The sequence below is a fragment of the Pollutibacter soli genome (assembly GCA_029269725.1).
In the GTDB taxonomy this organism is placed as follows: Bacteria; Bacteroidota; Bacteroidia; order Chitinophagales; family Chitinophagaceae; genus Pollutibacter; species Pollutibacter soli.
This window is the reverse complement of the sequence record JARJHS010000001.1, coordinates 173015-288357: the sequence shown is the minus strand read 5'-3', so window position 1 is coordinate 288357 and position 115343 is coordinate 173015. Positions and strand designations below refer to the sequence as shown.

The following is a 115343-nucleotide window of genomic DNA, read 5'->3' as shown; positions in this document are numbered from 1 at the left end:
ACAAATACGAAAAGTGCGCCAGCTGCTTCATCCGGATCTCCTCCACCTTCTGAAAAAACTGTTTTGGCTTTACCTTGACAGATGCTTCAAAATGTGCAGCCTTCTTTTTATCCGGGATCTTCAACGAGAATTCAAATTCAAATTTCGGATTGTCGTTCACTCTGTCAAAAGGTACATCGTGCAAATAAAAATCAGCCCACGGTAAAATTTCATTTTTCAACCCGAAATCGGACCCGGAGATATACTTTAATGTATAGTTGAAGTTGAGATGATCGGATGTTTGATTTACAAGAAATATTTTGAAATAATCCACAACGTCATCATCAAAAATATCCTTATCAAAAACGGGGAGAAATATCAACCATACTCCATTGTCAACCTTATATTTCGCCGAAGGCTTTTCTCTTTTCAGCGACTCGATTTTGGGCGCAATTTTTTTAACTGGTTGTGCATTTTTCTTAGTGAACCGGCTGAAATAGGGAAAATCAATCTGGTCGGTATGAACAGGAAATTGTACACCATTGACTTCAACCGTCACCATTTTCTCATTGATGAAGTCAATAATTTCTCCCTCCTCTCCTGAGTGTAATAACAAAACCCTGTCACCCTGCTGATATTTCATTTCTTGCTCACTCCTGATATTTATTACAGGACAGCAAATTTACATAAAATCCCGCACCCGCTTAAGCGGATGGAAGCATAAAGCAGAATAGAGCTTAGTTATTTTTTCAGAACACCACCTTCTTTTTCTGTATGCGTTCCCATATAGTGGTCGACGGAAATCGGTCCACTCCCTTCGATCAGGAAGAATCCCAGCAACAACAAAACCAGGATTGCCATCCAGATTTCTGTGAAAGGTGTAAATATTCCTCCTTGTGCGTTAACGACGAACAGCGCCCCGAGAAGTATTGGTATCTGAATAATGCAGGCGAAACGGGTTAGTAGTCCAAAAGCGATTAATATGCCACCTATAATGTGTGCAAAAACAACATAGTGTGCAAGAACACCTGCTGACATTGCTGTCATAAAACTGCCGGAGCTGATTGTGTTTGTCAGCTGATCCATATTGTTTACAAATTCCAAACCTTTTAGGAACAGGAAAATGCCCAAAACAATCCGGATGAAATCAAGCCATTTCGGGTGATGAGTATCACCCCATTTTTCCAATCGTTGAATGAGGTTCATAAACTGCAGATTTAAGTGAAAGATCTATCCTAATTTAAGTTTTTCTGAAGAGAAGAACAAAAATCAATTTCCACAGCAGTTTTTTAGAAAAGTTGCGATTTTAGGTTGTTAGCCTGCTTCTTCTGAATCCATAAAGAAAATAAATAGCAAGCCCTAACGCCATCCATCCGAAAAATACCAGCCAGCTTTTTGCAGGTATCTCTATCATCAGATACATACAACAAAGTACTCCCAACACAGGTATGAGTGAGTAATTCCTTACAAAACTCAGTATCGCAAATACGCCGGCGATGATGATAAAAAGAATAAATAAAAGTTCCTGGTAGCCTTCGGAACCGATTTTGCTCAAATCATTCATGATCCTTTCCCGCATCAGAAACACAAATAAAATGTACAGAGCTGGCACAATCCATTTTCCATTGATATATAACAAACTGAATTTCCCTGGTTGTTTTGCAATTTTTGGAAGAAGTAATACTCCGCCACTTACCAGAACAAAAGCAAAAAGGGTACCGATGGAAGTAAGATCTGTCATTAAACCATCATCTGCGAAAAGCACAAGGATGGCTACCAGGGCGCCGGATAAAAGCGTTGCGAATGATGGAGTTTTAAACCGACTATGAATTTTTCCAAATTTCGGAGGAAGCAATCCATCGCGACTCATGGCCATCCAGATGCGTGGCTGCCCCAGCTGAAACACGAGTAATACACTGGTCGCAGCTACAACCGCGCTGATTGAAATAATAAACCCGATCTTCTTCATGTTGATTTTTTCAAACACGTAAGCGAGCGGATCAGCAACACCTTTAAATTCGGAATAGTTTACCATCCCAGTGATAACAAGAGCAGTAACGATATAAATCACCGTACAAATCAGCAAGGAATTTAACATACTCTTCGGAAGATCACGTTGGGGATTCTTACATTCCTCTGCTGTAGTAGAGATCGCATCAAAACCAATATAGGCGAAGAATACAGCAGACACGCCTTTCAACACACCCGACATTCCGTTCGGAAGAAATGGCGTCCAGTTTCCAGTTGTATCATTTGAAAATATATACCATAGCCCAATTGCTGCGATAAATACCAGTACAACGATCTTTAGCAGCACCATAAAATTAGCCGTGCGCTTACTTTCCTGTATACCGATGTATGCAAGTAAAGTAACTAATGCTACCACGATAAAAGCCGGCAGATTAATGATAAATCTAAACGGACCGATTTTTGGAGCGGTGTTCCAGATAAGATCAGCAACCGGTAAGTTTTCGGCGATAGCTTCTTCATAAGCGAGTTTTGCAGAGTGGTACCCGGTGGTGAGGTTTTCCGGAAGATGTAATCCGATTGCCTTTAATATATTGTTGAAATAAGCGCTCCAGCTGATAGCCACAACAATATTTCCGATAGCATATTCAAGTATCAGCGCCCATCCAATTATCCAGGCAATAACTTCCCCAAAAGTCACGTATGAATAAGTATATGCACTACCGGACAAGGGTATACGCGAAGCAAACTCTGCGTAACACAATGCGGTAAATCCGCAGGTAACAGCTGTGATAATGAACAACAAGATCGAACCGGGTCCGCCATCATATGCTGCAGATCCAATGGTTGAAAAAATCCCGGCGCCGATAACAGCAGCAACACCCATCAGGGTGAGATCCCTGACAGTAAGGACTTTCGACATCTTTCCGCCGTGCAGACCATCTGTTCCACCTGCCTCTGATTCAGTAAGTAATTTTTCAATTGATTTTTTCCGGAAAACCGAATTTGCCATGTAACGGATTTATCCGGTTAAGATAATGATAAATAGTTCATAGTTCAATGCTCTTGGTGCATAGTTTCGCTGGCAGTTGTCGGTTGGCAGCCTGCTTGCCGGCAGGCAGGTTGTAAAAAAATGGAAGTTGAAATGATCACGACTGTGTCCTCCGATAGCTATCGAAGCCCACTGGCCACTGCCTTCTGGCCAAATACCCTAGGCATTTATACATTGATAGCACATCCGGAACCCGCAACTACTTCTCTCTTTGCACCAGGTACGCAGCCAGCTCAGTCAGGGGCTTTTTACGGGAAGATATCACAGCAATTTCTTCCAGGTGATACATTGCTTTAGTTATGTAAGTTTCTTTCAGATCCTTGGCCCATGCATCAATGCCGCAGGATCTGAAAATGTTTAATACTTTTTCAACTTTGTCTGGGCCGTTAGTTGTCAGGAGATGTTCCAATTCTTTTTTTGATTCACCTTTTGATGTGGCAAGTGCATGAATCATTAAAAATGTTTTCTTGTTCGCCATGATATCACCGCCTACCTGTTTTCCGAATTTTTCGGGATCACCAAATGCATCCAGGTAGTCGTCCTGCACCTGGAACGCGATCCCCAGGTTTTTACCAAATTCATACAGATGATGCTGGTTGTTTTCTCCGGCGCCACCAAGAATAGCTCCCATTTGTAAACTGGCAGCGAGCAAAACGGAAGTTTTTAACTCAATCATTTTTATATACGCCGGCAAATCAACTGTCGCCGCTTTTTCAAAATCCATATCCAGTTGTTGCCCTTCGCAAACTTCCATCGCTGTCCGGTTAAATAAGTGCATTATTCTTTTCAGATAATGAACATCAATTTTATTCAGGTATTCATAAGCTACAACAAGCATCACATCGCCACCCAATAACGCAGTTGCCTCACCATAGGCAGCATGAACCGTTGGCTTTCCGCGCCTCAACGGGGCTTTGTCCATAATATCGTCATGCATCAATGTGAAATTGTGAAAAAGTTCTACCGCTGCGGCGAGATGAAAAGCGTCAGGTAATATTTCATCAAAAAGTTCATTGCCCATCAGGCTCATCACCGGTCTCACCCTTTTTCCTCCCAGACCCAGAAAATATTCTGCGGGGTCGTAAAGAGTCGAAGGTTGAAGAGGGAAATGCCTCTGATTAAAATAAGCTTCAAAACGGGGTAACAGTTCTTCAAACTTGTGCATTGCCATTGTAATCTGCAGAATTTATTATTTCCCTTTTTTCTTTTTCTTCGTTGTTAATATAGCATCCGACTGCAACACCCATTCGTAATCGAGCTGCCTTTTTGTTAGATTGGCAGCTATCACTCTGATTGTAACGTTATCGCCTATCCGAAACGTTCGACCGCTTCTTCTTCCTGCAAGGCAATATTCGGATTCGATAAGTCTGAAATCATCAAACTCCTGCAGACTGAAAACACTTACCAGTCCTTCGCATTTATGTTCAACAGTTTCTGCCCAAAAACCAAAACTGGAAACTCCGCTGATCACTGCCTTGAATTCCTCACCTATAAACTGACTCATAAATTCAACCTGCTTATACTTATTGGCAGCTCTTTCAGTTTCCATTGCAGCTCTTTCACGCTCACTGCAATGCTTGCACTTCTCTTCCAGCTTTTTATCTGCCTTTACCTTTTCCGTCAGCACCTGCGTCAGAATCCTATGCACCAAAATATCCGGGTACCGGCGGATCGGCGAAGTGAAATGACAATAGTGCTCGAATCCAAGACCGTAGTGCCCAATATTTTCAGACGTGTATACGGCTTTCGCCATCGTCCTTATACCCAGTTGCTCCAGCACATGCTGTTCGGGCAATCCTTTCGCAGCTGTCAGCATTCTGTTGAATGACGATGCAATTGCTTCCGGCGATTGTGTTTCGAAACGGTGACCAAACTTTTTCGCAAATTCAATAAATGGAATCAGTTTTTCTTCATCAGGCTGATCGTGCACCCTGTAAGGGAACGGTATCGGTTTCTTATTGATTTTTACGCCAGAAACTTTTTCCGCCACAACCCTGTTTGCAAGCAACATAAACTCTTCGATCAATTGATGCGCTTCCTTACTTTCCTTTATTACTATGCCGATGGGTTTGTTATTCTCATCCAGCTTAAACCTTACTTCCTGCGAAGAAAAGTTGATCGCGCCGTTTTTAAATCTTGCCTTTCTGAAACGCTGAGCTAGGTCATTTAGTACCAATACCTCGGTAGCATACATTCCCGCCCGGGTTTCGATTATATCCTGTACCTCCTCATATGTGAAGCGGTAATCGGAGTGAATAATCGTTCTGCCAATCCAATACTGTTTTATTTCAGCTTTTGAATTCATCTGAAATATGCACGAATATGTAAGCTTGTCTTCTTTTGGACGTAAAGAGCAGAGTTCGTTCGAAATCCGTTCAGGAAGCATCGGAACCACCCGATCAGGCAGGTAAACTGAAGTTGCACGTTCATAAGCTTCATTGTCGAGGGCTGTTCCTGTCTCAACGAAATGACTCACATCAGCAATATGAACTCCGATTTCATACTCCCCTTTCTTCAGGACGCGAAAACTGATGGCATCATCAAAATCCTTGGCATCAACGGGATCGATAGTGATCGTCAGGATTTTCCTCATATCCTTCCTGTTTTCAAGGTCGGTAGCACTTACCCCTTCGGATATCCGTTCGGATTCTTCGACGGTGTCTTCGGAAAATTCAAGAGGGAATCCATTCTGCACAATCAGTTCTTTCATTGCGATGTCATTCTGATTCTCTCCTTCGATCACAGTGAGCACTGTTCCCTTCGGATTCTTTTCATCGCGATTCCATTCTAAAAGTTTTACTACCACCCGATCTCCGTTAACTGCGCCATTGAGTTGTGAAAGCGGCACAAAAAAATCAGGCGTGGACTTCCCGCTATCCGGAATAAAAAAAGCAAAATCATCATTCACTTCAACATGACCAATAAATTCGGTTTGCTTTCTTTCAAGAATTTCAATCACCTGGCCTTGAAGTCGACCGGTTCGCAGGTTGCCCTGTTTAAGCTGAACTACAACTTTATCGCCATGAAAGGCTTTGCGATAGTCGCCAGGCCTTACAAGTATATCCTGTTTCAAACCATCTACGATAACGAAAGCCATACCGGATTTGGTAATATCCAATATACCGGTATAACTATGTGGATGTGGCTTGTTCTTTTTTGCTGAAGAATTTTTCCTGCCCATAATTTAATGCTGTTCTGTTAGTGTATCATCATTCCGGTTGAATATGATCGCCGGTCTTATAACTTTCAATGAAATTTACGACTAAATCATTAAAAGCCATAGCCCTGTTGAAGAGAAAGCTTACAGTAATTGGTAGGACGTATAGAGGCAACGCCTGTAATTCTTCTTTGAACTTTATCAAACGAACTGCATCTTTTTCGGTTGTGACAATAATTTTTTCTTCGTGCGAAATGCTATTAAATCGTTTTCGTATTTCTTTAAGATCATCAAAACTAAAAATGTGATGATCATCATAGTACATCGCATCATAGGACTTTGTTTCATCCTGCAGATATTTTTTCAAAGGTTCAGGATTTGCTATTCCACAAACCAGCAATACTTCCGTGTTCCTGTTGAGATGCCGGTTACTTCGATCAATGATATGATACGGTAATCCGTACCTGATCGATGTAAAAAACAAATGCTGATGAGGAAGTGGCTGAAGTATGTTCCTTACTTTTGACTGCTCTGACTCATGCATTCCAGCTTTACATTTTGTTACTATGATAATATCGGCTCTTTTTGCACTGTCTTTCTGATCTCTTAAATCACCAGTCGGGAGAAAAAAATCATTTGCATACAGATTACTGAACTCAGTGAGCAAAATATTCAGGCCGGCAATAATCGATCTGTGCTGATATGCATCATCGAGGATAATAGTTTTGATCTCCGGACGATCATACAATAGTTGAGGTACTGCTTCGATACGTTGCTCTCCTACTGCTACTGCAATTTCAGGATGCTTTATATGAAACTGCATTGGCTCATCGCCGATCTCAATGGCTGTGGTTTGTTCAGTTGCCAGTATATATCCCGTCGTTCTTCTTTTGTATCCCCTGCTTAAAGTTGCAATAGCATACCGATCTTTCAATAATCCGATCAGGTATTCAACCATAGGTGATTTACCTGTGCCACCAACCGACAGATTACCTACGCCGATGATTGGAATATTAAATCCGGTGGATTTTAAAAAACCTTTGTCAAATAAATAATTTCTAATGATGACTATCGCGCCATAGACCAGGCTGAAAGGAAACAACAGTATCCGAAATGATCTCAAAAAGATGTTATTAAAATTCATAGCTCCTTTCCGGTGTGATGCAGTAATCCAATCGTTGATCAAAGTTATTGGTATCGCTTATCTTTTCAACGGCATCGAAAAAAGAAAGACCTATGCGCATGGCATCGGGCCTGCATTCTGCCAGGAAACGGTCATAAAACCCCTTCCCATAGCCGACACGAAATCCGGACAGATCAAATGCGAGGAGCGGTACGAAAATGATATCGAAAACCGACGCATCCAATTCAAGTCCTTCGGCAGGTTCGGTCACGCCAAACTGATTTACCAGGTATTCGGTGTTATCATTGATTACCACATGTTTCATCAACCCACTATTGAAATCAGCTACCGGTGCCGCACACACCATTCCGGGATTTCTGAAATGTAACCAATCAATCAATGGTTGAGGGTCCGGCTCCCTCAAATTGGAAACAGGTATATACGTATGGACAGCTTCAAGGAATGGAATATCGAGCTTTTGAAACTGAATCAGTATCAGATCCTGGTTGACGGCCAGCTCTTTTGGTGTAAGCGCTGCTCTTTTGGCACGATATGTTTTTCTAAGTTCTTTTTTAAGCATCAATGCTGAATTTCAGGTAGCCAAACCGACTTTCACAAAATGAGTTAAAGCTGATTTTAAGCGCCTGGCCTGCGAGGAAACAAACGATGTATCCGGCGCTGCGTTAAAAGGTATTGATCCGAGAGAATCTATTCCCGACCATTTCACTATTTCATCTTCATAATTCATAAAATGATCATTAAAAATCCATCGTGCACTGATATTTCCGGTACTTTTTATTTTCTCTGCCGTGAGCAGTGAATGATTGATACTTCCCAGGTAATTCCGGCTAACAATGATCAGCTTTGCTTTTAAAGCAACAACCAGGTCAAGCACTTTTTCATTTTCGTTTAGTGGTACCAGTAAGCCACCAGCGCCTTCAATAATCAGTGGGTTTAAGCTCTTCTCCATCATTTCATGTGCACGCTGGCAAATCGTATCAATGTCAATTTGCAGATGATCTTTCCTGGCGGCAAGGTGTGGTGAAGCTGGCAGTGTCAGTAGATACAGTTCTTCATGCACTTGTGAAACCGGATTCGAAATCAACGTCTTTATCCGTTCTGTATCGGTACTTTCATCGAGGCCTGCCTGTACCGGTTTCCAGTAGTGTCCGCCCAAAGCCTCAGTAATAATTGCTGAAGCAATTGTTTTTCCAACTCCGGTTCCAATACCGGTTATAAATACCGGCGCGTCCATTAATTTTCCTTATTTAAAAAAATAGAAAATATGGTAGTTCCATATTTTCTTTCTGTTCTATAATGATCGAATTTTTTATAATCGTTCCTCGGCGTGTGTTCCAGGACAAACCAGCCGTTGGGTTTCAGCAATTTTTTCTCGAAAATCATTCGCGGCAACTCATCTATCTCTGCAAGTGCATACGGGGGCCCTGCAAAAATAAAATCGAAATCTTCCCCACAGGCTTTAATAAAACTGAATACTTCCTGTTTCACCAGTTTTATATTTTCTATACCCAGGTTTTGTATGGTATTACCGATGAACGAAAACATCTTAGGGTCTTTCTCTACAATGGTCAGATCCGGCACTCCACGTGAGGCGAGTTCATAGCTGATCGCACCGGTACCGCCGAAGAGATCAAGCGTTTTTAAAGAAGGATATTCCAGGTTGTTATCCAGGATATTAAACAGACCTTCTTTTGCAAGATCCGTTGTAGGTCTTGTATGTGGCATATTTGCCGGAGGCTGAATCCTTCTGCCGCCCCACTGGCCGCTGATTATACGCATAATCCCAAACTGAAAATGGGCGTGAAAAAATGTGCAGGATAAACATCAAAAGCTTCGTCGTAAGAAAAATAGCCCGGTCTCGGATCTGTTTCAACATGAATAAAATACTTCATGATCTCCGTATACAAAACCGATTCAGTATCGATCAATCCACATACTTTAACGGGTATATCGTCTGTTGACAATTCAAACTGGTCCGCAATATTCAACATATGGTACGAAGCATCTTCAGGAATATCATATGGGAATGTCTGTATTAATTGCAACTGATGATCTATAAAAACAGTGAGTATGATCTGGTTGGGATAAAAGATCGCATATATGAAAGATGGCGGAAAAGATTTGCGGCGATGTTCAAGAATTTTAAGAATCGTTGAATACACATGAAAATAATTTCCCCCAGGAAATAATCTGCTGATCTCATCCTGATAAAACTGAGGTATACGGTAAATATTCTTCATGTCTGCGACATCCGTACTTTCAGCAATCACAACACCAGTATTCAAATCCCCATGTATTGAAGAAAGGATCTGATCCTTATAATTTTCCCTGTACATTTTTTCAGGCAACAATACACTTTCCTTGGTATTATAAGAAATCAGAACGCGATTGAACTGATTCTTCAAAAAACTATGGGAATCCAGCAATTCACGAAGATCTTCCTGGCGTATACTGTTTTTCAATTGATAAAACTCGAGCCCCACAAACCGGCCGGAAGTTGATATCATCACAGCAAAAGCAAGGTGGCCCGCACCAAAATCAACATATAAGTTGGTGCCCCTGAAATTTATCTTGTCAAAACCTTCCTGCCTGATATTAAAAGAAGCGTGCAGCATGCTTTTTCGTTAGTATAAAACAATAATACCAATAGTTCGCGTAACATCAGTTTACACTGATCTTCTTACTAATAGCGGTAAAGATAATGATTAGGTATTGGTAAATTTTATCCAATGCAACCGCAATGCAAATAGCCTGCCTACTTTAGTGAACAGGTTAATGTTGTACGTTTGCTTCCTATTATGGCACAGGTGGCGGTAAGCGACAATCTCAAGCTGGATATCAACTACCGGCAGATTCTCAGTATATCTCTGCCGATCAGCTTTGCTATGCTGGTTCCACAGTTTAATTACCTGATAAACAGTTTTTTTCTTGCCAGACTTGGTCCCGGATTTCTGGGCGCTGCAGGTATTACCGGTGTCTATTACCTGATTTTTTCAGTAGTAGGATTTGGGTTGAATAATGGATTGCAGGCGCTGATCTCAAGACGGGCAGGCCAGGATCGGTTACAGGACATCGGAAGTCTTTTTGTACAAAGTATTTACCTGACGTTAGGCATTTCTGTTTTTGGAATTCTGCTTACATACCTTATAGCGCCAATGATTCTTCAAAAGGTCATTGATCCGGAATTGTATCAGCAGGCAGATTCATTTCTCAAGATCCGCATTTTCGGTTTGCCTTTCCTGTATCTCTACCAAATGAGGAATGCGTTGATGGTAGGTACGAACCAGAGCAAACTGTTAATATGGGGAACACTTGCTGAAACACTTTCCAATGTATTCCTGGATTATGCCCTGATTTTTGGCCATTTCGGCTTCCCCCGACTGGGTTTTAATGGTGCGGCATGGGCCAGCATCAGTGCCGAATTTATTGGTATGATGTCCATGTATTTTATTATCCACTGGAAGGGTCTGGGAAAAAGGTTCAGACTCTTTGCTGATATGAGTTTTAAGCCTGAGCAGATGAAACTGCTTTTCACTCAATCGTCCCCGTTAGTACTCCAATATGCCATCAGTATTATCAGCTGGGAATTTTTCTTTATTCTGATTTCGCATCATGGTCGCCTTGCATTGGACATCAGTCAGTTCATGCGCCTGATGATGGGATTTTTCGGTGTAATTATCTGGGCATTTGCTGCCACCTCCACTACTATGGTGAGTAATATTATCGGGCAGGGTCTGCAGGATCGTGTTGTTCAATTGATCAATAGGATAGCCGGGCTGAGCTTCGGAATAACCATTTCAATTTTACTGATACTTCAATTTTTTCCGGCCACACTGCTGGGTTTTATCCAGGATCAACCTGAGTTTGTACGGGAAGGGATACCTGTTTTCAGGATTGTATGTTTTGGTATTGCACTGATGTCGGTTTCCAGTGTTTGGTTGAATTCGGTTATAGGTACCGGTAATACGAAAGTGAACCTGCTTATCGAATTCATTACCATCATCGCGTATTCGATATATATCTATCTGGTGCTCTCCTACTGGAAGCTACCCATCACCTGGGGCTGGGCATCCGAAATATTGTATTGGCTGAGCATGCTCAGTATGTCATTCTGGTATATCAGGAGTGGACGGTGGAAAGGAACAATGGTGTAATGGTAAAGCCGTAGTTATGGACATGCAGCGCCGGCAAGAGCTTTTATAAAACCTAAATCCATGAGTAAAAATAAAAAGTTAGAGCCGCCAAATATGGCGGCTCTAACTTTTTACTAAGTGGGCTGTTCTGACTATGAACTATCAACTATAAACTTTGAACTTCTTTGGACTATGAACCGCTCTTCACATCTGCTTTTTTCTTGTGACTTTTAGGTGCGATTACCATCAGCATGCGCTTTCCTTCCAGTTTTGGCAGTCCTTCAACCTGTCCGAATTCAGCGAGGCGTTCAGCAAATTTGAGCAATACCAGCTCACCTCTCTCCTTGAACATGATCGCTCTACCCTTGAACTGTACGTATGCCTTCACTTTGTTTCCTTCCTGGAGGAACTTCTCCGCGTGACGGGCTTTGAAGTCGAAATCGTGATCATCAGTACCCGGAGTAAACCTGATCTCTTTCAGTTCAGCTGATTTACTCTTGGCCTTGATCTCTTTCTCCTTTTTCTTTTTATCGTAAAGAAACTTGTTGTAATCAACAATCTTGCAAACAGGCGGATCTGCCTGTGGTGAAATTTCAACCAGATCAAGTTCCTGCTGCTGTGCAATCCTGATTGCTTCTGAAGTTGGATAGATACCTATTTCTACATTGTCACCAACCAATCTTACCTGGGGTACCCTGATGTAATGGTTGATTCGGTGTTCTGGTTCTTTCCTGGCGTTAAATCTGCCTTTGAAACCTCCTGGTCCGCCGCTTCTACTGCCAAACGGAGTTTTTTGTAATGCCATAGTTTAATTTCTTCAATGATCAGCCGGCAAACTGTCTGTTGAAGGCTAACATTTGTTTTTGTTTATTTGTTATTGCCGGTCTTTAATTTCATCTCTTAATTTAAGGATAATTTCTGATAATGGCTGTGTTCCTGCGTCACCTTTTCCCTGTATACGCACAGCAACCGCATTATCATTTACTTCCTTCTCTCCGATGACAAACATGTAGGGAATTTTCATCAATTCAGTATCCCGTATCTTCTTCCCGATCTTCTCACTCCTGTCATCAATTTCAGCACGAATATCTGCTTTTTTCAGTTCCTCCAGTACTTTCCGGCTGTAATCAAGGAATTTATCGCTGATCGGCAAAATCTTCACCTGTACGGGAGATAACCACAGGGGTAATTTACCCGCGTAGTGCTCCAGCAGAAATCCAATAAATCTTTCATGTGTACCTAGCGGTGCACGGTGAATGATTAAAGGTGTTTCAGACTGATTATCAGCTGTTGTATAGTGAAGTTTGAAGCTCCGACCCTGCGAGAAATCTACCTGGTTAGTTGCCAGGGTAAACTCTCTTCCAATCACACTGTATATCTGTACATCAATCTTTGGACCATAAAATGCGGCTTCATCCTGAACTTCTACATAGGGTATCCCGGAAGAAATTAAAACATCACGAACCATTTTCTCGGTTTCTTCCCAGAGTTCAGGTTCGTTCACGTATTTAATTCCGAGTTTTTCTTTGGAATGAAGACTGAGCCGCATTACATATTTGTCGACACCGAAAATCTTAAAATATTTCAGATACATGTCATTTACTGCCCTGAACTCACTTTCGAACTGTTCCTTTGTGCAGTAAATATGGGCATCGTTCATGTGAAGACAACGCACACGCATTAATCCGAACAATTCACCGCTCTGTTCATAACGGTAAACCGTACCGTATTCTGCTATGCGGTAAGGAAGATCGCGGTAGCTTCTTGGTTCTGCATCAAAAATTTTATGGTGGTGCGGACAGTTCATGGATTTGAGATAGTACTTCTCTCCTTCCAGCTCCATCGGCGGATACATGCTGTCTGCATAGTAAGGCAAATGACCGCTGGTGAGATACATACTCTCTTTTGCGATATGCGGAGTAACCACGCGCTTGTAACCTGCTGCAGATTCTGTTTCTTTTGCCAGCTTTTCAAGCTCTTCGATGATCACTGTACCATTCGGCATCCACATAATCAGGCCCTGCCCAACATCATCATCCATAGTGTAAATACCCAGCTCTTTTCCAAGCTTGCGATGATCACGTTTCTTTGCTTCCTCGAGCAATTGCAGGTATTCATCGAGTTCTTTCTGACTTGGAAAACTCACGCCATATAACCTCGTGAGCTGCTTATTTTTTTCATCCCCTTTCCAGTATGCACCAGCAATATTGGTGAGTTTTACAGCCTTTATTAATCCTGTAGATGGAATATGTGGCCCTCTGCACAGATCAGTAAATCCGCCTTGCGTATAGAATGTGATCTCGCCGTCTTTAAGACCGTTCAGCAAATCAAGTTTGTACTCATCGCCTTTGTCTGCGAAATACTTAACAGCATCGTCTTTAGCGATTTCTTTTCTTAAGTAGGGATTGTTTTGTTTGGCTAACTCAGCCATTTTCACTTCCAGCTTACGCAGATCTTCTTCCGAGATGTGCTTGTCGCCCAGGTCCATATCGTAATAAAAACCTTTTTCCACAGGAGGACCTACCCAGAATTTTACACCGGGAAACATCGACTCCACTGCCTCAGCCATGAGGTGAGCTGTGGAATGCCAGAATGTGCTTTTGCCATTGTTGTCATCCCATGTCAGAAATTTGATCTGTGCATCAGCGTTGATCGGCCGGGATGAATCCCAGGGTTCGCCATTTACTTCTGCCACCAGCACTTTTCTTGCCAGCCCTTCTGCGATCGAACGGGCCACGTCCATAGGGGTTACGCCTGCTTCATACTCTCGAACTTTACCATCCGGAAAACTAATCTTAATCATTGTTCCTCTGCATTTACCGCTTATAAATCGGGAGTGCAAATTTAACGAAGTCTTGTGTACGGAACCGCTTATTTAAAGATAATTTGCCCGGAGATCAGGAAGTACCAGGAATTTAAAATATTGCTTATAAGAAATTTTTACTTTTAGCCAAATTCCAAAACAGTTGAACGGGTTCGGATAGCATCTCCCGGATGTAAGATCCAAATCGATAAATAAAGCCTTCCCGGATATTTCCTGTTCTGTGATGAATAATTATTCCGTCATATGTTGAATGTTAATATATTGGCACCTTCGCAGTTGACGCAACAACAGTTTTAATTTGTATAGCATAATGAGATATTTTCTTTTTCTTATTTCCTGTCTTGGTTTTTTTTCTTTTACCAACGGCCAGAATCTGAACGGCCAATGGACTGGCGGATTTGTAAGTGGCGGCGGCTTTCTGAGCGGCGAAACAGAATATGTGCTGGAACTGGAGGTGAGCGGATCTGAAGTTGGTGGATTTTCTTATACTTATTTTATCATCAATGGCAAAAGATGTTATGTGATTTGCAAACTCAGAGGAACTTATGAGGAAGGAAGTAAGTCGTTGTCAGTTACTGAAATTGCAAAAGTAAAATCCAATACACCGCCTGATTTTCGCGATTGTCTTCAAACACATATCCTTACTTTTTTCAAACAGGGTGATAAGGAAGTACTGAAAGGAAGCTGGAGATCAGCATCGGAAAACGATCGCTGCGGCACCGGTGCTACAGAACTTCAGCGCAAATTGTTGGTGAAGATCAGTCCTGCGCCAAACAAAAATCCGGCGACCAATGACAATGCAGCATCTGACACAAAACCTGCAGATAAAAAGCCGTCAGCTACTAATACAAAACCTTCAACCACTAAGTCCAATACAACAACAAAAAAGACAACTCCTCCACCGACAACGGCGAAAAAAACTACTCCGTCCTCTAAAACAAATCCGGCAACAAAATCGACCGCTTCAACGACAAAACCTGCAACTAAACCTGCCACCAAGCCTGCGACAAAACCACCCGCGACGTCAACTGTCAAAACAAAAGATACAGTAAACAAAGTAGCTACGCAGACCAGTCCGGAAAAGCCAAGGCCAACTGAGGAAGCGCCGGCAATCAGGGGAAAAATCCCATCTTACGGTGGTAATAAATTTGAAGCGAGGAATAAAAACATCATAAAAACAATCGAAGTTCCAGAGGCTGAGTTTACCGTTAATCTCTATGACAACGGGCAGATCGATGGGGATACGGTAACATTGTATTTCAACGGTAAATTGATTGTTTCAAAACAACGCCTGTCAACAACTCCCATCAGTATTAAAATAAAACTGGACGAAGAGAGAAATGACAATGACCTGGTAATGATTGCTGAAAATCTCGGTTCAATTCCACCTAACACTGCATTAATGGTGGTAACGGTTGGGGACAAACGCTATGAAGTTAATATTACTTCTACTGAGCAGATCAATGGTACAGTCAGGTTTAGACTGAGAGAATAAATTACAACTGCAGATACTGGTTCAACGTTAAACGTTGAACGTTAGCGTAAAACTGAACATTGAGCGGGATTTTTACATTTGATCCTCTTTTCCGCCTGCAGGTTCAGACGTTTGACGTTTGAACGTTTAACTTTAAACCTTTACATTTAGTAAAACCTAAAGTAAATGGATGCAGGATGGATAGTTAGTGTGGCGCTCGGGCTGGGATTAAGTGCCAGTGCAGGTTTCAGGGTTTTTGTTCCGTTACTGGTGGCTGCGCTGGCAGCGAAATTTAACCTTCTTCCATTAAATGAAAGTTTTTCCTGGCTGAGCAGCTGGCCGGCGATCATCTGTTTCGGTACCGCCTGTGTTGTTGAGCTGATTGCTTATTACGTTCCATTTATTGATAATCTTCTCGACGCAATTAATACTCCTCTTGCTATAACTGCGGGAACACTGCTCGCAACATCTGTAATGCCGGGCGACCAGGCTTGGGTGAAATGGGTCAGCGGACTCATTATTGGAGGAGGAGGTGCAGGTATTATTCACGCTGGAACTTCATTGCTGAGATTATTCTCCTCGAAAACAACCGCCGGAACTGCTAATCCGGTTTTAAGTACAGGTGAGCATCTGGCAGCTTTTTCAACTTCTATCGGTGCCGTTTTCATACCGTTGATTATTGGTGCAGTTGTTCTTGTACTACTCGTTTACATCATTTCAAAGTTGGCGTCTGTTTCAAAACGAAAATCGGGATAGAAAAAAAGAATTTTCGGTTAGGCTGCCGGGAAAGCTGTACAGATAGGTTTCCGAAAATTTTTTCGCCAGGTATCCGATACTTGCAAGTATCGGATACCTGGTGAATTTCGGCATTTCAACATTCTTGACTATGTTATTTTCCTCCAACAACAGATGTATTATTCTAGCCGTATAATGTAAAAACCCGGCAATGAAATCACCGGGTTTTCAATAAAATTTAGTTATCCATTAGAAGAATCCGGAACCTGTACCACGAGGTTCAGGTTTTGGTTTTCTTGGAATTTTTTCATCCATCATTGCCGTATTGTAAACAAATGCCGCAACAATTGTTGCGATCTGTTTTAAGTCATCACCAAGTAAATGATCATAAGAATCCATATTGGTGTGATGCGTTCTTGTGTTGTATTCGATAGGATCCTGGATGAACTGGAAACCGGGAAGACCTACACCATCAAAAGCCTGGTGATCAGTACCGCCTGTATTTGATACCGTTACCGTTGTTGCACCAAGATCAGCGAATGGCTTTAACCACTCTGTGAACAATGCTCTTACTGATTCATTTCCCTGGAGATAGATTCCACGCACTTTTCCTGTTCCGTTATCGATGTTATAGTACGCAGAAAATTTATCGTATTCGGGTTTTGTTTTCATATCTGCAGGATCAGCGAAATGATTTTTTACATAATTTCTTGAACCATGTAAGCCTTGTTCTTCGCCACTCCACAGCGCAATGCGGATCGTTCTTTTTGGTTTTACACCAAGTGTTTTCAGAATGCGTACTACTTCAAGCATTACTGCAGAACCAGCAGCATTATCTGTTGCACCAGTGGCGCTCTGCCAGCTATCGAGATGGCCGCCAAGCATCACGATCTCATCTTTTAATGACGGATCTGTCCCTTTAATTTCAGCTACAACATTGTACGATTTAGTGTCTTTCTTAAAGAACTCAGTCTGTACATCGATATCAATTTTGACAGGAACTCCTGCTTTTCCAAGACGAGAGAAAGTCTGGTAGTCTTCCATTGTCAACACCAGATCACTGATCCCTTCGGGAGTCTTTGGATCGTACGCATTTCTTGTTGATGGCCCCTGTACGAACAATGTACCATCATGACCACGCTGACTGCTAAAGATGGCGATTGCACCTTCTCTCTCCGCCATATCTTTCAAACGTGTTGCGAGTGAAGGAGCCATCATCCGGGCCATGTTCTCACGCTGACGTCGGGCTGCAGCTGTATCGGTCGGACGTTGCGCCTGTGGTGACAGTTTTGCTTCAGCCATTTTCGCAAGCTGTTCATCAGTATACCTGGTGGCGTCAGCAGTGAAAGTTGGTTTATAAGGATCATTCTTGTACAACATCACGATCTTGCCTTTCAGTTTACCCGCATAAGCAGCGAGTGTAGCCGAATCTTTCGCTTCAATCACCAACACTTCTGCCTGTTTCAATCCACCTGTACCTTTTGTCCATGTTTTCGGATAAGCAATAATTGGTTTGTAATAAGGGGCAGTTAACGCAACATAAGATTTCTTAAGCTCCCACCCCATTCCAAAATCGCCCCATGCTTCAAGAGCAGAATTTTCAAGACCCCATTTTTTCATTTCGTTTACAGCCCAGTTGGCTGCTTTCATATATCCGGGAGAGTTGGTGAGGCGAGGGCCGTTTACATCGGTAAGATTAAAAGCGATCTCCATTACTTTGGAATTTTCAAGACCTTCCTTGCGGATCTTACCAATCATTTCCTGGTCAATAGGTTTTACAACACCTCCATCAGGAATCGAAGTCTGTGCCCCTGCAATAGCAGACAGAAGCACGAATGATTGTGCAATAAAAAGTTTTCTCATGTTTTAAAAAATTGATTGCTAAAATTAACTAAAAGAAAGTCCAAAGGCTCAGCTCAGAGGAATTTAAAAGAAGGAAAAGTATGAACGGTCAATACAGATCAAAACTTAAAATTATAAGTTATTGATGGAATAATGGGAAACAGGGAAACCTGCTTCGCCTGTACCTGCAAAGAACCATCGTAAGGACTTCCCGACTGATCGAAATAAATAAAATAAGGATTCGCGCGGCTGTAAATATTATATATGCTGAATACCCAGCTACTCTTCCATCTTTTTTTGCTATTTGGTTTAGGAGTATACGTTGCTGCAAAATCCAACCGATGATACGAGTCCAGCCGATATTGGTTGATGTCGCTATACTCTTGTGTAAGTACACCCTCCATGATATAGAACCTTTCAGGCAATGTTGTCGCATTTCCTGTAGCAAATACAAAAACTCCTGAGAGTTTCCATTTGGGTGAAAGTTCATATATAGCTACAACTGAAAGATCATGACGACGATCATACTTTGCAGGATATTTATTACCCTGGTTCAGCTGCGGGAACTTACGCCAGGTCCAGGCCAGCGTATATCCGATCCACCCCGTCAGCTTTCCCCGTGATTTATTAATAAAGAATTCAGCACCATAACTCCATCCATCTCCAAACACAAATTCTTCCTCTGTATCCCTGATCGAAGGCGTATATCCCTCTTTGTATTCGATCTGGTTCTTCATCGATTTATAGTACACTTCAATGGATGTCTCAAATTTATTATCATCAAAATTCTTAAACATCCCTAAGGCATACTGCCAGCTGATCTGCGGATTAACCCGGTATGTACTCGGGACCCACACGTCCGTAGGCAGGGTTGTTCCTGCGTTGCTAACAAGATGTATGTATTGAAGATTTCTTGTAACTGCTGCTTTTACCGAGGTCTCTTCATCAAAAGCATACCTAATAGTAAGTCGCGGTTCGAGTCCTCCATAAGTTTTCACTACATCAGAGCTTCCATAGGAGACGCTGTCAAGTTTGTTTCCATCATCATCAGTCAGGTATTTTTTATAAGGACCTGTCTGTTGAAACCAACTATACCGTATACCTGCATTTACTTTTAATTTATCACTCAACTCCCAGTCGTCCTGTACATACAAAGCTGCTTCATTGGCAAATTTTACCTGGGAATTGTTAGGCTCAAACTCAGTTGTGTCCTGCTTTCCGGAGATTACTGATGGTGTAAACCTATGACGTGTATACAATCCACCAAACTTCATTTTATGTTTTGGAGAAGCATAATAATCAAAGTCTGATTTGAAATTCAGGTCCCTGATACCACTGCTGAGTTTTAGTTCGAAATTGCTTTGCTGGGCACCAAATTCGAAATTGTAATCATTGTATACCAACGTTGTATTGGCAAATAATTTCCTGTTGAAAACATGGTTCCATCTGGCAGTCATCGTAGCATTTCCCCAGGGGATTTGTATATCGAATGAACGCTTGGCATTTACAAAATCAAATACATCTCTTCCGAAATAACCGCTGAGATAAAGTCTGTCCTTATCAGAAAAACGGTAATTCACTTTTGCGTTCACATCATAGAAAAAATATCCGGAGCCATAAAAATTGCTGGACTTTTTAATGAATGGTTTCGCAAGAAGATCGATATAAGTTCTTCTTCCGGAAACAATGAAGGAGGCTTTGTCTTTTACGATCGGTCCCTGGATGGAAAGTCTTGAGGAAATCGTTCCTATACCTCCATCAATTTCATACTTCTGCATATTGCCATCCTTCATCGAGATATCCAATACAGAAGAAAGGCGGCCACCATATTGCGCCGGCATTCCGCCTTTTATCAAAGAAGTATTTTTGATGGCATCGCCATTGAAAATGGAAAAGAAACCGAAAAGATGGCCAGTATTATAAACAACTGCATCGTCCAGCATGATCAGGTTCTGATCCGGGCCGCCGCCGCGTACATATATGCCGCTATTACCTTCACCGGCGTTGGTAACGCCGGGCATCAATTGCAACGTTTTTAACGGATCGATTTCTCCGAATATCACTGGTACAGACCTGATTTTACTCATGGGTAAATCAATCTTGCCCATTTGCGCATCCTGCACATTGGCATCGCGCCTTTTTGAAGAAATTACTATTTCCTGGGAGAGACTGGCTTTAGGAAATGGGGAAAAGTTGATCGTCATATTTTCTTTCAGATCGATATCAACTTCCTGCGACAGATACCCTATGAAAGAACAAAGCAGTGTGTATTTTCCTGCGGGCAGCGTAATTGAATAAAACCCGTACAGGTTGCTTTTTACACCCCGCCCCTCACCTTTAACCGTAACCGAAGCACCAATTAAAGTTTCGCTGCTCAGCGAATCGCGGATATATCCACTGATGGTATATCGCTGCTGGGCCTGCAGGCACACGGAAGTTATAGCCAATAAAAAAAGAAAAAGATATTTTTTCATAGTCATTCTACACCAGGAATATCATGCAGAACACAAACTCATTTCACAACTCAGAGCTCATGATCAGCGATTGATTATGGAATCTGTAACCTCTCCGCAATGCAACATTCCGGCGGCGTATTTCGGATGTTTTTTGCCAAGGTATGGATTGACAACTTCCGGTGAGTTACTCAACCAGGTGGCTGCCTCAGTATCATTGAATGCCATCGGGCACGTCTGCTGGTAAATCTTATTTCCGCGATACTTCACCAGTGTCAACAGGTCGTGAAGATTTTCAGACACCATGCTGAAGCTTTTTCTTTTTTCATTGAGATCCGACTCACCCAAAAGACCTTTGGATTCCGCAGAAATATTTGTAAAAAGTGATCTGACCGGAGTGGCAGATAGCGTGTCATCATCCGGATAAAGACTATCGATATAGCTCACCAGATTTACCGCAGCTCTATTTACTGCAATAGTATCCGCTTCCACAAAACCATCTTTCAATACCAGGTATTCAGCAATGACAGGATTCAGGCTGCTGTCCATGGCAGATTGATTTTCAATCTTTTCGGCTGGAGCATTTTCAACCGAAGCACTTCCTTCCTTATTTTCCGCACCCTGGTTACAGGCGGAAAAACATATAAAACATAATATCAAAATGCTAATAATTCTCATATAAAAAAATTACAGGGGCAAAGGTAATTCAATGACCTGCTGTATTGTATTACATTTGCACTTTTATTTCATACCTGGAGGATTTATGTTAGCTGGTTTACAGAATGTTACTTTTGAATTTGGAGCCCGAGTGATTTTGGAAAATGCCACCTGGCATATACAACCGAATGAACGTATTGGTTTAATCGGGTACAACGGAACAGGAAAATCCACACTTTTAAAACTATTGACTGGCGGGTACCTTCCTTCTGCAGGAACGGTCGAGAAAAGTCGTAATACAACGATTGGTTACCTGCACCAGGATTTGCTTGGATTTGATACGGACGACAGTATCCTGCAGGTTGCGTTGGGAGCTTTTGAAAAGATTATCCAACTGGAAAAGGAAATTGAAGAACTCGGGAAATTGCTGGAAGCCGATTACGACGAGAAACAGCTGCTGGTGTATACTGATAAACTTCATGAACTTGAAACGCTTGGCGGATATACAATTCATCACCGGACTGAAGAAGTGCTGCAGGGTCTTGGATTTTCTCCGGAAGATTTGCAACGTCCCTATCGTCAGTTCAGCGGAGGATGGCGCATGCGCGTGTTATTGGCTAAGATGATCCTGCAGCAGCCCGATCTGCTCCTACTCGATGAGCCGACAAACCACCTTGACCTGCCATCTATCGAATGGTTGGAAAAATATCTTCAGCATTACCAGGGTGCAGTAGTTATTGTAAGTCACGATAAATATTTCCTGAACAGGATGGTTACTAAAATCGTGGAGCTTTACCAGCAGCAATTGCATTTTTATACCGGCAACTACGAATATTACCAGAAAGAAAAAGAGTTGCGCATGGAAATGCAGCAACGCGCATACGAAAATCAACAGGATTATATTAGGCAGCAGGAAAGGTTTGTAGAGCGGTTTAAAGCGAAAGCATCCAAAGCGGCCCAGGCGCAAAGTATCATGAAACGACTGGAAAAACTCGATCGCATTGAAGAAAGCAGTATCGAGCGCCCGGAGATCAGGATTAATTTCAGGGTAGATAAAACTCCCGGAAAAATCATTTGTACACTGAAGAATGTAAAAAAGAATTTCGGGCCATTGCAGATCCTGAAAAATGGTACGGCTGAAATTGAGAGAGGTGATAAGATCGCATTGATCGGTGCCAACGGGAAAGGGAAATCAACCCTGCTCCGCATCATTGCAGGTACAGAAAGTTTTGAGGGAGAGAGAATATGGGGGCATAATGTTGAAGAGAGTTTCTACGCACAGCATCAGCTCGAATCTCTTGGATTGTCGAATACACTGATTGAGGAAATGTTGCTTGCAGGAAGTCAGAAAACGGAATTGGAATTACGTACACTTCTCGGCTGTTTTCTGTTCAGCGGTGATGATGTTGATAAGAAAATTAAGGTGCTGAGCGGTGGTGAAAAAGCGCGTGTTGCACTTGCGAAAACAATTGTGAGCAAGGCAAACTTTCTTATACTCGATGAACCTACCAACCACCTGGATATGCATTCAGTAGATCTGTTGGTGGAGTCGCTGAATAAATACGAAGGCAGCCTGATACTTGTAAGTCACGATCGTTACTTTATTTCCAGAAGCGCCAATAAGATCTGGGAAATTGTTGATGGCGAGATAAAAGAATTTAAAGGTGGATATGAAGAATGGGTTGCCTGGAAAGAGCGGATGGAAAAACAGGCCAGTGCGAAAGCAAAGGCTGAACAGCCTGTGAAACCATCTTCACAGCCGGCGCCTAAAAAGGAAGTTCCCATTCCTGTGGCAGCGCCAAAAGCGATCGATAAGGAAAAGCAAAAACAACAACAAAAACTGCAGAAAAAATTCAGTGAGCTTGAGACGCTCATTGCCGGGCTTAATGAGAAAAAACAATTGGCTGAAGCTGAACTTGCTGATCCTTCCATTTACTCCAATCAGAATAAATTTTCAGAAACGGAAAAGAAGTATCAGTCGATTGCGGAGCAACTCGGCAAAGCCGAAAAAGAGTACGAAACTGTTTTTGAAGCGTTGATGAAAGAAGAATAGCTTTTAATATTCTAAAAAAAGCCGCTCATTGACGAGTGGCTTTTTTTAGAATCTGACTTCTATTGCACAATAATTCTTGAAATAAATACTTCAGTTCCTTCCCTGAGTTTTACCAGGTAAGTACCTTTTGAAATGCCCACCGGTAACGTGACAGTTGCTTGCCTGGCTGCCGTTGTCAACTGAGGAATTCTGTACACCAGCGATCCGTTTGTGTTGTATATAGTCAATTCCAGTCTGCCTCCTTTGTATCCTTCCGGCAACATCATTGTTATTGTGCTTGTAGTCACCGGGTTGGGGTAGATTATGAAACTACCCACGGCAGGTATTCGGAGCACCGATGTATCAACAGGAATTTTTCTCGCCAAAATAATCGGGTTGGTAATGATCTCAATAGCGGCCACCTGGGCATTATCAGTTATTGAAGCAAAACTGATATCGAGTGCGCTGTCGATTACATTGACATCTTTAAACTCCTGCACGAATAATTTCCCTGCACCACCTGCCTTCTTCACAATGTCAAAATTCGCAACCCTGATCTGTCTGGATTCAACATCGATATTGAATACCCTTTGTCCAACTGAAGTCCAGTACAGCTCTTTAAAGTACAATTTCAAGGTATAGCTGCCGCGCGGAACAGGAATACTATAGCTGAAATCACCAAAACGCTCTGTACCATCCACATTGTTTTCTCCTCTCCGGATACTTTCTGTATGGCTGTAAGAAGTGCCGCCTGAAAAATATTGATCAGCTTCCCATATATTTTCATCAAGTATTTCTGTTTCCCCTCCTGTATTGATACGGATATGCGTGTTGATGACAGTATCCGGCGGTGTAACCGTTACCACAAATTCATCTTCTGCAAAGAGGCCATCCACATCGGTAGCTGATATAGTAATTACAGATCTTCCTGTTCGGTTACGACCCAGCACAAGTGATAATTTTCCGTTTTTAATAACGGCGCTGGTTACTATCGCAGCGTTTGAATTTCTTTTCACACGTAGATTCAATTGGGCAAATCCGCGATTGTCTTTAAATGCCGAATCCAGTGATATCGCAGGGACCGTAGCATTTACTGCTGCCGTGATATCTTTCAATGGGATATGAACCACAGGAGGTTCCGGTGTGGGCTCGTTAATGGTAAGGGTAAACTCTTCTGTTGCCGAAAGGCCACCATCATCGGTTGCTTTCAACCTGATCCTTACCTTCCCTGATTTACTCTTAACAACATCCAGGTTTAAAGTCACTCCGGTTATTATTGCGGAAGAAATCATCGTACTGTCCGAGATGTAATCAACACTCAGTTTCAGCCGTGCAATTCCATCATCATCATAAAAAACTTTATAGATATTGATCAGCTTTTCTGCTTCTCCGAAGTTCATTTCCTGGTCTGGGATGGCCAATGAAACATAAGGAGGGTTATTGATCTTCATCAATTCAGGAGAGGAAATTTCGATGGCAGAAATCTTTGCATTATCGTATACCCCGGAAAAATCAATCTTTAAAGTATCATTTTTGACCTCGATGCTGTCGAAGCCTGCAATCACTGATTTTTGTGAACCGCCGGCTGATGCGATGATATCGAAGTTCTTCAGTGTATCCTTCATCCCGCCGATATTGACGTTAAAAACCCGCTCTCCTTTTTCTTTCCAGTAAATTTCTGCGAAATGAAGTTTTACATTGTAATTACCATTTGGCACCGGTATGGCATACATGAAATCTCCATAGCGTTCTGACTGATACAATTCAGGAAATTGCGTTCCGCCAATCGGTAAAGGCTCAGCATATTTTTCACCGCCGGTAAAATATTTGTCTGCCGACCATTGTATTCCATTTTTTACGATGCCAGGTCCACCACTATTGATTCGTACAGCAACGACAGGAACCGAATCGGGTAGATAAATCATCACATTGAAACTCTCTTCCGCAAATTGTCCGTCAGCATCAGTAGCACGAACCGTTATTTGTGCAAGCCCCGTGAGATCCGGAGTAATAATCAGGGAAAGACTGTCATTCTCTATTATAGTTGTGACCAGTATGCTGTCCGTATTTTTTACAACATCATAGTTCAATTCGTGCTGATCATCATCAAAAATATTATTCAGGTTGATGACCTTTCCTGGATAGTTGACTTTTTGTTTGATGTCAGTCAATGGGGTTTTTACCGTAGGTACTGTCTGTGTTTTTGAGATTATTTCTACATTCACGATATCATCCACATACAACGAATCTTTATCCATTGCCCGGATCGTAATATTTGTATTGCCGAGTTTATTAGCAGGCATGTTTATTCTCAACTCATTTCCAATAATAGCAGCTTTGGTTATTACAGAGCTGTCTGAGATATTATGAATAGAAAGTTCAAGACTATCAAAAGGCATATCGTCAATAAAAACGTCGCTGAGATCGATATCCAGAACACCAGAATTGACAGGAACTTTTCTATCGCTTAATGCTTCATCAACTTTTGGTGCCGTGGGAAGAGGTGGAACCACAGTAATAACGAATTCATCTTCTACAGAAAAACCATCAACATCTGTTGCCCTTATTTTTATAGACGAGTTACCAGTTTTTGATGGCTGCAACTTAATTCTCAATGTATCACCGGAAATAAAAGTAGAGGTAACAATTGCGGTATTCGATATACGTGTAACCGTGTAAGCAAGTCCGGTTATTGTGTTGTCATCTTTAAAATAACCGGTGAGATCCAGTATTTTTTCTGCGACATCGCTTATCACAGAAATATTTGGCAAGGGTCTGATAAGCGAAGGTGCAGAAGTCGCAGTCTCATCAACTATACTTAATGATTCCTGTGTTTGTAACTCATCAGCATATGTTTCTGTGATGTATCCCCAGCCACTCGCGATGTAAACGGTTCCTTTGTATAATAGGGCCTGGGTACCGTGCCGACCGGTCAGCATCGATGGCAGCTCAGTCCATGAGCCTATCACCGGATCAAATAATTCTACGTCAGGATGTGCGCCATTGGCATTGCTTTCGCCTCCGGCAACCAACAATTTGTTATCGATCACAACCCCGGCATTTCCTGCTCTTGGTGTCGGTATATCCGATGCTGGTGGTAAAGTACGCCAGGTGTTTGTTTCAAAATTGTATTCATCAACTGAAGATTCAGTATCGCCCAATAGTGATGTGAATCCTGTCTTTCTACCGGCGGCAGCATACAGTTTATTGTTCAGTACAGCAGCCTGGAAATGATCTCTTTCGTGCGGGGCATCAGCGAGTCGCAGCCATTCACCCGTAATCGGGTTGTAACTATCAGTCCAGTTTACCCATCCATCGGTATGTCCGTTCCTTATTCCACCGACGAGATAAATAAGATTGTTATGTACCACTGCACCAGCCGCACCGCGCCTGCGATCAACAGGGATTGCATTAACTTTCACTGACCAACGATTGATTAGCGGATCGTAGATATAAATATCACCAACGGGTTTCTCTTCAGGAAACCAATGAGTGAATGCACCGATGATATAAATTTTGTTCTGGAAGACTACCGCCTGGAAATGATGAAGCTCCTTATTTCCGGGAACAGGTGCGCCGGTAGTCCATGTTTTTGTTTCGGGATTGAAGATATTCAACGCTCTTTTGCCACGCCCGCCGATCAGGTAAAATTTTCCGCCAAATTCCACAAAGCCAGATTCATGTCTTGACTCCGGTAAAACATCTGAATTATTTACTACCTGGCTCCAGCTTTTTGCAATAGCAACTTGTTCCTGCCTGGGGCCGGATTGAGCCATGGAAACGACTGACATAAAAAGGAAAAATGCTGTCAGTGCAGTTCTTTCGAATACGAATCGGCCTTGCACTTTACAATGCGGCCAGGTTGAGCTTACCATAATAACCCAGAGTTGGGATTAAAAAATAGGGTTCCTACCGGAATTAATCCGGACCAGGTAATGATCGCAGGTTAGCTTTTGCAGAAGGTAAGCAGGACTGAACTTAAAAAACTACTGAAATTGCAAACAGAGGGTTACGAAGTTACTGGTCTTGGGAAGGATAGGTGGATAGATGATGTGGGTGTAAAAAGAATCCACATAAAATCATGCCAGTTGCTTCGTTAATTAAACAATTTCATCAGGCGCGAATTAAAAACCGGGCAACCTGGTACAGCAACTTTGTATTGGTTTAAGAAGGGTGAGGATTAAAAGAAAGCTGCTTGAACAGCTATTTGCAATTATCGTATTTTTTTCTGAAACATTGAGAATCCGGAGGTAATAAATAATCGATGATGGCAATAAGTAAGTTCTTAGTTCTTAGTTCTTAGTTCTTAGTTTATAGCCTCAACAGCCGGTTTTCAGTTTCCAGTTTTCGGAAGTTGTCATTTGTCAATTGATATAATAGAATGCATACAGGCTAAAGCCGTAAAATAAATGTTTCAAATACCATGTTGAAGCGCGGGGGAATTGAACTCTCTAATTATATTTTAGCGCTAAAAAGTTCTTTTGTCTTTTGCATACATAATACAACCATTCCCTTACTTCTGGGTTCCGGGTGTTACTATTGCCTTTTGCCTGCTTACTTTTGAATGGCTGTTCGGACTTATATCTTTACTTTCTTCCATTTTCCCTTCCTGAAAACATACCAGGCGGCCAAAGTAATGGCGGTTTCTGCTACAGGGATTGCAATAAATACTCCTGCCGGACCGAAGCCCAATGTTTTTGCAAGAAGATAGGCCAGTGGAATTTGTAAACACCAGAAGCCGAATATATTAATAACGGTAGGAGTGCGCGTGTCGCCCGAACCATTAAAGGCGTTTACAAATACCATCCCAATCCCATAAAAAACATATCCTGCGCTTATAATCCGCATTGCCTGTACCGCATACTTTGCGACAGCGGCCTCTTTCGTAAAGAATGCAACGATATATTCCGCAAGGACTAGAAAGATCAGTGACATCGCGGCCATAAAAACGGCGTTATACTTCGCCGTCTGGTTTACCGATTTCTCCGCACGATCGGGATTTCCTGCACCTAGATTCTGGCCTACAAGTGTTGCTGCTGCATTACTCATACCCCAGGCTGGAAGGATGAAAAACATAATGATCCTGATTGCAATCTGGTAACCTGCTGATGCTTCACTCTGACCCGTTTGTACAACCAATGCTGCCAATACAATCCAGCTTCCGGAACCAATGAGGAATTGCAGCGTTGCCGGCCATGCCACATTGATCAGCGATTTTATAAGATCCCAGGCAGGAACAAACATCCATCTCGCAAACCTGATGAGTGTTTTTCCATCAAACAGATGATAGAGCTGATAAAGTACGCCGATACCACGGCCTATCATTGTAGCAAATGCAGCACCTTTTAAACCCAGTGCCGGAACCGGACCAAGTCCATTGATCAAAATCGGGCAAAGAATGATGTTACAGATATTTGCGAGCCACAAACTTTTCATCGCCATCATCGCATTTCCCGCACCACGGAAAATTCCATTGATCAGGAACAGCAACATGATGACGGCACTGCTTGCAAATACAATTCTCGTATAGACGGTACCGGTAGCAATAGTTTCAGCTTCGGCTCCCATCAATCGTAATATATCAGCGGCAAAAATGATTCCCGCAATACTAATGACAACAGTGATTAATAATGAAACGATAATCGCCTGGACAGCAGAATGCGCTGCTTCAGAATAATTCTTCTCTCCTACCCGCCGTGCCACCATTGCTGTTGCTGCCATGCTTACGCCCATGGCAATGCCATATACAATCGTGATCACCGATTCTGTGAGCCCTACCGTTGACGTTGCATGCTTTCCAAGATGACTGACAAAGTAAATATCAACTACTGCGAATACGCTTTCCATGATCATTTCCAGCATCATGGGAATAGCCAGCAGGATCACCGCACGCTTTATACTTCCGGTAGTGTAATCATGTTCATCTCCGCGGAGAGATTCTTTTATGACTTGTATGAAGCCACCAACTTTATTATGCTCCCTGGTAATGGTCTGCATATAGAACTAAATTTAAAAAGTGAATCAGGTTATGTAAAAAAATACACCCGGATAGCAGGGAAAGGTAAAGGAGTTATTTCCGGGGAAATGGTACTCAACAAGACATTACCACAATGATAGCGATGTTCATAACCTGTTTTTGAATGGAAGGACAAATATAGGAAAGTTTATATTCATCAAAAACAGAAATCCCCTTATTTTTTTTGATTGAAGCATACCGCGATTAAAACCGGGGCTTAAAGAGATATTATTTCATAGCAGAATTATCCCGAAGCGATCAATTCCTCGCAAAGTCCAAAGCTCAATGTCATTCCTGCACCGCCAAGGCCATTAATAATTGTAACACCACTTTCCGGCTCCAATACACAGTGTGTTCTTCCGTCAGTGAGTTTCGTATATACACCATGCCATGATTCAGTTACGACCGGATTCGGAAACACTGTAAATGTTTTCAGGTAATCAAGGATCATTTCGTTGATAAAATGTCTGCCGAACGGATCCGGAGTTTGTCCATACTCATGTGAATCTCCGATTATGAGTTCACCGGCCTGCATCTGCGAAACCATTACGTGTATCCCCCAGCGTAAGTATTCAGGGTAATCGTCTTCAAATCTCTTTTTCAGGTCTGCTAGTGAAGGTGCCGCCTCAAAACTTTTGTAGTGTGCAAGTGACAGTGCTCCGCAAAGTGCAGGACCAATACGCCAATCACCAGGTTGCGCGATCATACGCATCATCTGGAGCTTACACCTCGTAACGGCCTGCATGCGAAACTGATTTCCATAAAAACCATCATAATCAGCACCGGTGCAAATAAAAATTTTATCAGCTTCCCATTCTTTTTCATTGCAGATGACTTTCGGATAATCGATCGCAGTAACAATTGTGCTGAAATGAAATTCTACTTTGTACTTTGACTTCAGAAATTCTGCAATTGCTGTGCTCGTCTTCCTCGGATCAACTATCATTTCATCAGCGCTATAAAGACTTCCCTTCAATCCTTTTTCCAGCACAGCTTCCGATCTGCAGATGGTGGCTTCTTTATTCAAGACCTTATATCCACGATGATGGAACACATCACCCAGTTCGCAAATGACTCTCCATTCAAGTTCGTCATAGGCCAGGTGAAGAGAGCCCACCGGATCATACCAGATGCGTGCCTCAGTACAAACCTGTTGCCATATCGACCTTGATCGTTTCGCTCGTTCGAACTCTGCACCTTCCCGTTGCCCAATGGGCCAGATCATTCCGAAATTCCGTACGCTGGCACCGTTGGCGAACGCATCTCTTTCAATTACGGTCACCCGATAATTCCGAACGGCCAGAGCTCTCGCTGTTGCAAGTCCGATGATCCCGGCACCAATAACTATGGCAGATTTTTTACTCATGATGCTATGTTTACCCCAAGCGCTCCCATCTCACCGGAAGTGACTATATTTTTTTGTTGAAATTTTTTTCTGAAATAAAAATAAGATACAACAGTAGCCGCCAGTGCGATCCCTGTTCCAACAACAACTACATTGGAATAAAATACAGTCCAGTTAATCTCTGCGGGAAAAAATGATTTTGCGATCATGATAGAAACACTTCCGAGATAACCAAAAGCATCGACAAGATAAATTACAAAACCGATATTGCCTTTGATCCGGAAACTGGCAATCATCCTTTCAAAAAAGATACAGTTGAAAAGAATGTATCCCAGGTAAAGTCCAATTCCGGTGACCTGCATCCATATAGCACCGCTGATAAGCTCGTTTATAAACAGTACCGATGCCAGCCCCGCTATTAAAAGCCCTGCAGCTATGATAGCGTGAGAGATCACTAAAGCTTTAAAATTTCTACGGATAAAAACAATCATACTCAGCAACAACAAAATAATAACAGCACTGATCGTTTCTGATTTTGCAAAAATTGAATAATCATTTCTGTATCCTAGTTCATCCCAGATATTCGACATATAATTGTCGCGTATATCCCGCATGACTGTCAGAATAAAATAAGTGATTGCAACAGCCACCAGACCGGTACCGAAATAGCGAAGAAAATTCCTCCTGTCGGCTTTATTCATCGGTTCTCGCACTGATTTTTCCAGGCGATCTTCTTCGTCAGGTTGAGGAAGTTTCTCCAGAAGAAAAACAAATAATGCCAGTGGCAAAACGAATATCAATCCGGTTGCAAAGGGCATCCAGAAATCGCTTACACCCCACCGTAAGCTCACCCACCTCGCCACTGTGCGTGTAAAACCCCCGGCAAATATGAAGCTGATGGCCATCACTGTACCGACAAAGTCTGTACCCCGTCGTCCTTCGATATAACTGAAGATGATACCCCACATGAACCCGAGCATAAATCCATTTACAAACAATAAAAGAATGCCCATCGGTGGCGGTACTAATGCAAAGAAGAACAGGCAAATCCAACTGATGCCAATTAACACTGCGCTGGTTTTCCATCGACCAATTCTTTTTAAACCGGATATGAATCGGATGCCGTAAAACTTACTGAGCATATAACCCAGCACCTGTGCAATGATCAGTAGCGTCTGGTACGGAACATTCCAGAATTTCAAACCTTCAAAATCCCCTACAGTAAATGGTTTGCGAAATGCATACACCGAAGAATAAACGAGAAATGCAACCAGGGAAGTATAAACGAGTCCTGCAAAACCGGAATAATTCTTCATGAAAATGTTTCGTGCATTTTTCAATGATTGATGATGGCCGGAAGTGCCAGCAGACTGTCAATAATAAAATCAGGATGATAGGGTTCGAGCTGGTGTCTTGTAAATGCACCGGTTGTTACCGCAACCACCAGCCCGCATCCCGCTGCGCGTCCCTCATTTACATCTACTTCGGTATCACCTGCTTTCAATACCTGTTTTGCATCTGTTAATGCGGCGCGTTTCATGAGCTCATGGATCATATACGGGAAAGGTCTGCCCTTTTCTACTTCATCACTTGCGATATAGTCATCAATGATTCCGTTTTCTCTCCAGCCAAACCTGTTTATAATGGTATCAGCAATCACTTTTGGGAAACCCGTATTCAGAGCGATCCTGATTCCCATCTTTCTGCAAATCATAAATACATCTTCGGCACCATCCATTGGCTGGACAGCATGATCATATGCGTAGTAGGATATCATTTCCCCGACAAAATCATTATGTACTGCTTCGATTATATATTCATCAGTTTCGCGACCATGATTCCGCAATACGGTTTCAATAGCGAGTGTTTTCTTGTAGCCCATCAAAGGCTTTATTTCCGGAACAGATATCTCCACTCCAAAATTTTCAAATGCAGAACGGAAAGCACGGGCAACTGCATCCTGGTCTGCTACTGTAGTACCCGCCATATCAAAAACCGCAAGTTTGAATCCCATATTTTTCTCTTTATTTTTTATTCTGATCTAACAAATGATCGATCATCATTTTCCTGTAACTGTTTAAAGAAGGCAAAGGTTTATCTGAAATTTTAGCCTGCTCATCCCAACGACGAAGATTCAGATGTTGCTGAAACAAAGGATCTGCCTCGAATGCAGACGCCTCTTCTGCAGACATCTTTCCACCCTGAAATCTCAACGTTTCTTTACTGGCATCGGATAGCTTTTCATAATATTCCGGATAGCGAAATGTCAGGTATCGCTTAGCCTGGACGTGATTCCTTACCAGGCTTGATATGGATTCTGAAAATCCATGGTCAAGAAGAAAATCAGCCCCTAGTTTTTCATGATCAACAACTCCAAATCCATCCATCTGTTCAACCGGTTGAAGGAACTCACAAAAATGGCCCAGGTCATGAAAGAATGCAGCGAGAATAATCTCTTCACTGCTACCGCTCTCTTCTGCCAGTTGTGCAGCCTGAACCATATGCTCAAGTTGAGAAACGGGTTCACCAATATAATCTCCATCTCCAAAACGATCATAAAGCGATAGGATAAAATCAGCCGTTTCTGCGGCTTTCTGTTCCGGGTTTACTGTCATCTTTATTTATTTTTTTCCGATGCTTAATGCGGGCAGAGGAGTATGTTTTGGTTTAAAAGATTTTCCAAGCCATTCTGCGATTGTGGCCGCTATTTGCCCTTGTTGATAGTGCGCCGACGTTTTATTTTCTCCACTTGGAGGCACTGATGGTCCGATTGCCGCGATCCAGATTTCACTGGCATTGTAAATCTTTTCTCCATGATGCTTCCAGTTGCTGCTGTCCGCAGAACCCCGACCATGATCTGTTGTAATGATCAAAGTCGTTTTGTTTGCGTACTCCTTTGTCGACTGAATATATTCCCAGATCTGCCTGATCCATGCATCTGATTTCTGAATGGCATCGAGGTAATAATCATATCTGCCTGCGTGCGCCCACTCATCGGTATCGCCCAACCCTATATACATCAACTTTGGCTTATTCACTTTCATATACTCAAATGCGATATTGAAAGTAGCAAGATCCAAACGCTCTCCGCCATGGAAAAGATCGGGCATCTCATGCTGGAGTCGGTTAAACAATTGTTGCCTTTCTGTCAATTTTCCACCGAGATCTCTGAAACCATCATTCACCAGCAGTCCACTCCTGGCTTCGTTGAAAATTGAAGAGTACACATCCCATGATCCGAATACAACAGTTTTATTTTTGAACTCAGGCATTTTGTTCAGGTATTCAAATACGTTTTCGTTGGGATTGGGAATTTTATCATTTGAGTTTACTCCTTTATCGGGATAGCCTGTAAATATTTCATTGTAGCCTGGATAAGAGAACCAGTAAGGATTTGCGTTGTTTACAAAATTCCCATACTGCCTGTTTCCCAACAGCATCCCCTTCGAGGCAATCTGCGACCAGAAAAAGGGCATCAGCTTTTTTCTGCGTTCAACTGCCGTTGGTGCCCAGAATTGCTTCTGAACATACTTATAACTATACTCGGCTGTCGTATCAAAACAAAGAACACTGTCTGCACCACCAAACAACTCCTGCCAGCGAAAGCCATCCATCGTGATAACGATTATGTTTTCAGATGTATTCGTTTGCGTATATGCGTTATCAAATAAAATTGTCGCAAGAATAATTGTAAAAAATTTTTTCATGAGATCGATTTTGTTGGCGTTTAATGACGGATTGATTTTGATTGATAAGGCCCGAATACTGATTTAACGGGCATTTCCGGAGTATTGTCTTCCAGAATAATTATGTAATAAGATTTGCCGCCTGGCAAGACCCGAACCACAATATGGCCTTGTTGACTTTTATAAGACCTGTCAATTAACGGTCCGATTACTATTCTGTTTGCCTCGAGCATATTTGTTGCAAAAAGATCGCGTTCACCAGGATAAATATTTTTATTTGTCATCCTGATCAAAACTTCATGACCCGGATGATCCGACGACCAGCTCTGCCCGATCCATATCTTGGGCTTCAGTGTTTTTACAAAATATTCGTTGATTGCGTCCCGGTTGCCATGATGATCCATCGTTGCAATATCAACTTCCCCAACAACCTTAGCAATTGCAGTCTCTACATCTTTTAATGGATTATCACCGGTAATTAAGTTGCCTGCATTATCTCCGCCCGTATAATATTTAAATGGCCCATAGTTGATACAAAATGCAAGACTCATACTATTCTCATCGGGCCATGTGGTGGATTTCGAAGCATCTGCATCCGGAAAATGATTTACCACTGAACTGTCTTTACCAGTCCAGATAAAACCATTTGATTTGATATTCTGAATATAAAAGTCGTTGCTGGCAAGCTTACCATTTTTTTGAACAAATTGAGTTTTACTGCCTGCGCGAAATGAATCCAACTTTAACCCTGATTTTGATTTTTCCTGTATAAATGCGAGATAGTTTTCAAAAGTCTTATCAAATGTGGGTTCAATATATTTCGCTTTTTCAGTTTTCCTGAAATCAAAGGGAAATGAAAAAGATGGTGATGCACGATCTGCAAGCGTTCTTATCGGAATAACTTCTCCAACACCTGTAATGCCGGACAATACAAATTTTCCCGACTTTGATAGTGGAGCATCAGGATACCAGCTTCCAAAATGGTCATCATGAAAATGTGTGGTCAGAGCGTAATCAATCTGTGTCTTCTCCGATTGAGGTGAATGCCTTTGAATATACCAGGATATCCATTCGTAAGGCTTCTTTTCATTATTCGGCTTGATGGATGAATTCCTTGGTGTCATCACTCTCGAATCTGTCGGTGGAATTTCACCTGCGTCCAGCAACATGTTTGTGCCATCCGGAAATATGATGAAGGCTGCACTTCCTCTGCCAGTATTGATATGATGAATATCCAGGAAACCGGGCTGCCATGCTGGTAAATGCTTACCCATAACGAAATCCTGTGCGACAGTAGAGAGTACAGAAATAAAATAGAAGATCGACGCGAAGATTGTTCTTACCATGGCACTAAGTAAAATAATAGGAAGCGGACGACCAATTCCGCTTCCTTAGATAACCAAAACAACTAACGATTATTGAAGCAGCCAGATCTTGGTGTTGATATCATCGGTACCACCCTGTCTTGCAACGGCAGCAGCGCGGTTATCAGTGTTCAACGACTGTTCAGACAAAGGATAGATATACCTGATCGGAACTTTATTGTTATTCAGATTCGCCGGGCCGGGAACAATTGCAGGCATGCCTGTTCTTCTCCAGTCAAACCACGCTTCGAGACCGTTGAAATAAAGCGCGACCCATTTCTGCATGGCGATTTTTGCAAGCTTTTCATCATCGGAACCAGTAAGCGCAATATTAGGGCGGGAAAGATAATCAGCAGGCATCTCTATATTCAGGTTGTAGCCCGATGGCACTACGATCTTCCAGTAGTTGAAATTGGACGAAATACCTTTGTTATAATATTCTTCCGCTGTACCTGTGGAAATGAGATTTTTCTGTCTTGCCTCGGCAAGAAGAAACTGCAATTCAGAATAGTTCATCAGTAGCGCTCTTGCAGCTGCGGGATCAGGAGCAGCTTGATTCACATCGTTACAAACAAGGCATGCAAATGTGTAACCCACGCGTGAAACACCCTGCACTCCGCCATTATAGGCAAGCGCATCAACATCGCTCAAACCGTTAGGAATGCCTTCGATTTTGGGTGAGCCGGCTGCAACTGATTTCTGTGTTGGTCTACCAAAAATATTCACCCTTGGATCACCGAGCGCATTCAACCTGTCAACTAAAGTTTTGCTGATGCGAAATTCATCAAAAGAACCGACACGGGAGCCGTATAAAGGCCATTGATTAGGAGCCGCCGCGAGATACTTCAATTCTGCATTGTCAGCATTGCTTTCAAACAATGGATATTTTACAGGGTCACTGATGATGGCTTGTAAATCTGCTCCTACATTTTTCTTTTTCGAAACCCGCATGAGCAATCTCACTCTTAAAGTGTTTGCGAGTTTTCTCCACTTGATCAGAGATGAGGCGCCACCGCCATAGATCAGGTCTCCATTCAGACTGATATTATTTGGCGTACTCAGCAGTTCGTTTGCTTTTGCAAGGTCAGCGAGCAATCCATTATAGATATCTTCCTGTTTATCGTAAACAGGCTGGTATACCTGTTCGGATTTTGCCTTGCCGGCTTCTGAATACGGAATATCACCATAGGCGTCCGTTGCCAAAGAGAACATCCATGATTTCAGAATCAGGCTCACACCGAAATAAGGATTGGTTTCCTCTTCTTTTACATCGTTCATAATATTCTGCACGTTACGGTAGGTATCAAAAACCGTATTCCAGATATCATTTTTTTCATTCCACAGATAACGGTCTTCATTCACGAACTGGATCTTGGCATGATGCTGAACTACTATATTACCAATTCCCCAAGCTTCGTTAACCTGGCGATCCATCAATGATTTGATTATACCACTCAGCAAAAGATCCGGCGTTACAATGGTGGGATTATTTCTGTTGGTATTGACCTCTTCAAAATCTTTTGTGCACGAAACTGCCGCTATTACGATCAGGATCAGCAGGAATTTTATTTTCATCTTTTTCATTACTATGATGATTTTAATGGCTTATAATTTGAAACTCAGATTTACACCATAGCTACGTGCGGAAGGCAGTGCCATGTATTCGATGCCCGGTAAGGCAGTACCACCAGAATATGACATATTCTCCGGATCAACATGCGGAACTTTATCCCACAATAGCAGGTTGCGTCCCACCAGTGTTACTGACATACCATGGAACGGGGTTTTGCCAAACCATTTATCAGGAAGATTGTAACCGATCTGCAGTTCACGCAGTTTGATAAATGACGCGTCGTACATAACACCCTCTGCAATACTACGTCCACCAGTATATGCGGTATGCCACTGACGAACATCCACTTTTGTAGTATTCGGACTGAAGCTACCATCTGCATTCTGAACAACACCGGCGCCTATCACACCGTTTCCGGGTTTACTGAGATCATATCCGTCGGCACGGCCTTCGAGTGTTTCTTCAATGATGCCACCTTCACGACCAACAGTCTGCGTATGTGAATAAAGTTCACCACCCTGACGTATGTCAAAGAGGAAACTTAATCTTACACCGCGGTAATTAAAACTATTTCCGATACCGACGAGAAAATCAGGGTTGTAATTGCCCAACTTAATCCTGTTGGTTGTTGCAATCGGCCGACCGTTTGCAGCGAATACCATCTGACCTGTATAAGTGCCTTTGGCATCATAATAAGGTTTATTGGGATCTGTACTTTGAACACGGGCAAAACCAATTCCATACAAATCTCCCATGCGCTCGCCAACACGGGCTTCAACAGAAACTGAACGGCTGGCCATAACATAGTTTGTTAGTCCATCACTAAGTTCAACAACTTCACTTCTGTTCGCAGAGAAATTCACATAAGCATCCCAGGTAAAATTCTCTTTGCGTACAGGCGATATCGTTAGGATCGTTTCAATACCCCAGTTTTTGATAAGACCTGCATTGATTTTTCTTGAAGAATAACCGCTGGTATTCGACAGAGGTATATTCAGGATCTGGTTTTTGGTACGACTCTGGTAATAAGTGAGATCAAGACCGACTCTGTTACTGAAGAAACGGATATCAGTTCCAAATTCGTAAGCTGAACTGATTTCGGGCTTGAGTTTAAGATTGGCCAGGCTGCTTGTTTCACTGTAGATCTGGTATGCACCAAAGGGGTCACTTCTATTGTAGGTCTGTGTAAAGGCAAATGGATCTGTATCGTTGCCCACCTGCGCAAAGCTGCCCCTGAGTTTCCAGAAGCTGATCACTTCAGGCAAATGGATCATATCGCTCATGATCACACTAAGGGCTACTGAAGAATAAAAATAGGAATTGTCAGTAGATCCAAATGCCTTCAGATTTTCAGGTAATGTAAGCGCACTGCTCCAGTCATTCCTGCCTGTTACATCAAGAAAAATTTTGTTTTTCCAGGATACGCCAGCAGTACCATAAAGGCTATTAATTCTTTTGCCAACATTACTTTGTTCTACAACCGGTGCGATCCTGGAGTTATTCATATTGTAGATGTCCGGGATATTCAACTGTCCGGCCACTTCTTCGTTGAAGCGTGATGTCTGGCGCATCTGGTTACCACCGAGTGTTGCGCTGAAAGCAAAGTCACTGTTGATATTTCTATTTGCAGACAGAAGGAAATCAGAATTTCTTTCCTGGTTCGTGATATTCACCTCTCTGTACTCTCCGTAAGGGAAGCGTTGTGTACTGAATGCGCGACGATATTCGCGTCTTTCTGCACTCCAGTCAGTGGCCGTACGTAATTGCAGACTCAGCCAGCTGGTGAAATCATATTTCAATACAATATTTCCAATAATGCGGTTATAGTACTGTCCATTTGTATTTTCATATACAGTGAGGTATGGATTATCATGGTAATTGTAGTTCCAACCGTATTGTTTGATATTATCCAGACCATTCTGCCATAGCCTCTGCATGTCGCTTACCTTTACAGATGCAGGTAACCAACAGTTGAACAGGTACATGATATTTTCAGTACCATAACTGATGGAAGGGCGGTTATCACTCACACCATTGATATAGCTTACATATGCACGTGCTGAAAGTTTGTTGGTGAAATTGTATCCACCGGAAAGAGAAACTGTGTTTCTTTCCAGGTCGGTATTAGGTACCATACCTTTCTGATTAAGATTGGTATAGTTCAAACGGAAATCGCCGTCTTTATTTCCACCAACAAGCGCCACATTGTTTGTATAAGTTGTTCCGGTTTCGAAAAAGTTTTTCAGATTGTCCTTATCAGCAACCCATGGAGTTGATGTGATCACGCTTCCTGCTGGCGCATTCAAATCGCCACCAGTGAAAGGAATGACTTCACCGTTTAACGTCCTGGGTGAGTTGTACTGCGGAAACAGCTGACCTTTAAAAGCTGGACCCCATCCTTCATCAGTACCGTCGGCAAGACCACCACCACCACCGTTTACAAATGCAAAATCTCCACCACTACCATTTCCCTGTCCGTAAACAGTTTGGTACTTAGGAAGTTTTAACGGTGTTTCGAATGTCGCATTACTGTTCACTTCAACACCAATGCCTTTTCCTTTTTTGCCTGATTTTGTTTTGATCAGGATCACGCCGTTTGCTGCACGTGAACCATACAATGCTGATGCAGCAGGGCCTTTCAATACACTCAGACTTTCGATATCATCAGGATTGATAAAGCTTGCACCATTTCCAAAATCCACCTCAAGATTTCCTCTGCCCGATCCTCCTGCAATAGCATTACTGATAGGTACGCCATCAACAACGTATAGTGGTTGATTCTTATTCAGGTCGACCGAACGTTCACCGCGGATAGAAACACGGGCAGAACCTCCAACACCTGACGGGCTGCTCACTACGGTTACTCCCGCTACCTTACCGGCAAGTTGATTAACCACGTTGCTTTCCCGGGCCACTGTGAGGTTTTCACCTTTGATATCCTGGATGGCATAACCCAGTTTCTTTTTCTCTTTTCGGATACCCAATGCTGTTACTACAACTTCTCCGAGTTCGGTGGCAGTTGAATTAAGAATAATGTTTGCTGCATCGTCGGTCCGGATTTCCTGACTGCCGAAGCCAACATTTGTAATTACAAGGAGGTCGTTGTCACCGGCTTCAATGGCGAATTCACCATTGTTATTGGTGAAGGTCTTGCGATCTGTACCTTTTACGGTAACAGTAGCGCCTTGCAGTGGTAATTTATTTTCAGACGAAAATACTTTCCCACGGATTGTTTTTTGTGCAAATGCTGCGGTGGACAGGAATACAAGAATCGCCACTAGGCAGAATTTCCTGTAGCCCGCGAAGATAGGATGACTCATAAGCGCCAGTTAATTTGGTTACCAGATTTGTTTGCCCGGCGAAACTCAAATTGAATTGTGAACGCAATTTTGTGTTATTATGAACGAATTGATATTAATGTATGAAGCAGATATGAAAAAACAATGGAATCGCGCAGTTATGCACGATTCCATTTATTGTTGGTGGAAAAAATATATCAGAGTTTAATAATCTTACCGGTACCACTCACCTGCGATTCTATTACAGGGTTACCTTTATAATATAATGTTCCACTTCCTGTAATTACGGTTTTGATATAGTCATTTGCAAATACACGAATGGTTGCGGAGCCGCTGATGCGTGAGGTAAGTGAATCGGTACTCAGATTTTCCCAATCTGCAAGTCCGCTACCCGTAATGTCGATATCGGCTTTCAAAGCAACACCGTTTTCAATAGAAATATTTCCTGATCCATTGATATCGGCCAATAGTCTGTTTGCCTCAAGAAACGGAATGGCGATATTTCCGTTGCCGCTGATTCCTACATACAAAACATCAGGCCGGTAAGGAGTCATCACGACGATATTACCATTTCCAGCTAATTGCAGATGAGAAAGATCAGGCGCCTGTACATGAATCTTTATATTCTCACGTGTACGGATATTCGCATTATTTTTTACGGAGAAGAAAATGGTATTGTTTACAACTTCTGTTTTTATCAGGTTGATAATATTCTGTTGTGCTTCCACTTCCACCTTGAATGTTGACGAAGGAGTGTAAAACAAAGTCGCCGGAACTTCCTGCACCAGCATTTCAAAATCTGCAGTGTTGATCGTTTGTCTTACCACTGGTCCTGTGCCTTCTACTTTTGTGCAGGAGTTCAAAACTGCCATAATTATAACAAGTACTGATAATGCATTCCGGTTTTTCATTTTCATTTTTCTGTTATTAAAAATTCAATTTTTTGCTATATCGATTTCATGACAAACATGAAAGGTTTTCCGTGACAATACCGGATTGATTTTATTCATTTGATTGCATCCTTAACATAGCTCTAACAGATTGATACTCACGATCGATTTTGCAACAATACAAATCCGGTTTCCTGTTATGTGTAAACCGGGTTTTAAAGCAGAGAAATCCGGCAGCCTGACTTTTATTTTCCTGAAAGAAATACTATATTGTTTGCAGACGGGCAGGTATCATTACCGTTCACAACCTTAAACCTTTAGCGGCACTTAGCCGGGGTACTACTTTTATGGAAAGAAAAGAGGAGTATGCAATCAGTGCTATCAGGCAGTATCAGGATCGACTGAATTTTATCAGGTCGAACAGTATCTTATCGCCGGTATATTTCAGGAAAAAAATTCTCTTTTGGTTTTTACGCAGTTTAAGTATCGCAGTTATATATTTTCTATTCTGGAAGTACCACTGGGTCAGGTGGACATTGGTACTGAGCATACCCGTTAGTGTACTAAATATAGTATCTGTATTTACCTGGAAATATCTTCTTCAGCAAAAATTAAAAAGAAACGAACAGGAATTGCATGAATTGCAGACGCAGTCTGGAAACAGCGCTGAGTAGGAAGCCGGTTGTCAGAACAGCCAGTTGTTCGTTGTTCGTTAAACAGCCAGTTTTCCACTTTCAGTTTACTGGATTTCTTCCTGTATCCTGTATCCTGTATTCTCAACAGTCGGCTGTTCCCTATTGCCCGCTGCCTGACTACTATTGCCTCTGTTCTCTCCCATCTACCGTCTGCTGTCTTTGCAAAAATTCAATATCTTCAACCGAAATAATCCACGATGCACCAACGCCGCCGTTTTTTGAAATTATCAGGAATTGCCAGTGCCTCTGCCCTTCTTCCACAAATAAGTTTTTCCAGGCCAATGCCGTCGAAATCTTCTTCATTTATTTATTGTCTGAACACCGCAACGATCCGAGGACATAAACTGGGATTTTTTAAGGAACTGGAACTTGCTGCTGCCGGCGGATTCACGGGCGTGGAAATCTGGCTGGAAACCTATCAGCAATACCTGTCTTCCGGTGGAACAGTAGCGAATGCTGCAAAAAAAATTAAAGACCTTGGCCTGACAATCGAAGATGCGATCGGTTTCGCATCGTGGATTGTTGATGATAACAGGAAGCGCGGGGAAGCACATGAACAACTGAAAAAAGAAATGGAAATCCTTTCTGGTATCGGATGTAAAAGAATTGCAGCGCCTCCAGCAGGTGCAACCGGATTACCTCTGCTCGATCTGAATGTCGTTGCTGAACGATATAGGTCGATACTTGAAATCGGCGATAAAACGGGAGTTATACCTCATCTCGAATTGTGGGGATTTTCAAAAAATCTCGGCAAACTCAGTGATGTGATGTTTGTCGCGATTCAAAGCGATCACCCTTCAGCGAAAGTGCTTCTCGATTCCTATCATATATATAAAGGAGGAACCGATCCCGCTACATTAAAACTCATCAATCCCACAGCGGTGGATATTTTCCATATTAACGACTACCCTTCCGGCAAGCCAACGGATACCATAACCGATGCAGACCGCATTTATCCTGGCGATGGAGTGGCACCACTGGCACAGGAACTAAAAATTTTAAAAGATCCCCGCAGGCCGCTCGTGCTCTCTGTTGAAGTTTTTAATGCCGAATATTATAAGGACGATCCGCTCCATGTCGTTAAAACTGCGTTTAAAAAAACGAAAGCGGTCGTCGAAAAGGCAGGTTTGTAAAAATTTGGCAGAATAATTTTCCTTTCTTGATGATGACATCCGGGCTCCGGCTGCGATGTATTGCTATACCTATTCATAATGAGAAAATCTATAGCAATCATCGCGGCCTTCCTTTCATTCTCCGCCTTTTCCTCCTGCAATGATCAGCCGGCTCCGGCTGCGCAGCAAACAAAACCTGACCAGGATGAGACGATTTCTGCCAATCGCAAAGCCATGAACCTAACTGCGGAAATCAACTCACGAGCGGAATCGTCAACAATAGAAGATTATAAAAACCAAAATGAAATGCAGACCGTATATGACATGACCGAAAACAGTTTCAGTATCGCGATGCCTGCAGGTTGGCAGAATATAGCGTTGATGCATCGTTTGCATAACAGCCCAAGAACACTTGTGAGGGCAATTTCGCCAGATAACAATGCAGTTATTTTCATGGGTGATCCGGCACTCCCGGTTTACTCAATACCGAATCCGCAGATGGAAGCGATGTACCGGGACATGGGAATGAATCCACCGACGCAGTCTTCACAGTTTGTTGATGCTGAAACTTATTTTACCACTTATATGCAGGAACGTTTTGGTCGCCTTCAGGGTTTTGTACTGGATGAAAAATACGTTGATGAAAAAGTGGTTGAATTCCAGCGCAGGGAAATGGAGAAAATGAATTTTCATCCCAATGTGACCAATATCAGCTACCGTTTTCACTATGAAAGTAATGGACGTACGATCAGAGGTGTAGTAAACGGTACCACGCTGAGTTTTGGTAGCGGTTGGTTGCCGGAAGTAAGCGGTTACTGTACAACCGGTAATCTGAATGACCTTGAAGAAATTTTCTGGGCGATGGGAAAATCAAGGATTCAGAACCCTGCGTGGCAACAGGCTCAGCATGCGCGTCATCAGCAGGTTATGGCACAGATTGACGCGAATACACAGGCAATGACTGCCCAGCACCAACGAAATATGGCGAATATCCAGGCAAGTGCACAGGCGCATCAGCAAAAAATGGCAGCACTTCATCAAGCGGCCGATATCAGGAACCAGGCCTGGGCCGGTCAGCAGGCTTCGTTGGATGCACAACACAAACAGTTCATTAACGGCATTCGCAATGAACACACGGTTGCCGATCCATCGGGAAATACATACCAGGTAGATAATTATTCAGATAAATACTTTGTAGACAAAACAAATAATACCTATATCGGCACCCATGGAACAGTAACACTCGATGATCTCAGGCAGATCAAAGGCCTTAACATCGACAATTTTGCTGAAACCATTATTATCCGTTAACGGGAACATCCAACCGACCCTTTCTCGTTTTTGGTTTTGCCCCGGCTCAGGCCGGGGCTTTCCTGTTAAGCACTAAAATAAATCTGAAAAAAAATTCCGGATTGATGATGACATCATTCTGTTTCAACGATGTATACGGGAATGGGGTTCTGAAACGCAGTAAAATTTAGTTTATATTATTGTCGTTTAAACAGATATGCGACAAAATATAGCATCCGGATTCAATGATCAGGTCAGCCTGGTTCGTGCATTGAAAGCAAATGATGATGCAGTACTAAAAATACTGTACCGGGATAATTACCCGAAAGCGGAAAGATATGTACTTGAAAATAGCGGCACGGAAGAGGATGCAAAAGATGTTTTCCAGGAAGCATTTATTGCAGCATGGAGAAATATCCAGTTGGATAAATTTTACCCGGAAAATGAAACTGCCCTGGCAGGATATATTTTTCAAATCGCAAAATTCAAATGGATCGACAGGCTTAGAGCAGATAAAAAAAACCGGGTAATATCGATAGATGAAACGATCCGCCCCTGGCAGAAAGAAAATGAAGAGAACGAAAGCAACGATGATGATTTCATTCAGCAGGTGAAAAAAAGTTTCAAAAATCTGGGCGAAGTGTGCAGGGAAATTTTATCAAGGTTTTACTTCAAAAAAGAATCACTCAGAACAATAGCATCACATACTGGGCTAACCGAAGCAACAGCCAGAAATAACAAGTACCGGTGTCTTCAACGCCTGAGGGAAATGGTGAAGACCACTTAAAAAATAATTCATTGGAAAACTCATCGTCCATATCTCCGGAAGAAACCGATCTCATTGAAAAATACCTGATGCAGGAAATGTCAGCAGAAGAACAGGCTGCATTTGAACACCGGCTTGCAGGAGACCAGGTTCTTCAATTCAAAGTGAACGAAATGAAGTTGCTGATCATCGGTATCAATGAATCCATGCTCACACAAAAGCTTGAGATTTTCCACGAAGAAGTCAAAACAGCAACACCCGTGAGATCAATTCAGTCTGTAAAAAAATACGCATATCGAAAATGGCTGGCAGCTGCTTCAGTGGTAATCCTGGCAGGCATAACTGTTTTTTACTTTGCTACTAAACCTTCTTTACAGGAACAATTGTACCAAACATATTATTCTGCAGACCCGGGTTTGATGACGACTATGAGCAGTGCTTCCGACAATTACACTTTTGAAAAAGCAATGGTGGATTATAAAAGCGGTGATGTATGGAACGCGATTGAATCCTGGGAACAATTGCAGACTGCCAATCCATTAAATGACACTTTGAATTATTTCCTGGGTTCGGCATGGCTGAAACTCGATCACCAGGAAAAAGCGATTCCTTATCTTCAGCAGGTTGCAAACAAGCAAGCGTCCGTATTTAATGCTGATGCGCATTGGTATCTCGGCCTCGCACTATTGCAACAGGGAAATCGTTCAGAAGCAGTTGCCGAAATCAAAAAATCTGACCATCCGCAAAAAGGTGCGTTGTTAAAAGACATCAGTAATATGAACAACAAATGAAATTACCAGTAAAGAAAATATTACTGATAATTTACGTTGGCATCTTTGCAAATACAAATGCCCAACCGGTATCTTCGGTACCTGTAAAACAGCTGATCAAAGAAAAAAAATATGACAAGGCCGCATTACTGATTGATACGCAAATCAACTCCATCCTCAGTTCGAATGCTTATGATAGTCTTGCAACTTTTATAGTTCCATTTGGTACCATTGCCGTAGAACAAACAGGCGCCAACAAAGGCGCACAAAAATTAAAGCAGCTGGTTATTCGGATTAAATCTGTTGTAAAAGATCCAACAATATTAAAAGGAGTTTTATCAGCAGCTGGCGCATTTTATGAAGACGAAAATCAGCATACGCTAGCCTATGATACCAACATGGAAATTCTGGAAATAGAAAGGCAATCTTTAAACCCGGACCAGAAAATAATTGCCAGCCTTGAGGCCGATCTTGCTGTATTTGCGCAACGAAAAGGAAATGCAAAACTGTCCGGTATGCACACCCGAAATGCGATGCGCATTCGCGAAACTTTCAGTGTTCCTGATTACGAAGATCTGTATCAGTCCTACAATGGGATGGGAACCATGTTCTGGTTTGCAGCTCAAACTGACAGCGCCGGATATTTTTTCAACAAAGCGTTGGACGCCCTCGCAAAAACCGATTCCAATGCCTACAACCGTTATTACAGACCAGCAATTATTCTGAACAATCTCGCAGCCATTTACAGTTTACAGGGAAAAATGAACCAGGCGATCCAGGCGATGCAGACAACGATCAGTGACATTAAAAAATTCCTTGATTCTCCGGACGATCATCCAAAGAGAAAAACAGCTGTTGAATTTCAGTTCCAGGCAATTGATAACCTGGGAGGCTTGTACAAGGAACTTGGGAATTACACACAAGCGCGGGAATTGCTGAATTATTCCTGGCAACAGAAGAAGATTCATTTTAAGGAAGAAAATCCGGAAATCTTCAAAAGCGAAATCCTGCTCGGGCAGGTATATAAAGACCTGCGCAATTTCGAAAAAGCGGAACCGCTGTTGATTTCCGGTTTAAAAAAAGCAACCGGTCCCAATGGCGATGGCTTTTTTGCAGCGGATGGAGCATACACTCTTGCGCTTCTTTATGAAGGTTCGGGCAAACCTGACAGGGCTGCGCGTTATTTTGAAATGAGTGATTCGTTGTACTCGCTCGCTTACGAGGGAGACTATGATAATATTTACCTGGATTTTGTTCGTAATGCTTCTTTGTTTTACGCTGAAAACAACATGCCTTCAAAAGCATTGCAAATGGCTATGCGCAGTTACAATTATGTGCAGAAAAATAAAGCGGGAAACCTGTTGCCGCTATTTGAAGCAGTAAACCTTTCCGAAGTATATTTCCGAAATGGAATGTATGCTGATGCAATCAAACGGAGCGATGAGGCAATCAATCTCGTAAATAAAAATATTGCCAATGGAAGCAGTTTGATGGATTCCGTATTGATTGAGTTTCGAAAACCCCGGGCAATTCTGATGAGAGTAAAATCAGAATACATGATGCTGGATAAAAAGGATACGGCCTCATTGAAGAATATACTCGCAAAGGTTCAATCAGCATTACAGATTCTTGAACGGAGAAATTCATTATTACATGATCCCGAGAATACAAAACTCGTTATATCCGACCAACGTGAATTGGTGAATTTTATAAAGCAATTACAGATTGAACTATTTGAGAAAACCCAGGATCCGAAATATATCGACGAAATGCTGGGCATACATGAGTCTACACTGTATCACCGCATTCGCGCGAGGCTCGATGTGAATGAAGCTATGCAATTTAATGGCGTTCCGGTATCAGTACGCAATCGTGAGTTGGAAATCCGTTCGATGATGAAGTCGGCAATCACCAATGAGCAACTCGATGCTTTCCTTGCTGCTGAGAAAGAATGGTCAGTTTATACTGAAGAAATCAGGTCGAAATATCCAGTCTATTATGCAATACGTTTCAGCAACCTTTTTCGCCCGGTTGCTGATATCATGCAAAAAATACCTGGCGACATACAGGTTATCCGTTATGTTTTTGCAGGGAAAAAATTATATGCCGTCGTATTCAGCAGGGAGACACGCTTTATGACTGTGTTGGAAAACCAAAATATAGGTGAAGAAATAGAAATCGTAAATGACAGTCGTACACCGTTCACACTGGTTGTGGAGAAACTAAATTCTTTGTACAAAAAACTATGGCAACCCTTTGCTGATCAGATTCAAAAAAAGAGAATTATTATAATTCCGGATGACATCTTATTCAACCTGAGCTTTGAGACATTAACCCACCAAAATATCAGGAGTTATAGTGAATTGTCTACACAATCTCTTCTCGGCAGGTACAACATCGCATACAATTACAGTTTATTCCTGATACAACCGATCGCCAAAAATGAAAACTTTGATCAGAATTTTGTGGCCTTTGCGCCCGGATTTTCTGATGAAGTAAAAAAAGAATATCTCGACAAAAAACTGGATTCAATGAATATCGACAGGGGTTATCTTTCGCTTTTGCCACTCCCCTTCACGCTCAGGTTAGCCAGCAGCGCCAGCAGATTGCTTGATGGCAAAACTTTCCTGATGAACCAGTCTACGCTATCGGCATTCAAACAGATCCAAGGCAATTTCCGGGTGATTCATATCGGAACGCATGCCGAAGCCAATAACCAATATCCGGAATATTCACGATTGATATTTGCCAAGGATCTGCAACATCCGCTGGATACAAATTCGCTTTTTCTATTTGATATCTATAACTGTAAACTCAATTCTAACTTAACAGTGTTGACTGCCTGTGAAACCGGTAAGCCTGGCCTGGAAGATGGTGAAGGAATGATTTCTCTTGGCCACGCATTTAACTATGCCGGAAGCGAAAGTATGCTGACCAGTTTATGGAAGATTGATGAACAGTCCAGCGCAATGATCATGGAATCATTTTATAAATTTCTGCAACAGGGATCAGCTAAGGATGAAGCATTACGACAGGCAAAACTGGAATATTTAGCGAGTGCGAGAGGAAGAATGCTGGCCCCGCAGTACTGGGCCGGACTTGTGATAGTAGGTGATACCGCTCCGATCGATCTTAAAAAATCAGGTCAGTGGAAATGGTTTGCCGGAATAAGTATATTGGTATTACTTTCTGTATATACTTTACGAAGTAAAATGAAAAAGTCTGCGTGAATATATTTGTATCACTTACTTAAAATAACGTCAACTGACGTGAAGCCTGCATATCCGCAAAAACCGGGAATCGGTCCACACAGATCATTTATCCGCCCCACGGGTGTTCCAGGAATTCAAGACCTGGACATTTCAGTATTCATCAACCAACAACAGTGCAAAGTGACGGATCCAATACTTCTTTTCCCGCCAACCAAACTTATGAAACGGTCAACGGACTAAAACTGTTATTGATTTTCCTGGAAAAATGTAAGCGGTAATTTGATGTTACCGCCTGCATTACTGAGCGATATTTTTCACTCAACTTCCTGTGGTGATCATATGGGTAAAATTTCCCATTTTTTTCGTCTACTTATCCCTGAAAGATTCAATATCCACATCCATAAAGTAAATATCCTCGTACATGCGACCAGTGGCTTTCTCCTGCCTGGAGAAATAGAGTCGTTTTTGATGACGATGATAAAATGGACAGAATTCTGCAAACTTTGAATTGACGGGAGCTCCGATCGTCTTTGGTTTCGTCCAGCTGCTTCCGGATCTGAAACTGATATAAAGATCTACTTCTCCGATGCCTGTGGAATCATCAGAAAAATAAATCAGGAAATCTTCTTCTGGAGAAATAAACGGGTTTGATTCACGGAACGACGTATTAACAGGCAAACCGATGTTCTGTGGAACCTGGTACTGACCATCTATGAATCGTGAAACAAAAATGTCGGAGTTACCGGGCTTAGACTCGTTGTCTTTCATAAAATAGATATCTCCTTTTGCTGTCATTGAAGCATAGGATTCGGAACCATCTCCATTGATCTTATTTCCCAGATGAAAGGGCTCAGACCAGCTATTCTTTTCACGCCTTACCGCCCAGATATCAAAACCTTTTCTTTCCGGTCTTCCAGGGACGGGCCTGGTAGATTGAAACAAAACCATTTTCCCATCAGGACTAAACATTGGATCAATATCTTTCCATTTTGCAGCGTCATCTGAAAAACTGGCAACTACAGGATTCGACCAGGAACCTTTATTCAGGGTCGCTTCCATGATTAATAAAGTATCCCTTCGTCCATTGGATTTTACCCAAAGTGAAGTCTTGCTATCGGGAGAAACAGTGAGTCCGAAAACGCCGCCGTCAGAAATCTTTCCTGGCTCAAACTTTTGAAGTTGCGATTGAGCGATTGATCCGAAACATATCAATTGAAGTATTAAAAGCAGGTTGAGTTTCATCTACGGAAGTTAAGTTCCCCATAAATTACTGTATCAACCGCCTATCAAAATCGCGGAATTAAACATTGGGCATCTGACATTTCTTCAGCTTTTCACCAGCAAACTTTCCCTCGCAAAACAACAGATCAAGAATGCACATATTGGTTTTGAAACCAATCCGATCTTCAAAAACCTGGGGATATTTTGGCAAAACGACATTGGTAAGCCGATCATAATTTGAAGGTCTGATCTTATTTAAAAGACTTAACTCTACTTTTTTTGTGTCTGATTCTCCAACGATTTCATACCGGGCACCCAGCTTTTTCGATATCCAATTGATGCAGATCCCGTTCCAGTCGATTAACAACTCCGGACGATTTTGAAATAGCTTTTCGAGTTCATCCTGGTAATAAATAAACCAGGGCGATTTTCCATAAACAGAAAAAATGGTTCGCCAATGGATGATCTGCCAATCGGATGAGTAATCAATTTTTATTTCCGCGTATTTCTTTTTTTGATCCCTTCCACCGATTACCGGAATACTCAGATGGATGATCCCATTCGCTCCTGGTAGGAGACACCGGTTCCGAAAACTGCTTTTCTGCCAATCTTCATATTCGCAAAAATCAACATGCGACGCAGTAATTAAAGCAACCCATGAATAGATCGTTCCAAAGTACTGGTATTCAATTAAAAGTTTCAATTTGAGATAGTTTGTTTAATCTTTAGAAATTCTTGTCGGTAGCAAGCAAAATCCTACGAGTTGTTGCCAAATTCACTTAAAAATAAATTCAATTAAACTTTATATTGAATTGATAAACATTCGAAAAATTACTTTTAATGCTGCTAAAATTTATGGCAATAAAATCAGCCCTGATTTAACATTCATAATTTGAAAATGCTACAATATTTAGCGATGATTTTTTGTTGCAAAAATCCCAAAATTAGCCAATAAAAAAATGCAGAGAAGGAATGCCGTAATTTTATCGCATATGCGAATACTCATTGGGATAGCTTTAGCCGCCCTCTTCATTACAGGTGGATGCCTTGCGGGAAAGAAAATTCAACAGCCGGAATTTCTTGGAATCAATAATCTTGGAGTCGGAGATTTAGGTTTGAAAAAAAGTCGACTGACTGCGGATTTGTTTTTCTACAATCCGAATAAATACGGCATGGAATTGAAAAAGGCGGAGCTTGATTATTTCATAAATGAGAAAAAAGCCGGATTCACCGTTTTGGATACCCTTATTAAAATTCCAGCGAATGATACTTTCAAAATCAATGTCAATTTAAATATCGACATGAAGAATGTTTTCGACAATGCAATGTCGATTTTTCAGAAAAATTCAATTTATCTGTCGATGACGGGCAATGTACGAGTCGGAAGAAATGGCATATTTTTCACCGTTCCGGTGAAGTATGCCGGCGAACAGAAATTGCCCTGGAAAAAAGGAATTGATGAAGAAACAGTAGGCGGGTCGGCGCCCGGAAAATAGTATGTGCTTTTCGCCTTTCAGGAATGAATAACTGTTTTGAAGAAAGAAGCAGGGGCCGGCACCCGCGAATGTCCATTGATCTTAGTGAAAAAATTCATATATCCGGATAATCCCGAATTCAACTTAAAAAGTAAAATTTGTAAGCTGGATTCCGAAATCCCATAAGGGCTGTTCAACCTTTAACTTTCAACATTCAACTTTACACTTGACCGACTATTGCACGCACACTCTAATTGGTTTTTTTGGGGTGTCCGCCGTCTTCGGGTTTTTTGCAGATGGTTGGCAGCTTTTTGTAGGCATCTTCATCGGCAGTTACATCGTCAGCATCATAACCAACATTTGCGATCGCCGTTTTAATATTTTCGAGGTTTGTGCGGTCTTTTAAATAAGTGACATTCACGTATCCGCTATGATAATTGACTACGACTTTAGTAATTCCTTCTTCATATTTCAGGTAATCTTCAACACGTTTTTTACATTCTTCACATTTTATACCTGGGGTATTGATTTTTACAGTCACCGGTTTTTTCTGTTGCCCAAGTGCAGATAGGGTAAGCCCGGAAATCAGTATAAAAAGGGTTAATTTTTTCATTGCGGATTTTTTGTATTTCAAAGTTATTTAAATGCCTTTCCATCCCGCAGGATCGCTGCGCCAATTTAACAAAGTGTTCTGTACATCGGCGGCCACCTCGCCTTTTTCGATTGCCAACTGGATCAGTGTTTCGTAGTTTGTCAGCGAATGCAAAGGAATTCCGGCCGTTTCAAACGCTTTTGAAGCTGCGGGAAATCCATAGGTAAATATAGATACCATACCTTCAATCTGCAAGCCCGCCGATTTAGCCACATCGCATACCTGCAAACTGCTCTTACCTGTAGATACGAGATCTTCTATGATCACAACTCTCTGCCCTTTTTCAAAATATCCTTCAATCTGATTTCCCATACCATGTTCCTTTGGCTTCGGTCTCACATATATATACGGTAGTTTTAACTGATCGGCAGCCATTGCCCCCCAGGCGATGCCAGCAGTTGCGACACCTGCAAGCAGTTCCGCGTCAGGAAATTTCTCAAAAATCACATTGCACATTTCGCTTTTAATAAAGTCCCGGATATAAGGGAAGCCCAGCACTTTGCGGTTGTCGCAATAAATGGGACTTTTCCATCCTGAAGCCCAGGTAAAGGGCTGTTGGGGATTCAGACGCACTGCATTAACTTGTAATAACTTTTCGGCTACCGCTTTTTCGTTTGTCATGGCGCAAATTTATCCGGAATCTCAATCTGTAAAATGGTAATCAACATTTATTTTGGCGAAAAGCCGGTCTTTCTTTGCGACGAACTCAACCCTGAACTGCAGGAAATACTGCATCACCCTGATGCCGTTTTTATCGATGAGATCTCTTCTCATGCACTCAAATCCCTGATGCACGAAATCAGGAAACCTGAATTTCATGCGGGCGTAGTGCTGAGCACGGATCTTCCGGCGCTGAAGAAATTATTTTGGAAACAATTTACCGTCATTAAAGCCGGTGGCGGATTTGTACTGAATGAAAAAAGGGAACTGCTGATGATATTCAGGCGTGGTTTCTGGGATCTTCCAAAAGGCAAGCTTGATCCAGGTGAAAAAATCGAGGACTGTGCCGTAAGAGAAGTGAAAGAAGAAACTGGTTTAGTCACTGTCAACCTGAAAAAACACCTGGCAACAACATACCATATCTATGATGAATTCGGCAAACATATGCTGAAAGAATCCTGGTGGTATAATATGAAAGCGAATTCAAAAGAACCATTGATAGCGCAGACGGAAGAAGATATTACCCAGATCGGGTGGCTGAAATATGAGGATGTGGTGGGTGTGTTGCCCAAGGCTTATCCTTCAATCAGGGAAGTAGTAAAGGTGGCTGGAGAATTCTAATTTCTTTGTGCACTATGTGCCTATGTTATCTATGTGGTTCAGAAAAGGCCTTCAGCCCGTGAAAATTGAAACACAAGGCACAAAGGGAACATAGAAAAATATAAGCGATATTATACATACAGAAGCTTACGTTTAACGTTCAACGTTATACGTCCTACCTTTTCTTGATTACTGCAACTGTCAGCCTGCTCACACAAATCAGCTTCCCTGCTTCATCGGTAATTTTTATTTCCCATACCTGAGTACTGCCTCCAATATGAAGTGGCAAGCATTTACCTGTAACATAACCGCTGCGCGCAGAACGGATATGATTGGCATTAACTTCGATACCTACGGTCTGGAATAGTTCATCATTGACTACAAAATGCGCCGCGACGCTTCCCAAAGTTTCTGCGAGTACAACTGATGAACCTCCATGTAATATTCCGTAGGGCTGAACAGTACGGTGATCCACCGGCATACGCGCTGTGATAAAATCATCTCCTATTTCAGTAAACTCAATTCCGATATGTTCACCGATGGTTCCTTTTCCCATCTGGTTGAGAGTATCAACATGCAGAGTCTTATTATACCAGATAGACATAAAACATATTAGCGTGCGGAATTTGCATTTGCCCTGAATTCGTTGTTGACAACATCAGGAAGAAAAAGTGAAGCATCGCCGCCATTGCGTAAGATATCGCGCACAATGGTAGATGCTACAGAAGTATATTTCGGTTCACCAGTAAGAAAAATAGTTTCTATTCCCGGATCTAAAGTTCGGTTGGCATCAGCAATCGTTTTTTCATATTCAAAATCGCTGACGTAGCGGATGCCACGGAGAATAAATTTCGCATTGATCTGTTTGCAGAAATTCACCGTCAGACCTTCATACATCGCACCGGAAATTTTTTCTTCGGAATGAAAAATCTGTTCTATCCAGTTGAGTCTTTGTTCTGCACTGAACATAGGTGATTTAGTAGTGTTGATGCCGATAGCGATAACGATCCTATCAAACAATGGTAATGCGCGTTTGATGATATCTACATGACCTAAAGTGATCGGGTCAAATGTTCCCGGAAACAGGCATATCCTTTCCATAATCTGAAGATAGTAAAATCAGGCGGATTCCCTTTTTCCTGACAAGAGATACAAAACGGCCATGCGTACTGCAACTCCGTTCTCGACCTGTTCAAGAATGATCGATTGTCCGCTATCAGCGACATCACTATCCAACTCAACACCTCTGTTAATCGGACCAGGGTGCATGATGTAAATTTCTTTGCCGATAGATTCCAGTAATTCGCGCGTGATTCCAAATGCCTGGTTGTATTCGCGGAGTGAAGAAAATAAAACCTGGTTTTGTCTTTCCAGTTGTATGCGCAAAACGTTTGCAATATCACACCAGGCCAGCGCTTTTTTCACATCGTACTCGACACGCACATCAAATGCATCCTGCAGGTATTTTGGTATCAGTGTAGGAGGTCCCGCTACAGTGATTTCTGCTCCCATTTTTTTAAGCAGGTAGATATTACTCAGCGCAACACGCGAATGCATGATATCACCAATGATCGCCACACGTTTCCCTTCGAGCCCGCCAAGCTTTTCACGGATAGAAAATGCATCAAGCAAAGCCTGTGTAGGATGTTCATTGATTCCATCTCCTGCGTTTACAATAACGGCAGGAATATGTTTCGCCAGAAAATGCGGGGCACCACTGGCGCTATGCCTCATCACTACCATATCCACTTTCATCGAAAGAATGTTGTTCACTGTATCCAGCAGTGTTTCACCCTTGGATACAGAAGATCCTCCTGCGGTAAAATTGATCGTGTCCGCGCTGAGTCTTTTTTCTGCAAGTTCAAATGATATCCTTGTACGTGTTGAGTTCTCGTAAAAAAGATTTACGATGGTAATATCCCTCAACGAAGGAACCTTTTTAATAGGTCGCTGTAAAACTTCTTTGAACTGGGTCGCGGTATCCAGGATGGTCTGGATGTCTGTTGAAGAGAGGTCTCTAATGCCCAACAGATGTTTAGTGCTGAGTTGCATCAGGGTGCGAAGTTATTGGATTGGAGATGAAAATTCCAAAATTAGTTGGGAGGCACGAGTGAGGAGGCAGGAGATTTAGAATTTAGTATGTAGTAACAAGTATCTGATGATAATTTTCTACTTGATTAATCAAAGTTTTGGACAGGCTAATAGCAAATTTGAATAGCTCAAATGCGTAAAAAAGGATATCCCCATTCTGATAAAAACTCACTCCGGATGCTTGTGACTATCTCCTTTCCACTAATTCTCCTGCCTCCCTACTCCTGCCTAGAGTCTATCGTACAGAACCACCTTCGCATCATCTCCCCAAAACACCTTCACTTTCTGCGTAATAATGGAATCAATGGCTTTGCCGCAATAATCGGGATGAATGGGTAACTGCCTGCTGAAGCGGCGGTCGACGAGGATACAGAGTTCTACTTTAGAAGGGCGTCCGTTGTCCAGCAGGGCATCCATTGCTGCGCGGATGGTTCTGCCGGTATAAAGAACATCATCAATCAGAACCACTTTGCGGTTTTCAATTGAAAATGGCAGATCCGTTACACTAGGAATATGAAGTTCATTCCGGATATCATCGCGATAAAATGTGATATCCAGCTTTCCATAATTGATCTGTTGCTGAGGGTAAAGCGATTTAATATAGGTGGTGATATAATCACTGACAGGAACACCACGCGGTTGTATACCGATAAAACAGGTATCAGTAAAAGGATAATGATTTTCGATCAGCTGATGAGAAAGCCTTTTTAACGTCAACTGCAATTGATCGGTGTCCAGTATGGTCTTTAAATCCTGCATCGATTATACAAAGAAATTGAATGTCTGATTAAAAAAACAATTATTCTCCTTTAGCGTCTTTGTTTGCAGTCCCGGTTTTCTGTTTCTGTATTCTCCTTCCTCACTTCTCCGCCAGAAACGGATACTTATAATCTGTGGGAGGATTAAAAGTTTCCTTTATCGTTCTCGCGCTCAGCCAGCGATAAAGATTCAGCATTGAACCTGCTTTATCATTTGTTCCCGAAGCTCTGGCTCCGCCAAATGGTTGCTGACCAACGACTGCTCCTGTTGGTTTGTCATTGATATAAAAATTACCAGCGGCGTTTCTGAGTTTATTTGTAGCGAGCTCCACAATCGATCTGTCGCGGGCAATTATCGAACCTGTTAGCGCATAAGGAGACGTAGTATCAACCAGTTCAAGGACATCATTGAATTTATTCGCATTATAAACATAGATCGTCAGTACCGGGCCAAAAATCTCTTCGCACATGGTTACATACTGCGGATCTTTTGCTTCGATCACAGTTGGTTCAATAAACCAACCTTTCTTCTTATCCGTTTTCCCGCCGGCAATGATATCAGCTTTTTTATCCTTCCTCGCATTTTCAATGTAATCAGCTATTTTATCAAATGATTTTTCATCGATCACTGCATTGATGAAATTGGAAAAATCTTCGACCGTTCCCATCTTAAAACTTTTAATTCCATCTTTCAGTTGCTTTTTAATTTCATCAGCAAGATTGGAAGGAATATATGCCCGCGATGCAGCTGAGCATTTCTGTCCCTGGTATTCGAAAGCTCCCCTCAACAACGCTGTTGCAGCAACAGCAGGATCAGCAGAACTATGAATCAATAAAAAATCTTTTCCGCCGGTCTCTCCTACTATCCTCGGATATGTTTTGTATTTGCTGATATTCTCTCCCATCGTTTTCCACATCTGGTTAAACACACCAGTCGAACCGGTGAAATGCACTCCTGCAAAATCAGGATGGGAAAAACATACTTTTCCCAGCACAGGCCCGTCAACATAAATCAGGTTGATGACACCATCCGGCAATCCTGCTTCTTTAAGAATACGCATGAACATTTGTGCAGAATAGATCTGCGTGTGTGCAGGTTTCCATACCACCACATTTCCACACATCGCAGCAGACGTAGGAAGATTACCACCGATAGCAGTAAAATTGAATGGAGTGACTGCAAGTACAAAGCCTTCCAGCGGACGATACTCTAAACGGTTATGCACACCTGCAGAACTCAAAGGTTGCTGGCGGTATATTTCTGATAAATAATGAACATTGAAACGTAGAAAATCAATCAATTCACAGGCAGCATCAATCTCAGCCTGGTAAGCATTTTTACTCTGACCAAGCATCGTAGTCCCATTCATGTAAGGACGGTATTTCGTTGCGATCAGATCTGCAGCCTTCAGAAAAATGCTTGCGCGGTTTTCCCAGCTCAGTTCAGCCCAGGAGGCTTTCGCTGCCAACGCAGCTTCAATCGCCTGGTGTACGTGTTTCTCATCACCATTGTGGTAATACCCGAGCACATGTGATTTTTCATGTGGCGGATGCAGGCTTGATTTTTTGCCTGTACGCACTTCCTTCGCACCGATATACATGGGAATATCGGCCTCTTCGCTTTTAAGTTCTGCGAGAACTTCTTTGAGCCTTTTTTTTTCCGATGTACCCGGACCATAAGTCAGCACCGGCTCGTTCGAAGGAATAGGTAAATGAAAATCTCCGTAGTTCATTTAAAATATTTTTGCTGATTGAATTAATTATTTACGCTTCCTGTTCCTTTTCCATCATCAGGAATGCTTTGATAAATCCGTCAAGTTCACCATCCATTACCGGTTGCACATTACCCACTTCAAAATCTGTACGATGATCTTTGATCATTTTATATGGATGGAAGACATAGCTGCGAATCTGGCTTCCCCACTCGATCTTCTTCTTGGTTGCGTTGTTTGCATTTTTAATTGCTTCACGCTTACGCATCTCTTCTTCGTATAAGCGGCTCTTCAGCATCGTCATCGCTTTCTCCCGGTTCTCGCCCTGCGTACGAGCTTGCTGACATTCTACGATGATACCCGTGGGTTTATGGGTCAGCCGGACTGCTGTTTCCACCTTATTTACGTTCTGACCACCGGCACCACCACTTCTGAAAAACGCCCATTCAATATCAGAAGGATTGACTTCAATTTCGATACTATCATCAATCAGCGGGTATACGTACACGGAAGCAAAAGATGTATGCCTTCTTGCATTGCTATCGAATGGTGAAATGCGTACAAGTCTGTGTACCCCGTTTTCAGCTTTCAGAAATCCGTAGGCAAAAGGACCATCAAACTGAAGAGTACAGGTTTTTATTCCTGCGCCGTCACCATCCTGCCAGTCGAGTTCAGTTACTGACCAATCCTGTTTCTGTCCATACATCCGATACATACGCGCGAGCATTTCTGCCCAGTCCTGGCTTTCAGTACCACCAGCACCGGAATTGATCTGCAGAACAGCCGGAAGTTCGTCCTCGGGTTGATTCAGTGTGCTCTTGAATTCGGCTTCATCCAAAGCCTGTATCGCCTTTTGATGAGCTTCTTTCACTTCCTCTTCCGTGCCTTCTCCCGCTTTCCAGAAATCGTAAAGAATGGCGAAATCCTCCACAGCCGTTTCTGTGCTTTCGTACAAACCCAACCAGTATTCGTTCAGCTTGATATTCTTCAGAATCTCAGTAGCCCGCTTATTGTCGTCCCAGAATCCGGGAGACAGCGAAAGTTGCTTGTCTTCGTTTACTTTATATTGTCGGTTAGCGACGTCAAAGAAACCTCCTCAAGACGCTCAGGCGGTCTCTCATATCTTTAATCTGCTCTTGTGTCATCCTTTAAGTTTAAAATGTTGTTTTTTCCGGTGCAAAATTCGGATTTTTTCCGGTTACACAAGGATTTGAATTGTGAAAGAAAGTCTGTACTAATATTGCACCTGGATATTCGGTTTAACGGGTATTACTGAACAAATGATAAAAGCCTATAATTTCCTTGCTTCATGGCAGCTTTTTCCGGAAAAAGGTTCTTACGAACAAGGTGAAAGACCCAGGTCCGGAATTTTCAAACTTGCGACTGGTGAGGATGAAAAGACATTGCATCTTTCGAAAAACTGGGTAACGCTGGACAATCATGCTTTTTCCACAGAATTTGATTTCCTGCCGGATAATGAAATTCATCCATTTGATCATTCCGAAGTTGCTGAAGAATACAGGGCTTTTTTTGAAGATGGAATTCATTTCGAAATTTCCTTTTTCAGGAACAAAGGCAAAACCTTCCAGATCAGCTATTCGATTATGCCCGATGGTTACCTGATGATCAAGGAAGAAGGATTAACACCTGATCATCAACCTTATTGCAACCAGGAGTACTACCACAAACAAATGCAGGTGCTACCCTATTCGGCATCAGTGTCCGGCGCTGTGATCCGACCAACAAAAGAAGGTGTGATCAGGCACAAAGCACTCACTGCAATGGAAGAACAGACACAAATGCAGATGGAGCAGATCCGAAGACAAATTGAACTGCTTGCACTCCAGGCGCAGGAAATTCAAAAACGAAAAGAACTTTCTCTGATCATTTATTACGCAAAGCTTTCATTTTCACCGGTTATTGGTCAGTGTTACTATCTGTATGAAAAGAATGACGGTAGCCACGTACTGTCGATGATCAGCCCGAAAGAATGGGGCGGCGGAGCGGGACCTTATCGGAAATTAAGAGCTGCTGTAAAGCTACTTGCGGACCACACCTGGGTCGAGTTGTAAAAAATGTTTTAAAAATTTTTCTTGTTATCCTTCAGATTTTCAATGCGCTAAACATGCATTTGATTTTGCTGTACATTTTTCTGCAATATGCTAAAAAAAACCATCGTTAATAAGGCGTCCTAATCCCTGGACTTTACCCACGTTTGCCTAAAGCAACGATTTTATTCCGCCCCTTTTGAGAACTGGTTTCCGGTTGTATCCGGCGTTATTTTTTTACCCAAAAAATCAGTTCCATGAAAAATGTTACACTGTATGTTGAGAATCTGAAGATCGTTGGACTGGCCGTACTGTATCTGGCTGTGATCCTCGTTTGTTCAGCATTGCTCACCTAACCAACAGCAATTGAAACGACATTGACTCCGGTACATTTTTGGCCGGAGTTTTTTTATGTTTTTTCAGGAGAAAAATCTGTTTGCAAAAAAGAAAAACCACTTGTTTTTTCGTAAACGATTTTTGAAACTTAGCATTTCCACCAGATGTCCGATACTTGCAAGTATCGGACATGTGGCGGTTTTATTTTTGTTTCAGATATTCAAGCACAAAAGCAATCTTATCTGGAACGCCAGAGTCAATTTTCACATCCGGAGGAATTCCATTTTTGTTATAGCCATGCTCAATTACTTTGTCGTGTAATGTATAGGTCGGATAGCCGAAATAAATTCCATGTTTATCACATCCAATTTTAATCATGTTGATATTATTGAAATCAACAACTCCACCAGTGTTATCACCCATCGTAATCACTTTATTGCTCACTGCTTTTGAATACAATACAAAAGTTTCTGCTGCACTCATATTTCCACGGTCAGTGAGAATCACTACTTTTTGAATATTCGTTTTCTCCGGCGTCAGCCCGAGATCCCTGAAGTCAGGGCCGGCAACAATTCCGCCTGGTTTTTCGCGCATTGCTTTTATGACAGGCACATAGGGATCGCCTGAACGAGTAGATGCAAATTTCTCAAAATAAGTTATGTTATCAGCCGAAGAAAGTGCAAGACCTCTTGAGCTGACGGCTGGTTTTTCATAATATAATCGCATCAAATTAAAATAAATACCATTGCCTCCGGTATTGCCACGTATGTCGATGATGAGGTTGTTTGCAAAAAGAAGAGTTTCTATATTTTCAATCAGCACTTTATCAAAGTCTTTCGCATCAACCAGAAAACTGGGAATAGTGAGCAGTACATTTTCGTTATCGATTTTTTTAACCGTTGGTAAAACAGGATTATAAACCGAATCATCTTTGCCAGATAACTTTCCCCACAGAATACCACCCCAGACTGATAAAATGGAGTTCTCTTTATAAGGTGTGATTTTCACATAACGGTATGCGTAGGCGTTCGTATAGTAAATTCCCTCCCAGGAATTTCCGGATTTGTCTACAGCAAATTTTATTTCACCTTTTTTTGTACTGTCTTTTGTTTCCAGAATAATTGCCACCCATTCAAATGGTATATTACTGTTTTTGTTTTGAACGATTACAAACTTAGATTGACCATCTGTCCAATAGCCTTCGATCGGAGATCGACCAATAGGATGCATCCGATTCAGATCGTACATGTTCTGTTTGATTTCGGCTTTTGTTTTTTCAAGATCTGCTGCAGGAAAATCCGGATACTCACTCACGAACAAATGTCCATCATGGAAGAACGACAGGAACTCCTGTAATAACTTTGTGCAATTGTTGTCATTAGTCTCCGCTGCTAAAGTTTTAAACCGGAACTTGTGAGATTCATAATTCTTTTCTATCTCATTTTTTATGAGTTGATATGCTATGTAATTTGTTTCCAGTTTCCCGATCAACCTTTCAAAGTTTTTCGAACAATTGCACACGTTTTCCTGCGCATATGTTGAAAGTCTAAAAAAAAGAATCAAAGTAATACTGCCGAGGAGTTTCCATGCAAGAAAAACAGACTCTTTACTAACCCTAAAAGGATGACTGATTATTGCTATCATACATTTGAAAATAATTCAGATTTTATCCGGACGGTTGAAACTTCATTTTGTAATAAAAAAACCCCGTGAGAAAATTCACGGGGTTTTTTATTAAAACGTAAGCTTATTTCACTTCTTCAAACTCAGCATCCGTCACATTTTCTGAGCCATTTGCGGCACCAGTATCTGATTTCGGCTGTTCGTCACCCGCAGGAGCACCCCCCTGCTGTGAAGCATTGTACATATCCTGGCTCGCAGCATTCCATGCGTTATTAAGCTCAGCAGTACCTGCATCTATCGCAGCAACGTCCTGGAGTTTGTGTGCTTCCCTTAGTTTGTTAGCAGCAGTTTCGATTGCCTCTTTTTTGTCAGCAGGAAGTTTTTCGCCAAACTCTTTCAATTGTTTTTCCGTCTGGAAAATCAACGCATCGGCAGTATTAAGTTTTTCAATCTTCTCTTTCGCCTGTTTATCTGAAGCCTCGTTTGCCTTGGCTTCATTTTTCATTTTTTCAATCTCTTCTTTCGTCAAACCACTGCCTGCTTCGATCCTGATTTTCTGCTCCTTACCAGTGCCTTTATCCTTCGCAGTTACGTGCAGGATACCATTGGCATCGATATCAAACGCAACTTCGATCTGGGGTACACCTCTTGGTGCAGGAGGAATATTATCCAGGTTGAAAATACCAAGTGTTTTATTCTGATTTGCCAGCGGACGCTCACCCTGCAATACATGAATCTGTACGCCAGGCTGGTTATCTGCAGCAGTAGAGAATGTTTCTGATTTCTTTGTCGGAATAGTTGTGTTTGATGGAATCAACACCGTCATCACACCACCTAAAGTTTCGATACCCAGTCCGAGCGGAGTTACGTCGAGCAGCAACACATCTTTCACTTCGCCGGTCAGAACCGCACCCTGTACAGCAGCACCAATCGCTACAGCCTCATCCGGGTTAACGCTTTTGTTGGGTTTTTTGCCGAAGAATTTCTCAACGATCTCCTGAACTTTAGGGATACGTGTAGAACCTCCCACCAGGATTACTTCATTGATCTGAGAAGCAGAAAGACCTGCATCTTTCAATGCCTGCTCACATGGTTTCAGGCAACGATCAAAAAGTGAGTCTGCCAGTTTTTCAAACTGAGCCCTGCTTAATTTCTTTACCAGGTGTTTCGGCACACCATCAACAGCGGTAATATAAGGTAGATTGATATCCGCTTCGGAAGAAGAAGACAATTCGATTTTTGCTTTTTCTGAAGCTTCTTTCAGCCGTTGCAGGGCCATCGGATCTTTTCTCAGATCTATATTTTCTTCTTTTTTGAACTCTTCTGCCAACCAGTCCATGATCACTTTATCGAAATCATCACCACCGAGGTGAGTATCACCATTGGTTGATTTTACCTCGAATACACCATCACCCAGCTCAAGAACAGAAATATCAAACGTACCACCTCCCAGGTCAAATACAGCGATTTTGCTATCCTGGTGTTTTTTATCGAGACCGTAAGCAAGTGCTGCAGCGGTAGGTTCGTTAATGATCCTTCTTACGTTCAGACCAGCAATTTCACCGGCTTCTTTTGTAGCCTGTCGCTGCGCGTCGTTGAAGTAAGCAGGAACCGTGATTACGGCTTCGTTAACATCCTGACCGAGGTAATCTTCAGCAATCTTCTTCATTTTCTGAAGAACCATTGCACTGATTTCCTGTGGAGTATATAAACGACCATCTATGTCAATACGAACTGTATTATTGTCTCCCTTTACAACCTTATAGCTCCAGTGCTTCATTTCCTCTGTTACTTCGTCATATCTGCGGCCCATGAACCTTTTTACACTGGAAATGGTATTTATGGGGTTAGTGATAGCCTGCCTTTTAGCTGGATCACCCACCTTGCGTTCCCCATTTTTAAGGAAAGCCACAACACTGGGCGTGGTGCGACGTCCTTCATCATTGGCAATGACAACGGGTTCGTTCGCTTCCATTACCGCAACGCAGCTATTGGTTGTTCCTAAATCAATACCAATTATTTTTCCCATAATAATGACTATTTAAAATGTCTATTTAAATGTTTAGTAATGGTTAACAATAGCCATGCCGGGTGCTGAAAAATGAAAACTTGTCAGTAAGGCTGAGTAACAAACACCCAACCTGGTAGGTCTAAGACCTCCTAGGTTTAAGACCTGCGAGGTTTAAAGACCTGCCAGGTTTTAGAAACCTGCCAGGTCTGAACAATGACTTTTTAGCAGAAAATTTCTACAACTTCTGACTTTTGTTCCTATCCTTTTATGAGATGCGAGTTTCCAGCAGATGAGTTATGATCTTATCCGCATGAACCCTTGAATTTTCTATAAACCACTTATTGGTTTGAAGACCGCCACAAACTACACCTGCGAGGTATAACCCTGACACGTTGGTTTCCATAGTTTCACTATTGTGGATCGGCGTATGCATTTCATCCTTGCCAATTTCAATTCCCGCATCTTTTAAAAACGCAAAGTCCGGAAGATAGCCGGTCATTGCAAGTACATAATCATTCGGTATTGTAATCAGGCCTTCAGGTGTTTGGATATCCACTTCACCTTCGCGGATCGCAATCAATGACGAATTAAACCACGCTGTAATTTCTGAATCCCGGATCCTGTTAACAATATCCGGCCGTACCCAGTATTTGACATTGGAACCAATCTCCCCTTCCCGGACTACCATGGTTACCTCGGCGCCTTTTCTCCAGGTCTCCAGCGCCACATCCACTGCAGAATTGGCCGCTCCTACTACCACCAGCTTCTGTCCGTAATAATTGTGCGGCTCTTTGTAGTAGTGATGAACTTTAGGTAGCGACTCGCCAGGAATATGCATCAGGTTGGGTATATCATAAAAACCTGTGGCTATGATTACGGCCTTTGCGTGGTATCTGTTTCGGGACGTCATCACATCGAATTCTTCATTGTTTTTTTCCAGTGTAAGAACCCTTTCATACAACCGGGTGTTCAATTTCCAATGCATCGCAACCCTTCTGTAATATTCCAAAGCCTCATCCCGCGTGGGCTTGGGGTTATGGGAAATAAAAGGAACATTACCTATCTCCAGCCTTTCTGAAGTGGAGAAAAATGTCATATTGAGCGGGTAATTAAAAAGAGAATTCACCAATGCGCCTTTCTCTATAATCTCGTACCTGAGATTATTTTGTATGCAGGCAATTCCGCAGGCAAGGCCAATAGGACCCGCACCAACAATAATTACATCCGTTTCCAACGTTTCCAGGGCAGTTTCGCTATTTTTTTCCATCGATTCAAAGGTAGTGGCTCGGAATTTAGTTTTGTGCCGATAATTTATCGCTGGCAGATATATAAGAATCTGACAATAAACAGACAGCTTTGCAGACTTCTTTGTGTTTTATATTTGATACCCGATATGCAATATTCTAACCGTTATACCTATACGCTTTTTGCGATGTTTATTTTCTGTGTTTCTTATACCTCATGCACGAAAAAAATCATTCCGGAGAAGCCTGCTTTAAATAATAATATTGTCGATACACTACCTCTCTCGGATATTGACATTCCCGTTCAGATTCCACTGCAGCCCATTGTAAAAATGGCGGAATCACAAATTGAACTGCAGTATGTTTCTGACGGCTACCCCAATGACTTTGTAGTTGATAGTTGTACTACGCGATACATGTATCGGTTCAGAAGAGGCCCGGTGAAATTGACAGGTCATGGATCAGAATTGAAGCTGGAATTTCTCGGCTATTATGCCATAGCAGGTTCGCAGCGACTTTGCGCCGGAGTCGGCAGTTCCCAAACGGCGATCACTCCATGGTCACCGCCCTGTACCTGCGGCTTGAAAGAAGCAGAACGTCGGGTACAGGTGGGCTATACTATTGATATGCGGTTGAACAGCAATTTTTCCCTGCAGCCACTGATCAAAAGCCTCAAGCCCGTACCGTTGGATAAATGTAATATGTGCTTCTGGAGTTATGATATTACATCGACAATAATGGATCGGCTGTTGGTTCAGATGGATGATGCGCGCAAAGCCATTGAAGACAGTATCCGGATTATGCAGCTGCGTCCAAAATTTCAACAACTCTGGGACAGCCTCAGCAATGTAATTTCTCTCGCAGGTTTGGGTTATCTCCGTGTCAACCCCGAAAAACTACGCATCAGCAGACTGCACGTACAAAATGATACGCTTGTTTTCTCACTGGGCATTTCGGCAAGACCTGTAATTACTCAACAAAAACCTGCTCCTGTACTGCGTACTGTAATCCCTGACATTAGCGATTTTCAGCTCAGGAGCGGATTTTCTTTACATCTCGATGCGCAATTGGATTATGATTCATTGAGTCGTATTCTCAATCAGAAACTCTACAAAAAACGAATCGATATTGAGCAGGTGGGTAAACATGTAATTATTGAGAACTGCCAGATCTATGGCGCAGACGGCGAAAAACTGATTTTCAAACTTGATTTTTCAGGTTCAGAAACAGGCACATTTTATCTCACCGGAAACCCAGCATACGATGTCAGCACAAAACAGCTTTCTGTTAATAATCTTGATTACGATATCAGAACAAAAGACATGCTGGTAAAAACAGCAAAATGGCTTTTCAATAAAAAAATCCTCCAGGTACTTCAATCTTATACCAAATTCGACCTGAATACGTACGAGAAATCACTGATTAGCCAGGTGAACAACCAGGTTCCCAAAGAATTATACCCGGGTGTATGGGTGAACGGTGCAGTTAATGCAGTTACGCTGGACCGATTGATGCCTTCCAAAGAAAAATTAATTGTAAGATTGAGCAGTACCGGAAATCTGAGACTGACGCTTACTAAGCTGGAATGGTAGATTAAATAGAACTCACTTTGAATGTAAAGAAGCGTTGCGATGTATAGCTGAAAAGCATTACGATCAGTGTTGTCATAATCTTGGCTACCGTCGGGTAGATATGAAGGTATTCAACAAACAACGTTAAAAAGATATAATTCAGGATCAGGCAGATCAGAACAGTAAGAAAATACCGCACCAATTGCGTACGACCACGTATTGCCGATCCCTGGAAAACTATATTGCGCATCAATAGAAATCCAATCGGAAAAGTTATCAGGAACGCTACCAGGAAAGCTGCTTTATGTGGCTTGATCGCTATAAATCCCAGGTGAACAACCTGTTCGTGAAACAGGAAATGGAAACTGAGGTAAAAAATGAGAATGTCCAGGACAGTATTTCCACCACCACAAGCTGCATAGCGGAAAGTAAGCCGGTTCATTATCCTGCTGAAAGGCGGATAAAAGAAATCGATTATATTTTCAATCAAGGATACCATATCAGGCCTAACCTTATTAATATCAACGAATAATATGCGTAAATTATTTGAATCGCATCCCGGAACAGGGAGGGCAAAGTTAATTCTTCAGAGGAATAAGAAAGAAAATTGTGATCGGGTTTAACTTTCCGATGGGAAGAAGCTAAAATAAAAAACAATTTTAATTAATCATAGCCCTGTCGGGATAATCGGTAATTAACCCATCAACTCCCATAGCTCTTAATTTGTCCATTTCAGACTTTTCGTTTACCGTCCAGGGAATGATCTTTATACCGTTTTGATGGCAATAATTAACCATGGCATTATTAACGAGGTGATATTCAGGGCTAAAAATGGAAGGTTTAAAACTAAGTTGTGTAAGCGCTGTGGGAGTATCAGCGTTTTTTATCCCGGAAACCAAAAGAGCTGTTTTGATTTCAGGATGGTCGCGGTGGATAATCTCCAGCGTTCTTGGATCGAATGATTGAATAATCACCATCGATTCCATTTTTTTTGACTTCACCACATCCATCAGCAATCTCACAAAAACTTCCGGTGCGGGATGACCGATATTGTCCTTTGATGGCTGCGTTTTTGTTTCAATATTAAACTGAACGGGTTTTTTGTGATTGGATTTGATATAGGCAGAAACGCTGTCAAAAACTTCTGAAAGCAGCGGTTTGTAAACCCTGATTTTCTTCTGATGCGGAAACCCTGGATGTGGTTTCATTCCTACATCCCATTTTTTCAGATCCGCATAATTCATTCCGTATATATTGAACGACTTTTCATTTTCAGCAGTAAGAAAATTTCCTTCCGGACTTGTAGAGATATCCTTACTCATGTAAGTATCGTGAGAAAGTACCACCTGGCTGTCTTTGGTAATTACCACATCCATCTCAAGAGTATTCACACCGATATCTATTGCGTGAAGCATGGCAGCTATGGTATTTTCAGGCATCAATCCCCGACAACCCCGATGGCCCTCGATATCAAATTCTTTTTGCATGTTGACACTGGAACTTTGATTCTTTCCCACCCAGAAAAAGAAAAAGCTGAAACAAAAAATAATCATCCGCATAGGATTCCGGTTTTCATGAAATTAGTGAATCGTACATTTGCAGCCATATTGAAATTATGATAGGAGCGATTGTTAAAGAAAAAGTAGTTTCGGCACTGGAAGGTTTATTCAACATGGCTTTCACTGAGAAAGATTTCCAGGTCAATCAGACCAAACCTGAATTTGAAGGTGACTATACTGTTGTACTATTTTCACTGGTTAAATCTTTAAAACTTTCTCCGGACGAACTCGGTAATAAACTCGGATCTGAACTGATCAAACGCAGTCCGGAACTATTTACTGGATTTAATATTATTAAAGGATTTCTGAATCTGACTATCGCTGAATCTTTCTGGCTTGATCTCTTGAAAGAAAATTATCAGAAAGAAGAATATGGCAAACACGCTCCAAATGGTGTGAAAGTAATGGTGGAATATAGTTCACCCAATACGAATAAGCCTTTACACCTTGGTCACCTTCGTAATAATTTTCTGGGATGGAGTATTGCAGAAATTCTGAAAGCAAGTGGCAATGAAGTCATCAAGAGTTGTATTGTAAACGATCGTGGTATTCATATTTGCAAGAGCATGCTTGCATGGAAACTTTTTTCCAACGGTGCAACTCCGGAGAGCACGAATCAGAAAGGCGATCATTTTGTCGGCGACTACTATGTGAAATTCAATGACGCTTACAAGCTTGAAGTCGACGCGTTGGTTGCTGCTGGTCAGTCGAAAGCCGATGCAGAAAAAAATGCGCCGATCATGCAAGCAACGCAGGAAATGCTGAAAAAATGGGAAGAAGGCGATCCGGAGACAATTCAATTGTGGAAGATGATGAACTCCTGGGTTTATGCAGGTTTTGATGAAACCTATAAAAAAATCGGAAGTGATTTTAATCGCACTTATTACGAGAGCGAAACTTATTTATTAGGTAAAGATACAGTTCAGGACGGGTTGGAAAAAGGAGTCTTTTTCAGAAAAGATGATGGAAGTGTGTGGATTGACCTTACTGCTGATGGTCTTGATGAAAAACTGGTTTTGAGAAAAGATGGAACTTCCGTTTATATCACGCAGGATATCGGTCTTGCGCAGGACAAATACAAAGAATATGGAATTGATAAGAGCATTTATGTGATTGGTGATGAACAGAACTATCACATGAAAGTTTTAAAACTGATTTGTCAGAAAATTGGTTTACCCTATGCTGATTCAATCTATCATCTCTCTTACGGAATGGTGGAATTACCTACTGGAAAAATGAAAAGCCGCGAAGGTACAGTTGTTGATGCCGATGATATTGTTGCAGAGATGAATGCAATTGCAGCGAAACATACTGCGGAGCTGGGAAAGGTGCAGGATTTTGCCCCGGAGGCCTTGAATGAACTTTACGATACTATTGGTCTTGGTGCATTGAAATTTTTCCTGCTTCGTGTGGACCCAAAAAAGAAAATGGTTTTCAATCCGGAAGAGTCCGTTGATTTTCATGGATTCACCGGGCCATTTATTCAATATACTCATGCGCGCATCAAATCAATTTTGCGCAAAGAAAAAATTGATCCGGCTTTCGAGGGGATTGACAGTGATAAATTGTTTCCGCTCGAGAAATCCTTGCTGGTATCACTTGAACAATACGAAGACATTATTGCGCAGGCCGCATCCGAATTGAATCCTTCTGTAATTGCGATATATGCTTTCAATCTCGCAAAAACTTTTAATTCCTTTTATGCAGAACATTCTGTTATGCAGGCAGAAACCGAGTCAAAAAAGCAACTTCGGTTACGCATAGCTGCTATGACGGCGTTGGTACTTTCTTCTTCAATGAAATTGCTTGGGATAAGGGTTCCGGAAAGAATGTAAAAGAAGGACGAAGGCCGATTTGCGAGTGACGAATGGTGAGAAGCTTAGTAATAAAAGGGCGAAGTGAAAGGTTAGCCCAAACCTAAATCAGGTTACAGGAATTATTTTACTTTTTTCGGAAAATAATAAATTATCAGTTGTTAAGTTGATGGGCTGAGGCCCCGGACCTGATTTGCAACTTTTATCCCCGGGATAAATCCCGGGCAATTGAAATTTTTATCCGGCAAGTCCCAAATTTCTATTGCCTTTTTCTTTAGTCAGAAACATAAAACTGAAAACAGAGACAGCAAACATCTCAAAAGTAGGCTGCTACCAATTGCCTGGCTGTTCCTCTTACTACTTACATATTCGACCTTTGCCGCGCCACCTTCAGCCTTCCAAAAAACACTATCTTTCACCCATGAAACGTTTTATCATCATCTTCACGCTCCTTATGATTCAATACGATCTCGTTGCTCAACAGAAAATCCTGCTATATCCTGATCAGCCCAATCTCAGGATTGGTGGATCTTCGAAAATTGATGAGCCTCCTTACCTGATGGTTTTTCCATCAAAAGTGGAAGGATCAAAAAAATCAATCCTGATTTGTCCGGGGGGCGGTTATACTGCACTGGCCAATAAACACGAGGGATTTGACATCGCTGCATTCTTCAATGAACACGGATATCATGCATTCATGCTGATGTATCGTTTGAATGATGGGAACCAAACAGGCAGCCGATTCCCTGCACAACTGGATGATGTTACACGTGCTATGCAGATCATACGTTCACGCGCAGCCGAATTCAATATTGATACGATGGGAACAGGAATTATTGGTTTCTCTGCAGGAGGCCATCTTGCTTCCATGGGCGCAACGATGTTCACAAAAGGCAATCCATCATCAACGAATATATTAGAACGACAAAATACCAGGCCTTCATTTGCCATTCTTGTTTACCCGGTAATCGCATTGAACGATAGCTTTACTCACAAAGGAAGCCGTGATATGCTTACAGGGAAAAATTCAACCTCAGCTTTCAGAGATTCATTGAGTACTCAAAACAGGGTAACAGCTGAAACTCCTCCTACGTTCCTGATTTATGGTAACGACGACAAAGTAGTACCGCCTGAAAATGGAATCGTATTTTATGAAGCGCTGAGAAAATACAATATTCCCACAACCCTGCACATTTATCCCCATGGTGGACATGGATTTGGTCTTGCACCAAAAGATCCGGTACTGAATACCTGGCCGCAGTTAGCGATTGCATGGCTTGATTCTTTAAATGTAAGACGTTAAACGTAGAACGTAAAACGTAAGATCTTCCGGTAACGGTGAACCAACCTTTCATTATCTTTTTCACGATGAAATGAGGAATGCTGTATAATCTCGGGCGATTGAAAGATTTCAACAATACATCTAAACTAATAGAAAGAATTTTTAACCCGCAAGCGCAGACGTTCTACGTTTAATGTTATACGTTATACCTCATAACTTCTTCTCCTGTTTGTAATTCCTCAATGAAGGATCCATCGATATGGCTTTATCACAAATGGCAGCGCCTTTTGTTTTGTCGCCGTTTTTCTGATAAGCAATGCCGATCATGTAAAGCGATTTTGCGTCTTCACTATCATATTGCAGAATACGCCCCCAGTGTTCGATAGCAGTTTCAAATTTGCCCATACGGTAATAAGTGTCTGCAACACTATATAAGAGTTCAAGATCGCCGGGGCGTTTTTCCAGCAATTGTACCAATACCTTGATGCCTCTTTCCGGCATACCTGCAGATATGTAGGAATTAGAAAGATTCTCCATGAATATAGCATCGGCCTTGTGTCCTCTCCTCAGTGCAAGTTCGTAACACTCAATAGCTTTCAATTCATTTGGCAAAGAAGAATAGGCCAAAGCAAGTTCAGTGAGCCACTGTGTTTTTGTGCTGTCCAAAGCAATCGCTTCATTGTAATACTTTACCGCTCCTTTATAATTGCTCATCTCAACTAATGCACGCGCAAAAAGAAAAGGTATTTCAGCTCGTGTTGGTTCTTCTTTGTATGCAGCATCCAGATAGCGAAAAGCTTTTCCGTAATCTTCCTTTTCATAATAACTTTTACCAACGAGGTAATTTATTTTTTTTCCAATATTCAATTCGAGCATCACCAAACCATATCGAATCGCATCGTCCCATTTTCTGAAGGAAAAATAAAAATTGGTAAGTCTGTCCAGTGCAATAGTATCTTTTGAATCGAACTGAAGTACTTTGTTAAACGCATTTTTTGCGGTTTCGAACTGACGAATCTCCAAAGCCGCCAGGCCCAGCTCCCTCTGACTGTTTATTCTTGTTGAATCAAATTGCACAGATCTCTGAAAATACTCAACAGCAGGTTTGTATCTGCCGGTCTCTTTTTCAGTAATGCCTTTTTGGAAATAGACGGATGCCGAGTCGGCATCCTGACCAACGGTCCATAATGAAATGGAACACAGAGTGGTAATGAGGGTCAGCGTTTTCATAACGAATAGGATTGGGTATTATCGGATAACAACCCCTCCTAACGGCGGTAAATGTAGGTTTATTTCAAAACGTTTGAGTTTTTTATCTAATATTTTTACACCTATTTCGGGATTAAACACATTTCCGGTTCCCCAGAAATCCTTCTCGTCACTGTTGAAAATTTCTTTCCATTCACTTTTTCCTTCTACCACAATTTTCCAGTCATTTCTGACCACCGGCGTCATGTTAAGAATCACCAGCACATCATTCTTTGCCTGCTTGCCTTTGCGCCTGAATACAACTACCGATTCCTGGCGATGATTAAGATCAACCCACTCAAAACCACCCTGGTCAAATTGCAATTCATATAATGCAGGTTCTTCACGATAAAGTCTGGATAACCTGCTCACACATTTTTTTAGTCCGGCATGATTTTCAAAAGACAGCAATCCCCAATCAAGTTCTGATTTGTAATTCCATTCTGCGGTCTGACCAAATTCATTACCCATAAAAAGCAGTTTGCCGCCCGGGTGTGTGAACATGTAGGTATATAGCAATCGAAGGTTGGCAAACTTCTGCCAATCGTCACCAGGCATTTTATAAATCATTGGTGATTTTCCATGAACAACTTCGTCATGACTTAACGGCAACATGAAATTTTCATCATAGAAATACATCATGCTGAATGTAAACTGATCCTGTTGAAATTGCCGGAAGAATGGATCCTGTTTGAAATACTTCAACGTATCATGCATCCAGCCCATCATCCATTTCATACCAAAGCCAAGACCATCCTGCCAGGTTGGCCTGGATACTCCGGGCCAGTCAGTAGCTTCTTCTGCGATGGTTTGTACATCCGGAAAATCACGATAGATAGTTTCATTCAGATCCTTAATGAATGCAATCGCTTCCAGGTTACCATTACCACCAAATGCATTGGGTTCCCACTCTCCTGCTTTGCGTGAATAATCAAGTTTTAAAATGGAAGAAACCGCATCCACACGAATTCCATCGATATGAAATTGTTCAAACCAGAATCTTGCATTGCTGATCAGGAATGATTTTACTTCTCCCCTGCTGTAATTAAAAATATAGCTGTTCCAATCCGGATGATAACCCTTACGCATATCTGCATATTCGTACGTATGCGTACCATCAAACATGAACAGTCCATGACTATCATAAGGAAAATGGGATGGTACCCAATCTAGGATTACACCGATGCCTTCGCGATGCATGTAATCGATCATTGCCATAAATTCTTCCGGATGTCCAAACCTTGACGTTGGAGCAAAATACCCAGTTCCCTGGTAGCCCCAGCTTCCATCAAAAGGATACTCCATCACCGGCATGAATTCAACATGCGTAAATCCTAACTCTTTCACATAAGGAACAAGTCGTTCTGCAATCTGCCAGTAGGAATTATAACTGTCTTCATTGTTTTTATCAGGACGCATCCAGCTCGCGAGATGAACTTCATACACTGAATAAGGAGACTGAAGGGAGTTGTGTTTTTTGCGCGTTTTCATCCATTCCTCATCCTTCCAATCGTACTCGAAATTCCATGTAATAGATGCAGTCTTTGGCTTATGTTCCCAGAAATGCGAATAAGGATCGCCTTTATCCAGTTGTACCCCACCAAATCCGGTAATATGGTACTTGTACACCTCGCCTCGATTGATATCAGGAATAAACCCCTCCCAGATTCCGCTCTTGTCGAGTCTTACAAACAGATCGTGCGATTCTTTATCCCAGTCATTAAAGTTTCCTGTCACTGTAACACGGGTCGCATTCGGCGCCCAAACAGCAAAGTACGTACCTGTCTTATCAAGAACTGATACCTGTTTGTTACCAAAATACTGATATGCATCGTAGCATGTACCCTGCTGAAAATTGCGGATGATTTCTTCATTAAACAGTGAATAGTTCCAGACTGGTTTCGTTGAATCAACAAAATGAATGTCTTCATATCGTTTTGATCCCTGATTACTGCCACTCCTCATTTTATTTTTGTCGGCTGTATGCATTTTGGGCTTTTTTGCATCTTTTTTCTTTTTCGTTTTCTGACCCTCTGTTACCGGCTTAGCTGATTTAGGAGACATATGACAATGTTGAAAGGGTTTAACGTAACATTAAGGCATTTACAATTTAAGCTATAAATAAATACAAGTTTCTTCGCGTTACAAACTGCTTCCATTTTAAATCGCGGACTAACCTGTGGCAGAACATGAGAAAAATTAAAACAAACCAATAAATTTTCTTTACGAATCCTATCGTATATTAGACTACGATGCATTTCGTAACTTATAGAGAAACCAAAACTTACAACCTGCGTACATGAGAAAAGTATTTTTATTTACCCTATTACTTATTTGTATTACCTCGCTAACCCGCGCCCAGGAAGGTTCCGTACAGGGAACAATCATGGACACTGTAAATAAGAAGAACCTTTACAGAACTTCTGTCGTCGTACTTCGTCAGGCTGATTCAACACTTGTAGGCTATACAAGAACCGCACAGGACGGAAGCTTTAAATTAAACCTTCTTAATACGGGCAAGTACATTATCCAGATCGGTCATCCGGGTTTTGCAGACTATTCAGATACTTTCAGCCTGAATAGTTTTTCTCCCTACATGATCGGAAATATTTCACTCACACCAAAAAGTAAGTTGCTTGAGGAGATCGTGATTAAAAAAACTGTGCCTGCTATCCGCTTCAAAGGAGATACACTGGTGTTTAAGGCAGATAGTTTTGCTGTAAAAGCAGGTGCTTCTGTGGAGGATATGCTGAAAATTATGCCGGGCTTCCAGGTGGATAAGAACGGACAGGTCACGGCGCAAGGGCAACGCGTGCAAAAGGTCCTGGTGGATGGAGAAGAGTTTTTCAGTGATGATCCAACCATCGCCACAAAGAACCTGCTTGCCGATATGGTTGATGATGTTGAAGTGTTCGATAAAAAAAGCGACCAGGCAGTATTCTCCGGAATTGATGATGGCGAAAAAACGAAAACGATCAATCTCAAATTAAAAGAAGAAAAGAAGAATGGATATTTCGGGAAAGTGGAAGGTGGAACCAACTTCCAGGAGTACTACAATAATAATGCGATGATGAACTATTTCAAGGGCAAGAAAAAGATCTCCGGATTTGGTATCATGTCGAACAGTGGTAAAACGGGTCTGGACTGGCAGGAAAATTCAAATTACGGCGGGAGCAGTGGCGGCATGGAAAGCGGGATGAGTGATGACGGTGGAATGTATTTCATGATCAACAACAACGACGAATTTGGCGGTTCCAGTTTTTATGGAGAAGGTCTTCCTTCGAGCTGGTCTGCAGGTGCACATTTTTCTAATAAATGGGATAATGACAGAAAGCATTTAAACGGAAACTATCGCTTCAACAAACTCAACAACGACGCTACTGTAAATACAAAAACGCAGTACATTCTTCCGGATACACTTTATTACCAGAACCAGCTGAACAAAACTTACAACAGCAGGATGAGGAATAAGCTGGAAGGCATCTATGAATACAATATCGATTCTTCGTCATCGATAAAACTAACTGTAAACGGATCTATCGGGGAAAACACCAACAATAATCTCTTTAATACTGAATCGCTGAATGAAGAAAATCAGAAAGTTAATACCAGTCAACGCATTACTACAAACAATGGCGACAATCAGGCATTAAACAGTAATCTTTTCTACAGGAAAAAATTCAAAGACGCTGGTCATACATTATCAGTAACTCTTCGTGAAGATTATACAAATCAAACAGGTGAAGGATATCTTCGTGCAGACAACCAGTATTTCGACAACTCGGGCAACATGATCCGCCAGGATCTTATTGATCAGAGAAAGATCAATGAGAATAAGATACTGAACCTGAGTGCAAGAGTATCCTATACTAAACCTCTGTCCAAGCGTTCTTTCCTGGAATTCAATTATACATTGGCGAATAACCACAGGAACTCTAACCGTCAGACATGGGAAAAATCGAATCCCAATGATCCGAAGTATGATGAAGAAGTTGATGCGCTGACAAACAATCTGAACTACAATACGCTGAGTAATACAGGTGGTTTGAACTATCGATATGTTAAACCTAAGAAATTCAATTTTTCTATTGGTGGTTCAGTTGCGCAGAACAGTCTTTTACAAAAAGACCTGAAAACTGATACCAGCGTTCGCTATAACTTCCTTAATTTCTTCCCACAGGCGAGGGCAAATTTCACGCTGAAGAAAAACAAGAATATCGGAGTAGGTTACAACGGATCCACGCAACAGCCTACTATAGAACAGTTGCAGCCAATTGTTGATAACACCGATCCGCTCAATGTATATATCGGTAACCCAGATCTGAAGATTGCAGTCAACCATAATATCTACGCCAATTTCGGAGGATATGATTTTCTGTCGGAAAGCGGATTTTATATCAACGCTTATCTGAATATGACGCAGAATGCATTCAGTTCAAGAGATGTAGTTGATTCACTTGGTCGCAGGATTTATCAGACAGTAAACGTACCATGGGTTTACAATGCGAACAGCTTCTTTGATTATAACTTCAAAATCAAGAAGACACCCTGGAGTTTCAGCATGGGATATAACCTTGGATACACAAAAAACATCAACTTCATCAATGGTGAAGAAAACACCATCAATAGCGGTCGTGCGGGTTTGAATGCATCTGTCCGTTTTTACAAGGACAAGAAATTCAGTGCGAGTACGTATTCTGTATTCACATATAATTTCTCAGAATCATCCATCCGTACCGATATCAAAACCAATTACTGGATTCAGAGACACGATCTTGACATGACTGTTTTTCTTCCATGGAAACTGGAATTCTCCGTTGAATTGCAGGCCAATTTCCGGCAGAAAACTTCGGTGTTTGATACTGACGTGAACTCTGTTTTGCTGAATGCATGGGTTGATAAGAAGTTGTTGAAAAACGATCAGCTTCGCCTGCGTCTGTACGCATTTGATATCCTGAAACAGAATATCGGTTTCAGAAGAAATATTACTACCAACTTTATTTCGGAAAGAACTTACAATACATTCCAACGCTACATGATGCTCTCTGTAATCTGGAATTTCAATAAAAATGGTAAACCTCAATCATGGTAATCATGAAAAAATATATAAAAATCTTTTTACTGATCTTCCTGCTCGGATCAGGATATAACGTAAAGGCTCAACCGCAATTTATTACAGCTGGTAAAATTGAGTTTGAAAAAAGAACCAACCAGCATTCTCTGCTGGAAGATGAAAGTATGTGGGATGAGATGATGAAGAAAAATCTTCCAAAGTTTGCAGTCACCTATTTCGATCTTTATTTTAACGAAGAAAAATCGCTTTATAAAACCGGGCGTGATCCGGATAACAGGATGATTCATTGGGGACTGAGTTATATTTCCAATACGGTTTACAAAGACCTGAAGAATGAGACCTTTGTCAACCAGAAAAATATTTTCGGAAGTGATTTTCTGATTTCAGATTCCATTCAGAAAATCGACTGGAAGATTACCAATGAACCACGAACCATCGCCGGTTTTGAGTGCCGGAAAGCAGTTGGTCGCATTTTTGATTCAATTGTGGTTATTGCATTTTACACAGATGAAATATTGCCTTCCTCCGGACCTGAATCTTTTGGTGGTTTGCCGGGGATGATCCTGGGATTAGCCATTCCGCGCATGCATACGACCTGGTACGCAACAAAACTGGAAGTGCGGGAAATTACCACAAAAGAGGCGGCGGTACCAAAGGAAGGCAAGAAGTTCAATGAAAAACAATTCCGGGTCGAAATGCAGGATATTCTGAAAGAGAGAGATTGGTTGAAGAAGATGCAGTGGCAAATGCTGATATAGGCGGGAGTTGAAAGAGTAGGTTGAAAATTAAAAGTGGGCGTTTGCGGAGGCAGTCAACAAGTTTTAGTTTTAGTTTATAAGTTAGCCTATGAGGTTGGGAACTGTTTCACCCTTTGTGGAAGTTGTCTGCCTTGTAAAGTTTGCAGATTTAAAATTATTTCTGTTCTTTACAAACTATGAAAAAGCACTCGGGATCAGTATTAGTTACCATAATCGCTACAATTCTCACTTCAATAGCTTTTACATCTTCGGCTCAGACGATTGCAGAACAACAGCAATTGCTGGTTCGCAGGCCATGGCATATTATCCAGGATAAAATGACGGGTATTGGCAGGCACAAATCAATGAACGAGAATAGCAAGATAACGTTCACGGATAGTGGTACCTGGATTTGCACCGACCCGATCGAAAATGAAAAAGAAGGCACCTGGTGGATCAAGGAAACAGGGATCCTTTACATGAAGCCCGGAAAGAATGGCTCGCCCATTAAATGCGAGATTCTTATTCTGAATGAAGATGCATTACGTTTCAAATTTAAAGCACTCACTTCTGTAAGAACGATGGAATGGGAAAGCGATGAGTGAGTTTAAAGTGGACAGTTGAAAGTTAGCCTATTCGATTGAAATATCCTGAGTACTGGCAGGGCATGCAGTACTATAAAATTAATTGGCTGTCAACATACCACGTTTCGGCGATATAATTATTCCCGGTATCAGGCACAGTGAACGAAAAAAACACCTGCCTCAATAGAGACGTGCTTTGTTCCGGGTATATTATTTAAGTTCGAGTACAGTAAACGAGTTGGCGGGTAATTTTAATTCGGTATTCAGCGCATCGGAATTTCCGGTCATTATATTTTTTGCGCTTGTCCGATTTCCGATCCTTTCAGAAAAACGATCGAGATTTAAGTTTGTTGCAGCGTCATTGCTATTGAGAATACACATTACCGTTTGTGTATCATTATAACGGAAATAAACATATACTCCGTTTAAAGGTATGTACTGCATTGTTTTTCCTCTTCTGAGTGCCAGAGAATTTCTGCGATAGGTGGCAAGTTTTTTTGTATAATCGAATGCTTCATTTTCCAAAGCTGCTCTGCCGGCTGATGTAAACTTATCTTCACTGTCTCCCGCAAATCCACCAGGGAAATCTTTTCTGACTTCAGCATCAGATGGATTCTTAAAATTCTTCATCAGAATTTCTGTACCATAATACAATTGCGGTATCCCTCTTAGCGTAAGTAGCAATCCTACACCCATCTTATAGCGCGCGATGTCCTCTCCTGCTACGGAATAGAATCGATCCATGTCGTGATTGTCGAGGAATATGCAATTGCGTAGTGGATTTTTATACAGAAAATCCTGCGAGAGTGTTTCATACAATTTACCAGCACCTTCAGTCCATTGCGCCTTCTGTTTCACAGCATCATAAATCGCACCGGTTACCGGGAAATCAGTAACCCCTTGGGCATTGTGTTTGAACTTTGTGTTCATGTTATTCTGAACAAAGTATGCTGCTTCAGGAACGAGATTTGTCCACGCTTCACCAAAAACGGTTATCGCAGGAAATTCTTTTTTAAGTGCGATATTGATGTTATTCAAGAATTGTTCATCGCAATATTTGTAAGTATCTACCCGCCATCCATCGATTCCAAACTCTTCTGTTGCCCAGATGGAGCTCTGAATAATAAATTTCGCAACATATGGATTGGCAAGATTTAAATCAGGAAGATGCGGCACAAACCATCCTCCAATCATTATTTTTTTATCTATAGCAGATGCATAAGGATCCATGAATACTTCTTCACGATGGTTACTCCCCTGGTAAGAAGGCCATTGATTCAACCAATCTTTCATCGGAGGATCTATCACTGTGTGGTGATATTCACCGACGTGATTATACACTGCATCCTGGATAATCTTCATTCCTTTTTTATGCGCAGCATTTACCAGATCGTGATAAGCCTGGTTGCCACCATGCCTTTTATCAACCTTATAATGATTGGTGATCCAATACCCATGATATCCGCTCATCAGGTTTTGCCCCTCTTGCATCATCGGCATATCGTTCTCCATTACAGGTGTCATCCAGATAGTATTAACGCCAAGATCTTTCAGGTAATCCAAATGGTTCTGTACGCCTTTGATATCTCCACCATGCCTTGCCCGCGGGTTGCTCCTTTCGGCTACTGTATCCCGGTAGTCCACCTGAACATCATTTGAAGGATCGCCATTTGAAAAACGATCAGGCATAATCAGGTATATAAAGTCATCCGAGTGCACCCCCTGTACTCTTTGTGAACCGTTAACTGAACTCTTAAGTTTCAGTTGATAGCGAAGTTTCTTACCATCAGAAAAACGTATGTCAAAACTTCCTGGCTTAGTGGCTGCAGTAATTTCCAGATCAATAAAAACATAATGCTTGTTTTCCGGCTGAGCAATTCTTATCAGCCTCACTCCCGGATAACTGACTGTCGCAATGCTGGAAATGTCTGTATTGCTGTGTACCATCAGTTGCAATTGCCTGTTTTGCATTCCGGCCCACCAATGCGTTGGATAAACTTCAAAATCCTGTGCTGAAAGGTTTAGGGAAATACAGAGAAGGATGATATAAGACAGCTTATTCCTTAACATGAAAAACAATTATTTCTTATTGGTAATCGCCACCGACCCTGGATCATAAACGTAAATCACGCTGATGGCTGCGCAGAACATGCAAATTCCTGAAAGAACGAGAGCATATACTGGTTGGTTATTATAAAGATGTTTCACTGCTGGTCCACCAACAATACCGTTTAGTATCTGTGGAATTGTTATAAAAAAATTGAAAATTCCCATGTAAATTCCCATCTTACCGGAAGGGATAGACGCAGACAATATTACATACGGCATTGCCAGGATACTGGCCCATGCAATTCCAACAAGAACCATGGAAAAAATGAGGAACTCCTTGTTTGGAGCGAAGTAAATCGAAATCAAACCGATTCCTCCGGCAACCAACGAGATAGCATGCGTTCGTTTCCGGCCAACTTTATTGGCAATCCATGGCAAACAAAGTGCATACACCGCAGATACTCCATTATACACTGAAAAAATAACACCGGTCCAGCTTTGAGCCTGGCGGTACAAGCCGGAGCTCTTGTCCTCTATCGATAAGCCCAGGACGTGCGTTGCAATAGTGTCTGTCGTAAATACCCACATACCAAACAAGGCAAACCAGGAAAAGAACTGTACCAGTCCGAGTTGTTTCATCGTACGCGGCATGTTCGCGAAATCCCGGAATATTGAACCTAATCCTGCATGCTGATCTTCATTCTTCCCATGATAGAGCTCATAGTCTTTCGGTGGGTACTCTTTTGTTTTTATCACAGTCCATAACACCGAGCCAATAAAAAATAAAGCCCCGATATAAAATGCATATTTCACATTCAATCCAACAGTCCCTTCAGGTGCCTGCTCTGAAACGCCAAACCAATGGGTTAAAATGTAAGGCAGCAGCGACCCCACAACTGCGCCTACCCCTATCAGAAAGGTCTGGATGGAAAAGCCCATCGTTCTTTGAGAATCCGGAAGATTGTCTGCAACAAGGGCACGGAATGGTTCCATCGCCAGGTTGAAACATGCATCCATGATCATCAGAAAAGCTGCGCCTACAATTACGAGGGGAGCAATAGCTCCCAGTATTCCGGCATTGGGCATCAGCGTCAGTGCACTTGAAGAAAGTATAGCACCAGCAAGGAAATACGGCCTGCGGCGACCCAGTCTGTTCCAAGTACGATCACTATAGTGTCCAACGATTGGTTGAACAATCAATCCAACCAACGGCGCTGCCAGCCAGAACCAGGAGAGTTGCTCAACTTCAGCCCCATAATTCCTCAAAATTCCACTCGCATTTGAATTCTGCAAAGCAAACGCAAACTGTATCCCAAGGAACCCGAAACTCATATTAAATATCTGCCAGAAACTCAGCAAGGGTTTGGGTTTGAGATCGGGCTTATCAACAACAGGTGATGGAGGAATGGGCATATGGGAAGTTAAACGTTGAAAGGTAAAGGTCTAACGTAAAACGCAGAACGTTGAACGTACGCCTATGAAGATGATAGTTTCATCGGAAACTGGAAATAATATTAAGCATTGGAACTTAAACAATTCGTGATTATATCAACAATTAGTTCAAAGGTCTATCCTTTATAGTATTTCGGGAAGCAAACCTTAGTTATCATCCATTAATCAGCAACGACAATCCGCTTAGGCTAACGTTCAACTTTTAACCTGCCTTTGCCGGCAGGCAGGCGTTAATCTTTCAACCTATATCACAAACCCATCAGGCAAAATAGCTCCCTTCTTTACTACGACAATCCCGTCCTTGACCGTATAAAGTGAATGATCAGAATTGGCCAGATGAGCGCCGCCGTTAATTCTGACATCGTTACCCAACCGGCAATTCTTATCTATGATCGCATTGCGGATATAACAACGTTCCCCGATGCCTACTTTTGGAAGACCTTTACTAACGGAGTTGGTCATGTCTTCAATGGTCTCATAATAATCGGTACCCATGATATAGCTGCTCACGATGGTTGTACCTGAGCCAATTCTTGTACGAATACCGATCACACTGTTCTCAATTCTTGATGCATTGATGATACAACCTTCGGCGATGATCGTTCTTTCCAGCGTGGTGCCGCTGATTTTTGCCGGAGGAAGCATACGTGCGCGAGTATAAACTGCCCTGCTATTATCAAAAAGATTAAATGGCGGTACTTCATTGGTGAGTGCAAGGTTGGCCTCGAAGAAAGAATAGATGTTTCCGATATCAGTCCAGTAACCATCGTATTGATAGCTCAGCACTTTAAAGTGCTCGATAGAATGCGGAATGATTTCCTTGCCGAAATCAGTTGCGTCTTTATGTACGTCCTGGAGTAAATCAAATAATATTTTTCTGCTGAAAATATAGATACCCATGCTGGCGAGGTAATTTCTTTCCTGCGCCTGCATTTCTGCGCCGGTGTCACTGGACCAATCGCCTAAAACTTCGCTTTTGGGTTTTTCTATAAATGAAGTGATGAAATGATCTTCATCAGTTTTCAGGATCCCGAATTCAGTGGCTTCCCGGGCAACTACCGGGATCGTTGCGATGCTGATATCAGCACCCTTTGCGATGTGTGCATCAACCATTTCCTGGAAGTCCATCTGGTAAAGCTGATCACCTGAAAGGATCAACAGGTAATCGAAATCCTGTTGCTCCACGTGACGAAGTGATTGACGAACGGCATCAGCAGTGCCCTGGAACCAGGCGGGGTTATCAGGCGTCTGCTCTGCGGCGATTATGTCAACAAATGCAGAACTGAAAACGCTGAAGTGATAGGTGTTTTTGATATGTTTATTAAGCGAAGCGGAGTTGAACTGGGTCAACACATACATTCTTCCGATACCGGAGTTCAAACAATTCGAAATGGGAATATCAACCAGTCTGTATTTTCCTGCAATCGGGACGGCTGGTTTGCTACGGGTTGCTGTGAGTGGGAATAACCTCGTGCCCGCACCGCCGCCTAAAATGATCGCTATCACATCTTTCTTCATATGGATCCTTGTTATTGTGTAAGTTACTGCAAAGTTGAATACAGGTTAATATATTGTTGTGCGCTGTTATCCCAGCTGAAATCAAGTTTCATCATCTGTTTGCGCACTTCTTTTAAACGCTTTTTATCCTCGTATAATTCGATAGCCCGGTATACGGCCTGGGTGACATCACCCACGGAAGCATACAGATGTGTTATACCATATCCATCCGGCTCTCCATAATCGATCACTGTATCTTTCAGCCCGCCGGTTTTACGTACAACAGGTACGGTGCCATACCTCATCGCATACATCTGGTTCAGCCCGCAGGGTTCAACACGTGATGGCATCAGTAAAAAATCTGCGCCTGCATACATCTGGTGACTGAGCGCTTCATTGTAACCGATATACACATTGTAGTCTCCGGCACTGTAGGCTTTCAGAATTTCCAACTGCGATTCAACATAAGGTTCACCACTGCCCAGTATCAGAAAATTCATTTTACGTCCGATGTGATAAAAACTGTCGCCGATTACCTGGGGTAAAATATCAGCCGCCTTCTCCCCCACTAATCTGCCAATGAAAATAAACAATGGTTTTTCGGGATCAAGTTCGAAAGTCTCACAAAGCTTTTCCTTACTTGCCGCCTTGCCTCGTTTTACATCAAGTGCCTTGTAATGATCATCTATATATTTATCGGTTTCGGGATTCCATACTTCTGTATCTATACCGTTAAGTATACCCGAACATTTTCCTTTTTCATATTCGAACAATGCTTCAAGACCATTGCTCATGTATTTGAGTTCATCCAGGTAACTCCAGCTTACGGTTGTTACTTTCCATGCATTTTTTATCGCTGAAGCCAGCGGGTTGATCGTATTGTTCCATTCCAGCAAACCCCATTTCCATGCATCCCATTCCGGGATATAGTGACTTTTATCCCAACCCATCCATCCCTGGTATTGTGCGTTATGTACAGTCAGCACTGTTGGCACGTCAGCCAGGTTTCTGAATCCGACGCAGTTTTTCAGCATGAAAGGGATGAGACCCGTGTGGTAATCGTGTACATGGATAACGGAGGGCTTATGGGACCATTTCGCGATCCAGTCGACTACAGCAATCTGAAATGCAGTGAATCTTTCTGTATCGTCATCATAGCCGTAAATTTTTTCACGGTCGAGCAAACCCGCGATGTCAATCAGGTAAAGATCAAAACCCTGGGCATTGGTTGCTTCTTTGATGACAGTATATTCAAACCACCAGTAACCGAGATTGGCACCTCCTTTATGTACAACCTCCCATTGATGATTATAAAGATATTTTGTTCTGTACATCGGCATCACCACTTTCGCGATATGCCCGAGCTGGTTTTGATAACGGGGAAGAGCACCTACCACATCGCCTAAGCCACCTGCCTTTGCTACCGGATAACATTCAGCTGACACATGAATTATTTCCACCTGCTACTGTTTAATTGTTTCAAATTAAGAAGTATATCGATTCATCCGGCTACAATGATAAAATTATTTTTATGCTAGTGAATTCTTATTATTTTCAGGTTTCAAACCAACTTAAACTACTAACGGCTCATGAGTCATCCTACCAAACCCACGAACTATGGCGCGCTCGGAACTTTAGTGATCGTGTTTTTCTTCTGGGGTTTTATAGCAGCATCCAACAGTATCCTTATCCCCTTCTGTAAAACACACTTCAGCCTTTCTCAGTTTGAGTCTCAATTGATCGGTTCTGCATTTTACGGCGCATATTTTATCGGATCATTAATTCTTTTTATCATGTCCAATATCTCCGGATATGATATTGTAAATAAAATCGGCTATAAGCGAGGAATTATTTATGGATTATTTATTTCGGTTATAGGTGCACTTCTGATCATCCCTTCTGCAAATGCGAATTCATTTTATGCAATATTAGGTTCGCTATTTGTTGTTGCTCTTGGCTTTTCGCTGCAACAAACCTGCGCACAGCCGTTTGCCATTGCACTCGGTGATCCCGCGACAGGATCGCATAGATTAAACCTTGGTGGCGGCGTTAACTCATTTGGTACCACACTCGGCCCGTTGATCGTAAGCTTGTTTTTATTTGGAACAGTAAATGAATCAGTTGCAGAAGTCACTGTAAAAAACATTAATAACCTATATATAATTGTTGCTGTTGTTTTTGCTGCTGTTGCCTTATTTTTTCTTTTTTCAAAATTACCGGACGGTAAAAATTTTGAGCCATTCGAAAAAGCAACAAAGGCAGCATGGGCTCTTTTCGCGATGTTTGTTCTGATCGGAGTAATTATATTGGTTGGTCAGTTTACAGACACTCCTAAATTATATCTACTTATCGCTGCAATGCTCGTTGTCGGAGTGATTCTTTTTTACGGGAACGGTGCTGCAGAAAAGAAACCTGAGGGATGGGGAGCAATGAAATTTCCACAGCTTATATATGGTATGATAGGCATCTTTGTTTATGTGGGTGTAGAGGTGACGATCGACAATAACTTCGGGGCACTTTTGAAACTCCCGGGTTATTTTAATGAAACCGGCCTGGATGAAAGCCAGATAAGTCAGTATATATCTCTTTACTGGGGAAGTCTGATGATTGGCCGCTGGACCGGCGCGATCAGTGTGTTTAATTTGTCACCATCATCGAAAAAAATTGCGATGGTGATTGTACCTTTTATCGCATTTGGTGTTGTCCTCGGGGTAAACCGGATTTATGGAAATGAAATCGGTAACCTGTTACCATATGCAGTGTGTATTGTGATCGCGATTGTGGCTTTCTTTTACGGTCAGGAAAAACCGGTCAAAACTTTATTGACCCTTTCAATTCTTGGAGCTATCGCAATGGTCGTCGGTTCTTTCACAACAGGCATTTTCTCTGTTTTTGCCATCGTTTCCGGCGGACTTTGCTGTTCTATCATGTGGCCGTGTATATTTGCGCTTGCGGTGGCAGGGTTAGGAAAATTCACCAGCGAAGGTTCTGCCATGTTGATCATGATGATCCTTGGTGCTGCTATCATTCCACCTTTCCAGGGTGCTGTTGGTGATGGTTCAGTTGGTTTACACAGATCCTATCTTATTGCTGCAGCCTGTTTTGCCGTGCTTGCTTTGCTTGCATTAAAATTGCGTAGCGTTTTAAACAAGCAGGGACTTAATTTTGACCAACAAATTTCTGCGGGTCATTAAAAATTATTTTTTCTTATGGATTTAACGAATGCTGTTCCACCGGTTTCTCAGCAATTCGCATTGGGGATAGATCTGGGCGGTACCAATACAAAGTTTGGACTTGTCAATACACATGGCGATATTTTTCATTACGGTTCCATCTCTACCAATACAAAAGATGCAGTAGAGGATTTCATTGATGACCTGTATGATGCCATTATTCCCGGCATCAATGAAGTGGGTGGACCTGAAATGATCCGCGGAATTGGTATCGGTGCACCCAACGGAAATATCTATAAAGGAACTATCGAATACGCGCCAAACCTGAAATGGAAAGGCATCATTCCCCTCGCTGACCTGATCACCAATAAGTTTGGTATCAAAGCCAGGCTCACCAACGACGCTAATGCAGCTGCTGTTGGTGAAATGACCTATGGTGCTGCAAAAGGAATGCGCGATTTCATTATGATCACTCTCGGTACCGGTGTTGGTAGCGGAATTGTTGCTAATGGTCAGCTCATATATGGTCATGATGGATTTGCAGGTGAATTGGGTCACACGATTATAATACCCGATGGACGCCTTCATCCGGGTACCGGAATTCTTGGTTCTCTTGAAGCCTATGCCTCTGCAACCGGAGTAGCAAGAACTGCCGTTGAATTCCTTGATCAACATCCTGGGATTGAAAGTACCATGCGTACTTATAACCGCGAAGAAATCGATGCGAAGGTGGTGTATGATTGTGCAATAGCAGGTGATAAACTTGCGCAGGACGTATACACTTATACGGGAAATATATTAGGACTGGCTCTCGCCAATTTTGTAATGTTCAGCAGTCCCGAAGCGATTGTACTTTTCGGTGGCATGGCCAAGGCCGGAGATATGATTCTTAAACCGACGCGTGAAAATATGGAGAAACACCTACTCCCAATTTTTCAGAATAAAGTAAAAATTCTTTTCAGCGAACTGAAGGAAGCCGATGCGGCAATTCTAGGAGCGAGTGCGTTGGTGTGGGACGTTTCACGTTGAACGCGGAACGTTAAACGTAGAACGCAGGTCGCTGCGGATGAACAAGTTCGATAAAATACCAGCGCCAAGAATCCGCGTCGTAAAAGAATGCCGAATCAGGAATCAATAATCCAACCGCTTAGGCTAACGTTTAACGTACAACGTTTAATGTTCAACCTTTTCTCTCTCCCACACTCCCTTCCCATACCCAGGTATAACGTGTTTCTCACTATGATAGCTGGAGCGAACAAGCGGGCCGCTTTCAACATAATCAATTCCGAGTGAGTATCCGATTTCGCGGTATTCTGCAAACTCATCGGGATGCACAAACCTGGCGACCTGCAAATGTTTTCTTGTGGGTTGAAGATACTGTCCGATGGTTACGACATCAACACCGCTGTTGGCGAGATCCTGCAAAGTCTGTACAACTTCTTCCTTCTTCTCTCCTAATCCGAGCATGATGCCGGATTTTGTTCTCATGCCTCCTTGTTTCAGTACACGCAAAACTTCCATACTTCTCCAGTATTTCGCCTGTATGCGAACCTGGCGGGTGAGACGTTCAACTGTCTCTATATTATGAGAAACAACCTCAGGCGCTGCTTCAACAATGCGGTTGATATTTTCTTTGTCTCCTTTGAAATCAGGAATGAGGGTTTCGAGTGTTGTATCCGGATTGAGTGACTTGACTGCTTTGATTGTATTATACCAGATGATGCTTCCGCCATCTTTTAATTCATCGCGGTCAACGGATGTGATCACGGCATGTTTTACTTTCATCAGGTGGATCGCTTCGGCTACGCGTTGTGGTTCGTCCCAATCCACTGGTGCCGGTCTGCCGGTTGCCACAGCACAAAATCCACAGCTGCGTGTACAAATGTTGCCAAGGATCATAAATGTCGCTGTACCCGCGCCCCAGCATTCACCCATGTTCGGACAATTGCCGCTTTCGCATATCGTGTGAAGCTTATGGGTATCAACCAGATTGCGGACATTCCGGTAACTCTCGCCAATGGGTAAACGAACCCGGAGCCAATCCGGCTTTTTGGGTTTCTGTTCAACCACAGCATCTATTACTGTCAGTTCTTTCATGTGTAAATAATTTCTATCTGCTAAGCGTCACTTTCGCCCCCCAAACAGCAGTGTGATATAACCATTGTTGAAGAACTGCCTGCCATTTACACCAACCATCTGCTCGATATCCTTGGTGTAGTATTCAAAATTAAATCCAATTTCGATTGCGGTAATGGTAGTATTAAAACGTGCCCAGTCAAAACGAAGAGCAGCTTTTACATGTACGCCGGGAACAAATTTCATTTCACCCCAACCGGAAGAAATTCCTGTACCTCCTACGATAAAGGGTCCGAGAAACTCAGCGCTGTCTGCCTGCGTGTATTTAATTTTTTTAACCTGGCCCGAATTGGGTGGAGATTCCACTTCTATGTAATAGGGCCTTAATAAACCTGCAGAAAGTCCACCAGCGAAAATTGCATAAACGCCAACCCCATTTTTATTTCCTTTACCACCAATCATCAGTTGCTGACCAATACCGAGCTTCACCTGGTAAAACGAATTTTGCTTGCCGTAAATGAAAGGATTGCCAAGCACAACAAAGCCACCACCGATATTATCGCTCGTACTTTGCTTTTCTTCTTTCTGGTGTTTCTTTTCGTTTATTTCAAACTGAAAAATCGTTGCGCGATAAGGTGTTTTCAACTTTCCGAATTCATACGACAATCCATAACCGTCGTTATTGAATTTGATTCCGAATATATTATGCTTTCTGTATGCGGGTTCTCCTTCTTCCTCCATCCGAATCATATTATTGATTCGTTCGCGTTTTGCGGATTTTCTTTCGGCTCTGGATTTAGGAGCTGATCTGCTATCATCAGGTTGCTGATCCTGTGCCTGTGACAATAAACCTAATAACAGCAATCCTGTGAAAATAATAGGTCCTTTCACTTAATTGATATTTGTATTATGGATGTAAATTTAGGCAAATTAAGAACAATGACTTCAAATGTAATATACGAAGGAGGGTTAAGAACTGTTGCTACACATATACAATCAAATTCAGATTTTGAAACAGACGCACCAACGGACAACCAGGGTAAAGGAGAACGATTTTCGCCTACGGATCTTGTTGGCACTGCACTTGCGAGTTGTATGCTAACTACTATGGCTATCAAAGCGAAACATATGGAGGATGATCTGAAGGGTATTAAGATCGATGTTCAGAAAATAATGGTGGCTAATCCCAGAAGAATCGGGCAGTTAAATTTAACATTTCATTACCCCGATACATTCAGTCCGACGGAGGAACAAAAGACACTTCTTGAAGATATAGCAATGACCTGCCCGGTTGCTGAAAGTATCCATCCCGACATTAAACTCGAAGTAAACTTCAACTGGCCCACATTGGTTTAAGCAAAATTCACTAAATAATTTAGCCTTAATTACTAATATTATTGGTAATTTAGTGGATGGACCAATCCACACTTCATAAAGGTCGAGGAGCTCAGATCAACACATTTAACCAGTTTCATAAACATCAGCTGGATAAGGCTGAAGATACCGGTATTGATGAATGGGAAGAACGTGCCGCTCCAACTGTCTATATTGAAGAGTACGCCAAAACTTTAGTCAACAAGGTCGATAGTCCGGATCTTCACTTCGACTATAGTATGAATCCCTATTCCGGTTGCGAACACGGCTGTATTTATTGCTATGCCCGTAACGCGCACGAATACCATGGTTTTAGTGCAGGAATAGATTTTGAGTCGAAGATCATTGTCAGGAGAAATGCACCTCAATTGCTTCATGATTTTCTGATGAGGCCCTCCTGGGAGCCGGCTCCGATAATGCTTAGTGGTAATACCGATTGTTATCAGCCAGCAGAGCAGACTTACAGGCTCACCCGGCAATTGCTTGAGGTATGTCTGAGGTTCAAACAACCGGTAAACATCATTACTAAAAATGCAGGTGTTTTAAAAGATCTTGATGTAATCAGTGAACTCGCCCGGTTAAAGCTGGTATCCATTGTACTTACGATTACATCCCTCGACGAAAAGATCAGAAGAGTAATGGAACCCAGGACAACAACTGCTAAGCAGAAGTTTGAGACCATGCGTCAATTAGCCGAAGCGGGGATACGCGTCGGTGTAATGATTGGTCCGGTTATTCCCGGGCTCACTGATCATGAAATCAGTTCCATCCTTGAGAAAGCAAGTCACAATGGCGCAAGCTTTTCAGCTTATACATTTATAAGACTGAACGGAGTACTTCCACTAATTTTCCACGATTGGCTGCTCAGGCAGTTCCCGGATCGTGCCGGTAAAATCTGGCACCTGATAGAACAATCACATGGCGGAAAAGTAAATGATACCCGTTGGGGGATGAGGATGAAAGGTGAAGGGCCAGTCGCAACCATGATAGCACAACAGTTCAAAAAATTTTCGGCCAGGTTTGGACTGAACGGCACAAACTGGCATCCGGACACATCGCAATTTTGCCGACCGGGAGAACAACTGAAATTATTTTAAATACGCAAAAGGATTCAAATCTCATCCAGCCAGGATTTTGTAACCTCAGGTTCACTTATTGTTTTCTTTATTGCAGGCGATCCATTGAGGAAAGAATGTCCTATCGCGCAGTCAAGGCATCTCTTCTGGTTACAATAGGATTTTTTTAATTGCTGCAGGGCCTGCGTATCCAGTGAATGCAGAGAATCAAAACCCAGCCGTTCATAGATGGAAACTATTGAATTTTTTTCTGCATGAATTTCTGTTAGCCATTGAAGCGACCGATCGACCAGTACCTGTTCTTTGTGATAATTTCCATAAGCATATACTGCAGGGATTACCGTATTGATCAGGATACTTTCAATCATTGTTTCGCCCAGCATCTTTTCCCTGAATGCCGACTCCTCTCCCAGCCTGTAATGCTGATGCCAGTAATCATTGGCCGTCACCCGAAACATATTTTTCAAAACAGTCAAGTCTGTTTCATCTTTCAATACAGAAAACAGATGTGCTGAAGACTGGATTAAAATTGCGAGCTGCGCGAGGCGAAGACTCGGAAAGTTTTGGGGTCGCATTCTCAGAAATTGTACTGGAATGCTTACCGGTTTAAGATGGTATTTTGTCTTTAGAAAATTGTATTCCCGTTGAAGAAGTTTTGAATAAGCATCCTTCATTCTGCCCTGCAGTAAGCCTGCCTGGCCCAGCAATAATGCTTCCAACTGATGAATCTGATTTTTATGGCGACCAATAAGTGTCAACGGAAGTGATACGGCGATGGATTCAAAGGCATCCGTATTAATTTTGTAACCAAAATTTTTTGCGAGCATTCTCCAGAAAGACTCACCCCAATGGTTACCTGTTTTTTTCAGGCTTTCGTAAAATTGGGCAGCTTTTTCCATCAATCTTTCCCGGATAAGATACTGCAGCCAATCTTCATTTCTTTGCCACCCATGTTTGATCCATTCCTGTTCGCAGGGAATATGCGCCATATTGTTCATCCAGGTCTGGTACCTGTCGATCAGCAGTCCGGAAACTCTTCCTTTCAGCTCAAGTAACGGCACATCTTTTAGCTGAAATCCGTCATCATCCCATACCACATGCAGAATCACATTACGATAGTTGTTGTCATCACTGTGATGATGTGTCTTCCAGTCAGAACTGAGTATATGCAACTCCACATTTCCCGCCCAGTCCGTATTCCCGATTTTCAATCTTGCTCCCGTAAAATCAGGGCCCTGGTTGGTGTTCCATTCGCCTGCGTTAATAATTTTTATCATTTCACCTCCGCTGGTGCACAGTTGCTGCTTATTGAAATATCCGAATGCCCAGATAAACTGCAGGAGTTTCTCATTCATGCAAAAATCATTTGCATAAAATTAAATCCGCTATCATAACTGAAGCAAGTGTATTCGATCGGAAAAAGAAGAGAAAAATCTTTTTAGAAATGATCGTTTAACGCTGTAACTACGCGGCTTACCGGAAGCCCCATGACGTTGTAGTAGTCGCCTTTAATACTGTTGATTCCGATGACGCCAATCCATTCCTGTATAGCATATGCCCCGGCTTTATCAAAAGGTTCAAATTCTTTTATATAGAAATTGATATCGGAATCACTCAGCACGTTAAAGCTAACTTCAGTTATTTCGTGAAAAGCAATTTCCTTTTCTTTTGTGCTGATGACAACTCCCGTAATTACGAGATGGGTTCGCCCGGATAAAAGTTTAAGAATATTGAATGCATCTTGGGCATCCGTAGGTTTACCAATGATTTTATCATCAACTACAACGATAGTATCCGCCGCCAGGATCGGATGATTATCTTCGTATTGACGAAATACAGGTTTGTTTCTTGCAGCAATTCCTTTTTCCCTTGCGACATAAATAGCCACCTGTTCAGGATTCAGTTCCGATGGAAAAGATTCAGTTGTTTCTGCCGGGAGAATATCGAAATTAAGAAGAGCCAGCTCGAGAATCGCTTTTCTGCGAGGTGATGCAGACGCTAGAATAAATTTCTGTATCAATTATAGAATTTAAAAAATATCATTGAAAGAATTCCGGCAAACATTACGCCCTTGATCATTGTACTGATTGATCCAAAATCCTTACTGGTTTTCGCGCGCAACAATTTACCTAAGATAATTATCAAAGGAAGCAGGATCAGCAAACAATTGTACAGGATCATCCACCACCATTGTAATTGGAAAGCGTATAATTGAAGTATCAGAATAGTTATCATCAATATGATCAGCCATACGGCAACGAACATTTTGCTCGAAGGCATTCCCCATACTATCGGGAGTGTTTTGCACTGGTAACGCATATCACCTTCCATATCTTCAATATCCTTTACAACTTCTCTTATCAATGAAATAATAAAAGCAAATCCGCCGTAAACAACGGCCATCTTATAGATACTTGTCAGAAAATATATCTGTGCTTCTGACTGCCTGCTTAAATTGAATTTGGCTTCGCAAACATAAATAACCAAAACAACCCAGGCAGTGAGTAATGAAATAATAACATTCCCGATCAGCACCTGTTTCTTAAAATTCGTGGAATAGAACCACAGTAGAACAATCGAAAGAAAGTTGAAAATTCCAACGAGCGGACTCCGGGTTTTCCAACTCAGGTAAATGCTGATCAGCAATCCAATTGCTGACAAAGAAAAATGCCAGAGTATTGCCCATCTGCGTTTGATCAGTTTTTCTACAACCAGTCTTTCCGGTTTGTTGATCCTGTCGATATTCAGATCGAAATAATCATTAATTACATATCCTGCACCTGCAATCAAAACAGAAGCAATTACAAGAAGTACCAGGTTGGCGATTGTAAGTGTGACTGTTGAACCCGGATATGATTCATGATGCGGAATAACAATGCAGAAATAAAACAGAACCTGTGTTAATGCAATAAACACCAGGTTAGGAAAGCGTATCAGCCTTATAAATGCATTAAGAGGGTTCATAGCGTGAAGATAGCCAAGAAATTAAATACTACTAACGCCCGCAGCAGGATTCCATTGTTTATGCAACTTCAGTACTTTTTCAATCACATCACGCACAGCACCTTTACCTCCGCTTCTTGAAGAAATATATTTTGAAATTTCCCTTATCCCACTGTCCGCATCAGCGGGACAACAACTCACCCCTGCGAACAGTAACGCATTGCTATCAGGAATATCATCACCCATATACAGTATTTCTTCGGTTTGCAGATTTTTTGATGCGGCCCATTTTTCAAGACAGTTCACTTTATCTGTCACCTGCTGGAATACATCAGTAACGCCTAAACGACGAAGTCTTTCTTCAACAGGCGCGGATTTTGATCCGGTAATGACAGCCACATAATATCCTTTTTTTACGGCGAGTTGTAATGCATACCCATCCTTTATGTCCATTGTTCGCAGCCATTCTCCGTCGGGCATAATAATTAATGATCCGTCAGTCAGAACACCATCCATATCAAACACAAAAGCTTTAACGGGTTTGAAGAGTTCAAGCAGATTCATCCGCCGAAGATATAAAATGGTTGATCAATCGGTTTTATCCTTTGATTTATGCCTGAACTGTTCAGAAATTAGTTCAGTAAAATGTTCATAGAGCTTTTTAAGCCTGGGATAGTGCTTAAGGCTGTCAAGATGCCGCGAAATAGTATCGGAATCATTGCGGATTGCAGGACCTGTCTGAACTTCAGCGGGTGAAACATGTTCCAGCCGGTTGATGGTTTCTTTTAACAGAGGTAATAGCATATCCGCATCCAGTTTCTCCTTCTCACAATAATCGTATACAAGTATCAGGAGGTAATTGATAAAATTGGCAGAACTGACTGCAGCGAGATGGTAACGACTCCGGATTTCATCTCCTGCGATGGTTACCTGCTCTGAGATTTCCCTGGCAAAAAAACGGACCGTATCCAGCACCAGCGGATCGGAACCATCCACGAGTAAAGGAATTTCCGGAACGAAATCCAACTCTTTTCGAAGTGACTGCAATGGGTAAATTACACCATAACGGGGCAAAATCGTTTTCAAAACTTCTTTTGAAACCGATCCTGCAGTATGTACAATAATTCCCTGATGAAGACGGATATGATCCTTCAGTTCTGGCAGGAACTGGTCAGACAAGGCTGCGATATACAGATCTGCGGGTACGATATCATCACCAAAATCCCGGACCAGTAAGCCGGTAGGAAGTGTGACTCCTGAAAGACTATCCGGGTTCCTGCAAACAACCGCGCGCAACCGATGATTAGTCCTGGAAATCAGACGAATAAAAACGATGGCCACATTGCCTGATCCGATAATGACTATATCCATCACATTAGTTATTCGTTAAACCTATATAAAAAAACGGTAGTCCGTTGAAGAGATGCTGAAATTCTGGCAGAAAAATCTCATTGCCCAAGGTAAAAATCACGTTTTCAGGGTATTTTTTGTCACTAATTTGCTTCCCGGTTTACATGTTGGAGAGAGCACATTTCCTGAATTTATCACATTAGCTTATTATTGCAGCACTAAAACCCGGGAAATGAGTCTTTGAAAAACCGAGAATGTACGGTTTGATCAGGCAGGTGTTCAAAGAATAAATCGGGGAACCACAATAACTTATGGCGAAAAACCTATTGATAGTAGAGTCACCCGCAAAGGCGAAAACGATAGAAAAAATCCTTGGGCAGGATTTTGAGGTGAAGAGCTGTTTTGGCCACATCCGCGACCTGGAAAAGGACGAAATGGGCATAGACGTCAAAAAAGGCTTCAAACCCAGATATATTGTTCCGGACGAAAAGAAAAAGGTTGTTACCGAGTTAAAACAGATCGCAAAGAAATCCGATGAAGTTTGGCTCGCAACGGATGAGGACCGGGAAGGAGAAGCCATCAGCTGGCACTTGTGTGAAGTGTTGGGACTGGATCCGGAAAGTACAAAACGCATTGTTTTCCACGAGATTACAAAGCCTGCTATCAAATCTGCTGTAGCTGCTCCCCGCACTGTAGATATGAACCTGGTAAATGCCCAGCAGGCAAGAAGAATTCTTGATAGAATTGTGGGGTTTGAACTCTCTCCCATTTTATGGCGCAAGATGAGCATGCGTGGTAACCTCAGCGCTGGTCGTGTGCAGAGCGTTGCCGTTCGACTGATCGCCGAACGCGAAAGGTCGATCAACTCTTTTGTGCCAGTAAGCAGTTTCAAGGTTGATGCTTTCTTTTCCGCGAAAGATATAAATGGTAAAGCCGTTCAGTTTAAAGCAGAGGGAAGTAAATATAATCAGGCTGATGATGCAAGGAAATTTCTTGAATCCTGCACCGGTGCGAAATATTCAGTAGCGGATATACAGGTGAAGCCAACGAAAAAATCACCTGCAGCGCCCTTCACGACGTCAACCTTACAACAGGAAGCAAGCCGTAAGCTTGGCTATGGTGTGAGCCGTACCATGATACTCGCACAAAAACTGTATGAGGCCGGACATATCAGCTACATGCGTACGGACAGTGTCAATCTGAGTGACACTGCGATGGATGGTATTACATCCCAGATCAATACCAGTTACGGTAAGGAGTATGTGCAGGTTAGAAAATTCAAAAACAAGAATGAATCTGCTCAGGAAGCGCATGAAGCTATCCGTCCTACCAATATGGAAACCATAAAGGTGGATATTGCTGACGCCCAGAAATTGTATGACCTGATCTGGAAACGCACCATGGCTTCGCAGATGGCAGATGCTGAACTGGAGAAGACAATAGCTAAAATTGAAATTTCCACAAACAAAGAGCAACTTACCGCACAGGGTGAAGTACTGAAGTTTGATGGATTTCTGAAAGTATATATGGAGGGTAAGGATGACGATGACGAAAACAGCGAAGAAGATGATGCAGAAGGTATGCTTCCGCCGTTATCAGTTGGTCAGCAACTGAATCTCAGAGAGATGAAGGCTACTGAAAGATTCAGCCGTCCTTCTCCAAGATATACCGAGGCCTCTCTTGTAAAAAAACTGGAAGAACTTGGTATTGGCCGTCCCTCTACTTATGCTCCTACGATATCAACCATTTTGAAAAGAGGTTATGTTGAGAAGAGAGACAAGGAAGGTGTAAAAAGAGACTACCGTGTATTGATGTTAAAGGATGATAAGATCACTACCGTCACTGAACAGGAAAATACCGGCGCTGAAAAAGCGAAGCTTTTCCCAACAGATCTGGGATTGGTGGTTACTGATTTTCTGGTGCAGTATTTCGACGATGTGATGGATTACGGCTTTACGGCGCGGATCGAAAATGAGTTTGATGAAATCGCTTTGGGCAAGATGAAGTGGAACAACATGCTCAATGATTTCTACATTCCATTTAAAGAAGATGTTCAAAATACGCTTGAGAAAGCAGAGAGAATCAGCGGAGAAAAGGAACTTGGATTTGAACCGGAGTCTGGCAAAAAAGTAATTGCCCGAATGGGTCGTTATGGCCCGATGGTACAGATTGGTGATGTAAATGATGAAGAGAAACCCAGGTTTGCAAAGTTAAAAAATACGCAAAGCATCGAGACCATTACTTATGATGAAGCAATGGAACTTTTTAAACTCCCGAGAGTACTTGGTGAGTTTGAAGAAAAACCTGTCCAGGTAAATATTGGGCGTTTCGGGCCATACATTGCTCATGATGGCAAATTCTACTCGCTTTCAAAAGAACATGATCCGTATGAAGTAGATCTTGATACTGCCATTCCTATAATCATCGAAAAAAGAAAAGCGAAGGAAGAACGCACAATTAAAGTTTTCGAAAAAGAGAAAATACAATTGCTGCGCGGACCCTACGGTCCCTATATTAAAAAAGGATTGCGCAATTTCCCTATTCCAAAGGAAAAACAGGAATCCGCTGCCAACCTGGAAATAGCCGAGGTACAGAAAATAATTGAAGAAGTAATTGCTAATCCACCAAAGAAGAGGGCGCCTAAAAAGAAGAAGGCCTGAGAGGTGGAAAGTTGAAGGTTTAAAGTTGAAAATATAAAGTTAAGAGAGAAAAGAAGGGTGTTTTGTTTGTAAAAAACAGAATGCCCTTTTGATTTTTCGGGGAGTTGGCTCACTTTCCGCCTGTGGACGGTGAGGATTCACTCCTGTGTGGAATTACAAAAGAAATTCCGGTGACCCCGCCTGCGGGATTTAAAAACCAATATGTAACACCGATGCACCCCAATGAAAACAAGGGCAGTTGCGATAACAGACTTTTGTTTATTCATCTCCTCATTTTCTGCAGGAGCGGCTGTTTTACTTTCAACTTTTAATCTGCCTTTGCCGGCAGACGGGCATTCAACCTTATACCAGGCAAACCCAATTCCGGCGTCATTCAGGATCATTTCCACAGTTCGCATTTAAATGTAGTTAAAGCGATTACAGGAATATCATTCCAATGATGACTAAACAGCATAAAGGCAATTCATCATCATTTCCTATCTTCATCATCAACAGGCATTTGCAAGCGTTACTTACCCTGCATACCGAGGTAATCGCCGCCTGTTTCAGCCTTGAAAAATTACTTTTCCCTCGATAATTGCCAAAGTGAAAATCTGACAAACCAATTTTTTCGGTTAGGGATCTACGTTTATAAACGACGCAGTTTACAGCCGTTATTAAGGCTTATTCAGGTGTTGTGGATAATTAGAAAAGTTCCGGCAACGTATATCCCCCGATATTTATTTTCAGAAAACGCTAACAATTTTTTTTGATTGCTTACGTCTTAATTAAGAACCCTTTACTTCGAAACTATGGAACCGACAAGAGAGATGTCCGCACTTTTTCACCTGATTGACGATCCGGATACGGAGGTATACTCTACTGTAAGTGAGAGGATCGTCAGTTTTGGAAAAGACATCATTCCGAACCTTGAAAATCTTTGGGAAAATACAGTTGAAGAGGATGTTCAGGAAAGGATAGAGATGCTTATCCATCGACTGCATTTCCAGGATCTTCAACAGGAATTTACACACTGGAGCCTTCGTGATTTCCCGGAATTGCTCGAAGGCGCGTTACTGGTTTCGAAATATAAGTTCCCTGATATTCACATCAGCCCGATCAACGGTGAAATTGAAAAACTCAGGAGGAATATCTGGCTCGAATTGAACAGTTACCTGACACCACTGGAGCAGATCAATGTTGTCAACAAAGTTTTATTCTCTCATAATAAGTATAAAGGCGTTGAAATTTCCTATCAGAACCAGGAAGAATTTCTTTTGAATAAAGTGGTGGAAACAAAAAGAGGAAATGCAATCGCCAACGGGATTCTTTACCAGGCCGTGTGCCAGATGCTTGATGTTCCGGTAAAAGCGATCAATATCCCCCGCCAGTTTATCCTTGCTTATTTTGATAACAGTTCTGACTACTTTAACACCAACCCAAAGCCAAATAAAATTCTGTTTTACCTGGATCCTGTTTCGGGCCAGGTATATACACAGAAAGATGTAGAAAATTATTTCAAAAGAATTTCTGTCACTTCATCTCCTTCTTATTTCAAACCGATGAGCAACAGAAAAATCATTCAGTTCCTGCTGAATGAATATTCAAAATGCTTTGATGATGATAAGAACAGGTACAAACAAAATGAAGTATTGAGTTTGTCAGAGATCCTGATCGAACAGAAATAATTCTTTTCCGGTTAACCATCAACGCCCCAGCCGTTTCTGACCTTTGATGAAGAAGACGGTAGACGGTAGACAGCAGACGTTAAAGGCAATAGGCAGTAGTTAGTAGGCAATAGTAACAGCCGTCCTACGAATGAGCAATGTGTCATAAAATTCTGCTGCCAAATTGATCTGCTGACTTTCTACATTTACCTCCACCCGTCCGATATTATTTCATATTCACCATTCAGAGTGCCTAAAAAAAGGTTACTATCAGGATATAATCATTTCCATCTTCTTCAGAACAAATGAATGTTACATTCGCAAAAGATAACTTACAACTTAAAACCTACAACTCTTATCTTCTTCTTCTCTCACTTTAAAAAAAAATTGCCCGCCGTTCCCGGCAGGCAATCAGTTTTTGGATTATCTCAATAATGAAAATTGCTCTCAGATCACATCCTATCAGCGTGCAATCACAATTTTGGTATTAACAGTCCTGGTTCCATCTGAAACAATGACCTGGTAAACACCTGATGGCAAGGTTGAAGTAGACAGTGAATGAATCGCTCCTTTCATAATTGTTGTTAGCATAAGCTTACCAAACCTGTCGTATACTCTTATGGTACACTTTTTACCGATAGCCGGATCATACCTGATCTGAACCTGATCACGTGCAGGATTAGGATAAGCCCTGAGTTCCGCGAGAATGCCTGTACCATGTATGTTTACTGCAGGTGACGCTATCACGATATCCGCAGATGTTGCAGTACATCCGCTGACGTTTGTTACAACTACCTGGTAGGTTCCCGGTTCAGTAGTTGTATAAACATTACTGGTTGCGTCCGGAATAAGCGTATTGTCTTTATACCACGCGTAAGCAGCATGTCCCGCCGTTGCAGTAAGAACATTGCCAACTTTTGTCACTATTGGTTTCGCAGGAAGTGCGTTTACTACAACAGTAACCGCAGTAGAAACGATGCTGCAATTGCTCGCATTGGTTACTTTTACTGAGAATTGCCCTGCGGTTGTTGCTTCGTAAATTTTTGCTGTCGCTCCTGCTATTGCTACACCGTTTTTAAGCCATTGATTTCCTTCATCAGCACTCGAACTGAGCTCAACTTTTCCTCCTGCACAAATTGCGGGTGAACCCTGTGCTGTGACCACCGGAATTGCTGGTAAAGGATTTACTGTTACGACCGATGTAATTGAAGTGTTTGTACATCCGCTGGCATTGGTAACAACTACCCTGTAATTACCGGAATTGTTTACTACCAGTTTGTTTGTCGTTTCGCCAACCAAAGCAACATCATTTTTGTACCATTGATTATCTGTCAATGAACCTGATGTCAGGGTAATTGATTTACCGCTGCAGAATGTGAGTGCACCGCTGGAAGTTATTCTCGGAGCCACCGGTAATGGATTTACCACCACAGCAAATGTATCCGATGCAGTTGCGCATCCTGTTACATTACTTACTTTCAACAGATACTTACCCTGGGTAGAAACGACAATTGATTTTCCAATGGAGTCCGGTAACAATTTACCATCCTTGTACCACTGATTTCCTGTAATTGTATTACTTGTCAGGGTAACAGTTTTACCTAAGCAAATACTCAAAGGACCGCTCGCTTTTACAAGCGGTTTCGCAGGGTTTGTACCTACCGTCACTGTCACTGGAAGTGATGTGGCTTTACAACCATAAACGTTACCTACAGTAACGGTGTAGCGCCCCGTAGCATTGGCCTTATAAGTTCTCCCCGTCGCTCCTGCTATAATTATACTGTTCCTGTACCATTGATATGTTGTTGCTGCAGCACTGGTAAGGGTGATCTCCGTAGCTGGGCATATGGTTACCGGACCAGCGGGTACAATCGCAGGTACTGCCGGTAAGGCATACACGATAACCGTCGATACGAGTGAGTTAGCAAAGCAACCTCCGGCGTTCGTTGCGCGTACAGAGTATCTTCCGGCTGACGTTGCCTTGTAAGTCCGCGCAATAGCTCCTGCAATAGCAACACCATTGAAATACCATTGATTTCCAGATAGTGCACTTGAGGTGAATGTAACCGATGAACCTGCACAGATACCCAATGGTCCGCTCGCTGTTATCACCGGAACAGGTGGATTATCTGAGTAAGTCACCCTTGTTGCCAGGGATGTGGAAACACAATTAGAAGAATTTGTTACTTTGACGGTATAAGTTCCGGCTCCAACTACTTTATACGTTTTTGCTGTAGCGCCGGAGATGATCACGTTATCCTTGTACCATTGATTTCCCGCTGCAGCATTTGATGTCAGGATCACACTTGTACCTGGACATAATTTTAAAGAACCGCTGGCAGTAACCAAAGGAACAGGAGGCAATGGGTTAATAGTAATAGTCACAGGATCAGATACTGCCGCGCATCCTCCTGCATTCGTAGTTTTTACAGTATAGGTTCCCGTTACTGTCGGCAGATAAGTCCTTGCCGTAGCTCCGGCAATCGGCGCACCGCTTTTCAACCATTGATTGCCGGCAGCAGCTGTTGAAGTCAGCGTCACCTTAGCACCTGTACACACAATAGCGCCACCTGAAACAGAGATAACCGGCTTAACCGGAAATGCAGAAACAGTGACGGTCACCGGATCTGAAGTCCGGATACATCCGCCTATTGTCAGCTTCACAGTATAGACTCCGCTTGCCGTGGCAATATATGTTCTTGCTGTTGCGCCTGGGATTATTTTATTGTCCTTGTACCACTGATTACCGCCAGCGATAGTTGATGTGAGTGTTACATCTCCGCCAGTACAGAAACTCGTGGGTTTATTTGGTGCGATTGCCGGAATAGCGAGGTTTATTAATTCTGCACCTCTGAATTCTCCGATATTACCATTGGCACAAATTTCGGCTACCTCTACCCGGTAGTTTCTTGCATTTCCACAGCCGATGATGATGGTATGACCAGCAGCAGCAGCACCGAGTGTATCAGCCTGGAAAACAGGTTGGCTCTTTTCTTTCCAACGCACGATATACCCTTTCAGTCCTTCTTCATTCAGCCATTTAGCATCGATATTTCCAGTTAACGGATTTGAAACGATGCTTAGCAATTCCGGTGCCGAGCCATCACATACATCGGCGTCGCAATTGGTAATACATGCCGCCTGTCCGGAAGCAAACCAGTTTTCAAAAGCATTTTTACTGAATTGACTGAAATCCACATTTGATGGATTCACTGACGGCGCCATAATAAATTGTGCTCCCGGTGCATCATGATCCATGCTGAAATTGTGACCATGTTCATGACTCAACAAACACCTCATTGACTGAGCAGAAACACCATATTCGCGGATGGCAGCATCGCCCCCAGCCGTACAGGTAAACCCGAGATACGCCAGGCCGACAACTCCGCCGGTAAAATTTTTGGTACTGAACCAGAAAGAACTGAGATCATTTGACGATTTGAAATAATCGCCACCGATGATGTTAAAATTATTGAGGTTGACATAAATATCATCAGTAGCGGCCCATGGATTTGCATGAGCTGTTACGCTTACCACCAGCTCGGTGATATGAAACTGCAAATCATATGTAAATTCATCCTGGTAATCCCCTTCGCTCAGATTATATATCGAAGCAATATAAGTGGCAGTGGTATTCAGGCTATTATTATGAGCCGAAAATGTGGTGGAATTGGCCAACACTGCGATTTCAGTTGTCTTGCAAATTCCTGCTGCACCGGTGGTTTTTAAGTTGGGGGTAGTTTTATTTTCCCTCGTCAATTGTTTGTTCGGTAAAACATCGCAGTATACATTCCTGTCAGCAATCACATCAGATTTCCTGTACCTGATCAACACATTTTCCGGGGCAGATGGATCAATATTCCGCAGATTTTCCAGTAGATATACTTCGCCGTTTAAACTGCTCTCTCCAAGTATAAAATTTTCACCAATGGTTAGCCGGGAATTTGGGCCGTTGAGGTACAGCAATTCGGGGAATGGAAATTCCGTGCGAACGCCACCTTCCAGCCTCACCAGCCTGGACCGACTATCCGTAATGGGATGATGAGTGCCAGTGAAAACCATTTCATCAGTACCAAGTTTCATTCTCACCTGGCGGGTAGTCTGAATGGAAGGAGTACTGAACCTCTTTTTAAGCAGATATGTATTCCAGGAGCGGAATTTCGAACTCAGGGTAACCTGGAAACCAGCGGCGCTTACCGGATCAGCCTCGATGAGCATTTCCTGGGCGTTTGCACTATTAAAATAAACGGAAATTATTGACAACGACACGAATAGAATCAAGGGTAAAATCCTTCTCATAAACAAGGTTAAGCGGGATTAATAATTCAGGACCTTGAATTCTAAGCAGTCGTCAGGAGGTAGGTAGACGGCTTATAAATATAGATTTAAAAATTCGTGTCTGCAAGGATGAGACGGATTTTAATACCGGGATACAAAATAATGCCCGCCATTTTTCCAGATGGCCAGACTGAACATGATCTCGCTGATAAAGCTGAGCATAACGTATCATCTGAAGAATTGCAATCTGGGCCACCTAGCCTATCAGCTGTTTGAAATTTCAGGTCTGATTTGCTCATAGTATTGTGACATAGTATCCCTATGTCCCGGGCGTCACCAAACTCCCGAAAAACGACTCTTACGACTTAACCTCAGGACTAATAATTAAAGAAAAGTCATCTTTTACAAAATGATCTCGTAATATAGTATTCCTATTTTTATCCAAATGTATTACCGGAAATACAAACCCTGCAATGACCTTGATAATTATGTAGAATGTTACTTTGTATGGGATAGTGAGGGGTCGATGGATACATCAATGATCGTTGAATCTCCTCCCAACGGGTTTTGCTCTATTGTGTTCAATTATGGTAACCAGTATAGTCTGACGAATAAAAGATATGAACGGTTAAATGTTCCAATGCAATTTGTTTCGGGTCAGAATATATACAGCTTCAAACTTTTTCTTCAGGGTAGGATTGGTATTGCAGGAATAGTGTTCCGGCCAGCCGCATTGTCGACAATATTTAATCTTCCCATGTATGAGTTAGTAGAAGACCGGCTTGATCTGTATAAAATTTTCAAACGTGAGCTGGTAGATAAATACGTTCATGCCATTGAAGGATCCGCTTCAGAAAAAGAAAAAGTAAACCAGCTGGAAGATTTCATTCTGCACCAGGTCCATATACTTAAGCCTGAGCCGGATTATATAGATGAAGCTGCCAATTTTATCGTGCAGCATAACGGTATGCTGGAAGTAAGTGACTTGCTAAAAAACAGCTGCATGAGCCGGCGGACTTTTGAAAGAAAGTTTTTCCAAAAGGTCGGTCTCAGTCCAAAATATTATGCACGCATTCGTCGCATCGCTTACCTGTGCAACCTGATAGCCGGCAAAAAAAAAGTAGACTGGGCAAAAATTTTTTATGAATGCAACTATTATGATCATGCTCACTTTATAAAAGACTTTGAAGAATTCACTGGTCGAACGCCCAATCAATATCTCCAGGAAAATACCGAACTGGCAAACTATGTAGAAAAAAGCCATCAGCAGAATTGACGCATTTTTACAATTGGTTGACGCAGAATTACAATAGCTTTATCCCGGAAGATAATTACTTTGTTTATCGTCCTTTAAAATTAAGATCACTTTAAAACCATTGTACAATGAACACGGCCACACATTTGCAAAACGAGCTGAGCATAAAAAATGCTTGCATAGAATTCATGTTTTCTTATCAGCAAAAAAACCTTCAGAAAATGTTATCGCTTTGTGATACGGATGGTATCGTTGAATTTGTACCTCTCGGCGATGGTGGTGTTGGGAAAATCGGAGAACTCGGAAAAGCAATATGGGGTGGATTAATGGAATGCTTTCCGGATATCGACAACACGTTGGATTCAGCGATTGCTGAAGATGAAAACACTGTTCGTTGCCAGGTAGTGATTCGTGGTACACAGGTGAAAGATTTCGCAGATATTAAAAACAAGGGTAAGCATTTTGACAGTGATCATATTTTTATTTTCCGTTTAAACGAAAACAATACAATCAATCATATTAATATCTCCTGGGATCATGAAGACTTTAAAAGACAATTAGGGTCGTGAATAATTATTTCACTTTCAGAAATTATTTTTATTTTAAATTTAAAATTTCTATATTCATACTGTCGTCTTCAAATAAAGAAATTCTTTTGTACTCTCCGGACCATTGTTGAATTCTCGCGCCCTGAAATTTTATACTCACTAATTTCCATTTCTAAAACTGAATAGCTTCGGAGTCACTTGACTCATGAGATCTGTATTTCTTCGGCTTACCACGAGCTTTTCATTTGTAAAGATTTTCAGATACCCTTACTCTATACCTGAAAGTAGCACACCATTTTCCTGCCCGGATAAAATCTTGCAGTCTGGTTATAGTCAGATTCACAATTATTTGCAGTGGTAGCACTGCATGGTTAACTATTGTCAAAAAACACAAATGATACAATATGAAATTAACTAGCAGACCGTTGTTGCTGTATGTTATTTGTTATCTGGGCTATTTGCCGGCAAGTGGCCAGGCCAATATTGAATTATCAAACCTCAATAGTATAACTGCGGCGAATCTTTCCCTCACTCCTTTCAATACCGAGTTTGTTTCGCTGGGCAGTGCTTCGAAACAGTGGAAATATGCCTACATCACCGGTTCGGTTTATTTTGATGCATACCCGACTATCAAAATATTAAGTGGCGCGCAATCCATTTTCATTGGTTTAGAGGCAGGCAAATCAGCATCTAACATTTATTTTAATACTGGCTTAGGCGATCATTCCCTGAAAAATAACTCAGGGCAATATAACACTGGAACCGGTTACCAAACATTAATGCGAAATACCACGGGCAGTTTTAATGTTGCTGCAGGATACATGTCGCTAAGCAATAATCTTACAGGTAATTCCAACAGTGCTCTTGGCTTCCATAGCCTGTACAGCAACAAAGTCGGCTCAAATAATATCGCGGTAGGATATCGCACACTTTATTATCTCGGCATAACAGCGCCGGCTTCACCGGGATTACCACAAGGGAAAAACAATACTGCTATCGGGTCACAAGCCATGTACAGCAACAGAGGAGGATATAACAATACGGTTATAGGAACAATGGCTCTATATCTGGGAGTGAGTGCTGTAAATAATACGGCTGCAGGTTTTCAGGCCATGTACAGTAACAGCACAGGAATAGAAAATACTGCCATTGGTTTCAAAGCTTTGTATTCACAAACCACAGTTATCAATAATGTGGCTGTTGGTGATTCAGCTTTATATGCTAACCGTACAGGCGCAAACAATACCGCAATCGGTTCAGGTGCCTTGGCTGGAGGCACGCAGCAGGCTAACACTGCCATCGGCTATAATGCTTTGAAGAATCAGACAACCGGTGTTAGCAATGTCAGCATCGGCCAGCTTTCCGGAACAGGGTATACCACAGGTTCTTCGAATACTTTTATCGGGACTGAATCCGGAGCATCTGTAAGTACAATTTTTGAAACGACGGCCATTGGCTATAAGACGCTGGCAACGGCATCCAATCAGGTCAGGATCGGTAATAGCGACATTACAGATATTGGAGGAACTAAAGCCTTTGCTAAAATCAGTGACGCCCGGTTCATGCTGATTGAAGAAGATGAAGTGGCGGGAATGAATTTTATAGAAAAACTCAGGCCGGTAAGTTATACCACAGTACTCAAAAAATCGAATCAGGCCATCGGAAATGTGTTGAGCAGTGAAATGAATTCCGGAGCAAGAAAAATTTCAACTCCGGCAACAAATGATACACTCATTTCGACTGGATTTATCCCCGCGGAACTTAGTCAGCTGATTAAGGAAACAAGCCCGGTAATTAAAGTAATTGATGACCCTGGTGATGGGTCTGATGAATATGGTATCCGTTATGCAGAATTTGTTGTTCCACTAGTTAAATCCGTTCAGGAAATGTCGGGTATTCTGAACAGTAAAAAAAATGAATTGAGTGATGTTCGGAAAGAACTTGATGAACTCAGGCATATGCTGAATGAATTGGCGCTAATAAAAGCGGAAAATTCTCCGATAGTTATTTATAATTCACCCAACCCGCTAACAGTATACACGACTATCGCCTACAGGTTACCGGTAGCTTACAACAAGGCATTTGTAGTACTGTATGATAAACTTGGGCGTAAACTGCAAGAAGTCAATATCAGCGGGACTACTAATGGAAATATCAGGGTGGACATGTCGCGCTATGCTTCAGGCATGTACCATTATAACCTGATTATTGACGGGAAAATAATGAAAACTGAAAAAATGCTTAAGGCTCAATAGTAAATCCGCTTTTCATTTCTTTAACTCTATTACAGAATCAATATGAAACTTATTTTACTAATAATCATTACCAGTCTTTGCACATTATATCACAATTTATCAATAGGTCAGGCGAACACATCTCTCAGCAATCTGCTTGCACCAGTTGGGATTACCACCAATTTCAATCCAGGAACTAATGCCAGTCTAAATCTTGGTAGTGATACAAAGAGCTGGAAGAATATTTATTTATTCAAAGGCCTCTACATAAGAGGTAATAATATATTTTCTCATCGCATTGGCGACAATCTTTTTGCGGGAGCGAATGCGGGGAATAGTAATGCCAATGTAAATAGTGCGCATGGCTTTGGATATTCAGCACTAAAATCTATTTCAACAGGATATGGTAACACTGCCGCAGGAGCATTTGCTTTAACCAGCAACACCACGGGGGAACGTAATACAGCTGCAGGAAGCCGCGCATTAATGGACAATACATCAGGCTCCTATAATTCAGCTCTGGGTGCTTATGCTCTGCAGAAAAATATTGATGGGAATGATAACACAGCGATTGGCACTTACTCTTTGTGCAATAACACGACCGGAAATAACAATGTTGGTGTTGGAACCCGGACACTTTATGCCAATATAGAGGGTGGGAGAAACGTAGGCGCCGGATACAATGCACTTTCGGGCAATACAACTGGCGATGGAAATGTCGCACTGGGTTTTCAGTCGCAATTGAAAAATCAGGCCGGTAGGTTTAATGTGGCAGCCGGGGCATATTCGTTGTTCAGTAATATCACAGGTTTAAATAATACCGCCCTCGGAAATAACAGTTTACTTTTTAACACAGGGTCAGGTAATACGGCAATCGGTTCTGAGGTACTGACGGCTAATCAAAAATCCTTTAATACTGGAGTAGGAAGAAACAGTTTATATAAATCCGGCTCTGCTTCCGGGAATACTGCTATTGGTGCACTTAGCGGTGCAGCCTGGAACAATATCGGTTCCAATAATACCTTTATCGGAGTGGAGGCTGATGCAGGGGTAACAGGAGGCTGGTTTGAATCTATTGCGATAGGCTATAAAGCAAAAATTACTTTAAGCCACCAGGTGAGAGTAGGCAATGGTACCACGGTCAGCATTGGTGGATTCCAGAACTGGTCAACTTTTATTAACGCCCAGGGGATGGAAGATGTTAGGGAAGATATCCCAGGTCTTAAAATAATTAAGGCGTTGAAACCGGTTACGTATGGTTGGTCGGCTGAATCTGGATTGAAACAAAACCAACAACAGAGATCAACAGGATTTCTGGCACAGGATTTATTTAAAATTGCGAAAGCACAGCAGGGTCGCTTTATGCCTGTGCTCGAGCCACAAAATGAAAGCGGATACTATTCCATCCAATATGAGTCTCTGGTATTACCTCTCATTAAGTCCTTACAGGAATTGAATAAAAGAGAAAAAGAATCCGATAAAGAAATTCAGGCTCTGCAAAAAGAAATTGCTGAATTAAAATCTGCAATTGAGTTGAGTGTGCATCAGGCCAAACGAGGCAATGGAGTTAATTAAAAAAAAATCCCTTGAACCCTGACAAAAATAAATCATGAACAAAATAATAGCATTTATAATTGCCGGATTATTCAACTTTCAGATTCAATTGGCTTTCAGTCAGGCCAACCGTCAATTGAATAACATTTCTGTCACAAAAATCAACAGCAATATTTTGCCAGCCAGCACCGGTACATTATCATTTGGCAGCAGTGCCAAAACATGGTATGTGCTTCAACTTTCCGAAACGTTATACCTGAATGGATTTCCGACATTTCGGGCTCCGGGGACCGGAAATATTCTAATAGGTGATACCAAAAACTCTACCATGTCCGGTAATTACAATACCATCGCCGGTTACCTAAGTGGGAAAGCAATCACAACCGGACATAATAATACGGGAATTGGAGCGCAAACTTTATATTTCACAACAACAGGTTATTCAAATACAGCTATTGGCTATTCAATGTCGCCGAATGTAACCGGCTATTCAAATACGGGATTTGGTTCAATCAATCTTGCCGGGATTAAACCCTATAATATTGTAGCTGTAGGATCCTACGCCGTCTATGGGAATAATCCACCTGGCTTTCCGGTTCAGAACTATGCAAATTATCAAAACACTGTAGTTGGTACTGAGGCAATGTATTATAGTGGCGGCGGTTATAATAACCTGGCTATCGGTACATCATCACTCTATTCCAATACTGCAGGTTCCCACAATTGTGTAGTCGGATTCAATGCCATGTACAAAAACACCATCGGTGAATACAATGTAGCTCTCGGATATTTAAATTCACTCACAAATAAATCCGGCAACTATAATACTTCTGCTGGTGCTTATGCTTTGTTCACCAACGAAACCGGCAGCAGCAATGTAGCGGTAGGTTGGGAGGCTATGTATTACGCTACAGGTTCGTCAAATACAGCGGTTGGCTACCGTGCACTTAGAAATATAACTACCGGCAATTTCAACACAGCCATTGGTATAGAAGCTGGTAAGACGCATAAAACGGGCTCCTATATGACATTCGCCGGGCCTTATACTGATGCAAGTGAATCCGGATTCTCGGAATCAACCGCGATTGGATTCGGAAGCAGAGTAACTGCCAGCAAACAAATCCGTTTCGGATACCAATTCACTTCTGCCATTGGCGGCTCACGCCCCTGGAACAATGTAAGTGATGCCAGATTGAAAACTGATGTGGAAGAAGACGTTCCGGGCCTTGCATTAATCAATAAATTAAAGCCAGTAATTTACACTGTAGATCATGCAGCCATAGAAAAAATCCTCAACAATGAACAGCCTGTGGAAGTTAATGAAAATGGAGAAGTTGCAGAAGTGCGGCAAAGGCCCGCATCAGTTAAGACTGCAGGCTTTGTTGCCCAAGACGTGGAGAAAGCCGCAAAATCAGTTGGCTTTGATTTTGATGGTGTTGAGCGCCCACAAAATGAATCCGACCTATATGCTCTTCGCTATTCACTTTTTGTCGTTCCGTTGGTAAAAGCCGTACAGGAATTGAATCAACAACAGGAAGACAAAAAGAAGGCAATTGAACTGCTGAAAAAACAACTCGCCGGCCTGAAACAAGTCTACAAAGAACTAAATACCGGGGAAGCCAGTACCAGCCGTGAAACAAATAATTCACGGAAAAAATAATTGCTTTTCCCCGTTGGAGAATTGCAGAATTGACACATATAAGTTTGTTTTCAATCAAAAAAAACTCTATGCATTCCTGCATAGAGCTTTTCATTTAATTAAGCATCGGTGTGCATTTATGATAAACAATCAGGTATAAGCCTCTTTCACATTAAATGTGCCCGGTGAAGTTGCATTTTTGAACTTTCAACTTTGTACTCAGAACTTCCTGTATTCTCTTTTCACAAACAAATTCGCCGGTTCAAAATTAGTAATCTTCATATTTTTCCCATCCCACAGCAATTGCTTGCGACCAGCATAAGCATTAGCAACAGACTCCAAGAAATAGTATGAGTGTACCTGTCCTATAAAATCAGCGGTATTGCCTGAAGGTTTGGGTAGTCAGGAAAATAAAAAACCTGCGCTTAAAAAACCCGTTGCGGGCGCAGGTCGGGGATCGGGGTTAGCAACGGCTGACTTTTTAGATATCTTTTATAACAATTGACAGTGCAAAAACAAAATCAGTGATTTCACCCTTTTCTCAAACGGCATTAAATCTTTTTTTCACTGAATACATTTTTGTGTCGGATAATTCATAGTGAAGAGCAGTTTGCCGGTAAAATGCTGTAAGATCAAATCATCTGAAAATAAAACACCATTTCAATGCGAAACTTCTACTCTGTCGAAGCGAAACCAAAAGCATTTTTAAATCGCATCAAATTTAAAAGAAGAAGTGCGCGCAGACAATACTGATTGTTAGGTATTTTCTGAGTACATATTCAATGAAAAGATTATAGAAAACACCCAAATGGAAAAAATATCCGGAAGCAGACAATCACCTTCGCGCTATTGTGATTCTGAAAAATCCAAACCATTTTATGCAACCTCTTTTTGAAAAGCAGACCGATAAAATCTGGAAAAAAATAAGCAAGCCCGACCAGATCAATGATTTTACTTTCGATGTCAATATTTACAAACGTCTGCTCGATTTCTTTATGGCTGGTGATTACTACTATTATGTCACCAACCTCCGGGATATGAAATTCGACCTCGTGAGTAATGAAATCTCGGAAGTGCTCGGTTATCCTCGTGATCAGATTAATGTTCCAATGATTCTGAGCAAAATTCACCCGGAAGATCAATCCTGGTTTCTGAATTTTGAAAGCAAAGTAGCTGACTTTTATAGTGGGCTAACGATGGATAGAATTCCCAATTACAAGGTCCGTTACGATTACAGGATTCAAAAAGCTGATGGCAGTTATATCCGGATTTTGCAACAGGTGATTTCAGTTCAGTTTGAGGATAACCGCGTGATACGAACGTTCGGTGTACATACCGATATCAGCCACCTCAAGATGCATGGAACGCCGGTGTTGTCGCTCATCGGCATGAATGGAGAACCTTCATATGATGATGTCAAAGTTGATAATCTCTTCGAAGCCGGAACCACAGGATTAACCCGAAGAGAAACGAAAATCCTCACACTGCTCGCCGCGGAAAATCCAGCGCCGAAATCAGTGAACAATATTTCATCAGCAAACATACTGTAAACACACTCAGAAAAAATTTATTGGAAAAAACAGGCTGTACAAAAACTGCGGATCTGATTGCGCATGCGCTGAAGAGAGGACGGATTTGGGAAGGACGAAGTATGAAGGACGAAGTATGAAGGACGAAGTAGGAAGTGCGATAGGGAAATGAGAGTGGGAGAGCAAGTTGTTACTAGCGGGCAATGGTAATTTGAAGATGAGACCTATCACTGTCATCACTTAAAACAATGGTGTACAGGCCTGCAGGCATCCTGCTTACATCAACTGTAGTGAAGGTTCCGGAAAAATATCTTTCCAGGAGAACCCTTCCTGCTCCATCAACCATTTGTAACCTGATTTTTTTCAGTGGGAGGTTTTTGTTATGAAGATATAATGCCGAACTTGCAGGGTTTGGATAACAGCGGACTATAGCACCACCGATATTGATTTCGCTGCCTGAGGATGTTGCTGATAATGTGTATTGATTTGACCTTGTAACACATCCTTCCTGATTACGAATCTCCACGCTGTAGTTTCCTGTACGTATGGGTTGATACCTGTATGCAACAGCAGAAGGTATTTCAGTATTGTCAACCAGCCATTGAAACTGATAAGGGCCCTGTGCAGTTGACAGCCAGATGCCATCCCAGTGAATCGCAGGAGTGTCCGGATTTTTATCAACTACAATCTGCACTGAATCCGACAAAGCCCTGCATGAATTATTGTCTGTTACCATCAGATAATAATAGCCGGATACAGTAGCGACAATCGTATCTGCTCCCGCATTAATCAACAGGCCATCCTTCATCCATACTGGATTTAGCGTCGAATTAGTGATTAGCAACACTTCTCCGCCTTCACAAAATTTCGTTGGACCGCTGGCTATGATCACAGGATCTACCGGCAAAGAATACACGAAAATCCGGGTCGAATCAACTGTTTCACAACCATCTTCAGACGTTGCAGTCACAATATACATTCCGGCATCTGAGGTATCCGTGTTTGTTATCACAGGATTTTTTTCATTTGACAAAAATCCGCCGGGGCCCTCCCATTGATAACTAAATCGCCCGTCAACCGACAAAGTAATTGCAGAACCTGAGCAAACTGGTCCTGAATTGTATGCAGCGACGCTGAAGTTCCCGCATCCGGCAGGTTCGATTAATTCGCCACTTGAGGGATATGAGCCGTTTTTCAGGTCAAATTCACCAACAACAGAGTATATCTTACTCTGGATGTCATA

88 protein-coding genes (2 of these 88 running past the window's edge) are annotated in these 115343 nt (G+C 42.0%); 32 read left to right on the top strand and 56 right to left on the bottom strand.

Annotated elements, in window-relative coordinates:
* From P2W82_RS01225 to P2W82_RS01180, 10 genes are all read right to left on the bottom strand, one after another.
* Positions 1–622 carry the 5' portion of a Smr/MutS family protein gene (locus P2W82_RS01225; protein ID WP_336514007.1) on the bottom strand. The gene continues 401 nt to the left of window position 1, outside the view, so only the first 622 of its 1023 coding nucleotides appear in the window; it begins with the start codon at positions 620–622; the stop codon falls past the left edge of the window.
* 98 nt (positions 623–720) lie between these two features.
* Positions 721–1185, bottom strand: coding sequence for a DoxX family protein (locus P2W82_RS01220; protein ID WP_336514006.1), 465 nt, complete (start codon positions 1183–1185; stop codon positions 721–723).
* Positions 1186–1285: 100 nt separating this feature from the next.
* Positions 1286–2959, bottom strand: coding sequence for an amino acid permease (locus P2W82_RS01215; protein WP_336514005.1), 1674 nt, complete (start codon positions 2957–2959; stop codon positions 1286–1288).
* Positions 2960–3197: 238 nt separating this feature from the next.
* On the bottom strand, positions 3198–4169 hold the full coding sequence (locus P2W82_RS01210; protein ID WP_336514004.1) for a polyprenyl synthetase family protein: 972 nt from the start codon (positions 4167–4169) through the stop codon (positions 3198–3200).
* 18 nt (positions 4170–4187) lie between these two features.
* The gene (rnr, locus tag P2W82_RS01205) at positions 4188–6179 is read right to left on the bottom strand and encodes a ribonuclease R (protein ID WP_336514003.1); all 1992 of its coding nucleotides are present in this window, start codon (positions 6177–6179) and stop codon (positions 4188–4190) included.
* A gap of 28 nt (positions 6180–6207) precedes the next feature.
* Entirely contained in the window at positions 6208–7278 is a 1071-nt protein-coding gene (lpxK, locus tag P2W82_RS01200) for a tetraacyldisaccharide 4'-kinase (RefSeq protein ID WP_336514002.1), read from the bottom strand.
* A gap of 10 nt (positions 7279–7288) precedes the next feature.
* Complete coding sequence (locus P2W82_RS01195; RefSeq protein ID WP_336514001.1) at positions 7289–7858, bottom strand: 5-formyltetrahydrofolate cyclo-ligase; 570 nt, start codon at positions 7856–7858, stop codon at positions 7289–7291.
* 12 nt (positions 7859–7870) lie between these two features.
* Complete coding sequence (gene bioD / locus P2W82_RS01190; protein ID WP_336514000.1) at positions 7871–8533, bottom strand: dethiobiotin synthase; 663 nt, start codon at positions 8531–8533, stop codon at positions 7871–7873.
* Entirely contained in the window at positions 8533–9078 is a 546-nt protein-coding gene (locus P2W82_RS01185; RefSeq protein ID WP_336513999.1) for an RsmD family RNA methyltransferase, read from the bottom strand. Before P2W82_RS01185 ends, bioD begins: the two co-directional genes overlap by 1 nt.
* Positions 9069–9914 (bottom strand): DUF3822 family protein, encoded by an 846-nt coding sequence (locus P2W82_RS01180; protein WP_336513998.1) that lies wholly within the window; start codon positions 9912–9914, stop codon positions 9069–9071. The genes P2W82_RS01185 and P2W82_RS01180 overlap by 10 nt, the downstream gene beginning before the upstream one ends.
* A 171-nt stretch (positions 9915–10085) precedes the next feature.
* Here P2W82_RS01180 and P2W82_RS01175 point away from each other — a divergent pair, with 171 nt between their 5' ends.
* Positions 10086–11453: an MATE family efflux transporter gene (locus P2W82_RS01175; protein WP_336513997.1), complete on the top strand. Its 1368-nt coding sequence runs from the start codon at positions 10086–10088 to the stop codon at positions 11451–11453.
* 169 nt (positions 11454–11622) lie between these two features.
* Here the strand turns inward: P2W82_RS01175 and infC are convergent, their stop codons facing one another.
* On the bottom strand, positions 11623–12237 hold the full coding sequence (infC, locus tag P2W82_RS01170) for a translation initiation factor IF-3 (protein ID WP_336513996.1): 615 nt from the start codon (positions 12235–12237) through the stop codon (positions 11623–11625).
* Positions 12238–12306: 69 nt separating this feature from the next.
* Positions 12307–14235, bottom strand: coding sequence for a threonine--tRNA ligase (gene thrS / locus P2W82_RS01165; RefSeq protein WP_336513995.1), 1929 nt, complete (start codon positions 14233–14235; stop codon positions 12307–12309).
* Between the two features lie 331 nt (positions 14236–14566).
* On the opposite strand from thrS, the gene P2W82_RS01160 reads away from it, so the two are divergent.
* Together P2W82_RS01160 and P2W82_RS01155 are read left to right on the top strand one after the other, a co-directional pair.
* A complete protein-coding gene (locus P2W82_RS01160; protein WP_336513994.1) occupies positions 14567–15751 on the top strand; it encodes a hypothetical protein in 1185 nt (394 codons plus the stop codon).
* Positions 15752–15916: 165 nt separating this feature from the next.
* Positions 15917–16486: a DUF4126 domain-containing protein gene (locus P2W82_RS01155; protein ID WP_336513993.1), complete on the top strand. Its 570-nt coding sequence runs from the start codon at positions 15917–15919 to the stop codon at positions 16484–16486.
* Between the two features lie 228 nt (positions 16487–16714).
* Here P2W82_RS01155 and P2W82_RS01150 read toward each other — a convergent pair whose 3' ends face one another.
* From P2W82_RS01150 to P2W82_RS01140, 3 genes are all read right to left on the bottom strand, one after another.
* The gene (locus P2W82_RS01150; RefSeq protein WP_336513992.1) at positions 16715–18328 is read right to left on the bottom strand and encodes a M20/M25/M40 family metallo-hydrolase; all 1614 of its coding nucleotides are present in this window, start codon (positions 18326–18328) and stop codon (positions 16715–16717) included.
* Positions 18329–18426: 98 nt separating this feature from the next.
* Complete coding sequence (locus P2W82_RS01145; RefSeq protein ID WP_336513991.1) at positions 18427–20787, bottom strand: TonB-dependent receptor; 2361 nt, start codon at positions 20785–20787, stop codon at positions 18427–18429.
* A gap of 57 nt (positions 20788–20844) precedes the next feature.
* Entirely contained in the window at positions 20845–21438 is a 594-nt protein-coding gene (locus P2W82_RS01140; RefSeq protein WP_336513990.1) for a DUF3347 domain-containing protein, read from the bottom strand.
* Between the two features lie 85 nt (positions 21439–21523).
* Here P2W82_RS01140 and P2W82_RS01135 point away from each other — a divergent pair, with 85 nt between their 5' ends.
* Complete coding sequence (locus tag P2W82_RS01135) at positions 21524–23470, top strand: ABC-F family ATP-binding cassette domain-containing protein (protein WP_336513989.1); 1947 nt, start codon at positions 21524–21526, stop codon at positions 23468–23470.
* Positions 23471–23529: 59 nt separating this feature from the next.
* On the opposite strand, the gene P2W82_RS01130 is transcribed toward P2W82_RS01135, so the two are convergent.
* The 11 genes from P2W82_RS01130 to P2W82_RS01080 form a co-directional block, all read right to left on the bottom strand.
* Positions 23530–27240 (bottom strand): malectin domain-containing carbohydrate-binding protein, encoded by a 3711-nt coding sequence (locus P2W82_RS01130; protein ID WP_336513988.1) that lies wholly within the window; start codon positions 27238–27240, stop codon positions 23530–23532.
* Positions 27241–28027: 787 nt separating this feature from the next.
* Positions 28028–29446: an MATE family efflux transporter gene (locus P2W82_RS01125; RefSeq protein WP_336513987.1), complete on the bottom strand. Its 1419-nt coding sequence runs from the start codon at positions 29444–29446 to the stop codon at positions 28028–28030.
* Between the two features lie 263 nt (positions 29447–29709).
* Positions 29710–30831 (bottom strand): TIGR03364 family FAD-dependent oxidoreductase, encoded by a 1122-nt coding sequence (locus P2W82_RS01120; protein WP_336513986.1) that lies wholly within the window; start codon positions 30829–30831, stop codon positions 29710–29712.
* Positions 30828–32126 (bottom strand): DUF5690 family protein, encoded by a 1299-nt coding sequence (locus P2W82_RS01115; protein WP_336513985.1) that lies wholly within the window; start codon positions 32124–32126, stop codon positions 30828–30830. Before P2W82_RS01115 ends, P2W82_RS01120 begins: the two co-directional genes overlap by 4 nt.
* Before the next feature lie 20 nt (positions 32127–32146).
* Positions 32147–32824 carry an HAD family hydrolase gene (locus P2W82_RS01110; RefSeq protein ID WP_336513984.1) on the bottom strand — a complete coding sequence of 226 codons (678 nt, stop codon included), beginning with the start codon at positions 32822–32824 and terminating at the stop codon, positions 32147–32149.
* A gap of 10 nt (positions 32825–32834) precedes the next feature.
* Positions 32835–33425, bottom strand: a complete 591-nt coding sequence (locus tag P2W82_RS01105; RefSeq protein WP_336513983.1) for an HD domain-containing protein — start codon at positions 33423–33425, stop codon at positions 32835–32837.
* 6 nt (positions 33426–33431) lie between these two features.
* Positions 33432–34517 carry an alkaline phosphatase family protein gene (locus P2W82_RS01100; RefSeq protein WP_336513982.1) on the bottom strand — a complete coding sequence of 362 codons (1086 nt, stop codon included), beginning with the start codon at positions 34515–34517 and terminating at the stop codon, positions 33432–33434.
* Between the two features lie 20 nt (positions 34518–34537).
* Positions 34538–35842: a ComEC/Rec2 family competence protein gene (locus tag P2W82_RS01095; RefSeq protein WP_336513981.1), complete on the bottom strand. Its 1305-nt coding sequence runs from the start codon at positions 35840–35842 to the stop codon at positions 34538–34540.
* A 69-nt stretch (positions 35843–35911) separates the two neighbouring features.
* Positions 35912–37444 carry a SusD/RagB family nutrient-binding outer membrane lipoprotein gene (locus P2W82_RS01090; RefSeq protein ID WP_336513980.1) on the bottom strand — a complete coding sequence of 511 codons (1533 nt, stop codon included), beginning with the start codon at positions 37442–37444 and terminating at the stop codon, positions 35912–35914.
* A 21-nt stretch (positions 37445–37465) separates the two neighbouring features.
* Positions 37466–40753 (bottom strand): SusC/RagA family TonB-linked outer membrane protein, encoded by a 3288-nt coding sequence (locus P2W82_RS01085; protein ID WP_336513979.1) that lies wholly within the window; start codon positions 40751–40753, stop codon positions 37466–37468.
* Positions 40754–40929: 176 nt separating this feature from the next.
* On the bottom strand, positions 40930–41649 hold the full coding sequence (locus P2W82_RS01080) for a head GIN domain-containing protein (protein WP_336513978.1): 720 nt from the start codon (positions 41647–41649) through the stop codon (positions 40930–40932).
* 320 nt (positions 41650–41969) lie between these two features.
* Between P2W82_RS01080 and P2W82_RS01075 the strand changes: the two genes are divergently transcribed.
* The 6 genes from P2W82_RS01075 to P2W82_RS01050 all read left to right on the top strand — a co-directional run bounded on the left by P2W82_RS01075 (position 41970) and on the right by P2W82_RS01050 (position 49485).
* Positions 41970–42296 (top strand): hypothetical protein, encoded by a 327-nt coding sequence (locus P2W82_RS01075; protein WP_336513977.1) that lies wholly within the window; start codon positions 41970–41972, stop codon positions 42294–42296.
* Positions 42297–42598: 302 nt separating this feature from the next.
* Positions 42599–43450 (top strand): sugar phosphate isomerase/epimerase family protein, encoded by an 852-nt coding sequence (locus P2W82_RS01070; protein WP_336513976.1) that lies wholly within the window; start codon positions 42599–42601, stop codon positions 43448–43450.
* Positions 43451–43528: 78 nt separating this feature from the next.
* On the top strand, positions 43529–44740 hold the full coding sequence (locus P2W82_RS01065; RefSeq protein WP_336513975.1) for a hypothetical protein: 1212 nt from the start codon (positions 43529–43531) through the stop codon (positions 44738–44740).
* A 196-nt stretch (positions 44741–44936) separates the two neighbouring features.
* The gene (locus P2W82_RS01060; protein WP_336513974.1) at positions 44937–45506 is read left to right on the top strand and encodes an RNA polymerase sigma factor; all 570 of its coding nucleotides are present in this window, start codon (positions 44937–44939) and stop codon (positions 45504–45506) included.
* A gap of 11 nt (positions 45507–45517) precedes the next feature.
* Entirely contained in the window at positions 45518–46276 is a 759-nt protein-coding gene (locus P2W82_RS01055; RefSeq protein ID WP_336513973.1) for a tetratricopeptide repeat protein, read from the top strand.
* Positions 46273–49485 carry a CHAT domain-containing protein gene (locus P2W82_RS01050; RefSeq protein ID WP_336513972.1) on the top strand — a complete coding sequence of 1071 codons (3213 nt, stop codon included), beginning with the start codon at positions 46273–46275 and terminating at the stop codon, positions 49483–49485. Before P2W82_RS01055 ends, P2W82_RS01050 begins: the two co-directional genes overlap by 4 nt.
* A gap of 348 nt (positions 49486–49833) precedes the next feature.
* Here P2W82_RS01050 and P2W82_RS01045 read toward each other — a convergent pair whose 3' ends face one another.
* Together P2W82_RS01045 and P2W82_RS01040 are read right to left on the bottom strand one after the other, a co-directional pair.
* The gene (locus tag P2W82_RS01045; RefSeq protein ID WP_336513971.1) at positions 49834–50709 is read right to left on the bottom strand and encodes a TolB-like translocation protein; all 876 of its coding nucleotides are present in this window, start codon (positions 50707–50709) and stop codon (positions 49834–49836) included.
* Positions 50710–50767: 58 nt separating this feature from the next.
* Entirely contained in the window at positions 50768–51391 is a 624-nt protein-coding gene (locus tag P2W82_RS01040) for a WbqC family protein (RefSeq protein ID WP_336513970.1), read from the bottom strand.
* A 289-nt stretch (positions 51392–51680) separates the two neighbouring features.
* Between P2W82_RS01040 and P2W82_RS01035 the strand changes: the two genes are divergently transcribed.
* Positions 51681–52184, top strand: coding sequence for an LEA/WHy family protein (locus P2W82_RS01035; RefSeq protein WP_336513969.1), 504 nt, complete (start codon positions 51681–51683; stop codon positions 52182–52184).
* A gap of 229 nt (positions 52185–52413) precedes the next feature.
* On the opposite strand, the gene P2W82_RS01030 is transcribed toward P2W82_RS01035, so the two are convergent.
* On the bottom strand, positions 52414–52776 hold the full coding sequence (locus tag P2W82_RS01030) for a heavy-metal-associated domain-containing protein (RefSeq protein WP_336513968.1): 363 nt from the start codon (positions 52774–52776) through the stop codon (positions 52414–52416).
* A 27-nt stretch (positions 52777–52803) separates the two neighbouring features.
* Positions 52804–53436: an orotate phosphoribosyltransferase gene (gene pyrE / locus P2W82_RS01025; protein WP_336513967.1), complete on the bottom strand. Its 633-nt coding sequence runs from the start codon at positions 53434–53436 to the stop codon at positions 52804–52806.
* Between the two features lie 33 nt (positions 53437–53469).
* On the opposite strand from pyrE, the gene P2W82_RS01020 reads away from it, so the two are divergent.
* Positions 53470–54096 carry an NUDIX hydrolase gene (locus tag P2W82_RS01020; protein ID WP_336513966.1) on the top strand — a complete coding sequence of 209 codons (627 nt, stop codon included), beginning with the start codon at positions 53470–53472 and terminating at the stop codon, positions 54094–54096.
* A 154-nt stretch (positions 54097–54250) separates the two neighbouring features.
* Here P2W82_RS01020 and P2W82_RS01015 read toward each other — a convergent pair whose 3' ends face one another.
* The 6 genes from P2W82_RS01015 to prfB form a co-directional block, all read right to left on the bottom strand.
* Positions 54251–54679, bottom strand: coding sequence for a hotdog fold thioesterase (locus P2W82_RS01015; RefSeq protein WP_336513965.1), 429 nt, complete (start codon positions 54677–54679; stop codon positions 54251–54253).
* Between the two features lie 8 nt (positions 54680–54687).
* Positions 54688–55176, bottom strand: a complete 489-nt coding sequence (gene coaD, locus P2W82_RS01010) for a pantetheine-phosphate adenylyltransferase (protein WP_336513964.1) — start codon at positions 55174–55176, stop codon at positions 54688–54690.
* A gap of 18 nt (positions 55177–55194) precedes the next feature.
* A complete protein-coding gene (locus tag P2W82_RS01005) occupies positions 55195–56127 on the bottom strand; it encodes an aspartate carbamoyltransferase catalytic subunit (RefSeq protein WP_336513963.1) in 933 nt (310 codons plus the stop codon).
* Positions 56128–56394: 267 nt separating this feature from the next.
* Positions 56395–56925 (bottom strand): bifunctional pyr operon transcriptional regulator/uracil phosphoribosyltransferase PyrR, encoded by a 531-nt coding sequence (gene pyrR / locus P2W82_RS01000; RefSeq protein ID WP_336513962.1) that lies wholly within the window; start codon positions 56923–56925, stop codon positions 56395–56397.
* A gap of 100 nt (positions 56926–57025) precedes the next feature.
* On the bottom strand, positions 57026–58657 hold the full coding sequence (pruA, locus tag P2W82_RS00995; protein WP_336513961.1) for an L-glutamate gamma-semialdehyde dehydrogenase: 1632 nt from the start codon (positions 58655–58657) through the stop codon (positions 57026–57028).
* 31 nt (positions 58658–58688) lie between these two features.
* A protein-coding gene (gene prfB, locus P2W82_RS00990; RefSeq protein WP_336513960.1) for a peptide chain release factor 2 occupies positions 58689–59781 on the bottom strand; the annotation gives its coding sequence in 2 pieces (ribosomal slippage) (positions 58689–59732 and positions 59734–59781; 1092 coding nt in all).
* Positions 59782–59916: 135 nt separating this feature from the next.
* Between prfB and P2W82_RS00985 the strand changes: the two genes are divergently transcribed.
* The gene (locus P2W82_RS00985) at positions 59917–60708 is read left to right on the top strand and encodes a DUF2452 domain-containing protein (protein WP_336513959.1); all 792 of its coding nucleotides are present in this window, start codon (positions 59917–59919) and stop codon (positions 60706–60708) included.
* Between the two features lie 513 nt (positions 60709–61221).
* On the opposite strand, the gene P2W82_RS00980 is transcribed toward P2W82_RS00985, so the two are convergent.
* From P2W82_RS00980 to P2W82_RS00970, 3 genes are all read right to left on the bottom strand, one after another.
* Complete coding sequence (locus P2W82_RS00980; RefSeq protein ID WP_336513958.1) at positions 61222–62664, bottom strand: S41 family peptidase; 1443 nt, start codon at positions 62662–62664, stop codon at positions 61222–61224.
* A 103-nt stretch (positions 62665–62767) separates the two neighbouring features.
* Positions 62768–64672: a molecular chaperone DnaK gene (dnaK, locus tag P2W82_RS00975; RefSeq protein WP_336513957.1), complete on the bottom strand. Its 1905-nt coding sequence runs from the start codon at positions 64670–64672 to the stop codon at positions 62768–62770.
* Positions 64673–64919: 247 nt separating this feature from the next.
* The gene (locus tag P2W82_RS00970) at positions 64920–65921 is read right to left on the bottom strand and encodes a YpdA family putative bacillithiol disulfide reductase (RefSeq protein WP_336513956.1); all 1002 of its coding nucleotides are present in this window, start codon (positions 65919–65921) and stop codon (positions 64920–64922) included.
* A gap of 126 nt (positions 65922–66047) precedes the next feature.
* Here P2W82_RS00970 and P2W82_RS00965 point away from each other — a divergent pair, with 126 nt between their 5' ends.
* Entirely contained in the window at positions 66048–67490 is a 1443-nt protein-coding gene (locus P2W82_RS00965; protein WP_336513955.1) for a DUF4403 family protein, read from the top strand.
* A gap of 1 nt (position 67491) precedes the next feature.
* Here P2W82_RS00965 and P2W82_RS00960 read toward each other — a convergent pair whose 3' ends face one another.
* A complete protein-coding gene (locus tag P2W82_RS00960; protein ID WP_336513954.1) occupies positions 67492–67968 on the bottom strand; it encodes a GtrA family protein in 477 nt (158 codons plus the stop codon).
* A gap of 160 nt (positions 67969–68128) precedes the next feature.
* Positions 68129–69028 carry a glycerophosphodiester phosphodiesterase gene (locus P2W82_RS00955; RefSeq protein WP_336513953.1) on the bottom strand — a complete coding sequence of 300 codons (900 nt, stop codon included), beginning with the start codon at positions 69026–69028 and terminating at the stop codon, positions 68129–68131.
* A gap of 56 nt (positions 69029–69084) precedes the next feature.
* Here P2W82_RS00955 and argS point away from each other — a divergent pair, with 56 nt between their 5' ends.
* Entirely contained in the window at positions 69085–70863 is a 1779-nt protein-coding gene (argS, locus tag P2W82_RS00950; protein ID WP_336513952.1) for an arginine--tRNA ligase, read from the top strand.
* Positions 70864–71263: 400 nt separating this feature from the next.
* Positions 71264–72145, top strand: coding sequence for an alpha/beta hydrolase (locus P2W82_RS00945; protein ID WP_336513951.1), 882 nt, complete (start codon positions 71264–71266; stop codon positions 72143–72145).
* A 189-nt stretch (positions 72146–72334) separates the two neighbouring features.
* Here P2W82_RS00945 and P2W82_RS00940 read toward each other — a convergent pair whose 3' ends face one another.
* Together P2W82_RS00940 and glgB are read right to left on the bottom strand one after the other, a co-directional pair.
* Positions 72335–73354: a tetratricopeptide repeat protein gene (locus P2W82_RS00940; RefSeq protein ID WP_336513950.1), complete on the bottom strand. Its 1020-nt coding sequence runs from the start codon at positions 73352–73354 to the stop codon at positions 72335–72337.
* An 18-nt stretch (positions 73355–73372) separates the two neighbouring features.
* The gene (glgB, locus tag P2W82_RS00935; protein ID WP_336513949.1) at positions 73373–75436 is read right to left on the bottom strand and encodes a 1,4-alpha-glucan branching protein GlgB; all 2064 of its coding nucleotides are present in this window, start codon (positions 75434–75436) and stop codon (positions 73373–73375) included.
* A gap of 235 nt (positions 75437–75671) precedes the next feature.
* Between glgB and P2W82_RS00930 the strand changes: the two genes are divergently transcribed.
* From P2W82_RS00930 to P2W82_RS00920, 3 genes are all read left to right on the top strand, one after another.
* Complete coding sequence (locus P2W82_RS00930; protein WP_336513948.1) at positions 75672–78464, top strand: outer membrane beta-barrel protein; 2793 nt, start codon at positions 75672–75674, stop codon at positions 78462–78464.
* A gap of 2 nt (positions 78465–78466) precedes the next feature.
* A complete protein-coding gene (locus P2W82_RS00925) occupies positions 78467–79204 on the top strand; it encodes a GLPGLI family protein (protein ID WP_336513947.1) in 738 nt (245 codons plus the stop codon).
* Positions 79205–79380: 176 nt separating this feature from the next.
* Positions 79381–79788, top strand: coding sequence for a hypothetical protein (locus P2W82_RS00920; RefSeq protein WP_336513946.1), 408 nt, complete (start codon positions 79381–79383; stop codon positions 79786–79788).
* Positions 79789–79977: 189 nt separating this feature from the next.
* Here P2W82_RS00920 and P2W82_RS00915 read toward each other — a convergent pair whose 3' ends face one another.
* From P2W82_RS00915 to P2W82_RS00900, 4 genes are all read right to left on the bottom strand, one after another.
* On the bottom strand, positions 79978–81837 hold the full coding sequence (locus P2W82_RS00915; protein ID WP_336513945.1) for an alpha-amylase family glycosyl hydrolase: 1860 nt from the start codon (positions 81835–81837) through the stop codon (positions 79978–79980).
* Between the two features lie 9 nt (positions 81838–81846).
* Positions 81847–83229, bottom strand: coding sequence for an MFS transporter (locus P2W82_RS00910; RefSeq protein ID WP_336513944.1), 1383 nt, complete (start codon positions 83227–83229; stop codon positions 81847–81849).
* A gap of 282 nt (positions 83230–83511) precedes the next feature.
* The gene (locus P2W82_RS00905; protein WP_336513943.1) at positions 83512–84786 is read right to left on the bottom strand and encodes a glucose-1-phosphate adenylyltransferase; all 1275 of its coding nucleotides are present in this window, start codon (positions 84784–84786) and stop codon (positions 83512–83514) included.
* Positions 84787–84809: 23 nt separating this feature from the next.
* Positions 84810–86225, bottom strand: coding sequence for a glycogen synthase (locus tag P2W82_RS00900; protein ID WP_336513942.1), 1416 nt, complete (start codon positions 86223–86225; stop codon positions 84810–84812).
* 129 nt (positions 86226–86354) lie between these two features.
* Here P2W82_RS00900 and P2W82_RS00895 point away from each other — a divergent pair, with 129 nt between their 5' ends.
* A complete protein-coding gene (locus tag P2W82_RS00895) occupies positions 86355–87959 on the top strand; it encodes an MFS transporter (protein ID WP_336513941.1) in 1605 nt (534 codons plus the stop codon).
* Between the two features lie 15 nt (positions 87960–87974).
* Positions 87975–88967, top strand: a complete 993-nt coding sequence (locus P2W82_RS00890) for an ROK family protein (protein ID WP_336513940.1) — start codon at positions 87975–87977, stop codon at positions 88965–88967.
* A gap of 144 nt (positions 88968–89111) precedes the next feature.
* On the opposite strand, the gene lipA is transcribed toward P2W82_RS00890, so the two are convergent.
* Together lipA and P2W82_RS00880 are read right to left on the bottom strand one after the other, a co-directional pair.
* Positions 89112–90035, bottom strand: coding sequence for a lipoyl synthase (lipA, locus tag P2W82_RS00885; protein WP_336513939.1), 924 nt, complete (start codon positions 90033–90035; stop codon positions 89112–89114).
* Positions 90036–90062: 27 nt separating this feature from the next.
* Positions 90063–90905: a hypothetical protein gene (locus tag P2W82_RS00880; protein ID WP_336513938.1), complete on the bottom strand. Its 843-nt coding sequence runs from the start codon at positions 90903–90905 to the stop codon at positions 90063–90065.
* A 48-nt stretch (positions 90906–90953) separates the two neighbouring features.
* On the opposite strand from P2W82_RS00880, the gene P2W82_RS00875 reads away from it, so the two are divergent.
* Together P2W82_RS00875 and P2W82_RS00870 are read left to right on the top strand one after the other, a co-directional pair.
* Positions 90954–91370, top strand: a complete 417-nt coding sequence (locus P2W82_RS00875; RefSeq protein WP_336513937.1) for an OsmC family protein — start codon at positions 90954–90956, stop codon at positions 91368–91370.
* A gap of 56 nt (positions 91371–91426) precedes the next feature.
* Complete coding sequence (locus tag P2W82_RS00870; protein ID WP_336513936.1) at positions 91427–92485, top strand: PA0069 family radical SAM protein; 1059 nt, start codon at positions 91427–91429, stop codon at positions 92483–92485.
* A gap of 14 nt (positions 92486–92499) precedes the next feature.
* Here P2W82_RS00870 and P2W82_RS00865 read toward each other — a convergent pair whose 3' ends face one another.
* From P2W82_RS00865 to P2W82_RS00845, 5 genes are all read right to left on the bottom strand, one after another.
* Entirely contained in the window at positions 92500–93819 is a 1320-nt protein-coding gene (locus P2W82_RS00865; RefSeq protein WP_336513935.1) for a DUF2851 family protein, read from the bottom strand.
* 83 nt (positions 93820–93902) lie between these two features.
* The gene (locus P2W82_RS00860; protein WP_336513934.1) at positions 93903–94484 is read right to left on the bottom strand and encodes a Maf family protein; all 582 of its coding nucleotides are present in this window, start codon (positions 94482–94484) and stop codon (positions 93903–93905) included.
* Positions 94481–95428 carry a geranylgeranylglycerol-phosphate geranylgeranyltransferase gene (locus tag P2W82_RS00855; protein ID WP_336513933.1) on the bottom strand — a complete coding sequence of 316 codons (948 nt, stop codon included), beginning with the start codon at positions 95426–95428 and terminating at the stop codon, positions 94481–94483. Before P2W82_RS00855 ends, P2W82_RS00860 begins: the two co-directional genes overlap by 4 nt.
* Positions 95429–95449: 21 nt before the next feature.
* Positions 95450–95971 carry a KdsC family phosphatase gene (locus tag P2W82_RS00850; protein ID WP_336513932.1) on the bottom strand — a complete coding sequence of 174 codons (522 nt, stop codon included), beginning with the start codon at positions 95969–95971 and terminating at the stop codon, positions 95450–95452.
* Positions 95972–95995: 24 nt separating this feature from the next.
* Entirely contained in the window at positions 95996–96778 is a 783-nt protein-coding gene (locus tag P2W82_RS00845; RefSeq protein ID WP_336513931.1) for a Rossmann-like and DUF2520 domain-containing protein, read from the bottom strand.
* A 290-nt stretch (positions 96779–97068) separates the two neighbouring features.
* Between P2W82_RS00845 and topA the strand changes: the two genes are divergently transcribed.
* Both topA and P2W82_RS00835 read left to right on the top strand, forming a co-directional pair.
* A complete protein-coding gene (gene topA, locus P2W82_RS00840; protein WP_336513930.1) occupies positions 97069–99417 on the top strand; it encodes a type I DNA topoisomerase in 2349 nt (782 codons plus the stop codon).
* Positions 99418–100208: 791 nt separating this feature from the next.
* Positions 100209–101084, top strand: coding sequence for a transglutaminase-like domain-containing protein (locus P2W82_RS00835; protein WP_336513929.1), 876 nt, complete (start codon positions 100209–100211; stop codon positions 101082–101084).
* Positions 101085–101525: 441 nt separating this feature from the next.
* On the opposite strand, the gene P2W82_RS00830 is transcribed toward P2W82_RS00835, so the two are convergent.
* Complete coding sequence (locus P2W82_RS00830) at positions 101526–105362, bottom strand: M12 family metallo-peptidase (RefSeq protein WP_336513928.1); 3837 nt, start codon at positions 105360–105362, stop codon at positions 101526–101528.
* A 424-nt stretch (positions 105363–105786) separates the two neighbouring features.
* On the opposite strand from P2W82_RS00830, the gene P2W82_RS00825 reads away from it, so the two are divergent.
* From P2W82_RS00825 to P2W82_RS24750, 7 genes are all read left to right on the top strand, one after another.
* Entirely contained in the window at positions 105787–106617 is an 831-nt protein-coding gene (locus tag P2W82_RS00825; protein WP_336513927.1) for a helix-turn-helix domain-containing protein, read from the top strand.
* 107 nt (positions 106618–106724) lie between these two features.
* A complete protein-coding gene (locus tag P2W82_RS00820; protein WP_336513926.1) occupies positions 106725–107165 on the top strand; it encodes a hypothetical protein in 441 nt (146 codons plus the stop codon).
* Positions 107166–107548: 383 nt separating this feature from the next.
* Positions 107549–109399 (top strand): T9SS type A sorting domain-containing protein, encoded by a 1851-nt coding sequence (locus P2W82_RS00815; RefSeq protein ID WP_336513925.1) that lies wholly within the window; start codon positions 107549–107551, stop codon positions 109397–109399.
* A gap of 42 nt (positions 109400–109441) precedes the next feature.
* Positions 109442–110953 carry a tail fiber domain-containing protein gene (locus P2W82_RS00810; protein ID WP_336513924.1) on the top strand — a complete coding sequence of 504 codons (1512 nt, stop codon included), beginning with the start codon at positions 109442–109444 and terminating at the stop codon, positions 110951–110953.
* A gap of 34 nt (positions 110954–110987) precedes the next feature.
* A complete protein-coding gene (locus P2W82_RS00805) occupies positions 110988–112592 on the top strand; it encodes a tail fiber domain-containing protein (RefSeq protein WP_336513923.1) in 1605 nt (534 codons plus the stop codon).
* Positions 112593–113449: 857 nt separating this feature from the next.
* Complete coding sequence (locus P2W82_RS00800) at positions 113450–114121, top strand: PAS domain-containing protein (protein WP_336513922.1); 672 nt, start codon at positions 113450–113452, stop codon at positions 114119–114121.
* Positions 114025–114240, top strand: coding sequence for a response regulator transcription factor (locus P2W82_RS24750; RefSeq protein ID WP_419555693.1), 216 nt, complete (start codon positions 114025–114027; stop codon positions 114238–114240). Before P2W82_RS00800 ends, P2W82_RS24750 begins: the two co-directional genes overlap by 97 nt.
* Before the next feature lie 53 nt (positions 114241–114293).
* Here the strand turns inward: P2W82_RS24750 and P2W82_RS00795 are convergent, their stop codons facing one another.
* A protein-coding gene (locus P2W82_RS00795) for a choice-of-anchor tandem repeat GloVer-containing protein (protein WP_336513921.1) crosses the window boundary here: on the bottom strand, positions 114294–115343 show its 3' end. Its footprint extends 2064 nt past the window's final position; 1050 of the gene's 3114 nt are visible here — the last part of the coding sequence; its start codon lies off the right edge, out of view; its stop codon occupies positions 114294–114296.

Excerpts from the sequence above, each read along its gene's own strand:
- P2W82_RS01220 (WP_336514006.1), bottom strand. The coding sequence starts at position 1,185 with ATGAACCTCATTCAACGATTGGAAAAATGGGGTGATACTCATCACCCG.
- P2W82_RS01215 (WP_336514005.1), bottom strand. The coding sequence starts at position 2,959 with ATGGCAAATTCGGTTTTCCGGAAAAAATCAATTGAAAAATTACTTACT.
- P2W82_RS01210 (WP_336514004.1), bottom strand. The coding sequence starts at position 4,169 with ATGGCAATGCACAAGTTTGAAGAACTGTTACCCCGTTTTGAAGCTTAT.
- rnr (WP_336514003.1), bottom strand. The coding sequence starts at position 6,179 with ATGGGCAGGAAAAATTCTTCAGCAAAAAAGAACAAGCCACATCCACAT.
- P2W82_RS01195 (WP_336514001.1), bottom strand. The coding sequence starts at position 7,858 with ATGCTTAAAAAAGAACTTAGAAAAACATATCGTGCCAAAAGAGCAGCG.
- bioD (WP_336514000.1), bottom strand. The coding sequence starts at position 8,533 with ATGGACGCGCCGGTATTTATAACCGGTATTGGAACCGGAGTTGGAAAA.
- P2W82_RS01185 (WP_336513999.1), bottom strand. The coding sequence starts at position 9,078 with ATGCGTATAATCAGCGGCCAGTGGGGCGGCAGAAGGATTCAGCCTCCG.
- P2W82_RS01180 (WP_336513998.1), bottom strand. The coding sequence starts at position 9,914 with ATGCTGCACGCTTCTTTTAATATCAGGCAGGAAGGTTTTGACAAGATA.
- infC (WP_336513996.1), bottom strand. The coding sequence starts at position 12,237 with ATGGCATTACAAAAAACTCCGTTTGGCAGTAGAAGCGGCGGACCAGGA.
- thrS (WP_336513995.1), bottom strand. The coding sequence starts at position 14,235 with ATGATTAAGATTAGTTTTCCGGATGGTAAAGTTCGAGAGTATGAAGCA.
- P2W82_RS01160 (WP_336513994.1), top strand. The coding sequence starts at position 14,567 with ATGAGATATTTTCTTTTTCTTATTTCCTGTCTTGGTTTTTTTTCTTTT.
- P2W82_RS01155 (WP_336513993.1), top strand. The coding sequence starts at position 15,917 with ATGGATGCAGGATGGATAGTTAGTGTGGCGCTCGGGCTGGGATTAAGT.
- P2W82_RS01150 (WP_336513992.1), bottom strand. The coding sequence starts at position 18,328 with ATGAGAAAACTTTTTATTGCACAATCATTCGTGCTTCTGTCTGCTATT.
- P2W82_RS01145 (WP_336513991.1), bottom strand. The coding sequence starts at position 20,787 with ATGACTATGAAAAAATATCTTTTTCTTTTTTTATTGGCTATAACTTCC.
- P2W82_RS01140 (WP_336513990.1), bottom strand. The coding sequence starts at position 21,438 with ATGAGAATTATTAGCATTTTGATATTATGTTTTATATGTTTTTCCGCC.
- P2W82_RS01135 (WP_336513989.1), top strand. The coding sequence starts at position 21,524 with ATGTTAGCTGGTTTACAGAATGTTACTTTTGAATTTGGAGCCCGAGTG.
- P2W82_RS01130 (WP_336513988.1), bottom strand. The coding sequence starts at position 27,240 with ATGTCAGTCGTTTCCATGGCTCAATCCGGCCCCAGGCAGGAACAAGTT.
- P2W82_RS01125 (WP_336513987.1), bottom strand. The coding sequence starts at position 29,446 with ATGCAGACCATTACCAGGGAGCATAATAAAGTTGGTGGCTTCATACAA.
- P2W82_RS01120 (WP_336513986.1), bottom strand. The coding sequence starts at position 30,831 with ATGAGTAAAAAATCTGCCATAGTTATTGGTGCCGGGATCATCGGACTT.
- P2W82_RS01115 (WP_336513985.1), bottom strand. The coding sequence starts at position 32,126 with ATGAAGAATTATTCCGGTTTTGCAGGACTCGTTTATACTTCCCTGGTT.
- P2W82_RS01110 (WP_336513984.1), bottom strand. The coding sequence starts at position 32,824 with ATGGGATTCAAACTTGCGGTTTTTGATATGGCGGGTACTACAGTAGCA.
- P2W82_RS01105 (WP_336513983.1), bottom strand. The coding sequence starts at position 33,425 with ATGACAGTAAACCCGGAACAGAAAGCCGCAGAAACGGCTGATTTTATC.
- P2W82_RS01100 (WP_336513982.1), bottom strand. The coding sequence starts at position 34,517 with ATGAAAAAATTTTTTACAATTATTCTTGCGACAATTTTATTTGATAAC.
- P2W82_RS01095 (WP_336513981.1), bottom strand. The coding sequence starts at position 35,842 with ATGGTAAGAACAATCTTCGCGTCGATCTTCTATTTTATTTCTGTACTC.
- P2W82_RS01090 (WP_336513980.1), bottom strand. The coding sequence starts at position 37,444 with ATGAAAAAGATGAAAATAAAATTCCTGCTGATCCTGATCGTAATAGCG.
- P2W82_RS01085 (WP_336513979.1), bottom strand. The coding sequence starts at position 40,753 with ATGAGTCATCCTATCTTCGCGGGCTACAGGAAATTCTGCCTAGTGGCG.
- P2W82_RS01080 (WP_336513978.1), bottom strand. The coding sequence starts at position 41,649 with ATGAAAATGAAAAACCGGAATGCATTATCAGTACTTGTTATAATTATG.
- P2W82_RS01075 (WP_336513977.1), top strand. The coding sequence starts at position 41,970 with ATGGAAAGAAAAGAGGAGTATGCAATCAGTGCTATCAGGCAGTATCAG.
- P2W82_RS01070 (WP_336513976.1), top strand. The coding sequence starts at position 42,599 with ATGCCGTCGAAATCTTCTTCATTTATTTATTGTCTGAACACCGCAACG.
- P2W82_RS01065 (WP_336513975.1), top strand. The coding sequence starts at position 43,529 with ATGAGAAAATCTATAGCAATCATCGCGGCCTTCCTTTCATTCTCCGCC.
- P2W82_RS01060 (WP_336513974.1), top strand. The coding sequence starts at position 44,937 with ATGCGACAAAATATAGCATCCGGATTCAATGATCAGGTCAGCCTGGTT.
- P2W82_RS01050 (WP_336513972.1), top strand. The coding sequence starts at position 46,273 with ATGAAATTACCAGTAAAGAAAATATTACTGATAATTTACGTTGGCATC.
- P2W82_RS01045 (WP_336513971.1), bottom strand. The coding sequence starts at position 50,709 with ATGAAACTCAACCTGCTTTTAATACTTCAATTGATATGTTTCGGATCA.
- P2W82_RS01035 (WP_336513969.1), top strand. The coding sequence starts at position 51,681 with ATGCGAATACTCATTGGGATAGCTTTAGCCGCCCTCTTCATTACAGGT.
- P2W82_RS01030 (WP_336513968.1), bottom strand. The coding sequence starts at position 52,776 with ATGAAAAAATTAACCCTTTTTATACTGATTTCCGGGCTTACCCTATCT.
- pyrE (WP_336513967.1), bottom strand. The coding sequence starts at position 53,436 with ATGACAAACGAAAAAGCGGTAGCCGAAAAGTTATTACAAGTTAATGCA.
- P2W82_RS01020 (WP_336513966.1), top strand. The coding sequence starts at position 53,470 with ATGGTAATCAACATTTATTTTGGCGAAAAGCCGGTCTTTCTTTGCGAC.
- P2W82_RS01015 (WP_336513965.1), bottom strand. The coding sequence starts at position 54,679 with ATGTCTATCTGGTATAATAAGACTCTGCATGTTGATACTCTCAACCAG.
- coaD (WP_336513964.1), bottom strand. The coding sequence starts at position 55,176 with ATGGAAAGGATATGCCTGTTTCCGGGAACATTTGACCCGATCACTTTA.
- P2W82_RS01005 (WP_336513963.1), bottom strand. The coding sequence starts at position 56,127 with ATGCAACTCAGCACTAAACATCTGTTGGGCATTAGAGACCTCTCTTCA.
- pyrR (WP_336513962.1), bottom strand. The coding sequence starts at position 56,925 with ATGCAGGATTTAAAGACCATACTGGACACCGATCAATTGCAGTTGACG.
- pruA (WP_336513961.1), bottom strand. The coding sequence starts at position 58,657 with ATGAACTACGGAGATTTTCATTTACCTATTCCTTCGAACGAGCCGGTG.
- P2W82_RS00985 (WP_336513959.1), top strand. The coding sequence starts at position 59,917 with ATGATAAAAGCCTATAATTTCCTTGCTTCATGGCAGCTTTTTCCGGAA.
- P2W82_RS00980 (WP_336513958.1), bottom strand. The coding sequence starts at position 62,664 with ATGATAGCAATAATCAGTCATCCTTTTAGGGTTAGTAAAGAGTCTGTT.
- dnaK (WP_336513957.1), bottom strand. The coding sequence starts at position 64,672 with ATGGGAAAAATAATTGGTATTGATTTAGGAACAACCAATAGCTGCGTT.
- P2W82_RS00970 (WP_336513956.1), bottom strand. The coding sequence starts at position 65,921 with ATGGAAAAAAATAGCGAAACTGCCCTGGAAACGTTGGAAACGGATGTA.
- P2W82_RS00965 (WP_336513955.1), top strand. The coding sequence starts at position 66,048 with ATGCAATATTCTAACCGTTATACCTATACGCTTTTTGCGATGTTTATT.
- P2W82_RS00960 (WP_336513954.1), bottom strand. The coding sequence starts at position 67,968 with ATGGTATCCTTGATTGAAAATATAATCGATTTCTTTTATCCGCCTTTC.
- P2W82_RS00955 (WP_336513953.1), bottom strand. The coding sequence starts at position 69,028 with ATGCGGATGATTATTTTTTGTTTCAGCTTTTTCTTTTTCTGGGTGGGA.
- argS (WP_336513952.1), top strand. The coding sequence starts at position 69,085 with ATGATAGGAGCGATTGTTAAAGAAAAAGTAGTTTCGGCACTGGAAGGT.
- P2W82_RS00945 (WP_336513951.1), top strand. The coding sequence starts at position 71,264 with ATGAAACGTTTTATCATCATCTTCACGCTCCTTATGATTCAATACGAT.
- P2W82_RS00940 (WP_336513950.1), bottom strand. The coding sequence starts at position 73,354 with ATGAAAACGCTGACCCTCATTACCACTCTGTGTTCCATTTCATTATGG.
- glgB (WP_336513949.1), bottom strand. The coding sequence starts at position 75,436 with ATGTCTCCTAAATCAGCTAAGCCGGTAACAGAGGGTCAGAAAACGAAA.
- P2W82_RS00930 (WP_336513948.1), top strand. The coding sequence starts at position 75,672 with ATGAGAAAAGTATTTTTATTTACCCTATTACTTATTTGTATTACCTCG.
- P2W82_RS00925 (WP_336513947.1), top strand. The coding sequence starts at position 78,467 with ATGAAAAAATATATAAAAATCTTTTTACTGATCTTCCTGCTCGGATCA.
- P2W82_RS00920 (WP_336513946.1), top strand. The coding sequence starts at position 79,381 with ATGAAAAAGCACTCGGGATCAGTATTAGTTACCATAATCGCTACAATT.
- P2W82_RS00915 (WP_336513945.1), bottom strand. The coding sequence starts at position 81,837 with ATGTTAAGGAATAAGCTGTCTTATATCATCCTTCTCTGTATTTCCCTA.
- P2W82_RS00910 (WP_336513944.1), bottom strand. The coding sequence starts at position 83,229 with ATGCCCATTCCTCCATCACCTGTTGTTGATAAGCCCGATCTCAAACCC.
- P2W82_RS00905 (WP_336513943.1), bottom strand. The coding sequence starts at position 84,786 with ATGAAGAAAGATGTGATAGCGATCATTTTAGGCGGCGGTGCGGGCACG.
- P2W82_RS00895 (WP_336513941.1), top strand. The coding sequence starts at position 86,355 with ATGAGTCATCCTACCAAACCCACGAACTATGGCGCGCTCGGAACTTTA.
- P2W82_RS00890 (WP_336513940.1), top strand. The coding sequence starts at position 87,975 with ATGGATTTAACGAATGCTGTTCCACCGGTTTCTCAGCAATTCGCATTG.
- lipA (WP_336513939.1), bottom strand. The coding sequence starts at position 90,035 with ATGAAAGAACTGACAGTAATAGATGCTGTGGTTGAACAGAAACCCAAA.
- P2W82_RS00875 (WP_336513937.1), top strand. The coding sequence starts at position 90,954 with ATGACTTCAAATGTAATATACGAAGGAGGGTTAAGAACTGTTGCTACA.
- P2W82_RS00870 (WP_336513936.1), top strand. The coding sequence starts at position 91,427 with ATGGACCAATCCACACTTCATAAAGGTCGAGGAGCTCAGATCAACACA.
- P2W82_RS00865 (WP_336513935.1), bottom strand. The coding sequence starts at position 93,819 with ATGAATGAGAAACTCCTGCAGTTTATCTGGGCATTCGGATATTTCAAT.
- P2W82_RS00855 (WP_336513933.1), bottom strand. The coding sequence starts at position 95,428 with ATGAACCCTCTTAATGCATTTATAAGGCTGATACGCTTTCCTAACCTG.
- P2W82_RS00850 (WP_336513932.1), bottom strand. The coding sequence starts at position 95,971 with ATGAATCTGCTTGAACTCTTCAAACCCGTTAAAGCTTTTGTGTTTGAT.
- P2W82_RS00845 (WP_336513931.1), bottom strand. The coding sequence starts at position 96,778 with ATGGATATAGTCATTATCGGATCAGGCAATGTGGCCATCGTTTTTATT.
- topA (WP_336513930.1), top strand. The coding sequence starts at position 97,069 with ATGGCGAAAAACCTATTGATAGTAGAGTCACCCGCAAAGGCGAAAACG.
- P2W82_RS00835 (WP_336513929.1), top strand. The coding sequence starts at position 100,209 with ATGGAACCGACAAGAGAGATGTCCGCACTTTTTCACCTGATTGACGAT.
- P2W82_RS00830 (WP_336513928.1), bottom strand. The coding sequence starts at position 105,362 with ATGAGAAGGATTTTACCCTTGATTCTATTCGTGTCGTTGTCAATAATT.
- P2W82_RS00825 (WP_336513927.1), top strand. The coding sequence starts at position 105,787 with ATGTATTACCGGAAATACAAACCCTGCAATGACCTTGATAATTATGTA.
- P2W82_RS00820 (WP_336513926.1), top strand. The coding sequence starts at position 106,725 with ATGAACACGGCCACACATTTGCAAAACGAGCTGAGCATAAAAAATGCT.
- P2W82_RS00815 (WP_336513925.1), top strand. The coding sequence starts at position 107,549 with ATGAAATTAACTAGCAGACCGTTGTTGCTGTATGTTATTTGTTATCTG.
- P2W82_RS00810 (WP_336513924.1), top strand. The coding sequence starts at position 109,442 with ATGAAACTTATTTTACTAATAATCATTACCAGTCTTTGCACATTATAT.
- P2W82_RS00805 (WP_336513923.1), top strand. The coding sequence starts at position 110,988 with ATGAACAAAATAATAGCATTTATAATTGCCGGATTATTCAACTTTCAG.
- P2W82_RS00800 (WP_336513922.1), top strand. The coding sequence starts at position 113,450 with ATGCAACCTCTTTTTGAAAAGCAGACCGATAAAATCTGGAAAAAAATA.